General features: G+C 69.6%; 115 protein-coding genes (2 of these 115 running past the window's edge). 35 read left to right on the top strand and 80 right to left on the bottom strand.

The features are described from left to right. From ACFY3D_RS04220 to ACFY3D_RS04230, 3 genes are all read left to right on the top strand, one after another. Positions 1–668 carry the 3' end of a 2-oxoacid:acceptor oxidoreductase subunit alpha gene (locus ACFY3D_RS04220; RefSeq protein WP_350942808.1) on the top strand. Its footprint begins 1,186 nt before the window's first position, so the window shows 668 of its 1,854 coding nt (coding positions 1,187–1,854); the start codon falls outside the window, past its left edge; its stop codon occupies positions 666–668. After that, positions 661–1,731 carry a 2-oxoacid:ferredoxin oxidoreductase subunit beta gene (locus ACFY3D_RS04225; protein ID WP_362896730.1) on the top strand — a complete coding sequence of 357 codons (1,071 nt, stop codon included), beginning with the start codon at positions 661–663 and terminating at the stop codon, positions 1,729–1,731. The genes ACFY3D_RS04220 and ACFY3D_RS04225 overlap by 8 nt, the downstream gene beginning before the upstream one ends. 97 nt (positions 1,732–1,828) lie before the next feature. Further along, a complete protein-coding gene (locus ACFY3D_RS04230) occupies positions 1,829–2,755 on the top strand; it encodes an NAD-dependent epimerase/dehydratase family protein (RefSeq protein ID WP_389974700.1) in 927 nt (308 codons plus the stop codon). A gap of 164 nt (positions 2,756–2,919) precedes the next feature. Here the strand turns inward: ACFY3D_RS04230 and ACFY3D_RS04235 are convergent, their stop codons facing one another. The 4 genes from ACFY3D_RS04235 to ACFY3D_RS04250 all read right to left on the bottom strand — a co-directional run bounded on the left by ACFY3D_RS04235 (position 2,920) and on the right by ACFY3D_RS04250 (position 6,368). Then, positions 2,920–3,579 carry a response regulator gene (locus ACFY3D_RS04235; RefSeq protein ID WP_389974703.1) on the bottom strand — a complete coding sequence of 220 codons (660 nt, stop codon included), beginning with the start codon at positions 3,577–3,579 and terminating at the stop codon, positions 2,920–2,922. Then, complete coding sequence (locus tag ACFY3D_RS04240; RefSeq protein WP_389974706.1) at positions 3,576–4,733, bottom strand: sensor histidine kinase; 1,158 nt, start codon at positions 4,731–4,733, stop codon at positions 3,576–3,578. The genes ACFY3D_RS04235 and ACFY3D_RS04240 overlap by 4 nt, the downstream gene beginning before the upstream one ends. Next, positions 4,730–5,563, bottom strand: coding sequence for a CPBP family intramembrane glutamic endopeptidase (locus tag ACFY3D_RS04245; RefSeq protein WP_389974709.1), 834 nt, complete (start codon positions 5,561–5,563; stop codon positions 4,730–4,732). The genes ACFY3D_RS04240 and ACFY3D_RS04245 overlap by 4 nt, the downstream gene beginning before the upstream one ends. Before the next feature lie 244 nt (positions 5,564–5,807). Beyond that, positions 5,808–6,368, bottom strand: a complete 561-nt coding sequence (locus ACFY3D_RS04250) for a hypothetical protein (RefSeq protein WP_389974712.1) — start codon at positions 6,366–6,368, stop codon at positions 5,808–5,810. A 201-nt stretch (positions 6,369–6,569) separates the two neighbouring features. On the opposite strand from ACFY3D_RS04250, the gene ACFY3D_RS04255 reads away from it, so the two are divergent. Then, positions 6,570–7,205: a TetR/AcrR family transcriptional regulator gene (locus tag ACFY3D_RS04255; RefSeq protein ID WP_362896737.1), complete on the top strand. Its 636-nt coding sequence runs from the start codon at positions 6,570–6,572 to the stop codon at positions 7,203–7,205. A 133-nt stretch (positions 7,206–7,338) separates the two neighbouring features. Here the strand turns inward: ACFY3D_RS04255 and ACFY3D_RS04260 are convergent, their stop codons facing one another. Together ACFY3D_RS04260 and ACFY3D_RS04265 are read right to left on the bottom strand one after the other, a co-directional pair. After that, positions 7,339–7,980: a DNA alkylation repair protein gene (locus ACFY3D_RS04260; protein WP_389975625.1), complete on the bottom strand. Its 642-nt coding sequence runs from the start codon at positions 7,978–7,980 to the stop codon at positions 7,339–7,341. Positions 7,981–8,129: 149 nt separating this feature from the next. Next, a complete protein-coding gene (locus ACFY3D_RS04265) occupies positions 8,130–8,816 on the bottom strand; it encodes a methyltransferase domain-containing protein (protein ID WP_389974715.1) in 687 nt (228 codons plus the stop codon). A gap of 28 nt (positions 8,817–8,844) precedes the next feature. Between ACFY3D_RS04265 and ACFY3D_RS04270 the strand changes: the two genes are divergently transcribed. Next, entirely contained in the window at positions 8,845–9,273 is a 429-nt protein-coding gene (locus ACFY3D_RS04270; RefSeq protein ID WP_389974717.1) for a MerR family transcriptional regulator, read from the top strand. A gap of 35 nt (positions 9,274–9,308) precedes the next feature. Here ACFY3D_RS04270 and ACFY3D_RS04275 read toward each other — a convergent pair whose 3' ends face one another. Continuing rightward, positions 9,309–10,439: a response regulator transcription factor gene (locus ACFY3D_RS04275; protein WP_389974719.1), complete on the bottom strand. Its 1,131-nt coding sequence runs from the start codon at positions 10,437–10,439 to the stop codon at positions 9,309–9,311. Positions 10,440–10,766: 327 nt separating this feature from the next. Here ACFY3D_RS04275 and ACFY3D_RS04280 point away from each other — a divergent pair, with 327 nt between their 5' ends. Next, entirely contained in the window at positions 10,767–11,282 is a 516-nt protein-coding gene (locus tag ACFY3D_RS04280) for a hypothetical protein (RefSeq protein ID WP_389974722.1), read from the top strand. Between the two features lie 46 nt (positions 11,283–11,328). Here the strand turns inward: ACFY3D_RS04280 and ACFY3D_RS04285 are convergent, their stop codons facing one another. Together ACFY3D_RS04285 and ACFY3D_RS04290 are read right to left on the bottom strand one after the other, a co-directional pair. Beyond that, on the bottom strand, positions 11,329–11,625 hold the full coding sequence (locus ACFY3D_RS04285; protein ID WP_389974725.1) for a hypothetical protein: 297 nt from the start codon (positions 11,623–11,625) through the stop codon (positions 11,329–11,331). 339 nt (positions 11,626–11,964) lie between these two features. Further along, positions 11,965–12,135, bottom strand: a complete 171-nt coding sequence (locus ACFY3D_RS04290; RefSeq protein ID WP_362896752.1) for a hypothetical protein — start codon at positions 12,133–12,135, stop codon at positions 11,965–11,967. Between the two features lie 195 nt (positions 12,136–12,330). Here ACFY3D_RS04290 and ACFY3D_RS04295 point away from each other — a divergent pair, with 195 nt between their 5' ends. After that, positions 12,331–13,074 (top strand): MBL fold metallo-hydrolase, encoded by a 744-nt coding sequence (locus ACFY3D_RS04295; RefSeq protein WP_389974728.1) that lies wholly within the window; start codon positions 12,331–12,333, stop codon positions 13,072–13,074. Positions 13,075–13,223: 149 nt separating this feature from the next. On the opposite strand, the gene ACFY3D_RS04300 is transcribed toward ACFY3D_RS04295, so the two are convergent. The 4 genes from ACFY3D_RS04300 to ACFY3D_RS04315 are packed head-to-tail and all read right to left on the bottom strand — an operon-like array spanning position 13,224 to position 17,070. After that, positions 13,224–14,369, bottom strand: a complete 1,146-nt coding sequence (locus ACFY3D_RS04300) for an alpha/beta fold hydrolase (RefSeq protein WP_389974731.1) — start codon at positions 14,367–14,369, stop codon at positions 13,224–13,226. Positions 14,370–14,411: 42 nt separating this feature from the next. Then, a complete protein-coding gene (locus tag ACFY3D_RS04305; RefSeq protein WP_389974734.1) occupies positions 14,412–15,080 on the bottom strand; it encodes a response regulator in 669 nt (222 codons plus the stop codon). After that, on the bottom strand, positions 15,077–16,927 hold the full coding sequence (locus ACFY3D_RS04310) for a histidine kinase (RefSeq protein ID WP_389974737.1): 1,851 nt from the start codon (positions 16,925–16,927) through the stop codon (positions 15,077–15,079). Before ACFY3D_RS04310 ends, ACFY3D_RS04305 begins: the two co-directional genes overlap by 4 nt. 5 nt (positions 16,928–16,932) lie before the next feature. Then, a complete protein-coding gene (locus ACFY3D_RS04315) occupies positions 16,933–17,070 on the bottom strand; it encodes a hypothetical protein (protein ID WP_389974740.1) in 138 nt (45 codons plus the stop codon). Positions 17,071–17,499: 429 nt separating this feature from the next. On the opposite strand from ACFY3D_RS04315, the gene ACFY3D_RS04320 reads away from it, so the two are divergent. Next, entirely contained in the window at positions 17,500–17,907 is a 408-nt protein-coding gene (locus ACFY3D_RS04320) for a hypothetical protein (RefSeq protein ID WP_389974743.1), read from the top strand. A gap of 36 nt (positions 17,908–17,943) precedes the next feature. Here ACFY3D_RS04320 and ACFY3D_RS04325 read toward each other — a convergent pair whose 3' ends face one another. The 4 genes from ACFY3D_RS04325 to ACFY3D_RS04340 form a co-directional block, all read right to left on the bottom strand. Next, on the bottom strand, positions 17,944–18,261 hold the full coding sequence (locus ACFY3D_RS04325; protein WP_389974745.1) for a hypothetical protein: 318 nt from the start codon (positions 18,259–18,261) through the stop codon (positions 17,944–17,946). Positions 18,262–18,455: 194 nt separating this feature from the next. Then, positions 18,456–18,668: a DUF397 domain-containing protein gene (locus ACFY3D_RS04330; RefSeq protein WP_389974748.1), complete on the bottom strand. Its 213-nt coding sequence runs from the start codon at positions 18,666–18,668 to the stop codon at positions 18,456–18,458. Between the two features lie 86 nt (positions 18,669–18,754). After that, entirely contained in the window at positions 18,755–18,961 is a 207-nt protein-coding gene (locus ACFY3D_RS04335; RefSeq protein WP_344747273.1) for a DUF397 domain-containing protein, read from the bottom strand. Further along, positions 18,958–19,779: a helix-turn-helix transcriptional regulator gene (locus ACFY3D_RS04340; protein WP_389974752.1), complete on the bottom strand. Its 822-nt coding sequence runs from the start codon at positions 19,777–19,779 to the stop codon at positions 18,958–18,960. The genes ACFY3D_RS04335 and ACFY3D_RS04340 overlap by 4 nt, the downstream gene beginning before the upstream one ends. Before the next feature lie 460 nt (positions 19,780–20,239). On the opposite strand from ACFY3D_RS04340, the gene ACFY3D_RS04345 reads away from it, so the two are divergent. Both ACFY3D_RS04345 and ACFY3D_RS04350 read left to right on the top strand, forming a co-directional pair. Next, positions 20,240–20,665, top strand: a complete 426-nt coding sequence (locus ACFY3D_RS04345) for a hypothetical protein (protein ID WP_389974755.1) — start codon at positions 20,240–20,242, stop codon at positions 20,663–20,665. Continuing rightward, on the top strand, positions 20,662–21,411 hold the full coding sequence (locus tag ACFY3D_RS04350; protein WP_389974758.1) for an ATP-binding protein: 750 nt from the start codon (positions 20,662–20,664) through the stop codon (positions 21,409–21,411). Before ACFY3D_RS04345 ends, ACFY3D_RS04350 begins: the two co-directional genes overlap by 4 nt. Positions 21,412–21,564: 153 nt before the next feature. Here the strand turns inward: ACFY3D_RS04350 and ACFY3D_RS04355 are convergent, their stop codons facing one another. The 5 genes from ACFY3D_RS04355 to ACFY3D_RS04375 form a co-directional block, all read right to left on the bottom strand. Beyond that, on the bottom strand, positions 21,565–21,927 hold the full coding sequence (locus ACFY3D_RS04355; RefSeq protein WP_389974761.1) for a hypothetical protein: 363 nt from the start codon (positions 21,925–21,927) through the stop codon (positions 21,565–21,567). A 176-nt stretch (positions 21,928–22,103) separates the two neighbouring features. After that, positions 22,104–23,222 (bottom strand): helix-turn-helix domain-containing protein, encoded by a 1,119-nt coding sequence (locus ACFY3D_RS04360; protein WP_389975628.1) that lies wholly within the window; start codon positions 23,220–23,222, stop codon positions 22,104–22,106. A gap of 94 nt (positions 23,223–23,316) precedes the next feature. Continuing rightward, positions 23,317–24,702, bottom strand: a complete 1,386-nt coding sequence (locus tag ACFY3D_RS04365) for a hypothetical protein (RefSeq protein WP_389974764.1) — start codon at positions 24,700–24,702, stop codon at positions 23,317–23,319. A gap of 39 nt (positions 24,703–24,741) precedes the next feature. Then, a complete protein-coding gene (locus ACFY3D_RS04370) occupies positions 24,742–26,883 on the bottom strand; it encodes a glycosyltransferase (protein ID WP_389974767.1) in 2,142 nt (713 codons plus the stop codon). A gap of 215 nt (positions 26,884–27,098) precedes the next feature. Beyond that, positions 27,099–27,896 (bottom strand): WecB/TagA/CpsF family glycosyltransferase, encoded by a 798-nt coding sequence (locus ACFY3D_RS04375; RefSeq protein WP_389974770.1) that lies wholly within the window; start codon positions 27,894–27,896, stop codon positions 27,099–27,101. A 276-nt stretch (positions 27,897–28,172) separates the two neighbouring features. Here ACFY3D_RS04375 and ACFY3D_RS04380 point away from each other — a divergent pair, with 276 nt between their 5' ends. Further along, positions 28,173–28,721, top strand: coding sequence for a dTDP-4-dehydrorhamnose 3,5-epimerase family protein (locus tag ACFY3D_RS04380; RefSeq protein WP_362896767.1), 549 nt, complete (start codon positions 28,173–28,175; stop codon positions 28,719–28,721). Between the two features lie 44 nt (positions 28,722–28,765). Here ACFY3D_RS04380 and ACFY3D_RS04385 read toward each other — a convergent pair whose 3' ends face one another. The 19 genes from ACFY3D_RS04385 to ACFY3D_RS04475 form a co-directional block, all read right to left on the bottom strand. After that, complete coding sequence (locus ACFY3D_RS04385) at positions 28,766–30,118, bottom strand: O-antigen ligase family protein (RefSeq protein ID WP_389974773.1); 1,353 nt, start codon at positions 30,116–30,118, stop codon at positions 28,766–28,768. Between the two features lie 56 nt (positions 30,119–30,174). Continuing rightward, the gene (locus tag ACFY3D_RS04390) at positions 30,175–30,885 is read right to left on the bottom strand and encodes a hypothetical protein (protein WP_362896769.1); all 711 of its coding nucleotides are present in this window, start codon (positions 30,883–30,885) and stop codon (positions 30,175–30,177) included. Between the two features lie 114 nt (positions 30,886–30,999). Beyond that, entirely contained in the window at positions 31,000–31,980 is a 981-nt protein-coding gene (locus ACFY3D_RS04395) for a hypothetical protein (protein ID WP_389974776.1), read from the bottom strand. Between the two features lie 215 nt (positions 31,981–32,195). Continuing rightward, positions 32,196–33,092: a hypothetical protein gene (locus tag ACFY3D_RS04400; protein ID WP_389974779.1), complete on the bottom strand. Its 897-nt coding sequence runs from the start codon at positions 33,090–33,092 to the stop codon at positions 32,196–32,198. 155 nt (positions 33,093–33,247) lie between these two features. After that, the gene (locus tag ACFY3D_RS04405) at positions 33,248–34,141 is read right to left on the bottom strand and encodes a glycosyltransferase family 2 protein (RefSeq protein WP_389974781.1); all 894 of its coding nucleotides are present in this window, start codon (positions 34,139–34,141) and stop codon (positions 33,248–33,250) included. 69 nt (positions 34,142–34,210) lie between these two features. Further along, on the bottom strand, positions 34,211–35,734 hold the full coding sequence (locus ACFY3D_RS04410; RefSeq protein ID WP_389974784.1) for a lipopolysaccharide biosynthesis protein: 1,524 nt from the start codon (positions 35,732–35,734) through the stop codon (positions 34,211–34,213). A 67-nt stretch (positions 35,735–35,801) separates the two neighbouring features. Next, positions 35,802–36,908: a hypothetical protein gene (locus tag ACFY3D_RS04415; RefSeq protein WP_389974787.1), complete on the bottom strand. Its 1,107-nt coding sequence runs from the start codon at positions 36,906–36,908 to the stop codon at positions 35,802–35,804. Next, positions 36,905–38,269, bottom strand: a complete 1,365-nt coding sequence (locus tag ACFY3D_RS04420; protein WP_389974790.1) for a DUF4910 domain-containing protein — start codon at positions 38,267–38,269, stop codon at positions 36,905–36,907. The genes ACFY3D_RS04415 and ACFY3D_RS04420 overlap by 4 nt, the downstream gene beginning before the upstream one ends. A 56-nt stretch (positions 38,270–38,325) precedes the next feature. Further along, the gene (locus ACFY3D_RS04425) at positions 38,326–39,360 is read right to left on the bottom strand and encodes an NAD-dependent epimerase/dehydratase family protein (RefSeq protein ID WP_389974793.1); all 1,035 of its coding nucleotides are present in this window, start codon (positions 39,358–39,360) and stop codon (positions 38,326–38,328) included. Positions 39,361–39,365: 5 nt separating this feature from the next. After that, complete coding sequence (locus ACFY3D_RS04430; RefSeq protein ID WP_389974796.1) at positions 39,366–40,016, bottom strand: PIG-L deacetylase family protein; 651 nt, start codon at positions 40,014–40,016, stop codon at positions 39,366–39,368. Beyond that, on the bottom strand, positions 40,013–40,942 hold the full coding sequence (locus ACFY3D_RS04435) for a sugar phosphate nucleotidyltransferase (protein ID WP_389974799.1): 930 nt from the start codon (positions 40,940–40,942) through the stop codon (positions 40,013–40,015). Before ACFY3D_RS04435 ends, ACFY3D_RS04430 begins: the two co-directional genes overlap by 4 nt. Beyond that, the gene (locus tag ACFY3D_RS04440) at positions 40,939–42,339 is read right to left on the bottom strand and encodes a methyltransferase domain-containing protein (protein WP_389974802.1); all 1,401 of its coding nucleotides are present in this window, start codon (positions 42,337–42,339) and stop codon (positions 40,939–40,941) included. The genes ACFY3D_RS04435 and ACFY3D_RS04440 overlap by 4 nt, the downstream gene beginning before the upstream one ends. A 12-nt stretch (positions 42,340–42,351) precedes the next feature. Further along, positions 42,352–43,365 carry a dTDP-4-dehydrorhamnose reductase gene (gene rfbD / locus ACFY3D_RS04445; RefSeq protein WP_389974805.1) on the bottom strand — a complete coding sequence of 338 codons (1,014 nt, stop codon included), beginning with the start codon at positions 43,363–43,365 and terminating at the stop codon, positions 42,352–42,354. Further along, complete coding sequence (gene rfbB, locus ACFY3D_RS04450; protein WP_389974808.1) at positions 43,362–44,519, bottom strand: dTDP-glucose 4,6-dehydratase; 1,158 nt, start codon at positions 44,517–44,519, stop codon at positions 43,362–43,364. Before rfbB ends, rfbD begins: the two co-directional genes overlap by 4 nt. After that, on the bottom strand, positions 44,516–45,583 hold the full coding sequence (locus ACFY3D_RS04455) for a glucose-1-phosphate thymidylyltransferase (RefSeq protein ID WP_389974812.1): 1,068 nt from the start codon (positions 45,581–45,583) through the stop codon (positions 44,516–44,518). The genes rfbB and ACFY3D_RS04455 overlap by 4 nt, the downstream gene beginning before the upstream one ends. Further along, positions 45,583–47,037: a sugar transferase gene (locus ACFY3D_RS04460; RefSeq protein WP_389974815.1), complete on the bottom strand. Its 1,455-nt coding sequence runs from the start codon at positions 47,035–47,037 to the stop codon at positions 45,583–45,585. The genes ACFY3D_RS04455 and ACFY3D_RS04460 overlap by 1 nt, the downstream gene beginning before the upstream one ends. A gap of 244 nt (positions 47,038–47,281) precedes the next feature. Further along, entirely contained in the window at positions 47,282–47,650 is a 369-nt protein-coding gene (locus ACFY3D_RS04465) for a hypothetical protein (RefSeq protein WP_389974818.1), read from the bottom strand. A gap of 58 nt (positions 47,651–47,708) precedes the next feature. Next, a complete protein-coding gene (locus ACFY3D_RS04470) occupies positions 47,709–48,332 on the bottom strand; it encodes a GntR family transcriptional regulator (RefSeq protein ID WP_350942711.1) in 624 nt (207 codons plus the stop codon). Positions 48,333–48,381: 49 nt separating this feature from the next. Further along, positions 48,382–49,371, bottom strand: a complete 990-nt coding sequence (locus ACFY3D_RS04475; protein ID WP_389974822.1) for a DMT family transporter — start codon at positions 49,369–49,371, stop codon at positions 48,382–48,384. Positions 49,372–49,663: 292 nt separating this feature from the next. Between ACFY3D_RS04475 and ACFY3D_RS04480 the strand changes: the two genes are divergently transcribed. After that, positions 49,664–50,032: a barstar family protein gene (locus ACFY3D_RS04480; RefSeq protein WP_362896784.1), complete on the top strand. Its 369-nt coding sequence runs from the start codon at positions 49,664–49,666 to the stop codon at positions 50,030–50,032. Here the strand turns inward: ACFY3D_RS04480 and ACFY3D_RS04485 are convergent. Further along, positions 49,942–50,283 (bottom strand): hypothetical protein, encoded by a 342-nt coding sequence (locus ACFY3D_RS04485; RefSeq protein ID WP_350942706.1) that lies wholly within the window; start codon positions 50,281–50,283, stop codon positions 49,942–49,944. The genes ACFY3D_RS04480 and ACFY3D_RS04485 overlap by 91 nt on opposite strands. A 276-nt stretch (positions 50,284–50,559) precedes the next feature. On the opposite strand from ACFY3D_RS04485, the gene ACFY3D_RS04490 reads away from it, so the two are divergent. Beyond that, positions 50,560–52,575 (top strand): nitrate- and nitrite sensing domain-containing protein, encoded by a 2,016-nt coding sequence (locus tag ACFY3D_RS04490; protein ID WP_389974825.1) that lies wholly within the window; start codon positions 50,560–50,562, stop codon positions 52,573–52,575. After that, positions 52,572–52,997 (top strand): DUF742 domain-containing protein, encoded by a 426-nt coding sequence (locus tag ACFY3D_RS04495; RefSeq protein WP_389974828.1) that lies wholly within the window; start codon positions 52,572–52,574, stop codon positions 52,995–52,997. The genes ACFY3D_RS04490 and ACFY3D_RS04495 overlap by 4 nt, the downstream gene beginning before the upstream one ends. A gap of 59 nt (positions 52,998–53,056) precedes the next feature. Here the strand turns inward: ACFY3D_RS04495 and ACFY3D_RS04500 are convergent, their stop codons facing one another. Both ACFY3D_RS04500 and ACFY3D_RS04505 read right to left on the bottom strand, forming a co-directional pair. Continuing rightward, positions 53,057–53,548 (bottom strand): GNAT family N-acetyltransferase, encoded by a 492-nt coding sequence (locus ACFY3D_RS04500; protein WP_389974831.1) that lies wholly within the window; start codon positions 53,546–53,548, stop codon positions 53,057–53,059. Continuing rightward, positions 53,545–53,961 carry an STAS domain-containing protein gene (locus tag ACFY3D_RS04505; protein ID WP_389974834.1) on the bottom strand — a complete coding sequence of 139 codons (417 nt, stop codon included), beginning with the start codon at positions 53,959–53,961 and terminating at the stop codon, positions 53,545–53,547. Before ACFY3D_RS04505 ends, ACFY3D_RS04500 begins: the two co-directional genes overlap by 4 nt. A gap of 212 nt (positions 53,962–54,173) precedes the next feature. On the opposite strand from ACFY3D_RS04505, the gene ACFY3D_RS04510 reads away from it, so the two are divergent. Further along, positions 54,174–54,491 (top strand): hypothetical protein, encoded by a 318-nt coding sequence (locus tag ACFY3D_RS04510; RefSeq protein WP_389974837.1) that lies wholly within the window; start codon positions 54,174–54,176, stop codon positions 54,489–54,491. Between the two features lie 406 nt (positions 54,492–54,897). Next, entirely contained in the window at positions 54,898–56,298 is a 1,401-nt protein-coding gene (locus ACFY3D_RS04515; RefSeq protein ID WP_389974840.1) for an FAD-binding oxidoreductase, read from the top strand. Positions 56,299–56,435: 137 nt separating this feature from the next. On the opposite strand, the gene ACFY3D_RS04520 is transcribed toward ACFY3D_RS04515, so the two are convergent. Continuing rightward, on the bottom strand, positions 56,436–57,365 hold the full coding sequence (locus tag ACFY3D_RS04520) for a hypothetical protein (protein WP_389974843.1): 930 nt from the start codon (positions 57,363–57,365) through the stop codon (positions 56,436–56,438). Positions 57,366–58,133: 768 nt separating this feature from the next. Between ACFY3D_RS04520 and ACFY3D_RS04525 the strand changes: the two genes are divergently transcribed. The 4 genes from ACFY3D_RS04525 to ACFY3D_RS04540 all read left to right on the top strand — a co-directional run bounded on the left by ACFY3D_RS04525 (position 58,134) and on the right by ACFY3D_RS04540 (position 62,842). Then, positions 58,134–59,528 carry an MFS transporter gene (locus ACFY3D_RS04525; protein ID WP_389974846.1) on the top strand — a complete coding sequence of 465 codons (1,395 nt, stop codon included), beginning with the start codon at positions 58,134–58,136 and terminating at the stop codon, positions 59,526–59,528. Between the two features lie 271 nt (positions 59,529–59,799). Then, on the top strand, positions 59,800–60,939 hold the full coding sequence (locus ACFY3D_RS04530; protein ID WP_389974849.1) for a sensor histidine kinase: 1,140 nt from the start codon (positions 59,800–59,802) through the stop codon (positions 60,937–60,939). After that, positions 60,936–61,592 carry a response regulator gene (locus tag ACFY3D_RS04535; RefSeq protein ID WP_389974852.1) on the top strand — a complete coding sequence of 219 codons (657 nt, stop codon included), beginning with the start codon at positions 60,936–60,938 and terminating at the stop codon, positions 61,590–61,592. The genes ACFY3D_RS04530 and ACFY3D_RS04535 overlap by 4 nt, the downstream gene beginning before the upstream one ends. Positions 61,593–61,852: 260 nt before the next feature. Further along, positions 61,853–62,842, top strand: a complete 990-nt coding sequence (locus ACFY3D_RS04540) for an NAD(P)-dependent alcohol dehydrogenase (RefSeq protein ID WP_389974855.1) — start codon at positions 61,853–61,855, stop codon at positions 62,840–62,842. Between the two features lie 164 nt (positions 62,843–63,006). Here ACFY3D_RS04540 and ACFY3D_RS04545 read toward each other — a convergent pair whose 3' ends face one another. Together ACFY3D_RS04545 and ACFY3D_RS04550 are read right to left on the bottom strand one after the other, a co-directional pair. Further along, entirely contained in the window at positions 63,007–63,900 is an 894-nt protein-coding gene (locus tag ACFY3D_RS04545; RefSeq protein WP_389974859.1) for an SDR family NAD(P)-dependent oxidoreductase, read from the bottom strand. Positions 63,901–64,217: 317 nt separating this feature from the next. Continuing rightward, entirely contained in the window at positions 64,218–64,799 is a 582-nt protein-coding gene (locus tag ACFY3D_RS04550; protein WP_389974862.1) for a TetR/AcrR family transcriptional regulator, read from the bottom strand. 288 nt (positions 64,800–65,087) lie between these two features. On the opposite strand from ACFY3D_RS04550, the gene ACFY3D_RS04555 reads away from it, so the two are divergent. Both ACFY3D_RS04555 and ACFY3D_RS04560 read left to right on the top strand, forming a co-directional pair. Beyond that, positions 65,088–65,615 carry an RNA polymerase sigma factor gene (locus ACFY3D_RS04555; protein ID WP_389974865.1) on the top strand — a complete coding sequence of 176 codons (528 nt, stop codon included), beginning with the start codon at positions 65,088–65,090 and terminating at the stop codon, positions 65,613–65,615. Positions 65,616–65,620: 5 nt separating this feature from the next. Next, positions 65,621–66,766, top strand: coding sequence for a CU044_5270 family protein (locus tag ACFY3D_RS04560; protein ID WP_389975631.1), 1,146 nt, complete (start codon positions 65,621–65,623; stop codon positions 66,764–66,766). Between the two features lie 12 nt (positions 66,767–66,778). Here ACFY3D_RS04560 and ACFY3D_RS04565 read toward each other — a convergent pair whose 3' ends face one another. Continuing rightward, positions 66,779–67,354: an HD family hydrolase gene (locus tag ACFY3D_RS04565; RefSeq protein ID WP_389974868.1), complete on the bottom strand. Its 576-nt coding sequence runs from the start codon at positions 67,352–67,354 to the stop codon at positions 66,779–66,781. Between the two features lie 192 nt (positions 67,355–67,546). Further along, positions 67,547–69,583 carry a Na+/H+ antiporter NhaA gene (gene nhaA, locus ACFY3D_RS04570; protein WP_389974871.1) on the bottom strand — a complete coding sequence of 679 codons (2,037 nt, stop codon included), beginning with the start codon at positions 69,581–69,583 and terminating at the stop codon, positions 67,547–67,549. A 226-nt stretch (positions 69,584–69,809) separates the two neighbouring features. On the opposite strand from nhaA, the gene ACFY3D_RS04575 reads away from it, so the two are divergent. Together ACFY3D_RS04575 and ACFY3D_RS04580 are read left to right on the top strand one after the other, a co-directional pair. After that, positions 69,810–70,145 carry an ArsR/SmtB family transcription factor gene (locus ACFY3D_RS04575; RefSeq protein ID WP_389974873.1) on the top strand — a complete coding sequence of 112 codons (336 nt, stop codon included), beginning with the start codon at positions 69,810–69,812 and terminating at the stop codon, positions 70,143–70,145. Beyond that, positions 70,142–70,612: an SRPBCC domain-containing protein gene (locus ACFY3D_RS04580; RefSeq protein WP_350942675.1), complete on the top strand. Its 471-nt coding sequence runs from the start codon at positions 70,142–70,144 to the stop codon at positions 70,610–70,612. Before ACFY3D_RS04575 ends, ACFY3D_RS04580 begins: the two co-directional genes overlap by 4 nt. A gap of 323 nt (positions 70,613–70,935) precedes the next feature. Here the strand turns inward: ACFY3D_RS04580 and ACFY3D_RS04585 are convergent, their stop codons facing one another. Continuing rightward, positions 70,936–71,598, bottom strand: a complete 663-nt coding sequence (locus ACFY3D_RS04585) for a hypothetical protein (protein ID WP_389974875.1) — start codon at positions 71,596–71,598, stop codon at positions 70,936–70,938. Between the two features lie 41 nt (positions 71,599–71,639). Here ACFY3D_RS04585 and ACFY3D_RS04590 point away from each other — a divergent pair, with 41 nt between their 5' ends. After that, positions 71,640–72,467 carry a helix-turn-helix domain-containing protein gene (locus tag ACFY3D_RS04590; protein ID WP_389974878.1) on the top strand — a complete coding sequence of 276 codons (828 nt, stop codon included), beginning with the start codon at positions 71,640–71,642 and terminating at the stop codon, positions 72,465–72,467. Here ACFY3D_RS04590 and ACFY3D_RS04595 read toward each other — a convergent pair. Then, positions 72,380–72,922, bottom strand: a complete 543-nt coding sequence (locus tag ACFY3D_RS04595; RefSeq protein ID WP_389974881.1) for a CGNR zinc finger domain-containing protein — start codon at positions 72,920–72,922, stop codon at positions 72,380–72,382. The two genes, ACFY3D_RS04590 and ACFY3D_RS04595, sit on opposite strands and share 88 nt — an antisense overlap. Positions 72,923–72,947: 25 nt before the next feature. On the opposite strand from ACFY3D_RS04595, the gene ACFY3D_RS04600 reads away from it, so the two are divergent. Then, positions 72,948–73,103, top strand: a complete 156-nt coding sequence (locus ACFY3D_RS04600) for a hypothetical protein (RefSeq protein WP_389974884.1) — start codon at positions 72,948–72,950, stop codon at positions 73,101–73,103. Between the two features lie 106 nt (positions 73,104–73,209). Here ACFY3D_RS04600 and ACFY3D_RS04605 read toward each other — a convergent pair whose 3' ends face one another. The 3 genes from ACFY3D_RS04605 to ACFY3D_RS04615 form a co-directional block, all read right to left on the bottom strand. After that, on the bottom strand, positions 73,210–74,004 hold the full coding sequence (locus tag ACFY3D_RS04605) for a DUF2306 domain-containing protein (protein WP_389974887.1): 795 nt from the start codon (positions 74,002–74,004) through the stop codon (positions 73,210–73,212). Positions 74,005–74,298: 294 nt separating this feature from the next. Continuing rightward, complete coding sequence (locus ACFY3D_RS04610) at positions 74,299–74,955, bottom strand: response regulator (RefSeq protein ID WP_389974890.1); 657 nt, start codon at positions 74,953–74,955, stop codon at positions 74,299–74,301. Beyond that, positions 74,952–76,103, bottom strand: coding sequence for a sensor histidine kinase (locus ACFY3D_RS04615; RefSeq protein WP_389974893.1), 1,152 nt, complete (start codon positions 76,101–76,103; stop codon positions 74,952–74,954). The genes ACFY3D_RS04610 and ACFY3D_RS04615 overlap by 4 nt, the downstream gene beginning before the upstream one ends. Positions 76,104–76,329: 226 nt before the next feature. Here ACFY3D_RS04615 and ACFY3D_RS04620 point away from each other — a divergent pair, with 226 nt between their 5' ends. Then, complete coding sequence (locus ACFY3D_RS04620) at positions 76,330–77,016, top strand: hypothetical protein (RefSeq protein ID WP_389974896.1); 687 nt, start codon at positions 76,330–76,332, stop codon at positions 77,014–77,016. Between the two features lie 448 nt (positions 77,017–77,464). Here the strand turns inward: ACFY3D_RS04620 and ACFY3D_RS04625 are convergent, their stop codons facing one another. Continuing rightward, entirely contained in the window at positions 77,465–77,671 is a 207-nt protein-coding gene (locus tag ACFY3D_RS04625) for a hypothetical protein (protein WP_389974899.1), read from the bottom strand. Positions 77,672–77,701: 30 nt separating this feature from the next. Beyond that, on the bottom strand, positions 77,702–78,460 hold the full coding sequence (locus ACFY3D_RS04630; protein WP_389974902.1) for a L,D-transpeptidase: 759 nt from the start codon (positions 78,458–78,460) through the stop codon (positions 77,702–77,704). 90 nt (positions 78,461–78,550) lie between these two features. On the opposite strand from ACFY3D_RS04630, the gene ACFY3D_RS04635 reads away from it, so the two are divergent. Together ACFY3D_RS04635 and ACFY3D_RS04640 are read left to right on the top strand one after the other, a co-directional pair. Continuing rightward, entirely contained in the window at positions 78,551–79,237 is a 687-nt protein-coding gene (locus ACFY3D_RS04635) for a response regulator transcription factor (RefSeq protein ID WP_362896805.1), read from the top strand. Then, positions 79,234–81,009, top strand: coding sequence for a sensor histidine kinase (locus tag ACFY3D_RS04640; RefSeq protein ID WP_389974905.1), 1,776 nt, complete (start codon positions 79,234–79,236; stop codon positions 81,007–81,009). The genes ACFY3D_RS04635 and ACFY3D_RS04640 overlap by 4 nt, the downstream gene beginning before the upstream one ends. 109 nt (positions 81,010–81,118) lie before the next feature. Here the strand turns inward: ACFY3D_RS04640 and ACFY3D_RS04645 are convergent, their stop codons facing one another. Beyond that, on the bottom strand, positions 81,119–82,963 hold the full coding sequence (locus tag ACFY3D_RS04645) for a serine hydrolase domain-containing protein (RefSeq protein WP_389974908.1): 1,845 nt from the start codon (positions 82,961–82,963) through the stop codon (positions 81,119–81,121). A gap of 167 nt (positions 82,964–83,130) precedes the next feature. Here ACFY3D_RS04645 and ACFY3D_RS04650 point away from each other — a divergent pair, with 167 nt between their 5' ends. Together ACFY3D_RS04650 and ACFY3D_RS04655 are read left to right on the top strand one after the other, a co-directional pair. Beyond that, positions 83,131–84,282: a sensor histidine kinase gene (locus tag ACFY3D_RS04650; protein ID WP_389974911.1), complete on the top strand. Its 1,152-nt coding sequence runs from the start codon at positions 83,131–83,133 to the stop codon at positions 84,280–84,282. Next, positions 84,260–84,913, top strand: coding sequence for a response regulator (locus tag ACFY3D_RS04655; RefSeq protein ID WP_389974914.1), 654 nt, complete (start codon positions 84,260–84,262; stop codon positions 84,911–84,913). The genes ACFY3D_RS04650 and ACFY3D_RS04655 overlap by 23 nt, the downstream gene beginning before the upstream one ends. Positions 84,914–85,081: 168 nt before the next feature. Here ACFY3D_RS04655 and ACFY3D_RS04660 read toward each other — a convergent pair whose 3' ends face one another. Continuing rightward, positions 85,082–85,753: a hypothetical protein gene (locus ACFY3D_RS04660; protein WP_389974917.1), complete on the bottom strand. Its 672-nt coding sequence runs from the start codon at positions 85,751–85,753 to the stop codon at positions 85,082–85,084. A gap of 338 nt (positions 85,754–86,091) precedes the next feature. Here ACFY3D_RS04660 and ACFY3D_RS04665 point away from each other — a divergent pair, with 338 nt between their 5' ends. Then, positions 86,092–86,538 (top strand): restriction endonuclease, encoded by a 447-nt coding sequence (locus ACFY3D_RS04665; RefSeq protein ID WP_389974920.1) that lies wholly within the window; start codon positions 86,092–86,094, stop codon positions 86,536–86,538. A gap of 183 nt (positions 86,539–86,721) precedes the next feature. Here the strand turns inward: ACFY3D_RS04665 and ACFY3D_RS04670 are convergent, their stop codons facing one another. The 3 genes from ACFY3D_RS04670 to msrA all read right to left on the bottom strand — a co-directional run bounded on the left by ACFY3D_RS04670 (position 86,722) and on the right by msrA (position 88,506). Beyond that, positions 86,722–87,183: a hypothetical protein gene (locus ACFY3D_RS04670; protein WP_389974923.1), complete on the bottom strand. Its 462-nt coding sequence runs from the start codon at positions 87,181–87,183 to the stop codon at positions 86,722–86,724. Between the two features lie 322 nt (positions 87,184–87,505). Beyond that, the gene (locus ACFY3D_RS04675; protein WP_389974926.1) at positions 87,506–87,661 is read right to left on the bottom strand and encodes a hypothetical protein; all 156 of its coding nucleotides are present in this window, start codon (positions 87,659–87,661) and stop codon (positions 87,506–87,508) included. A 182-nt stretch (positions 87,662–87,843) separates the two neighbouring features. After that, positions 87,844–88,506 (bottom strand): peptide-methionine (S)-S-oxide reductase MsrA, encoded by a 663-nt coding sequence (gene msrA, locus ACFY3D_RS04680; RefSeq protein ID WP_362896814.1) that lies wholly within the window; start codon positions 88,504–88,506, stop codon positions 87,844–87,846. Between the two features lie 136 nt (positions 88,507–88,642). Between msrA and rarD the strand changes: the two genes are divergently transcribed. Then, positions 88,643–89,593, top strand: coding sequence for an EamA family transporter RarD (gene rarD, locus ACFY3D_RS04685; RefSeq protein WP_389974929.1), 951 nt, complete (start codon positions 88,643–88,645; stop codon positions 89,591–89,593). Between the two features lie 10 nt (positions 89,594–89,603). On the opposite strand, the gene ACFY3D_RS04690 is transcribed toward rarD, so the two are convergent. The 18 genes from ACFY3D_RS04690 to ACFY3D_RS04775 all read right to left on the bottom strand — a co-directional run bounded on the left by ACFY3D_RS04690 (position 89,604) and on the right by ACFY3D_RS04775 (position 109,570). After that, positions 89,604–89,957, bottom strand: a complete 354-nt coding sequence (locus tag ACFY3D_RS04690) for a MarR family winged helix-turn-helix transcriptional regulator (RefSeq protein ID WP_389974932.1) — start codon at positions 89,955–89,957, stop codon at positions 89,604–89,606. Between the two features lie 405 nt (positions 89,958–90,362). After that, positions 90,363–91,358 carry a polyprenyl synthetase family protein gene (locus ACFY3D_RS04695; RefSeq protein WP_389974935.1) on the bottom strand — a complete coding sequence of 332 codons (996 nt, stop codon included), beginning with the start codon at positions 91,356–91,358 and terminating at the stop codon, positions 90,363–90,365. Between the two features lie 14 nt (positions 91,359–91,372). After that, positions 91,373–92,923 carry an NADH-quinone oxidoreductase subunit NuoN gene (gene nuoN, locus ACFY3D_RS04700; RefSeq protein WP_389974938.1) on the bottom strand — a complete coding sequence of 517 codons (1,551 nt, stop codon included), beginning with the start codon at positions 92,921–92,923 and terminating at the stop codon, positions 91,373–91,375. Further along, entirely contained in the window at positions 92,920–94,533 is a 1,614-nt protein-coding gene (locus ACFY3D_RS04705) for an NADH-quinone oxidoreductase subunit M (protein ID WP_389974941.1), read from the bottom strand. Before ACFY3D_RS04705 ends, nuoN begins: the two co-directional genes overlap by 4 nt. Then, complete coding sequence (nuoL, locus tag ACFY3D_RS04710; protein ID WP_389975633.1) at positions 94,533–96,401, bottom strand: NADH-quinone oxidoreductase subunit L; 1,869 nt, start codon at positions 96,399–96,401, stop codon at positions 94,533–94,535. Before nuoL ends, ACFY3D_RS04705 begins: the two co-directional genes overlap by 1 nt. 66 nt (positions 96,402–96,467) lie before the next feature. Beyond that, positions 96,468–96,764, bottom strand: coding sequence for an NADH-quinone oxidoreductase subunit NuoK (nuoK, locus tag ACFY3D_RS04715; RefSeq protein ID WP_350942636.1), 297 nt, complete (start codon positions 96,762–96,764; stop codon positions 96,468–96,470). Continuing rightward, positions 96,761–97,594: an NADH-quinone oxidoreductase subunit J gene (locus tag ACFY3D_RS04720; RefSeq protein ID WP_389974944.1), complete on the bottom strand. Its 834-nt coding sequence runs from the start codon at positions 97,592–97,594 to the stop codon at positions 96,761–96,763. The genes nuoK and ACFY3D_RS04720 overlap by 4 nt, the downstream gene beginning before the upstream one ends. Further along, positions 97,587–98,102: an NADH-quinone oxidoreductase subunit NuoI gene (gene nuoI, locus ACFY3D_RS04725; protein WP_350942633.1), complete on the bottom strand. Its 516-nt coding sequence runs from the start codon at positions 98,100–98,102 to the stop codon at positions 97,587–97,589. The genes ACFY3D_RS04720 and nuoI overlap by 8 nt, the downstream gene beginning before the upstream one ends. Next, entirely contained in the window at positions 98,089–99,438 is a 1,350-nt protein-coding gene (nuoH, locus tag ACFY3D_RS04730; protein WP_362896821.1) for an NADH-quinone oxidoreductase subunit NuoH, read from the bottom strand. The genes nuoI and nuoH overlap by 14 nt, the downstream gene beginning before the upstream one ends. After that, positions 99,438–102,023, bottom strand: a complete 2,586-nt coding sequence (locus tag ACFY3D_RS04735) for an NADH-quinone oxidoreductase subunit G (protein WP_389974947.1) — start codon at positions 102,021–102,023, stop codon at positions 99,438–99,440. The genes nuoH and ACFY3D_RS04735 overlap by 1 nt, the downstream gene beginning before the upstream one ends. 67 nt (positions 102,024–102,090) lie before the next feature. Further along, entirely contained in the window at positions 102,091–103,377 is a 1,287-nt protein-coding gene (gene nuoF, locus ACFY3D_RS04740; RefSeq protein ID WP_350942628.1) for an NADH-quinone oxidoreductase subunit NuoF, read from the bottom strand. A 130-nt stretch (positions 103,378–103,507) separates the two neighbouring features. Next, positions 103,508–104,182 carry an NADH-quinone oxidoreductase subunit NuoE gene (gene nuoE, locus ACFY3D_RS04745; protein ID WP_386202398.1) on the bottom strand — a complete coding sequence of 225 codons (675 nt, stop codon included), beginning with the start codon at positions 104,180–104,182 and terminating at the stop codon, positions 103,508–103,510. 149 nt (positions 104,183–104,331) lie between these two features. Then, positions 104,332–105,702, bottom strand: a complete 1,371-nt coding sequence (locus ACFY3D_RS04750) for an NADH-quinone oxidoreductase subunit D (RefSeq protein ID WP_389974951.1) — start codon at positions 105,700–105,702, stop codon at positions 104,332–104,334. Further along, complete coding sequence (locus ACFY3D_RS04755) at positions 105,699–106,385, bottom strand: NADH-quinone oxidoreductase subunit C (protein ID WP_362923889.1); 687 nt, start codon at positions 106,383–106,385, stop codon at positions 105,699–105,701. Before ACFY3D_RS04755 ends, ACFY3D_RS04750 begins: the two co-directional genes overlap by 4 nt. Further along, a complete protein-coding gene (locus ACFY3D_RS04760; RefSeq protein WP_350942624.1) occupies positions 106,382–106,936 on the bottom strand; it encodes an NADH-quinone oxidoreductase subunit B family protein in 555 nt (184 codons plus the stop codon). The genes ACFY3D_RS04755 and ACFY3D_RS04760 overlap by 4 nt, the downstream gene beginning before the upstream one ends. A gap of 2 nt (positions 106,937–106,938) precedes the next feature. Then, a complete protein-coding gene (locus ACFY3D_RS04765; protein WP_362896825.1) occupies positions 106,939–107,298 on the bottom strand; it encodes an NADH-quinone oxidoreductase subunit A in 360 nt (119 codons plus the stop codon). Between the two features lie 121 nt (positions 107,299–107,419). Continuing rightward, positions 107,420–108,697 (bottom strand): geranylgeranyl reductase family protein, encoded by a 1,278-nt coding sequence (locus ACFY3D_RS04770; protein WP_389974956.1) that lies wholly within the window; start codon positions 108,695–108,697, stop codon positions 107,420–107,422. A 147-nt stretch (positions 108,698–108,844) separates the two neighbouring features. Continuing rightward, positions 108,845–109,570 (bottom strand): demethylmenaquinone methyltransferase, encoded by a 726-nt coding sequence (locus ACFY3D_RS04775; protein ID WP_350942621.1) that lies wholly within the window; start codon positions 109,568–109,570, stop codon positions 108,845–108,847. 78 nt (positions 109,571–109,648) lie between these two features. Here ACFY3D_RS04775 and ACFY3D_RS04780 point away from each other — a divergent pair, with 78 nt between their 5' ends. Next, complete coding sequence (locus ACFY3D_RS04780) at positions 109,649–110,983, top strand: hypothetical protein (protein ID WP_389974959.1); 1,335 nt, start codon at positions 109,649–109,651, stop codon at positions 110,981–110,983. Here ACFY3D_RS04780 and ACFY3D_RS04785 read toward each other — a convergent pair. Then, positions 110,967–111,164 carry a DUF4229 domain-containing protein gene (locus ACFY3D_RS04785; RefSeq protein WP_350942619.1) on the bottom strand — a complete coding sequence of 66 codons (198 nt, stop codon included), beginning with the start codon at positions 111,162–111,164 and terminating at the stop codon, positions 110,967–110,969. The genes ACFY3D_RS04780 and ACFY3D_RS04785 overlap by 17 nt on opposite strands. 263 nt (positions 111,165–111,427) lie before the next feature. On the opposite strand from ACFY3D_RS04785, the gene ACFY3D_RS04790 reads away from it, so the two are divergent. Then, on the top strand, positions 111,428–111,608 hold the 5' portion of the coding sequence (locus tag ACFY3D_RS04790; protein ID WP_012887349.1) for a BldC family transcriptional regulator. It continues 59 nt past the right edge of the window; 181 of the gene's 240 nt are visible here — the first part of the coding sequence; its start codon is at positions 111,428–111,430; its stop codon lies off the right edge, out of view.

Consider the following 111,608-nt stretch of genomic DNA (forward strand, 5'->3'; position numbering starts at 1 on the left):
CCCCGGTCATGCTGCTCTCCGACGGCTACCTCGCCAACGGCTCCGAGCCGTGGAAGCTGCCCGACGCCGCCGACCTTCCCGACATCTCCACCGAGTTCGCCACGGGGCCGAACGCCGAGGACGGCGTCACCTTCCTGCCGTTCAAGCGCGACGCCGAGACCCTCGCCCGCCCCTGGGCGATCCCCGGCACCGCGGGCCTTGAGCACCGGATCGGCGGCATCGAGAAGGCCGAGAACACCGGCAACATCTCCTACGACCCCGACAACCACGACCGGATGGTCCGGGTCCGCCAGGCCAAGATCGACGGGATCGCGAACGACATCCCGCCGCTCACCGTGGACGACCCCGAAGGCGACGCGCGCGTGCTGGTGCTCGGCTGGGGATCGACGTACGGGCCGATCGCCGCGGCCGTGCGGCGCATCAGGAGGGGTGGGGGCAAGGTCGCCCAGGCCCACCTGCGGCACCTCAACCCGCTGCCCGCCAACACCGGCGAGGTCCTGCGCGCGTACGACAAGGTCCTCCTTCCGGAGATCAACCTCGGCCAGCTCGCGCTGCTGCTCCGCGCCCGCTTCCTGGTCGACATCATCAGCTACAACCGAGTGCGCGGGCTTCCGTTCAAGGCAGAGGAACTCGCCGGCGTGATCCAGGACGTGATCGACAGTGAGTAGTGCTGAGTTGCCCGAGATCTCCACCCCTTCGAGGGGCGGTGCGCTCTCGCTCGTCCCGAAGTCCGAGGTGAAACTCGGCATGAAGGACTTCAAGACCGACCAGGAGGTCCGCTGGTGCCCCGGATGCGGTGACTACGCCATCCTCGCCGCGGTCCAGTCGTTCGTGCCCGAGCTCGGGCTCAAGCGCGAGAACATGGTGTTCGTCTCGGGCATCGGGTGCTCCTCCCGGTTCCCCTACTACATGGACACCTACGGGTTCCACTCGATCCACGGCCGCGCCCCGGCGATCGCGACCGGTCTGGCCGCCTCGCGTCCCGACCTGTCGGTGTGGGTGATCACCGGTGACGGCGACGCGCTGTCCATCGGCGGCAACCACCTCATCCACGCGCTGCGCCGCAACGTCAACCTGAACATCCTGCTGTTCAACAACAGGATCTACGGTCTGACCAAGGGCCAGTACTCCCCGACCTCCGAGATCGGCAAGATCACGAAGTCGACCCCGATGGGTTCGCTGGACAAGCCGTTCAACCCGATCTCGCTCGCCATCGGCGCCGAGGCCTCCTTCGTCGCCAGGACGATCGACTCCGACCGCAAGCACCTCCAGTCGGTGCTGCGCGAGGCCGCCGAGCACCGGGGCACCTCGCTCGTCGAGATCTACCAGAACTGCAACATCTTCAACGACAACGCCTTCGAGCAGCTGAAGGACCCGGAGCAGCGCGACGACATCACGCTGCGCCTGGAGCACGGGCAGCCCATCGCCTCGGCCTCCAAGGCGGTGCGCAGGGCGGCCGACGGCGGCATCGAGGTCGTCCCGAGGTCGTCGGTGAGCGAGGAGGAGATCCTCGTGCACGACGTCCACCGCGCCGACCCCTCGCTCGCCTTCGCGCTCTCCCGGCTGGACGAGCCCGCCTTCGAGCACGTCCCGATCGGCGTCTTCCGCAACGTCGACCGCCCCTCCTACGACGAGCTCATGGCCGAGCAGCTCCAGGAGGCCGTCGGCGAGCGGGGTCCGGGTGACCTGAACGACCTGCTGCTCGGCGGGGACACCTGGCGCATCAGCTGATCCGAAACGAACACACGGCATCACCCGGTAAGGCCCGCTCTTCGGAGCGGGCCTTACCGCTTACCTGCTACAAATCCCCCGAACCAGGAGAAAGCGCATGGCCGACCCGGTAGCGGAAGAGTACTGGCGGGCGAGGCCCGTACTGGTGACGGGTGCCGCCGGCTTCATCGGGGCACATCTGGTGCGACGCCTGTGCGCGCTCGGCGCGCGGGTGCACGCGGTCGGCCGCCGCCTGCGGGAGAGCGCGTACGGCGAGACGTGGCACGTCGCGGACGTCGCCGACGCGGGCGAGGTCGAGTGGCTCGTCGAATCGACCCGCCCCGCCGTCGTGTTCCACCTCGCCAGCGAGGTCGCCGGGGCGAGGGATCCGAAGCTCGTGCTGCCGATGCTGCACAGCAACCTCACCGGCGTGGTCAACCTGCTGACGGCGGTCGCCGCCGTCCCCGAGACCAGGGTGGTGCTCGCGGGCTCGCTGGAGGAGCTCCGGCCGGAGGAGGGCGACAAGGCACCGTCCTCGCCGTACGCGGTGTCCAAGTGGGCCGCCGACGGCTACGCGCGGATGTTCCACCACCTGTGGGGCGTCCAGGTCAGCAACCTGCGGATCGGCATGGTCTACGGCCCCGGCCGCCAGGACACCCACAAGCTGGTCCCCTACGTGGCACTCGCGCTGCTGCGCGGGCGAGAGCCCGAGCTCGGCAGCGGGACGCGCCACCTCGACTGGGTGTACGTCGACGACGTGGTCGACGCCTTCCTCGCCGCGGGCGAGACCCCGGAGGCGGCGGGCCGCGCCTTCGACATCGGCACCGGGACGGGCACCTCCATCCGCGACACCGTCGAACTCCTCTCCGAGATCGTCGGCGGCCGGACCCGGCCCCGCTACGGCGTGCTCGCCGACAGGGCGCTGGACAGCGCCAGGATCGCCGACCCCGCCCCCGCCGCCGAGATTCTCGGCTGGCGCCCCGCCGTCGGCCTGGAGGAGGGGCTGCGCAGGACCGTCGACTGGTTCGCCCGCGAAGGCCGCTGAGCGCACCGCCCCCGACCGCCCGCCCCAACCACACCGCCCCAGACCGCACCACCCGCCCAGACCGTCCCACACCTTCCGACCCCGACTCCACAACCGGCCAGCCGGCCGGCCACCACACGGGGGCAACGGATGGTCTCCACCACGGCATGGTCATTCGCCGCGTCTCAGGTCACCAGGCCCCTGCGGTAGGCGTAGACCACCGCCTGCACGCGGTCACGCAGGTCGAGTTTGGTGAGGATGCGCGACACGTAGGTCTTCACGGTCTCCTGGCTGATCACCAACGTCGCGGCGATCTCGCTGTTGGACAGGCCCTCGGCGATGTGGCGCAACACCTCCAGCTCGCGCGGGGTCAGCGCGATGTCGCCCGGCGCGCCTTCCGCGGGACGAATCCGCGCCGCGTACCTGCCGACGAGCTGCCGCGTCACCTCGGGTGCCAGCAGCGCGGCACCCGCCGCGACGGTACGGATGCCGTGCAGCAACTGCGCCGGTGGGGCGTCCTTGAGCAGGAACCCGCTCGCCCCCGCGCGCAGCGCCTCGTACACGTACTCGTCCAGGTTGAACGTCGTCACCACGAGGACCTTGACGGGGTGCGCCACTCCGGCACCGGCCAGCAGGCGGGTCGCCTCGATGCCGTCGAGCACCGGCATGCGGACGTCCATCACCACGACGTCCGGGTTCAGCCGGCGGGCGAGGTCGACCGCGGCGCGACCGTCCCCGCACTCGCCCACCACCTCGAGGTCGGCCTGCGCGTCGAGGATCGTCGCGAACCCGGTGCGGATCAGCGCCTGGTCGTCGCAGACCAGGACCCGAATCGGCGCGTTCACGACGGGCTCCCCACCGGGATGCGTGCCCGCACGACGAAACCGCCGTCCGCCCGCCGTTCGGCGCCGAACTCGCCGCCCAGGGCGTCGACCCGCTCGCGGAGCCCGGCGAGGCCCCGCCCGCTCCCGCCGGGCGAGCCGGTCCGCGAACCGGATCCGTCGGTGCCGACCTGCACGGTGATCTCCTTCTCGCCGAAGCGCACATCGACCACGGTACGGCTGCCGTGGGCGTATTTGAGGGCGTTCGTCAGGGACTCCTGCACGACCCTATAGGCGACGAACTCGGCACTGCCGGCCGATCGCGCCGGTCTTCCCTCCTCGGTGAACTCCACCGGCTGCCCGGCCAGGCGGGTCTGCTCCACCAACGTGTGAAGCTCGCCGATGGACGGTATCCGCCTGACGGCCTCGCCGTGGTCGGGGTTGAGCAGATCGAGCAGGTGCCGCAGATCGGCGATGGCCCGCCGGCCGGTGTCGGTGACGGCGCTCAGGGTCGCGTCGAGGCGATCGGGGGCGGCGGTCAGGTAGCGTGCCGCCTCGGCCTGCACGACCATCGCCGTCACGTGGTGGGTGACGACGTCGTGGAGTTCGCGGGCGATGCGGGTGCGTTCGGCCATGCGGGTGGTCTCGGCGACGTGGCGGCGGCGTTCGGCCTCGGCGGCCCAGGTGGAGCGCAGCCAGGCCCCGATGCCCCACGCGAGGACCAGCGCCAGGTAGAACGTCACGTACCCCTCCGGCCCCTCGGTCGAGCCGAGCCGGTCGAGCGCGAACACGAGTGACAGGTACGCCGCGGAGAGCAGGATCGCGGTGACACGCCGGTGACGTTCCAGATAGGCGCCCGCGCTCACGAGCGCGACGGGCAGGGCGACGCCCGCCACCAGGTGGTACGCGCGGAGCTGGTCGAGGGCGAAGCCGAGCGACACCAGGACGAGACAGACGGCCGGCCACCGTCGGCGTACGGCGAGCGGGAGGCACTCCAGGGCGATCACCGCGACGGCCGTCGCGTCGAAGGGGCGGCCCGGCAGGTCGCCGAGTTGCGTCCCGTTGTCGTGAAGCGCCGGCAGGAGTGACGCGACGATCAACGACAGCGCGAACGGAAGGTCCCGGACCGTGACGTCGAGTCGCCGCCACAGATCCGGGAGCCGTCGCAGATCGATCACCGGGAGAGCGTAGCGGTCTCGCCGGACCGCGCACCGCGCCGGCGTGGGACCAGGTTGCCGCGCCGACGGGCCAGCCACATGAAGGCGATCGTCAGCAGCACCCCGAACAGGACCGCGTACGGGCTCGCCTCCGGCCCGAACTCACCACCGGTGAGCAGGGCCGGGCCCGACGTCACACCGTTCAGCAGCCCTTGCGACGCGCCGTTGCCCGAGACCTCGGTGCCGAAGATGCCGGCCGCCGCGAAATTCCAGCCGAAGTGCAGGCCGATCGGCACCCACAGGGTGCGGGTGGCGACGTAGGCGGCGGCGAGCATGCCCCCTGCCTCGACCGCGATGGCGATCGCGCCCCACAGACTGGCGTGCTCGTTGAACAGGTGCACCAGGCCGAACAGCACGCTGGTCAGCGCCAGCGCGATCCACGTGCCTGCGCGTTCCTCGATGATCCGGAACAGGATGCCACGAAAGATCAGCTCCTCTGTCACGGCGGCGGCCGCCATGAAGCCGAACAGCGCGACCGCGCCCGTCACCGAGCCCGCACCGTCGATTCGGTAGCCGCCCAGCAGGGCGATGTTCGCGATGACCGCCGCGAACATCCCGACACCGATCAGCACGCCCCGCCCCGTAGCGGCGACGGCGCCTGCGGTGGCCACCTCGACCGGCGCCCTGCGCTCGGACCAGCGCACCACCCAGGCGTAGGCGACCACCGCGAGAACGGCTGTCGCGACCCCGAGAACCAGGGTGAGAAACGCGTTCCCCCGCACCGCTTCCACGCCCGCGCTGCCGACGAAGGCGACCGCCGCGACGACCAGAAGCTGCTTCAACAGCCGCATAACGACTCCCTCACGAGACACCGCGGCCGGAGCGCCGCGGTCACGTCGAGAACGCTATGGATTCGGCGCCCTGGAATCGTCACCGCGCGGTGGACACTCGCGGGTAGCTCGCACGGGGGACGAACACACCCCGCGCGCAGGGTTGAGCGGGGTGACGCTCAGCCCGTCCCGCACCACCCGGTCGGCGACGTTCTCCCCGACCGGGCCGGCCACGAGGACGACGTCGCAGGTGTTGCCGTCCGTGTCAGTTTCCCTTCGCGGCGCGCCCGAGACGGAAGGCCGAGATGAGGAAGAAGATGCCGCCGGGGATGGCGTAGCCGGCCGCGTTGGTCAGCGTCGGGTTGTCCGCGGAGGCGCCGAGGATGAACGACGCGCCGGCGAGTACGGAGATACCGCCACTGATGATCATCGGCCACTGGCCGCCCATCCCACGGCGGGTGACACCCACGATCAGCTGGACCAGCCCGGCCACGACCGCCCAGGCACCCCACACGCGCAGCACCGCCGGGATACCGGACGCGCAGGCGACGGCCACGCCGATGGCGGTGATCAGGCTGACCGCGATGTTCACGTACGGCAGGGCGGGTGATCCGGTGCTGCGCGTCGCGCGGGCGTCGACGACGGCGGCGGCCACGTCGAACAGCGGGTAGAGCACGAGCAGGGTGACCGCGACCGGGCCCAGTGCCGAGGCGGTCGTGAACATCGCGAGGGCCCAGGCGATGGCGAACACGAACCGGACGAAGTACAGCCGCCGCAGTGCGGACGCGGTCCCTGAGATGCCGGGCGAAGCAGCGATCGTGCTCACGATGATCCTTTCGGGGGACGGATGACGAGGAGAGCGGTTCGGCGCGTCCCGTGGCCGACCTTCTCGATCAGGTTGACGACCGAGCCGGCGTGGGACCCGAGGAACGACCCCCAACAAGACAGAACGTTCTACCTTTACTGAGCATGGCCCCCTGCGTCATGAACTGTCAAGACCGAACGTTCTACCTACTAAGATGGCGGCATGCGCAGCCAATCCGAAGGCCGGCCGTCCGAAGCACGATCCCGGCTGCTCGACACGGCCACCCGGCTCTTCTACGCGGAGGGCATCCACTCCGTCGGCATCGATCGCATCGTCGCGGAGGCACAGGTGACGCGAGCCACCCTCTACCGGCACTTCCCCGGCAAGGAAGACCTTGTCCTCTCCTACCTGAACGTGGTCGACCGGGCCATGCGAAGCCAGGCGGACGAGGCCCTCGCCGCCGGGCTCCCGGCCGCCGACACCGTCCAAGCCCTCGGCGAATCGATCGCCCGGGGCATCCGGTCTCCCGGCTTCCGGGGATGCGCCTTCCTCAACGCCGCCGCCGAGTATCCCGACCCCGAGTCCCCGGTGCACAAGGCCGTGCTCGCCCACCGCCAATGGTTCCTGGAAACCGTCACGGAGCTGCTGGCCAAGGTCCGGGAGACAGACGCCGACCCCGCCGCCCGTCACTTCGTGATGATGCGCGACGGTGCCATGGCCGCCGGCTGCCTGTTCGACCCGGCACTGGTCTGCGAGACCTTCCTGCGCGGGGTCGAGAGGCTCGTGCAGGTTCATGCCACCACCGACGACGCCGGACCGGTGGGCTCCGAGGACGCCGCCAACCCACCTACACGTTGACCGGCTCCATCACTGATCCCATTCCGCCTCTCCGCTGCCGGCGGCACGGACGGAAAAGCCCTTGACCGTGACCGAGAGCCCTCCGTATCACGAGATCGGGGGTCGGAGGTGGCTCGCCGGACGGGTCACCGCCTCAGCGTGCCTGCCGGTGCACCATCTCGGTGATCCAGACGGGCGCGAACGGGGACGTGCAGCCCGGGGAGGTCGGATAGTCCTTGAGCACCTCCAGGCGCTCACCGATGCCGATCGCGCGGGCGCGGTGCTCGGCGTGCTCGATCCCGATCTGGGCCAGGCAGTGGTTCATCGCCCACTGCAGGCGATCCGGAGCGCCTTTCATCTCCGCCTCGATGACGTCGAGCAGTCCTACGAGGTCGAGGACCTCGGGCTTCTTCGCCACGCGTTCGACGGTGAGCGCCCACCCCGCACTCGCGACCACCGGATCCGGATCGGCCAGCCAGGCGAGCCGCAGCTCTTCGGAGTGCGGGCTCTTCTTCACCACGTAGTTCACGAGCCAGTCGTGCACCTTCGGTGCGCGCGCCTCGCGCACCATCGCGTCCAGCTCGTCGCGTCCGAACGCCTTCGGGCGGCAGATCAGGAGCGCGAGCAGTCTCGCCGCGGTGTCATCGGTCTCCCAGAGCCGGTACGCGAGCTCCTGCTGCGTTTTCAGCCGCTTCGCGATCGCGCGCAGCCTGCCGAGGTTCACACCGTGATCGTCACCGTGTTTCTCGTTCACCTCGCGCATCCTCGGGTCCTCAAGCTCGGCCAGCTCGGCCATCACGTCGGCCACCGTCGTCTCGGCCACCTCGGGCTCCCTCCGTCACGGGCGAGGGTCAGCCTACGACGGCCCCCTGTCATTTTCGTACGTTCCGGCTCGGCGGCGGCCACCGGCGAGGAGGGCGGTTTCCCCGTCCGGCGACCGCGTGCTCAGTCGGCGCGGGTCCCGGAGGCGAGGAAGAACGGGATGGCGACGAACAGCCGGTCGTCGCGTGCCCGCGCGGCCTGGTCGTCGAGCCAGGCGCCTTCGCCCAGGGTGGCGAGCACCGGCAGGCCCTCGGTGCCCGTCCACACGATCGTGTGGACCTCGACGGTGACGTCGACGAACCCGTTCTCCAGCAGGAGGTTCCTGTGTCGGCGGGCGACCCGAGGGCTCGGCACGACGTCCGCGCGAGCGTGGACGAGCGTGCGGATGAGGTCGGGATCGTCGGAGTCGATCACGAGGGTGTCCCAGTCCTGGCCGATGAGCACCGCGCGACCGTTCCTCGCCAGGACCCTGCGGGCCTCGGCGACGGCTCGCTCGGGCTCGGCGAGGGTGTGCAGGACCTTGTCGGCGCGGTAGCCGGTGACCGAGCCGTCGTCGAGAGGCAGCGCGGTGGCGTCGGCGAGACGGAACTCGCCCGCGGGCCGACGCTCGGCGGCTATCTTGATCATGGCGGGGTCCAGGTCGACGCCGATCGCCCTCACCCCACGGGCGGCCAGCTCGCCGACAGCGCGCCCGCTCCCGCAGCCGACGTCGACAACGATCTCGCCCAGCGCCTGGTACGTTCGTTCCCGCAGGTCGCGGGCCTGAGGCAGGTCGTCATAGGCGTCAAGAACACTAAGTAACGTGGACATGGGCGTCATTGTGCGACTTAATGTCGGCATGAAGTCAATTGGCGAGGTGGCGGCTCAGTTCGGGTTACCGGCACACGTGCTGCGCCACTGGGAGGCGGAAGGGCTGATGACACCGGCCCGCGCGGGCGACCGCCGCCGCTACACCGACGCGGACCTGCACCGGGTGGCGGCGATCCTGATCTCGAAGGAGGCGGGCTTCGGACTCGCGGACATCCGGACCATGCTGACCGCCCGGTCCGCACCGGCTCGCCACGAGGTGATGGCCCATCACCGCGAGAGGTTGCTGACCCGGATCGCCCGAGCACAGGTCGCGCTCGACATGCTGGAGGGCGGCCTGGAATGCCCGCACGACGACCTCATGACGTGCCCGCACTTCCAGAGTCTTCTGACCGACCGGCTGCCGCCGTCTCCCGCGACGGACACGGATCGGACGCGGCCGGACACGCGTGCCCCCTGAAGGCCCGCTCGGCTTTCCCTGCCGCGACGGACGCCTCACAGGTCGAGGGCGAAGTCCGGGTGCATCGTCTCCTTGTAGTGGTCGGCGAAGATCTTCGCGGTGAGTTCACCGCGGGTCGACACCTCGACCTTCTCGAATATCCGCTTGAGATAGCCGCGAACGGTATGGGTGGACAGACAGAGCCTCACCGCGATCTCCGAAGTGGTCAGGCCCGCGGCGATCAGGTGGATGACCTGCTGTTCCCGTCGCCCCAGCTGGTAGGCCCTCACGATCAGGGGCGCCATCTCGGCGGCGTTGGCCGACTCGATCACCAGAGCCGTCCGGCCACCCTCGTTACCGGCCTCCCGCAACACGAAACCGTGGATCACCACCCACCGCCCACCGACCTGTAGCCGGGCCCGAGCGGCGCCCGTGTCGCGCCCGGCGGCGATGGCGCGGGCCTTGTTCACCACCGAGCGCAGTTCGGCGGGTATGGGGGTGGCGCCGGGGTCGTCATGGCTCAACCGGGTGAACGGCAGCCGCTGCAACCATGCCTCCGCGGGCTCGTTGAGCGATTCGAGGGCCCCGGTCCGGTCGAACATGAGCAGCCCGGGACCGTGGGGCACACCGATCACCGGGTTCGGCCGCAACAGCGCCGAGCGCCGGAAGACCTCACCGATCGGAGCGGAGAGGCTCGCGACCAGATGCTCCTCCCCGAGGTCGAACGGCCGCGCGTCGGCGGCTCGCCACAGGCACATGTAGCCCCAGACATCGCCTCCGGCCCGGAACACACACCGCAGTTCGTCGCCGAGCCCTTGCACGATGTTCACGGTGCGGTAGCGGGAGCTCCGCGCCGGACGCCCGCCCGTGACGCGATACAGGGACGCGGCCGGCGTCGGCAGACCGGCCAGCGTGTGAAAGTGGTTGACGTCCTCGACGAAGAACTCGTTCTCCCAGTAGAGGTCGCAGTATTCACCGGACCCCAGGTTCTCCAGTCGCGAGGGCGAGGTGGCGAGCATCGTCACCGGATCGGCCCCCGTCCAGAACGAGGCGTCGAAAGGAACGATCTCGCGCAGCAGGCGCGAGAGGCCACCCAGGAACTCGCCGTCGGCGATGCCCGTCCGCGTCAGCCGCAGGATCCGCTCGAACGTGTGCCGGGCCGGTGCACGACGCAGCGCTGACTCCATTTCTTGACAATGAACGACCACATGTCGTCACGCAAGCCCTCAAATAGGGGTTTTCACAAGTCGTTCAGCACACATTTGCGGGGTCCCTCGACCGACGGGCCACACCGCAGTCTGGAAGCCGGCAGCAGACCCGGGACGGGTGTCTCGGGGCCGAGGACCACCACGGATCCAGCCGTGGAGTCGCCTCCCCGGAAGCACCACAGCCCTTCCACGAAAAGGCGCCTCCCACGGCCACGTCGCACCGCACCGCACCGCACCGCACCGCACCGCACCGACGACGTCACACCGGATCCGTGCCCACCGACCGTACGACCCATGGGAGACGCCATGCCGAGACGGAGCGCCCTGTTTCTTGGCCCACTGTCCGCAATCTCCGCACTGTTGCTGACCGTGGCGATGCCACAACCGGCGCAGGCGTACACCCAACAGCACCAGGTCACGGTGGAGCGGGGAGCCTCCTTCTGCGTCCAGGCCACCGCGGGCATCGACCACCGCATCCCCGGCGTGTTCTCCGGCAACCAGGCGTGGGCCCGCGCCTACGCGCTCGCGGGAGACTGCACCACCGTGCATGGCGCGCGGGCCAGGGTCCGGTTGGAGGTGCAGAAGTGGAACGAGTCCCGCGCCGCGTGGGAGGTGTGCGCGACCGCGAACTGGGTGGAGGGCACGACGGGCAGAAACGAGTTCGGCCTCACCGGACCCAGCATCAGCCTGACCTACACCCCCTGCGGTCCCGGCTGGCACCAGACGAAGGCCGAAGCGCAGAGCTACCGCTACGTCGACAGCGCCGGCCGCTTCCTCTGGTTCGGCGGCACCCTCTACTCGGGCTACGAGTGGGTGGAATGAGGTGTTGGTAACGGGCCTGGGCAAAAGGCAGCAGGCGCAGTCCGGTTCAGGTGCATTGCATGCCGCTGACCAGTTCCGGTCCATGGGCGAGGAGTTGCCGGCAGAAGTGCTCGCCCGCGTAGTAACCGGAGGTGATGGTGATCGTGAGCGGGCTCTCGGTCCCGCCGCCGGTGCACTCGGTCGCCAGCACGTGGTAGCCGAGCATCACCGAGAGCTGGAAGCGGGTGCCGTCCGCGCAGACGTAATGGCTGTCGGCGTGCGCCGTCGCCGGGATGACGAAAGGCGCGGCGAGAACCGCCAGCAGTAGGACGGCGCGGGCGATGGTCGCACGGGAGAAGGTCATAGAAAATGCCTTTTCGCGGAGGTTTGGAAACGTGCCACGACATACCCTTGGTGACTCACCGGCAACCAAGCGTGTCCGACAGTGGCCATTCATCAAACCCGAAAACCCGGCACCGTCTCCGGCCCGGGAAGGTGGAAGCACCTCACCCGCCGACGACAATGACGATCTCGCCGCCCGTCCGGCCCTCCCCCGGGCTTTCAGGCGGCGCACGCCGAAGCCCCGTCTCCTCTGGGTGAATTCGAGGAGCGGGGCTTCGTCAGGGGTGACCGGGACGCCTTTTCAATTTCCGAAAACGGCCGGACGCTCGCTCCGCCATTTCGGCGGCCGTCCCGGTGGATGCTAGAAAGGACCGTCGGAGCACATCATCGGCTTGCCGTCGATGACGCACGGGTACCAGTCAAGCTCGCGCGGCTTGGCCTGGGCGGCGCCGGCGGTCGCGAAACCGACGATCATCAGCGCCGCGGTGGTGGTGGCGGCGAGGGCGACCGTACGCCTGACAAAAGTCCTCATTTGAATCCCTTTCCATCGCTGTGTGCTGCTCCAGGATCAAACCAAGGGCTTCTGCAAACCCACTTGTAAGTCACTGGGAGGGATCGAGGGCGTCTCCGTCCTGCTCGACTTCGGCCGGTCCGAGCCGTACGCGACCGGAATTCCTCGTCGGCACTCCTGCGGACGCGCCGCGGTCGGCGCGGTTAGGGTTCGTGGATGCTGCTGACAATCCTTGGCGGATGCGGCGCGTGGCCGGGAGCGGGCCAGGCCTGCAGCGGTTATCTCGTGGAGCACGACGGTTTCAGGTTGCTGGTCGACCCCGGGTACGCGACGGTACCGCGGCTGTTGGAACGGATCACCGCCGATCAGGTCGACGCGGTGTTCGTCAGTCACGGACATCCCGATCACTGCGCCGACCTGAACCCGCTGTTGCGGGCGCGCGCGTTCCGTGACGATCCGCCGCCTCCCCTGCCGGTGTACGCACTGCCCGGCGCCCTGGACGCGGTGCTCGCGCTGGACCGCCCGGAAATGCTGGCCGACGCCCATGCCCTGCGCGAGTTCACCCCCGGCGACCGGATCGACATCGGCCCGTTCCACGCGCGGACCCGTCTGCTGCCGCACTCGGTGCCCAATGCCGGCGTACGGCTGACAGCGGGCGGGCGGGTGCTCGCGTACACCGGCGACACCGGCCCGAGCCCCGAGGTGGTGGAGTTGGCGCGCGGCGCCGACCTGTTCCTGGCCGAGGCCACCTATGCGGACCGGGTCCCTGAGGTTTCGCGGCACAACCTGTCGAGCGCCCGCCAGGCGGGCCGACAGGCCAAGGAGGCCGACGTCCGGCACCTGCTGCTGACTCACCTGCAACCGGGTACGGACACCACAGCCGCGCGAGCCGCCGCCGGGGCCGAATACGACGGCGAGCTCGGCATCGCCACTTCCGGTCTCGCCATCGATCTTTCCTGAGGAAGGTATCCCCGGGCTTCCAACGCCTCGCGTGATTTTCCGGCTTCCGGCACGTGGCGCACTTCGATGGCACCGATCATCATCTTCGGGACAGGTATCAGAAGTCCACGCCACCGCAACCACCAAGATCGAAAAGTGGCACTGGAGCACTAGGGCGTAGGTAGCTTTCTCCCGAGGAGGAAGGCCGTCAGGAGCTCACGGTAGAGGTCAGGGCGGCCGTTGGCGATGGAGTGCCCTGCTCCGGGCACGTAGAGGAATGTCGAGTTCGGCAGAGTGCGCCGATATTCGTCGGTGACCTGCCACTTGAGGTAGTCGCACTGGCCGCGCACGATCAGCGTCGGCACGTGGACCTGGCGCAGCTTGGGCCTGGGATCGGGTACGGTCTCCGCGTCCGCGGAGGTGACCTGGTTGACGTAGAAGCCGGGCTGGTTGGTGTGCGTGGGCGCGGGCGCCGCCCCCGGGCAGCCGGTGGCGTCCTTGACGGAGATGAGCAGTTCGCGGAAGTAGGCGTCCGCCTCGCGGTCGGGCACCATGCTGTGCGCGGCCGCCGGGTTGAGTCCGAGCAGGACGTTCTGGACGAGGAAGCGCAGCGAACCGTCGGGCCCGTCCCCGTTGCCCCAGGGCGAGCCCACGCCGTCGGGATAGGCAGGCTCCCAGATCGCTCCCGGCGAGGTCAGCACGGCCCTGGCGACGCGGTCGGGATGGGCGGCCATGTACGCGGCGGCCAGGGTGCCGCCCCAGGACCTGCCGACCAGGATCACCCGCTCGGCGCCGATCGCGCTGCGGACGGCGTCGAGATCGGCGACATGCCTGGCCACCGTGTAACCGCTGACATCGTCGAGGCGCGTGGAGCGTCCAGCGCCGAGTTGGTCGTAGGCATAGACGTCGAACCCCTCACCGGCCAGTTCCCGCCCGCCCTCCGGGACCCCCTCACCCGGTGTGCCGGGGCCGCCGTGCAGGAAGATCACCGGGTACGGTCTGGCCGTACCCCTGGCCGGTTCGCTGACATAGGCCAGACGGGAACCGGTGGGCAGGTCCCAGAACCGCACACCCGCCGGAATCACCGGCACCGGCGCGGGAACCGGGAGCAGGACGGTGACGGCGGCGATACCGCAGAGCACAACGGTGACACCTGCGGCATACAGCGCTTTTCGCGTGACCAGCCACGTGATCGACACGATCGAGGCGGCGGCCGCTCCGGCGAAGACCGGGTATACGGGAACGACCATGGCGACGCCGAAGAAGATCAGCGGCGAGAGGATCAGGGCGAGGACGGCACCCAGGACGAGCTTCATGGGATCAACGCTAGGAAGGTGGGGAGGCCGGCTCTTCCTCCGTCAGGATGGACTGCTCCCCCGCCGCGCGGCGGGGCGGACCAGGCCCGTCTCGTACGCGGCGATGGTGGCCTGAAGGCGGTTGCGTACGCCGAGCTTGCCGAGGATGACCGCGATGTGGTCCTTGACGGTGGCCGGGCTGATGCCGAGCACCGCGCCGATCTCGGCGTTACTCAGGCCGGTGGCGACCTGCTTGAGCACTTCGGTCTCGCGCGGCGTGAGCACACCCGTGCCGCCGTTGTACGGCGGCGGCTCTTCCGCGAATCGGTCGATAAGCCGCCTCGTGATGCCTGGGTCGAGCATGGCGTCTCCGGCCGCGACCACCCGGACCGCGTCGATCACCCGCTCGGGCTCCGCGTCCTTCAGCAGGAACCCGGCGGCGCCGGCACGCAACGCGCCGAAGACGTAGTCGTCCAGCCCGAACGTGGTCAGCACCACCACCCGCGTCCCGGGCACCTCGGCGGTGATGCGCGCCGTGGCCCGCAGGCCGTCGAGGCCGGGCATCCTGACGTCCATCAACACCACGTCGGGGCGCGATCGGAGAGTCGACTCGACCGCCGCCTGCCCGTCGGCCACCTGACCCACCACGGTCATATCACGCTCGGCGTCCAGGACGGCTGCTATGCCCGCCCGCACGACCGCCTGATCGTCGGCGACAAGAATGGTGATCATTCGGGTAGCCATACCCGTATCGTGCCATCAGCCATGGTGATCAGTTCTCCCCCGACCGCGTCGGCGAGGTCTCGGAGCCCGGCCGTGGCCCTGCCCTCAATGCTTACGCCACCGTTCAGGTAGGCCACGGTCACCTCGTCGCTGTGCTCGAAGAATCGCTCCGCCGCTCTGAACGCGGCCACCTGAACCGCCGGGTCCACCTCGCGGCGCTCGCCCGTGAACTTGACGATGGCGCCCTTGCGGGAGGCCAGCGCCGCTACTCCGGCCAGCGTAGGGGCCGGATCCCCCGTCTCGCCCAGCTCTTCGAGCAGGTCTCTGAGCGCGGTGAGTCCCCACCTGGCCTCGGCCAGCGCGTCGGCGAGCCGGCCCGCGTCCGCCGCCGCCACGACCGCCTCCGCGTGGCGCATCGCCGTACGCCGCAAGCCGCTCGCGATCCTGTCCCGCTCCGTTCGTACGGCTGCCGCCGTCAGCTCACCCGTCGCCGTGCGCGCCTGCGCCTCTCCGACCGACCGCCGCGCCCGAATCGTCGCGACGGCCGCGCCAAGTGCCCAGGCGGTGACGGCGGGCACGGTGACGCCCAGGCCCAGCACCACCCACGCGCCCAGCCGATCGCCCGTGATCCCCGGGCCGGCCGCCAGCGCCAGTCCACCTACCGCCGCCATGCCCAGGCAGGCGGTAAGGCCCTTCCCGCTCAGTCCGATGGCGTAGAGCAGTGCCAGTTCCACCCACGAGCACCACAGGAACACATCTCCCGCGGGCGGTACGCTTCGCGTCGCCACCAGCACCGGGTAGATCGACAGCGCCACCGCCAGCGCGAAGCCGGGTGCCCGTCTGCGCCAGCCGAGCGGCAGTGCGTGGAGTGCGCAGAGCGGAAGGAGAAGCAGCAGGTCGGCGGGGTCGCTGTCGAGCAGGCTGGTCCCGACCGACAGTCCGACGGCCAACGCCACCAGCGCCCAATCCGCCCCCCGTCTCCCTCGCCACCCGTCCTTCCTCCCCCGCCCCCGGGTCGTCATCCGGAAGGACGCCACCACGGCCCACCCGTCGCCCTGGGGGCCGGCGGTCAGCGTTCCTCCGCACTCGGCCACGGCCGTCCTGAGCCCGGCCAACCCCTTTCCCGCTCCGAGGCCGTCCTCCGCCCTGCCGCCTTCCCCGGCCTGGTTGATCACCGTCACCATCAGGTCTCCGTCTGTGGCGGCGAGCTCCACCCGCACCTGCGCGCCCGGCGCGTATCGGGCGGCGTTGGTCAGCGCCTCCCGCACCACCCGGTACGCGACCGCCGCCACCTTCTCCGGCACCTCGTCCACCGTCCTGCGGTACACCACCCCGGGCCCGGCCAGCGTGTCGACGTCGGCCAGCCGTGGCACCTCGGGAACGCCATCCGTGAGCGCGGCCAGTTCCCTCACCACCAGCCGCCCCTCAGCCGCCGCGTGCTCCAGCGCGGACGCCACCAGCCGCGCATCCCCCAGCCGCAGCGCTGAGGCCGCACCGACCACGATGCCGGTGAGCCGATGAGCCGCGGTGTCGTGCAACTCGCCGGCCAGCCGAAGCCGCTCCACCGCGGCAGCCGTCGCGGGCACTGCCTCGACCCCCGCCAGAAAAGCGGCGAGCGCATCCCGCCTGGCGAGGACCCGCCGCCGCCACCGCCCTAGCGCCCACACCACCGCGGCCAGTCCGGCGGCCAGCAACAGGCTCCCGACGACATCACGGACCCGCCACCCCGGAAAGCCGAAGACCCCACCCGTAATGACGACAAAGGCAAGCGCCACCACCCCGGCCGCCTCCGCGGTGCGCCGTACAGCCGCGCCGTACACGATCAGCACGGCAAGGACGAGCGCAACCCACTGCATGGAGGTCAGCGGGGTTCGAGGCGGCGGTAGGACGAAATCCGGGTGTCCAGGGTCCCGGCCACCAGGACGACCAGCCTGATCACCATGGTCACGACGGCCGCAACCAGGATCCGCCGACTTCTACCGATACCTACGTCCCCCATCGTGCATGAGTAGCACATCTGACCGCCCGACCCTCATTCAGCATTCTCGGGGTCTGAGGACATCGGAACGGTGACCGGGAAGGTTCGCTGGTCACGGCACCGGGCGCCTCAAGGGCCGGCCCTTGAGGCGCCGAGAGCCGCCGGCCATGACCGGAAGCTCTCGGCGTTGAGCGGTCACCCGTGACGGCGGGTCCCGGCTCGGCCGGTGAAATCGTTCTGCCACGGCCGGAGCCGGGCCGGCGCGCTCACGAAACTCAGGCGAGGTGTCCGTCCTGCGGGGGAAGCTCATCTCGGGTGTCAGGGTGGTGCGCTCCACGTCGGCCATCATCCAGCACCCCAAGGCCCCCGGTTCGGGGTGGTGCCAGCACCACCCTCAAGTGGGAACGCGGCACCATCGTTCGCCGGGCCGCGAGTTCCTACCTTTGAAGCATGAAGAAGACCCTCGGAGCCACCGCCCTGCTGGCTGCTGCCGCGATCGCCGGGGGCGCGATACTGATCCACAGCAACAGCCGCGAGCCGATTGTGCCCGCTTCGGAGACCACCCGCGGCACGTACCGACTGACCGGAGACGAGCTGGAGGTCGACTCCAGCGGCCCGGTGACGATCACCGTGGTCACCGGGCCGGCGGGCGAGGTCGTGGTCGACCGCAGGCTGCGCTGGACCGGCCCCAAGCGCCACACCGAGTCGTGGAGCGAGCGCCGCATGACCATCGACTATGAATGCGGGGGCGGCGACTGCGGCGCCGACTACCGGCTGAGCGTGCCTGGCGGCACCCGGGTCAGGTTCGGCGGCGCGAAGGTCAGCTGCCCGCCCGAGATCGCATGCGAGGCGGCCTGAACCCGACGCCGTTCAGTCAGCGTCGAGGCGGTGGTGTCAAGGGCTGGCCGGGAGCATGTTGGTGCTGATGGTGGCTTTGTAGGTGGTCCGGTCGATGGCGGGTCCGCGGGCGTTGTACTTGGAGATTGCGCGTTTGACGATGCGGTCTTCGGTGCGGACTCGCCGGGCGGGCAGGGGATGAGCCAGGACGTGACGGCCGATGGTGCCGATCAGGTCGATGTCGGTGCCGGAGACGACGCCGGTGGCCAGGACGAGCTGGTCGCGGGCGGCGGCCAGAGCGGTGGTGAAGCCGGCCCGGTCCGGGTCGGTGCCCGGGACGCTGTCTGTGGCGTCGGTCATCGCGGTCCGCAGCACCTGGTAGACGGTCAGCGCGCTTTCATCGGGGCTGGCCCCAGTCTCTGGCGGGCCTGGCGAAGAGCGCTGCCGCTGGGCCGTACCAATGCCAGGCCCGCCGGCCGGGCACACAATCGGTAAGACCTGCCGGTAGCCCAAGTCGGTGAACAAGCCCGCGGCCAACCACCCTCTCCCTTAACTGAACGGCGTTGGTACTAGAAGTCGAACTCGCCCTTCTTCGCGCCGTCCACGAATGCGTCCCAGACACTCGCACTCACCACGAACGGCGCCCGCTCCGGAGCCTCTGTGTCCCGCAGACCCACCCGACCACCCGACAACGGAGCCACCTCAAGACAGTCCCCACCGTTGGGGCCACTCTTGGTGGCCTTACGCCAGGCCGCGCTCTTCAGCTCATCACTCAGGTCCACGGCTTCTCCACCTCTCCGCCGTTGACGGTATGGACGGGAAAGCCCTCGACGATGATCGAGAGCCTTCCCGCGTTCCGAGATCGGGGCTAGAAGTCGAACTCGCCCTTTTTGGCGCCGTCGATGAAGGCGTCCCACACGCTCGCACTCACCACGAACGGCGCCCGCTCCGGAGCCTCTGTGTCACGCAGGCCCACCCTGCCCCCCGACAACGGAGCTACCTCCAGGCAGTTCCCTTGGTTTGACGCACTCTTGGTGGCCTTACGCCAGGCCGCGCTCTTCAGCTCATCACTCACGCCCATAGCCTCTCCGCCTCTCTGATCAATTCGATCGAGACATGCCGAGGGCTTGCCTCAGCTCGGATGGTGTCGTATCGGGCACGGACAGCCTCGACATCTTCTGGCCGATTTGCCACATGCCCGCGCGTTACAGACTCGGCATATACCATATCCGGATTTCCTGGAATCTGGGCGATCACGAACCCTCCCGAAGTCCCCGTGGTCGATCCCCGCACCAAAGGAAGAATCTGGATACCGATCCGCGGCCGCTCGACCATTTCCAGAAGATACTGGAGTTGGTGTTGCATGACCTCTTCTCCACCGATCGGGCGGTGAAGAACTCCTTCGTCGAGGATAACCCAGAGCATAGGCGGCGTAGATCGCAGCAATATCTTCTGCCGCTCCATGCGAGCCGCGACGGCCTTTTCCACCTGTTTGTCGGTTATGCCAGGCTCCCCACGGATAACCGCCCGCGCGTACTCCTCGGTCTGGAGAAGACCGGGCACGACGAGTGGCTCCCAAGCATGCAAAGCATGCGCTTCCGGTTCGATGTCGAGCCAGTCACGGAACCATCGAGGACTCGCCGCATGGGTGATGTGCGTCCAGCAATGGAGGAGCTCTCCGTTCGCCCCCAGAGCGTCATCGCAGCGTTGCGCCAGGTTTTGGCCGGGTTTGCGCTCACCTCTCTCGGTGAAGCTCAGCAGGCTCCTGCTGAACTGGGTCACCTCGGCCAGTTCGTTCTGGGTCATTTTTGCCTTTTTCCGATATTTGCGGAGCTCCGCGCCAAAGAGAGCCCACTTTTCGTTTTTGGGGTTGATTTTTGGGTTCTTCGGCATTTCAGCTCCGTCCAGCCGGGGGATTCCACATCGTGGCACAAAAAACACAGCTTTCCACAAACTGTCACACTGATGTGCCTCGACTTTCAATACCCAAAGTAGTCACTCGGGGGCACCCTGTGAAGGGGTCAGGGGGAGCGGATAATCCGCCGGATCGGCCCTGTCTTACACGCGGAGGGCGGCTTCCTAATGCCGTCGAAAAAATCACCAGGTATGTCCGGATAAGAGGAGTGAAAATGTCCGTCGATTCACTGGAAAACGCACCCTAGGCACGGCTCACGCCTCTTCCGGACACACACCTGTCACCGCCGAGTAAGCCTCACCCCGTGAACAGCAGTCACTTCGCGCAAGACGGAAATACCTCGCCCTGTTGCCCCTAATACCCCAAAACAAAGCGGGGCCTGCCACGGCACGACACGCCATGACAAGCCCCTCGACCGGACAGTGGAGGTCCGATCTGATGCATCACCCTAGAGGAAACCCCAGGCCCATCAGGGTCCGTTGGCACGCCGACCGGCCGCCGATGCCGCTCGGTTGCCGCTGGTGCGGTCATCCCCCGTACGCGCACGAGGCCGCCAGCCTGCCGCACCGCGCCCGCCACCACTGGGAGCAGCCCACCCCCGCACAGGTCTACGCCAGGATGACCGTCCGCCGCCGCCTCAACCTCTCCAGCCGCCCACCCGTCTCAACGCCCATCCGCACGATCCCTAACCCCACGGCCTCCGCCGCTCTCCCCGCGCGGTCCGTGGCGGTCTCCCCCGGTCGGCACCGGCGACCGGAGCAGCCCGGGGTCACGGCTCCCGTGCCGTACCGGCGAGGACGACCGCCGAGCACTCGTACCCCCTCGGGCAAGCACGCCCCGTACCGGCAGGGAGCGACGACATGAACGAACGCGTCCCCCAGCCCCGGCAGGGCGGGCGGCATCGGCGGGGAACGGCCATCGCGCGGGTCGACTCGCGAACCTGGGACCTGGCCGAGCGCGCCGCCGCCGAGCAGCTCGACCAGATCGAGCCCGCCTGGACCGTCTGGTACGGCACCGGCACTCGCCACTTCCACGCCGTCGCCGTCTGGTCCGCCGCCGAACCCCTCATCGTGCGAGCCCGCACCGCCGACGAACTACGCGCCCTGATGCGCGAGGCCGAGGACACCACACCGCCACCCCGAGGAGAAGCCATGCCCGAGACCCCGGACACCCCACCGGCGCCGGACGACTCACAGATTCCCGGCGCCCCATGCACCGTCTGCTGGGACCTGCCGCACGACCTGCCGATCGTCGGCAAGGCCCGCGCCATGGTGAGCGAGACCCTCGCGGCCTGGGCGCTGCACCACCTCGCCGACGAAGCCGTCCTGGTGGCCGGCGAGCTGCTCGCCAACGCGATCGTCCACGGCGAGCCCGTGGTCAGACTCTCCCTGTGGGCGAGCCCCGACGAGTTCCAGATCCAGGTCACCGACCGAGGCCCCGGACAGCCACGCCACCTCACCCTGGACACCGAGTCCCTGCACGGCCGCGGCCTCGTGATCGTCGGCGCCCTCGCCCACGATCACGGCGTCACCCCCCTCCCCGACCGCCCCGGCAAAACCGTCTGGGCCCGCTGGCACCTACCCCCACGAGGTGCCCACCCCACTCCCTGAACCGGGTCTCCTGTCTCACCACCGGACAGGCGGCCGCCACGCAGCGTCCCATCGTCGAACGCGGCCGACAGCCGCAGTCGTTCAGAAATCCGATCGGGACAAATCCGCGAAATGACGGCCCCAAGTAAGAGCGCGATGACTTGTGAGCGTCCCTCAGATCATGTCCTGGTTGGCCGCCCACTGCTTGAAACCGCCAGGACCGAAAGGAAGGCGGTATTCACCCTCGATCAAATGGTCGGCAACCGCTGAGACCAGGTCAACCGTGAGCAGTTCAGATCGAATACTCTCGCAAAGGAGAGCCAGCGTGCCCTGGTGATGCACGTTATGAGTCTTCGCCGCTCGACGTGCCGGACCGTCGTCAATGATCGCCGTGGCACCGTGTGCCTTGGCGTACGCGAGCACACCGGCCTCGCCCAGGTTGCGGTTACCGGATCCGACCAACAACGCGCTGAACGTCGCGAACTCTTCATATTCGTCGATGAGTTCGCGCTGCTCTATCCAGGACGCATTGAGCACAGAATGAAGATATGCGTGTTCGTGAACACCGTTTTAAAGCTCGTTGACCACGGTATCCGGGATCACAGCGGTTCTCTCGCCGACAACCGCACGCAGTACTCCGAGCCAGCTCTGCTTGGCGAAGTGGCTTAACGGGCCGGTATCGAAAACCAGGATGTCAACGTGATCCGACATGGTCAGACGTACTGCCAGATCGCACCTTCGGAACGCCTGGGCAGCGGGGGCAACATGCTCTCGTCCCAGGTGTCGAACAGGAGGTCCAAGGCTCGGTCCGCGGAAATCACCTCGCTACGATACAATCCCAGAACGGCACGCTCGTAATTTCGCGGCAAGCTGGGAGGAACGAGCTCGTCCTTCGCCACCACAAGGTCGAAATCTACGATATCCGCACGCGTCGTCCTGATAATTCGGATTTTTCCGGCATCGCCGTGAGTAATGAGGCCGAGTTCGTTGAGCCGTCGGGCGAGTGTCGTCATGTCGACGCGATAAGCGCTGGCAATGCGCACGGCAGCCGTCCGCAGTTCGCCTTCGCTGTCGGCCACAAGGTTCTTCCATTCACGCTCGATGCTTGCCTGCGGTAGCAGCAGAGCACGTGCAAAACGGTCGAAAAAGCTCTCTCGCTGTTCGACGTTCTGCTGCTCGGCGATACGCCAGTCCACCGTGTATTCGTCGGCCACAAGATAGTGACCGAGCTCATGAGCGAGCGCGAGACGCCTTCTGCCCACACGTCGCTGTCCGTTGACGATCGCTACGCCTCCGCTGCGCAGCAGGACCGTCGCCGCGTCGGCCGTGTCGACACCGAGGTCATATGAGAAAACAAGCAGGCCGATCGAGGCCGCCTTCTCGTCCAAACCGACGATCGGACCGTCGCCTTCCACACCCAGCAGCGCTCGTGCGTCCGAGGCGAGCTTCTCGGCCTGGGCATTGGTCTCGGGCATCTCCCTGCTCGGAGTGCCGGGCAGGGCGAAGTGCTCCGCCTGTTCGGCGACGAACTCGACTGCCCGGGTGAGCCGCTCGACCATCAGATCGATCTTCGGGCTGGGCGCACCCGGCTCCTGTGCGTTACGGCGGGAGACGATCGCAGCAGGCGCATCCTGGATGAACCACTCGATTCGCATGTCGATCGCGTCGGCCAGCTTGGCCAGTTCCAACGCCGAGATGCGACGGTCTCCCCGTTCGATCTTCGCCAGAGCCGAACGATCCAGCGGGATCAGGGCGGCCAACTCGACCTGCGTGAGACCGGCTCGCCCACGTGCCTCGGCGATCCGCCGACCCAGCGTCTCCGCGTCAACCATCACGTGTTCGATAATAGAACATTGCCTCGGTGTTGCCGAGCGGGACACCCCAGGCTATCCGCGTCATTTACCAGGGGGACGTCTGCAGAACGCGTCAGGGCGTGATCCGGTAGATGTGGTGGGAGTGTTCGGCGGCGAAGGAGTCGGTGAACCTGCCCTGGGCGTCGACGGGGACCGTCCGGTTCTCGAAGAGGACCTCGGCGCGGGTGGCCCGCAGCCCGCGCGGCAGCGTGAAGATGCGCCTGCCGGGGGACGTGGTCGCGTCGAGCATCGCGAAGACGTAGTACGAGCCCTGATGGTGTTTCAGCATGGTGTCGAGGCCGGGGCCGAAGCGGTGCGCGTACGACTGGGTGTTCAGCACCGGGGCGAGCTGCCCGATCCGCCGGTTGATCTCGGCCACCGCGGGCCTGACCTCCTTTCCGCACCCCTCGCGCAGCACGTGCTGGGAGTGGCACGGCCCGCCGAAGTTGTGGTTGAAGTAGATGATGCCCCTGGCCTCGTGGATCAGCGAGCTCATCACCGCGCCGGTCACCTGCTCCGGCCGGATCGCCCGGGTGTCGTTCTCGGCGGGCCAGCCGACCTCGACGAAGCCGTAGATCGGCTGGCGACGGCCGTCCAGCGCGTCCAGTTCGCGCTGGCGGTCGAGGACGGCGCCGTAGTTGGCGGCTCTGCGGCACCTGGAGGCCGGCAGGGAGAGGAAGTTCTGCCCGTCCAGGCAGACGCTCGCGCTGGTGTACCAGTAGACGTCGGAGGAGACGACGTCGGTGAAGCGGTTGACGAACGTGGCGGCGTCCGCGTCCCTCTCCCACATCATCACGCCCTTGCCGTAGTTGGCGTAGTGCATCCTGCCGTCGCCCTTCGGGACCTCCTCCTTGCGGGTACGCAGCACGGTGAAACCGCATCCCCTGTCCTCGGGCACACACAGGGAGCCCTCACCGGGGTGCTTGCCGGTCCACTGCGCGTCTCCCGCCTTCGCCCACATGTCGACCTCGTCGTTGAGCAGCCAGCCAACCGTCTCGCTGCCGTAGCCGGGCAGAGGGGTGCGCGTCAGCGCCGACATGCCGTTCCTGCGCACCAGCGCCATGTCGCTGGTCTCGGTCAGCTCCACGTAGGTGTTGATCCCGGCGGCCCGGTCCTTGTCCACGTCGCCCTGGGTGATCACGGACTCGAACCAGACGCCCACCGGGAAGAACGACGATTTCGTCCAGCCCGCCGCCGTCGGTGCGGCGAATCGCCCGTAGTAGGCGGGGCCGCCCTCCCACGGCACCCGCGCGACCGTCGCGGGAGGTCCCGCGGCCCACGCACTTCCGGTGTCGGCCGACGCCCCGGCGAGCGGGCCCCGGTCCTGGCCCTCGGGTGAGTCGATCAGGGTGAGTCCGAGCACCGCCACCGACACCGAGACGGCTCCCGCCCCGACCAGCAGCGGCAACGACCGTCTGGCCCGGCGTCCCGGCGCCCCGGCGTGGTTCTCAGATCTCATGACCCTGTCCTTCTCATCGCGGACCCTCACCCCGAACCCTCATCGCGGACCCGGTGACAGCTCGGCGAGTGCCATCAACTGGGCGGCACGCGACGCCCAGGAGGCACCGAGCACGGATTTCCGCACGGCCTCGGCCGGTTGCAACCCACCGTCGCGCAGCGTCGCACGAACAGCATCGACGAAAAGGCCGCCGTCGGCCGCGATTCTCACGCGGTCGGCATAGTTCACGAGCTCCTGGAAGTCGGTGCTGACGACCGGCAGGCCCAGGGCGAGGTATTCCTTGAGTTTGATCGGGTTCGAGTGCCTGATCCACGGGTTGTCCAGCCACGGCATGATCGCGACGTCGAACCCCGATCCGTACGCGGGAATCCGCTCGTACGGCCTGAAGCCGAGCCAGTGGACGTTCGGGTGGCGGGTGAGCCGTTCCATCGGGACGGTCGCGTCGCCGATGAGGACCAGCGAGACGTCCGGCAGCTCGACGGCGAGCCGTTCGAGCAGGTCGAAGTCGACGAGATAGTCGTCCAGCGCGCCGAAGAACCCCACCCTCGGCCCGGGGATCGCGCGGAGGTCGGCGGGCTGCTCGCTCTCCGGGCGCCGCCGGAAGTGATCGGTGTCCACGCCGTGGTCGAGGAAGTGCGCGCGCTCTCCGGTCACGCCCCTCTCCTCGCCCATCAGCGCGTTGCTGACGTAGATCACGTGGTCGGAGCGCTCCAGCAGGCCGCGTTCCAGCGCCTCGATGGTCGGCCGGTCGGACTCGGGGAACGACGAGTGCCGGTCGGAGCGGTTGAACACCAACGCGCGCCTGCGCATCGGCCGCACCACGTCCCACGCCGTGGGGATGGTCACCATGATCACGGGTCGGCGCAGGCCGAGTGCCCGCGAGACGGCGAGCACCTGGGCGCGGACCAGCAGCGCGTTCACCCGCCTCGCCAGCGGCGACCCGTAGAAGGGCAGTGGCAGCGGGGACATCACGTAGAAGCCGGGCAGCTCCCGCAGCGGTCTCCTCACGAGCATCGCGACACTGCGCAGCTTGCGCCCGACGCGTCGCAGCACCTGCGTGGACCTGCCCGGCATCGGCATGCGCATCCCGATGCTGTTGACGACGAGGACCTTCCGGTGAGCGGCGATCGAACGCATGAGCTGGAAGTCCGAGTGCGCTCGGTTGTGGTACCACCAGTCCTGCGCCGAGAAGCAGACGTAGCCGGGGGAAGATGCCACCTCACCCGTCGTACGGGCGGGAGATGCCGGTCGGGGGGCCTCGCCGGGTAGGAGGGGCCACTCGCGCAGGGGGAGGAGTTGACGCAGGGCGGCCCGGTGCCGCCTCCCGCCCGCCCGGCCCTTCGCGACCGCGCGAACCAGCTCGTTGAGCCCGACGGCCAGCCGCATCAGCTGCCCGTGCGGGCGGCCGTACCGCTCCCGGTGCATCCGGACCCGGTTGGCCGACGACAGCGCCCACAGCATGCTCGACGTGGACTGCTCGCCACCGAGATGCACGGCCACGGCACGGGGCTCGTACCGGACGGCGAACCCCGCCTCCCCCGCCCTGAGCATGTACTCGGTCTCCTCCGAGTACAGGAAGTAGCGCTCGTCGAGGGGATCCAGGGCGTCCAGGCACGCGCGGGAGATCATCCAGGCCGCACCGGACACCCAGTCGGCCGTCTGCGGCCTGTCGTAGGCGGCCGGGTCCACGACCAGCTCGCCGAGCGCCGGGATCCGCCCGGCCCTGTGCCCGCCGAGCAGCGCCTCCCCGAGCGCTCTCGGCACGGTGGGACGCCTGCGCAGGGAGAGGTGGAGCTCCCCCGCCTCACCGGTGAGGCGGGGGGCGGCGATCCCGGTTCCCGGCAGGGCGAGCGCCTGCCTGAGCAGGAGCACGGAACCGGGCGCGAGCCGGATGTCGGGGTTCAGCACCAGTACGTCGCAGTCGTCCGCGGCGGCGATGCCCGCGTTCACTCCGGCGGCGAAGCCCGCGTTGCGCCCGGTCTGGACCACCTCGGCCTCGGGAGCGACCTCGCGCACCCGCGCGAGGGTGTCGTCGGCCGAGGCGTTGTCCACCACCACGACCCGTGCGGGACCCGCGTCGGCGAGTGCCGCGTCGAGCGAGCGCAGGCAGCCTTCGATGACCTTGCCACTCGAATACGTGACGATCACTATGGCGAGCGGTGGCCAGTCTGGAACAGCCATGTCGGAGCCGTTTCTCGTGGAAGAGGACCGTACGGGGAGAGCGGGCGGGGAGTCGGCGGTCGGTGACGACGCCCCAACGGCAGGCGGGGAATCATCTGTCATGGACGGCGCCTCGGCTTCTCGCGGGGAAACACCGGCTGTGCGCGGCGCCTCGGCTCCTCGCGAGGAATCACCGCTCATGAGCGACGCCCCGGTGTCAGGAGAAAGATCACCGGTCATGGGCGTCGCCCGGGTGCCAGGCGGGTGCGCAGGGCGCCCGCGAGGAGGGTGATCGCGAACGGCGCGTCGTCGCGCAGGTAGCGGCGGGCCAGGCGGCGCGGTTCCAGGGCGAGCCGGTACAGCCACTCCGCGCCCACCCGCTGCACGGCCCCGGGGGCGCGGCTGAACCGCCCGGCCGCCATCGGGATCCCGGCCCCGCAGCCGAGATACCAGGCGTCGGGCAGCTCCGCCCTGAGCGCCTCGATCACCCTTTCCTGCTTGGGGAAGCCCAGCCCGACGAGGACGAGGTCGGGTGCGGCGGCGACCACCCCCTCGACCACCGCGCGCACCCCGTCCGATGTGCCGTCGAACCCGAAGGGGGGTGAGCAGCTGCCCGCCACGCGCAGTCCCGGGTAGCGTTCGGCGAGGACCCACGCCGCGGCCTCCGGCACGCCGGGTTCTCCTCCGAGCAGGTAGACCGAACGGTTCTCGCGCGCGGCCCGCCCGGTGAGGGAGTGTACGAGCGAGGCACCGGTGACCCTTCCGGGAACCGCCAGACCGGCGAGCCTCGACGCCCAGACCACCGGCATGCCGTCGGCGACCACGATCTCGGAGCGGGTGACGAGGTCCGCGAGGGCGGGGTCGCGCGTGGCGGCGCGGACGATGTCGACGTTCGCGGTGACGATCGCGCCGCCGTGTCCTCGCCGCCACCCTTCCGCCACGTGGTCGAGAAGCTCCTCCTCGCTGAGCGCCATGACCTCGACGGCCCCGACCCTGATCCGCGCGAACCCGGCCTCGGGCCTCTCCGGCGCCACCGGAGGGGACGGCCCGTCCGCGAGAGGAACGTCCCGCGGGGAACGTTGGCCTGTACCGCTTCCCGCTTCCTCATGGCCGGACGGCCCCGCACCCGGACCGTTTTTCGTTTCTTCATGGCCCAATGAATCCGCACCCGAACCGTTTTTCGTTTCTTCGTGGTCGGATGGCCCAATACCCGGACCGTTTTTCGTTTCTTCGTGACCGGATATCCCCATACCCGAACCGTTTTCCGCTTCTTCGTGACCAGGAGGTTCGGGAGCCGGAAAGATGGCCGCATGAGAGTCGAACGCGCCGAGATCGACGGTGTTCTGCTGTTCGTCCCCACCCCGCACAGGGACGACCGGGGCCTGTTCACCCGCACCTTCGACACGACGCTCGCCGCCGCCCACGGGCTGCGGCCCGAGGCGTTCGTCCAGGACAGTCAGTCGCGGTCCCGGCTGGGAACGATCAGGGCATTGCACGGCCGGGGCGGCAGGGGGGAGGCCAAGCTCGTCCGGTGCGCCCGAGGGGCCGTGCACGACGTGCTCGTCGACGCCAGGCCGGACTCCCCCACCTTCGGCCGCCAGATGTCGGTGGTTCTGGACGATGAGACGTTCGTTCACCTCTACGTTCCTCCTGGCTTGTTGCACGGCTATCAGGCACTGACCGAGCAGGCCGACGTCTGCTACCGGATCGACCGGGAGCACGACCCCGCCGAGGACGTCTCCGTCCGCTACGACGATCCCGACCTCGCCATCGGCTGGCCGCTGCCGGTCACCGCGATCAGCGAACGCGACCTGGCCGCGGGATCCTGGGCCGACCTGCGCGACCGGCTGGTGGGGTGACCCTCCCGGCGGCCTCATCGGTCTCGGCGACCTCACCGGCCCTTTCACCGCACTCCCCGCCCGGCTTCTCCGCCCGGTCTCTCCGGCGGGTGGACGGCTCGGGTCCTCGGCTGCCGGGTGGCGCGCAGCAGCGAGCCGGCGGACCCGATGATCAGGAACGACAGGCCCGTCACGATCGCGAACGAGCGCAGGTCGAAGGTGGCCGCCCCGACCAGGGGGACGACCAGGCAGGCGGCCAGGGTGAGTCCCAGGTCCCGTACGGCGGGGTCGGAGTTGAGGCGGCGGACGCGTAACGCCGCCCAGATACCGGTGAGGAAGATCCCGGCGAAGGTGGCCATGCCGATGACCCCGGTCTCCACCAGCGACAGGATGTACTGGTTGTCGAAGATCAGGTGCTTGGGCGCGTACCAGGTGCCCAGACCTCTGCCGACCCAGAAGTGGTTTCCGATCTCGGTGGCCGCCACCGCGTAGTCGTGCGTCCGGTACTGGATGCTCGAATCGCTGGACAGGCTGGTGAACAGCCCGAGGAAGACGCTCATCAGGCCGGGCACGGCGACCTTCATCGCGACCAGGAAGCCGGCGCCGCCGATCGCCGCCCACAGCCGCCTGCGCGCGGGCCACCCGGTGACCAGTACCGCGCCGACGACGGCGATCCCGAGGACCGCGGAGCGCGACACGGAGAACATCAGCCCCGTGCCGATCAGCCCGCAGCAGACCCACCACCGCAGGGAGGGCTCACCCCTGTCCCGGGCGCCGAACGCGTAGTGCAGCGCGAGAGGAATGATCATCGCGCAGACCACGCCGAGCTCGATGGGGTGTCCGGCGGTCGCCGCGACCCGGCGCAGGGTGTTTCTTTCGAGGATCGCCGGCAGATCCGAGGTGAACCGGAAGCCGGGAAAGGTGAGGTACTTCGTCAGGTCGAATTCGAGCACGAACTGGAGCGCCGCGATGACCCCGACGACCGCACCGGAGATCACGAGGCACCTCAGGACGAAGTCCAGCCGCGCCTTGCCCCGGATGCCGTCGCACGCCTGAAGTCCGATGCCCACCGTCGCCACCACGAGGACGATGCTGTGGTCGGCCATGTCGAGCTCGTCGGGCGGCAGGTAGGCGGCGCTGGAGTATCCGTAGGTGGCCAGCATCGCCACGCTGTACAGGAAAAGCGCGGTACGTACGGGATTGGAACCCTTCGCCGCGCCGAGCGTGGTGGTGAGCTGCGCGCAGAACCACCAGAGCGCGGCGAAGAGACCGACCGCGTCGGCGGGCGTGAGCGAGAAGGGCAGGCCGCGGAAGACCAGCCGCGCCGGAGACAGCATCAGGACCACCGCGAACGCGGCGGCGAGGGTGGCACCGTCGGCACGGCGGAGGCCGGGACGGTCGAGGGAGGCGACGGACACGGGGGGCGGAGCCGGGGCCGGGGCCGGGGCCGTGCGAAGTGTGGAGGCCAGGTCCCTCACCGCCTCAGGAGGGAGGGCTCGGCGGGCAGTCCGGACGTCGCCACGGGCACCCCTCGCCTTCGCCGCCTGGCGTCGAGGAAACTCTCCAGGGAGAACACCGAGGCGAGACTGGCGAGCACCCCGAGCAGCAGCGCGGCGGCGGCCCCGCGCATCTTCCCCCCTCGCTGGGGTTGCGGCTCCGTCGGCGGCACCATCTCGTTCATCGTGATGTAGGTCGCCGGGGGCGCGTCGAGCTGTCTCTGGCGAGCGGCGAGCTCGACCCTCGCCCGGTCCCTCACCCGTGTCACGATGTCCCGCGCCCCGGCCGGCGTTGTGCTCGTGCCCTCGATGTACACGAACGGCCCGCCGTCCAGTGCCTCCGGGTTGGTGCTGCCGTTGGTGGCCGTGAAGGTGGTGTCGCCCTCGGGGTGTACGCCGAGCGACTCCACCGTCTCCGGCGCGCTGATCGCCTGGATGAGGATCGAGGCGGACATGCTCAGGCCCCAGTCGAAGTTCAGCAGGGGGTTGGTCAGTCCGTTGGGGCGCTCGGGATCGCTCGGCAGGCTTCCACCGGTGGGCGGGATGGTCAGCACGAGCACCGCGTTCGAGACGTAGACCGTCGGGATCGACGAGTAGACGCCCAACGCGCCGCCGATGGACAGCAGGAACGCCGGCAGGGCGACGTACCAACGCCGTAACACGATGAGTACGGTCCCCCAGAAGTCCACGCGTTCTCCTCCGTCTGCCTGTCGCGGTCGCCTGCTCGTCGCCGTTCTGCGTGTCGTCGCCTGCTCGTCGTCGCCTGCGGGTAGCCGTTCACATGTCGTCGCCACGTGTCGTCACTACGTGTCGTCGTCCGCGTGTCGCTGTCGTCCCGGTGTCGCCGAGGGCGCCGGGGACATCACCTCCGCCGGATACACGGTGACCTGAGGCTCGGATGTACCTCTGCCGTCACGGCCCCCAGGTCCCCTATCGCGCTTCCCGTCACGGCCGTTGCCCTCCCTGTCGGGCGCGGGCTCGGCGTCCTCCTCGCCGCCCTCGTGTGCCCGGGCCTTTTCCTGACGGTCACCGGGACGCGTCTCGTCGGCCCGGCCCGCCCCTGCCGCCTCCATGGACGGAGCAGGGGCCGTGTCCGGGACCGGGCGGGACTCGTCGGGCCTTCCTGCCTCGGCTCTTCGCCGGAACACCCTCCGGCGCTCCACCGCGTACGCGGCGCCCAGGCCGAGAAAGACGACGGCGAACGCCGCTCCGCCCGAGGCCTGCCACGTACCGCTCCGGTTCATCACGGGGTAACCGGCGGGCACCACCTCCACGAACCCGATGAAGGTGGAGCGTGGGGCGCCGAGCACCTCCTGCCTACGGACCAGTTCGGTCTTGAGGCGGAACTGGGTTCTGGCCATGACCGTACGGGTGACCTCGGCCGAGTCGCTCTCCACCTCCACGTACACGAACGGGCCGTTCATGAGGATGCCCAGCATGTTGGGGTTGGTGCGCCCGTCGTTGATCGTGACCTCGACGGGACCGTCCTTCACGATCCCCAGCTCCGTCGCGACCGCCTCGGTGTTCATGGACAGGATGAGGATGCCCGCCGTGGTTCTGAGGCCGTCGCTGAACTGCAGCAGCGGGTTGCTCCGCCCCGGCGGCTTGGCCGGGTCCGTCGTTCCTCCCGCGGGGGGCGTGGTCAGCACCATGGAGGCGCTCGACACGTAGCGCGGGGGCACCAGGAAGAAGACGACCACGGCGGCGAGGAGCGCCAGGCCGACCAGCGGAAACCCGACCCGCTTCCTTTTTGCGAGGTCGAGGATGGTCTTCCAGAACTCCACTACGTCGTCCCCGCTCCCCCGAGCGCGCCAGACGCCCAGGACACGATGCGTATTGGTCGCGGCACACGAACTCCTTGTCACTACGGGCGTCACCGGGCTTCACCGGGCGTCACCCGGCATCACGGCGTCGGTGTCACGGTCACGGCCTCACGATGTCGGCGACGTCACGGCGTCGGCGTCACGGCCGTGTGGCCGTGCGGCCGGGGATCCGCCGCTCACCCGACCCTGCTCAGGGCCTCCGCCTCGTACTCCAGCGCCAGTTCCTCCGGCATCGGGTCGAGGTCGGAGCAGCGTACGAAGTCGCGCAGGGTGGTACCGGTGCACTTCGCGTCCACGTTGCGTGCGCCCCGGCGGGTGCGCACGTCGTCGATGTTCACCGTGCGGAAGTCGATGCTGAAGCGGGTCCTGCCCGAGGTGTTGGGCACCGTGGAGTGCAGCTGGGCGCCGGAGAACACCATGACGCCCCCCGGCTCCGGCACCACCCGCACCTGCGGGTCGAGCACGACGGCCTCCTCGGGACGCGGCTGCTCCCTGGTGTCGCCGCGCACGTGCTGTGCGGCGGTGAGCCGGCTGGTCCTGTTCCACTCCGCGTAGTCGTAGCGCGCGCTGCCGTTGCGCACCGGGCTGGCGAAGTACTGGGGATGGAAGGCCATCACGTTCTCCGGGACCACCTCGAAGACGGGGATCCACCAGTTGAGCTGGTTGAACGGGGCCGAGTACCAGCAGTCGCGATGAGGATGGAAGGCGTAGGAGATGCCGGAGGTGAGGTAGTCGTGGGAGGTGGAGGTGCGCAACCGGGGCACGTCGAAGTAGGTGCGGTCCAGGTCGCAGCCCAGCTCCTCCAGCACCGCGGGCAGCAGTTCCTTGCACCGGGGGTGGTGGATGAAGCGGGGCTTGAGCCGGGCGAGCAGGTCGGCGAACTCCTCCACCGGCATGTCGAACTGCGCGGTCTCCGGGTCACGTTCGCCGAACGCCTCGGCGATCAGCTCCCTGGCGAAAAGGGCGAGCAGGGTGGAGGCGGGCGTCGCCGAGTAGACGAAGACCTGCCCTTGGTAGAGCAGTTCCCTGCGCGTGTCGTCGTTCACCAGGCTGTTGGAGAAGACGGTGGTCACGGGGTTCTCCTTTCTGGAATCACTGGTCTGGGATCAGCCGGTCCCGGATCACCGGGAGGGACAGGGCCGGAAGGTCCCGGATCTCGGAATCCGAGGTCCCCGGCTTCGGGGCTCGGGCTCCGCGGCTCGGCGACGGCCTCACGAGGGGACATCGCTCACCGCCCACCGGGGACGAACCCCGAGGCGAGCAGCGCGAGCCTGCGGCCCCGGCGGGCCGCGGTGAGCCGCTGGCGCCGCGCGTACATGCCGAGTACGGCGGCGCGGGCACGGCGGCGCTGGTCGGCGGTGAGATCGGCCTGCCTCAGCCAGCGGAACAGTTCCGCGCACTGCAGGAGGGTGGAGCAGCGGGCCCGCCAGGGCGGCACGTCGAGGCGCCGGGCGATCGCGGAGAGGCTGTCGTGCTTCCAGTTGCGGTGGGCGAGGACCTCGGGGACGTGCCCCCACGGTCCGGCGAGCGCGAGCTTCGCCGCGAACACCTCGTCCTCGCGCAGCATGTTCCGCCGGGGGATCCCCGCGAGGGGATCGCGCCGCAGCGTGCCGTACAGCGGGTCGACGAGCAGGTGACTCTCGTTGAGCAGCCCCAGCATCTCGGCGAACCGCTCGACCGGGTCGTCCGAGGTGAGTCCTGAGCGATCGAGGGGAGCGGTGGTCACGGTCCCGTCGGGGCCGGTGTAGGCGACCTGCGTGGTGACCAGGACGAGCCGGTCGTCCTCCGCGAACGCCTGGAGAGACCGGGACACGCAGGTGGGCTCCAACCGGTCGTCGTCGCCCACCCAGCGGAAGAACGTGCCCGCGACCAGATCGGTCGTACGGACGAAGTTGTCGAACAGGCCCACGTTCTCCGGGTGCCTGCGGTAGACGATCCGGTCGTCGGTCGCGGCCAGGTCGCGGCAGATCTCCTCGGTGCCGTCCGTGGACGCGTTGTCGGAGATCACCAGCTGGAGGCGCTCGTGGTCCTGGCCGAGCACCGAACGAATCGCGCCCTCGATCCGTCCGGCCCCGTTGCGTACGGGAAGCACGATGGACACCAGCGTGTCGGAGTTCTCCATCCGACCTCTCCTCTCGCAGATCTCGTCGGTCTCGTCGGTCTCGTCGGTTTCGTGGGTTCGGGTGTTCCGTCAGCGGGCGCGGGCGGGGACCACCCGTGCGCCCAGCTGTTTGAGCCGTGTCATGGGTACGGCGATCAGGACGTACGCGAGCAGTCCCCCGCCGCCGGCCACGCAGAGCTGGACGAACGCGGAAACCGCGGTCATCCCGCCGCCCGTCAGCCCGCTCGTCAGGCCGACGAGCGTCGTCGTGACGGCCGCCGCGACCACGGCGCCCAGCAGCGGGCGTACGAGAGCGGGCAGGATGGGGGCGAGACGCACCCCCGCGCGGCTCAGCAACAGCGCCGACACCGGCAGGGCGACCAGGACGCCGGCGAGCGCGTGCCCGACCGCCGCGCCGCGGATGCCGTACCAGTGCGTGCCCGCCCACAGTGCGGGCACCAGCGCCACGGCCCAGGTGAGGTTCATCCACACGGTCGCCTTGGTGGCGCCCGCAGAGGTGAGGATGTCGAAGGCGAGGGAGGTGAGCATCCGTACGACCATCAGGACCGCCAGCAGCGCCAGGACGCCGGCGGCCGGTGCCCACTTCTCGCCGTAGAGGAACGCCACGATCGCCGGGGCCAGCGTGGCCGTCACCACGGCGACCGGCAGCACGAACGCGACCAGCAACGGCACCGACCGCTGCACTCCCAGCGACAACGACTCGGAGCGCTGCTCGGCCAGCCGCGAGAAGCTGGGCACGGTGACGTAGCGCAGGGCGGTCCCGATCACGCTGGGCACCCAGCTGGAGACGTTGAACGCGAGCAGGTAGAAGCCGAGGGCGACGGGACCGAGCACGGCGCCGACGATGACGTAGTCGGCGTTCATCAGCACCGCCTCGATACCGAGCCCCAGGGCCAGCGGCGCCCCGAACCGCAGGAGCCTGACCGCCACCTCCCGGTCGAAGCCGACGCGGAACGGCAGCCCGGCCCAGGCGAGCACCAGCGCGCCGGTGACCGTGTTGGCCGCCACCTGCCCGCAGGCGAAGCTGTAGGCGCCGGCACCGTTCGCGGCGAGCGCGATGGCCACCCCGGCGTTGACCAGCGAGCCCGCGATGTTGGCCTTGGTCAGCCTGTCGTGCCCGAACCCGCGCATCAGCGAGCCCGCCCGCACGGCGGTGACGCCGTCGATGAGGATGATCACGGTGAGCAGCCGGACCACCGGGGTGGCCTCCGCGCTGCCCGCCAGCTCCGCGAAGTACGGGGCCACCACCCAGAAGATCCCGTACATCCCCGCGCTGAACACCACGGCCATCACCGTCGCCGTCGGCGCCATCTCCTCGACCCTGCCCCGCCACTGCACGGTGGCGGCGATGATGCCGACGTCGTTGACGTGCATGACGAAGGTGGTCGCGGCGAGCGCGATGGCGTAGAGGCCGAAGTCCTCGGGCACGAGGAGCCGGGCGAGCACCAGTCCCATGACGAAGGTGGTCGCCTTCGTGCCCAGATTGCCCAGGAGACTCCAGCGCAGCCCGCGACCGGCCTTCCTGCCGATCGTCCCGACCTGCTCACCGGCGTCCCCGTCCTGTTCACGGTTCGGCTCGGTCCGCTGCTCCATCCGTGTCTTCCGCCCGTCTCTCCGTCTGGTTCGTCTGGTTCGCCGCCTGTTTCACGGAACGGCCCGCTCAGCCGGGCTCCTCGACGCGCTCGAGCCAGATCTCCCGCCAGAAGGGGACGAACTCGCGCGGGCAGCTGACGTTGTACGCGCCCGCGCAGATGACGCCGTCGAGGATGATGCAGGGGTTCTTCATCCGGAGCATGCGGCCGGTCTTCTCGTCCAGACACTTCTCGACGCGGGCGCTCACCCGCGCGACGTGGCCGCAGTAGCGCGACATCTCCTCCTCGAACCCCATGCCGCGGTTGAGCAGGTCGTCGTTGAGCGTCTTGAGGATCTCCTCCTTGGACTTCACCCGGACGAGCTCTCCCGGCCGCAGGTCCAGGCTCAGCGTCGGCGTGGTGCGTCCCGCCTCGCCCCTGACGAAACCCCAGCGCATCCCGCCCTTGATCCACATCCACCTGGGCAGGACGCGCTTCGCCACCTGCTGGAAGCGGTTGAACAGCCCCACGAGGAACGAGCGCAGCATCCAGGGCACGCCCACGTTCCCGCTGCGCACGTCGGTGACGTACTGCCTGACGTCCTTGAAGGGCAGGCAGGTGGGCGCGGCGCGCAGCAGCTCGGTCGCCTGGCAGGAGAAGCGCTCCTCCCCGTCGGGGCCCGGCTCCTTCCTGGTGGCGGCCTGCAGGATCGGCAGCAGGGGCCTGCCCGCGGCGAGACCGTTCTCACCGACGAAGGCGGCGGAGGAGGCGACAGAGGAGGGGTCCGGGATCGGGGAGGTCGGGGTCAGGGAGGTCGGAACCGGAGAGTCCGAGGCAGAGGAGGTCGGGTCCACCCGCTTGAGCCAGGCCTCCTTCCAGTAGAACTGGCAGGCCGTCTGGCAGCCGCCGTGCGCCTGCCCGTCGCAACGGGCGCCACTCAGGTGGACGGCGCGCTCCATCCGCCGCATGCCACTGCCGCCGATCGTGTCGCAGAGCTTGTGCGCCACCTTGTGCACGGTGAGCCGCCGCCCGCAGAAGGCGAGCATCTCCGGCATGAAGGGCAGCCGGTCCAGCTCTCCCTTCTCGTCCAGCGTGGCCATGATCTCGGCCTCGCCGAGCACCTCCACCGTCTCGCCGACCCGGAGGTTGAGCGCCTCGCCCGCCCGGGAGCCCGTCACGACCTGGAACCGCGTCACAGCGAACACTCCTTGAGAAGTCCCGAACCACGAAGGGCCCCTGCCGCCTCCGCCACGGCACGGAAGGGAAGATCCGAACGTTCCGCGATGTCCAGGAGGCTGTGCCTCCCGTCGGAGAGGCTCAGCACCCACAACATCGCCATCTGGGTCTCCTTGGTGTCGCTGCGCCCGCCCAGCGCCCCGTACAGGCCCCGCCTGCCCAGCTGCGGTTCCCCGTACGGGCTGAGGTTGAGGTAGGCGCGGTTGTCCTCAAGCACCCGGGTGACCTCCCAGCAGGTCTCCAGGGTGTCGGCCATCGCCTCGGGAGAGACGAAGTCCGGGTTGTCGGCGGAGGTGTGATACTCCGGGTAGCCCGCGTACGGGGTCCTGGTGAGCGAGCCGACCGGCAGGTCGAAGCCGGGCGAGCAGAACTGCCGTTCGTCGTAGCCGTACGGGGAGAAGTCGACGACCGTGTGGGCGCGCCCCGAGCTTCGCAGCACGTGCCGGACGGCCCTGTCGATCTCGGCGTCGCCACGCCTGCTGCGCTTGTACGTCAGCGGTCCGCGGTCCCCCGCGCAGGCCAGCACCAGGCCGTGTCTGATCCGGCTCGCGCGCTCCCTGTTGCGCGCCAGCCAGCTGATCGCGCCGATGGTGCCCGGCGCGAACAGGAAGCGGTAGGTGTACCACGGGTCGGCTCCGGCGAGCCGCCGCGCGAGCCTCACCGCCACCGCGATGCCCGCCAGGTTGTCGTTGGCGAGCGAGGGGTGGCACACGTGACAGGAGACGAGCACCTCCTCGGCGACCCTGCCGGGCACCACGTGCTCGGCGTAGGTGAGGTGCCCGTCGGCGAGCGTGGAGTCGATCACGACCTCGTACGGCCCGTCCTCCAGGCTCTCCAGGGTGTCGTGGGCGAGGCAGAAGCCCCACGTCTCCGCGTAGTAACTCGTGCGGTACGGGATCAGGGAGGGCTGCTCGGGGAGCGTGTGCAGGTGGGGCCGGAGCTCGTCCAGGGTCATGGTCGCCGCCACGGGGACGCTGTAGCCGACCACGTGCAGGTTGGAGGCGGCGAAGTCGACGACCCTGGTCCCCGAGGCGTCCTTGACGTAGGCGTCGCGGATGTTCCACTCCCTGGGCACCGTCCAGTCGAGGACCTGGGTGCCCGTCGGCACCTCGCGGACCTGCAGGCGGAGGAACTCCCCGACGATCTCCAGGGTGCGGCGCACGCCGTCGCCGGTGATGCTCCTGCAGAGCGGGTAGAGCCGCTCCACGAGGTCGTGCATCTCCCGCGCCTCGCCGTTCACCTCCTCCCGCGCCTCGTCGCTCGTCACGCTCGGCGCCTCGTCACCGTTCTCCTCCTCCGGCTTCTCGCCGTCGCCTCTCACCCCCGGCGCCGCGCCGCCGTGCTCCGCTCCCGGTCTTCGTTCACCGCCCTCGCCCGTCACCGTTCACCGCCCCGCCGTGGTCGCAGCGCGCCGTCGACGGTTCCGGCCTCGCGGCGGGCCGACAGCCACGCCAGCCTGGTGAAGCGGCGCCGGAAGGCGTCGTCGGTCAGGCCGAACCGCCCGTACGCCTCGACCAGCTCGACCGCGCCCGCCTTCACCGTCCACAGCGCCCGGTAGCCGGGGAGCGCGGCGCGGATGCGGGAGAAGTCGACCCGGTAGGAGCGCGGGTCGGCCCCGTTCTCCCCGGTGATCACGACCTCGGAGCCGGGCACCGCCTCCGCGACCTCGACGGCGATCTCCGCCACCGTCACGTTGTTCTCCTCGGTGCCGACGTTGAACGCCTTCGCGTGGACGGCGTCGCGCGGCGCGTCCAACGCCATCGCGAAGGCGTTCGCGATGTCGGCGGCGTGCACCAGCGGGCGCCACGGGGTGCCGTCGGACAGCACCCTGACCTCACCGGACAGCAGCGCGTGCCCGACGAGGTTGTTCAGCACGATGTCCGCGCGCAGCCTGGGCGAGAACCCGAACGCGGTGGCGTTGCGCAGGAACACCGGGCTGAAGTCGTCGTCGGCCAGCGTGAGCAGGTCGTTCTCCACCCGGACCTTGGAGTCGGCGTACGGGGTGACCGGGCGCAGCGGCGCGTCCTCGTCGACCAGGTCCGAGCCGGAGGCTCCGTAGACCGAGCAGGTGGACGCGTACAGGAACCTGCGCACGCCCGCGTCGCGGGCCAGCCTCGCCAGGCGCACGGCCGCGCGGTGGTTGATGTCGTAGGTCAGCTCGGGCGCGAGCGCGCCCAGCGGGTCGTTGGAGAGCGCGGCGAGGTGCACCACCGCGTCGATCCCCGCCAGGGCCTCGGGGGTGACGTCCCGCAGGTCGACCGCGTGTCCCGGCGGGTCGTCGGGCGCGGGACCCAGCAGGCATCCGGCGAAGAGCCCGGAGTCGAGCCCGGTCACCTCGTGGCCCGCGGCGGCGAGCACCGGGGCCATCACACTCCCCAGGTAGCCCTGGTGCCCGGTCAGCAGCACGCGCATCCGGTTCAGCCTCCAGCAAGGTCGAAGGTCAGCTTGTTGACGTGGAACGCCTCGGCGTAGCGGGCGTGGCACTCGATCCCGCGGATGCGGGCCAGTCCCAGGAACGCCTCGCGGTCGAACCAGGAACGGTGGCGCTGCGAGGGGTAGTGGCGGTGGAGCAGGCCCACCTTCGCCTCGGCGATCTCCGGGGTGAGCGGCTGGTAGGCCGTGGGCCGCCCCAGGTCCCCGTCCCACTTGGCGATCTCGTAGCCGAGCACCTGGTGGTCGCGGAAGGCCGTGGGCACCAGCTTGGCCAGGCCCCGGTGGTCCTGGTGGGCGTCGGCGGGGTTCGGCGCGAACAGCAGGTCGGGGTCGGTGCGCGCCCGCAGCTCCTCCACCGCCGCCTTCGCCTCCTCCCAGTGCGCGGGCAGCCGCCCGTCGGGAAGCTTGAGCACGGTGAGCCGCAGGTCGGCGCCGGGGCAGAACGCGTCGAGCGCGGCGCGTTCCTCGTCCTCGCGCTCGGTCCCGCCGCCGGAGAGCACCAGGGCGTCCACCTGGACGCCGGGGTGCGCGGAGCAGAGGGTGAGCAGGCTGCCGCCCGCCCCGATCGCCAGGTCGTCGCAGTGCGCGGCGAGCAGCGCGATCCGGCCCGTCCTGGCCGCTCTGAACCGGATCACGTGACCGTCACCGCCGCGGGCCCGCCTTCGAGCACCGCCGCCGGCTCGTACCCCGGTGCCTGCCCGAGCACCGGCGCGGACTCACGCTCCGGGGCCGTGACGGGTGCGGGTGCGGGATCGCGCTCCGAGGCCGTCACGGGTCCGGGTACGGGCTCGCGCTCCCACAGCGCCCAGGGGCGGTCGCCGCGCGAGTACGCCTCGTCGAGGGCCACCCGCTCCTTGACCGTGTCCGTGGGCCGCCAGTAGCCGCGGTGCGGGTAGGCGAGCAGCCTGCCGCGCTTGGCCAGCTCCGCGCAGCCGTCCGCGACCAGGTCGCCGCCCTCCGGGATGTGGTCGAAGATCTCCTGGCGGAGCACGAAGTATCCGCCGTTCACCCAGAGCGGCATCTCGCTCACCGGCGTGATCCCGCCGACCGTGCCGCGCTCTCCCAGCTCGATGCAGTGGAAGGTGTCGGCGGGCGGCACCACCATCATCGACGCGCCCGCGCCCGACCGGGCGAAGCGGTCGACGATCTCCGGCAGCGGCGCGTCGGTGAGCACGTCGGCGTAGTTGGCGAGGAACATCTCCTCGCCGTCCAGATGGTCGCGGACCCGGCGCAGCCGCTCGCCGATCGGGGAGGCGATCCCGGTCTGCACGAACGAGATCGACCACTCGGAGATGTCGGTGGACAGCAGCTCGACCCTGCCCGCGCGCAGGACGAAGTCGTTGGACGTCGTCTCCTGGTAGTTCAGGAAGAAGTCCTTGATGTGGTGCGCGCCGTACCCCAGGCAGAGGATGAACTCCGTGTGCCCGAAGTGCGCGTAGTAGCGCATCACATGCCAGATGAGCGGCCGTGGCCCCACGAGCTGCATGGGCTTGGGCACGTCACCGGGAGTGCCGGTGCGCATCCTGGTGCCGTATCCGCCGCAGAAGAGGACGACCTTCACGGATTCACCTCGACGATCTCCAGATTGGGGATGGGGAAGACCAGCCGGCCTCCCCAGGCGTGCACGAAGGACAGCTGGTCGACGAGTTCGTCGCGGAGGTTCCACGGCAGGACCAGCACGTAGTCGGGCCGCTCCTCGGCGAGCCTCTCCGGCGGCAGGATCGGTACGCGCGTGCCGGGGGTGAACCTGCCGTGCTTGTACGGGTTGCGGTCGACGGTGAAGGGAAGCAGGTCGGGCCGGATGCCGCAGTGGTTGAGCAGGGTGTTGCCCTTGCCCGGCGCTCCGTAGCCCGCGACGGTCCTGCCCTCGCGGGCGGCGTCGAGGAGGAAGCCCAGCAGGTCCCGCCGCACCCGCGCCACCCGCTCGCCGAACTCGGCGTACCCGGACAGCTCGTGCAGACCGGCGGCCTTCTCCGCCGCGAGCAGCGCGGCCACCCGCTCGCTCGGCCCGTCCGGCGACCCGTTCCGCTCGCCCGACCCGTTCTGCCCGCCCCGCCCGTCCTGTCCGCCCCGCCCGGCTTGTCCGCTCAGCCCTCCCCTGCCGCCCGGCTCTCCCTGGACGCCCGGCTCTCCCCGGATACCCGGCTCCGTCCAGGCGCCCGGCTCCCGCTGCGCGTCCACGGCCTCCACCGGTCTCGCCCACAGCCGGATCGAGCCCCCGTGCGTGGGCAGCGACTCGACGTCCACGAGAGCGAGCCCGCCGGCGGCGAGTGCGCGCTGGGCGGAGGCGACCGTGTAGTACTGGAAGTGCTCGTGGTAGATCGTGTCGTACTGGTTACGCTCCATCAGGGTGAGCAGGTGCTGGACCTCGATGGAGACCCAGCCGTCGTCGGCCACGAGGGCGCGCAACCCCCGGGTGAAGCCGACGATGTCCGGGATGTGGGCGTAGACGTTGTTGGCGACCACCAGGTCGGCGGGACCGTGCTCCGCGCGCACCGAGGCGCCGGTCTCCGGGCCGAGGAACGCCGTGACGGTCGGCACCCCGGCGTCCCTGGCGGCCTGGCCGACGTTCTCCGACGGTTCGACGCCCAGGCAGCGGATGCCCCGCTCGACGACGTGCCGCAGCAGGTATCCGTCGTTGCTCGCCACCTCGACCACGAACGACCCGGCCCCCAGCCCGAGCCGCTCGGCCGCCCCGCGCACGAACTCCCGCGCGTGCTCCACCCACGAGGTGGAGTACGAGGAGAAGTAGGCGTACTCGGTGAAGGTCTCCTCCGGGGTGATCATCGGTGGGATCTGCGCCAGCCAGCAGGCGGTGCAGACCCGCAGGTGCAGCGGGTAGGTGACCTCGGGCTCCTCCAGCTGCGGCGCGGTGAGGAACCGCTCGCAGGGCGGTGTCGCCCCGAGGTCGACGACGCTGGCCAGGCTCGTCGAGCCGCACAGCCTGCAGGTTGTCATGAATGCGCTCCCCTACCGCGTGACGCGGTCCGACGGTTCTCCGACTGGGTCCTTCTTCTCGCGCCCGACGACCGGGTCCCGGCCGACCGGGTCCCCGTCGGCCAGGTCCCGCCCGGCGGGGTCCCGCCCGGCCCCTTCCGTGCCCGGCCCTCGACACGGACGCCCCCGCTGGCCCGCCGCGAGCACACGGGACTTCCTCAGCGCCTCTTTCCAGTGCCGCATCGGCGGCAGGCCCGCCCTGGGCCAGCCGTCGTGCCCCAGCACGCTGTACGCGGGCCGGGGCGCGGGACGCGTGAGGTCCTTGGAGGGGATCTCCTTCACCCGGCCGGGATCGGCGCCGAGCAGCGTGAAGACCTCCCTGGCCAGGTCGTACCAGCTCGTGTGGCCCGAGTTGGTGGCGTGGTAGACGCCGGGCGGCGCGTCGCTCACCGCCAGGTCGACGATCCTCGCCGCGAGGTCACCGGCCCAGGTGGGCTGGCCGAACTGGTCGCCGACGACCTCGGGGGCCATTCCCTCGCCCTCCAGGCGCATCATCGTGCGGACGAAGTTGTGGCCGGTCGCGGCGTACAGCCAGGCCGTGCGCACCACGTAGCCGCCGTGCGGCAGCACCTCGAGCACGGCGCGCTCGCCCGCGAGCTTGGTCCTGCCGTACGCGTTGACCGGGCAGGGCCGCGCGTCCTCGGGGTAGGGGTCCAGCGCGGTGCCGTCGAAGACGTAGTCGCTGGAGGGCTGGATCATCCGCGCGCCGACGCGCCCGCACGCCTCGGCGAGTGAGCCCACCGCGGTGCCGTTGACCGCGAGCGCCTCGTCCTCCCGCGTCTCCGCCTCGTCGACGGCGTTCCACGCGGCGCAGTTGACCACGACGTCGGGTCTGCAGGCCGCGATCAGGTGGCGTACGGCGGACGTGTCACAGAGGTCCAGCTCGTGCCTGCCGAACGCGAGGAAGGGCTGTTCCTCGGCACGCAGACGGGCCTCCAGCTCGGTCCCGAGCATGCCGGAGGCACCGATGATCATCCAGCGGGTCATCCGGCCGTCCCTCCTCGCCGTCCGCCCACCGCACCGGCCATCCCCGCCGGACCGGCCGAACCCATCGGCCCCACCGGGGCCGTCGAACCGGCCGCGCCCCCCGGACCCGCCGCACCGGGCGCATCCGCGCCGCCCGATGCCGGGCCGGCGCCCGCCGCCTCCGCGGCGGCCTCCCACCAGCCGGGGTTCTCCCGGTACCAGCGGACCGTCTCCGCCAGGCCGCGCTCGAACGGCACGGACGGCCGGTAGCCGAGCGCGCGAAGCCTGGAGTCGTCCAGGGAGTAGCGGCGGTCGTGCCCCTTGCGGTCGGGGACGCGCTCGACCATGTCCCATCCGGCGCCGCAGGCCTCAAGGAGCCGGGCGACGAGCTCGACGTTGCTCAGCTCCGCCGTACCGGCGATGTGGTAGACCTCGCCGGGTTCGCCGCGCTCGGCGACGACGCGGATGCCCGCGCAGTGGTCGTCGACGTGGACCCAGTCGCGGACGTTGCCGCCGTCGCCGTAGAGCGGGACCCCGCGTCCCCGCAGCAGGCGGGTGACGAAGAGCGGGATCAGCTTCTCCGGATACTGGCGGGGGCCGTAGTTGTTGCCGCAGCGCGTGATGGAGACCGGCAGGCCGTGGGTGATCGCGTACGCCTGGGCGATCATGTCTCCGCTCGCCTTCGCCGCGGAGTAGGGCGAGCGCGGGCCGAGCCGCGCGCCCTCGTCCCAGGAGCCCTCGTCGATCGACCCGTACACCTCGTCGGTCGAGACCTGCACCACCCTCGGGGTGCCCGCCTCCAGGCAGGCCTGCATCAGCGCCTGCGTACCGAGGACGTTGGTCCTCACGAAGTCGGCGGCGCCGTCGATCGACCGGTCGACGTGGGACTCGGCGGCGAAGTTGACGACGAGGTCGTGGCCGGGAACGAGCCCCGCCAGGAGTTCGGTGTCGCAGACGTCGCCGTGCACGAAGTCGTGGGGCGTCCCCTCCAGGTTGGCCCGGTTTCCCGCGTAGGTGAGCTTGTCGAGGACCGTCACGGCGGCCCCGCTCGCGGCGAGCAGCCGGGCGAAGTGGGAGCCGATGAATCCGGCTCCCCCGGTGACCAGGACCTTCGACGGGGTGCTCGACGCAGTGTTCGACGGGGCGGAGGTCGTCCCGCTGTCGGCTGTTGTCATGAACTGATCTGGACCTTGCTGTGATCGCCCAGCACGAGACGGTGGGCTCTGGGGGTGGTGGGGGCGGGGGTGACCTCGACGTCGTGGCCGATGAGGGACGCCTCGATGCGCGAGACCCCGACGATCGAGGACCTGGGCAGGACGATCGAGTACTCGATCTCGCTCGCGCTGATCGCGCAGTCCGCCGCGATCGAGGTGAAGGGGCCGATGTAGCTGTCGCGGATCCGGGCTCCCGGGCCGATGATCGCGGGTCCGACGACGCGGGACCGCTCGATCGTGGCGCCCTCCTCGACGACCACCCGGCCGATCAGCTGGCTCGCCTCGTCGACCAGGCCGTCCAGGCGTGGCCGCAGGGACTCCAGTACCAGCCGGTTCACCTCCAGCATGTCGGTGACGTTCCCGGTGTCCTTCCAGTAGCCGGAGATGACGGAGGACTCGACCCGCCGCCCGTCGGCGATCAGCCAGTGCAGGGCGTCGGTGATCTCCAGCTCTCCCCGCCACGACGGCTTGAGCTCGGCCACCGCCTCGTGGATCGCGGCGGTGAACAGGTAGACGCCGACCAGTGCGAGGTCGCTCTTGGGTACGGGAGGCTTCTCCTCCAGACCGATCACCCGGCCGGCGGCGTCGAGCTCGGCGACCCCGAACTGCCGGGGATCTCCGACCTTGGTGAGCATGATGTGGGCCGCGGGCCGCTCGCGGGCGAAGCGCTCGACGACGTCGTCGATGCCGCCGACGATGAAGTTGTCGCCGAGATACATGACGAAGTCGTCGTCGCCGAGGTAGTCGCGGGCGACGAGCACCGCGTGGGCCAGGCCCAGCGGTGCCCGCTGCCGGACGTAGGTGACCTCCAGGCCGAACGCGCGGCCGTCGCCGACGGCCGCCTCGATCTCGGCGTGCGTGTCGCCGACGACGATCCCGATCTCGCGGATGCCCGCGGCGGCGATCGCCTCCAGCCCGTAGAAGAGCACGGGCTTGTTGGCGACGGGGACGAGTTGCTTGGCGGAGGTGTGGGTGATCGGCCGCAGCCGGGTACCCGACCCTCCGGCGAGCACGAGTGCTTTCACTAGTAGGCCCCTTCTCCGCCGGTCACGGCGCCCCAGGTCTTCCAGAGGATCTGCAGGTCCAGGAAGAGCGACCAGTTCTCGACGTAGCGGAGGTCCAGGCGGACCGACTCCTCCCAGGTCAGGTCGGAGCGCCCGCTGACCTGCCACAGGCCGGTCATGCCCGGGCTCACGACGAGGCGGCGGCGTACGTCGGCGCCGTACTGCCTGACCTCGTCGGGCAGCGGAGGGCGCGGGCCGACGAGGGACATCTCGCCGCGCAGCACGTTGAGCAGCTGGGGCAGTTCGTCGAGGGAGTATCGGCGCAGGAAGGCACCCACGCGGGTGATCCTTGGATCGTTCCTAATCTTGAACAGGACGCCGTCGAACTCGTTCTCGCGCTCCAGGTCGATCTTGAGCTGCTCCGCGTCGACCACCATCGTGCGAAATTTCACGACCTGGAACTCTGTGCCCCCCTTACCGACCCTGACCTGGCGGAAGAGGGCGGGCCCCGGGCTGGTCGCGCGGATCAGCGCGGCGATCACCAGCATGGGCACCCCCAGCACCAGGAGGGCGAGACCCGCCCCCGCCCGGTCGAACAGGCTCTTCGCCAGCCGCCGGGCGCCGCGGAAGTCGGGGTGCTCGACATGCAGCAGCGGCATGCCCGCGACCGGGCTGATGCTGATGCGCGGGCCGGCCACGTCCATCAGCGCGGGGGCCACGAACAGGTCGGTGCGGGCGTCCTCCAGCCCCCAGGCGAGCCTGCGCAGCGCGGCGCCGTCCAATTCCGGACAGGCCAAAACCGCGACGGCGTCGGCGTTGACCTCGGCCACCACCGTGGGCACGTCGGAGAAGTTGCCGAGGACCGGAACCCCGTCGATCTCCACCAGGTCGGGGCCCGCGGGCAGGCACGCGGCGACGACGGTCATACCGTGGTGCGGCTGCCTGCGCAGTTGCATCACCAGGTCGAGCACCGACTCCCGATGGCCGACGGCGACCACATGACGCATGTAGTCGCCGCGCGAGCGTCTGTGGTGCAACCGCTTACGCATCCGGTAGCGGAAGAAAAGCGTGAGAGTGAAAGCGAGCGGGAACATCGCCATGACAAAACTTCGGGCGATCGGAGTTTGCGTGACATACGCACCGATCGCGACCGCCGCCGTCAGACCGGCGGCACCATTGAAAACCGCTCGGAATTCGTCCGTACCCTCACCGTGCGTACGTCGGCGATAGGCGCCTCCGGACGCCAGGGCGAGCGGCCAGATCAGGGCGAGACCCAGCCCGAGCAGGGCCTCCTCCACCGGGATGAAGGCGCCGAACCACAGCCGAACGCCCAGAACGGTCTCACAGGCGATGACAGAGCACGCGATATCCCCGGCGAGGAGGATGCGGACATAGGATCGCGTCCAGATGCTCGGAGCGGTGCGTGCGGGACCTTTGAGAAGCCCGACGACGAGCTCCTCAGTTTCCACTCTCATATCACCCCATCCCACCCGAGATGCCCGAGGCAGCCAAATAAGGCGCCGCACATCTCATTCAATGGCTGACAGCATCCCCTAATGCATCAGGAGCGTGGATACCCTAGGAAATCCTAGTGATCACCATTGATTAGGGGAATACCGACTACTGTCCACTATTGGACGAAATGCGACAGAGATGGCATCTTGACGGAACGATCCAAACGTGTAAGTTTGGCCGCCGCATTTGGTGGCAATGCGGGAATCAGTCGTATTCAAAATCCGGGAGAGCAGAAGGTGGTTCTGGACTGCGCCATACGACGACATAATCGTCGGGCGCGGACTCCACCGCCGCGCCGAGCCGGTCGAGGTCGAAATCCGGGAGATATCGAAGACGGGCGAGGAAGGTCGCGTCGGTCGCCGAGTGGGGCACCACACACCCCTGACCTTGTCGATCGAGAAGGATGTACAGGATGTCCGAGTCTTCTGAGCCGTCCGGGTCCGTATCGCCCACTATCCGCACCTCGACGACGTCCTCCCACGCGAGGGCGTCAACGCTGCCGTCCTCGTAGTGACGGGCCACGCCTTCTTCGGTGACATACACGTAGGAGTCCGGCACTGAGTTGCCGTGCATGGGCGCGATTGTGACGACTTCGGGGCTCCGCGTGCAATAGAGCCATGCAAGTCGGTCCCTAATGATCGCCCCAGCCGTGGTCGAGATGCGCCGCGACCGCCTCCCTGGCGGCCTCCCGAGACCCCCCGCCGATCGCGTCGAGCAGATTCCGGTGCTCGGCGACCAGCACGTGCCGGTCGGAGTAGACGACGCGCAGCCTGACCAGGCCCAGCCTGGTCTCGGCGGCCAGCATGCCGTAGAGCCGCTCCAGCCGAGGGCTGCCCACCGCGACGACCAGCGCCTGGTGCAGGGCCATGTGCTCGGCCACCATCTCCGACCAGGGAGCGTCGGCGGGCAGCGCGGCCATCCGCGCCAGCGCGGCGTCGGCCTCCCCGACCCGCCGCCCCGCCAGTGAGGTGGCCGTCAGCTCCTCCAGCGGGCGCCGGACGAACATCAGGTCGTCCAGGTCCGCCACGGTCACCTCGGCCACCTGGGCACTGCGGTGCCGTTCGCGTCTGAGCAGCCCCTCGTGCACGAGCACGGCGAGTGCCTCGCGGACGGTCGGGCGGGCCACCCCGTACAGGGCCGAGAGCTCCTGCTCCGGCAGCGTGGTACCCGGGGCGATCTCGCCGGACAGCACCCGCCGGCGCAGAGCGTCGGCGAGCGCGCCGACGGCGGAGACAGGATGGATCGGGAGAGTCACGCCGACGACCCTATTGCCGTGACCCGTGAGTGTGCTTCGGTAAGCGCACTCACAGGCGGCTTCCGGCTTGCGCCGGAGCGTTCCCCCGGCTTCCGGGGCGGACACGCTCCGGCAGGGAGACCGCGGCCAGGCTGGCGCCGACCAGGACGAGCCCGGCGACCGAGGTGGGCGTGAGCCGCTCACCGAGCACGACGACCCCGAGCAGGGCCGCCACCGCCGGCTCCGCCAGGGCGAGAGTGGCGGCGGTCGCGACCGGGGTCGTGCGCAGCCCCCTCCCGTACAGGAAATAGGCCAGCGCGGTGGTGGCGCAGCCCAGGTAGAGGGCGACGAGCAGGCCGTGCGGCTCGGCGAGCCAGCCGGTGCCCCTCCACAGCAGGACGGGCACCATGACGACGGCGGCCCCGCCGAACATCAGCCCCATCACCGCGTCGGAGGGCGCGCCCGCTCCGATCGCCCGCGCCGCGGTGACCGCGTAGAAGGCGTACAGCAGGCCGCCGAGCAGCGCGAGCAGGACGCCGTCGGCCCGCACCTCGCCTCCCCCGCCGGTGAGCACGGCGCAACCGGCGATCGCCACCGCGGTCGCCCCCGCCCAGCGGCGGCCGGGCCGCACCCGGCCGAACAGCCAGGACAGCAGCCCGGTGAAGACGGGACCGCTGCCGATGGCGACCACGGTGCCCACCGCCACCCCGGTCCTGCTGACCGCGGCGAAGTAACACAGCTGGTACGCCGCCACGGCCACCGCCGCCGCCACGAGCGCGCCGGGGCGTGCCGTGGGGCCGCGCCCCGGACCTCCGTCGTCCCCCCGCCCTCCGGAGGGACCCGCTGAGGAGCCCCCGGAGGGACCTGCGGAGAAGCCCCCGGAGAAGCCTCCGGGGGAGAGCAGGAGCCGCGCGGCGGGAGCGGTGGCGGCCGCGAGGACCAGGCCGCCGATCACCAGGCGGGCGGCGGCGAGGGAAACGGGATCGACCCCGGCGACGAGCAGGCCCGCGGTTCCCGCCGTCCCCCAGAGTACGGCGGCTCCGATCACGGCGATTTTCATAGGGTGATTGTAGGCATATTGTCTGACAACCAGACAATAGTATTTCGACCTGGGCGGGGAGTCCGGGAACGCAACAAGGTGAGGGTGAGGAGCCCGACGGGCGATGACCAGCGAAGACACGCCCGTCACCCTGTTTTCACGGGTTCGCGCGCGGGTAGTTCGGCGGGGTGAGATCTCCCAGAGACAGTGCCGACCCCTCGGCTCAGGGGGCAGGGCCGATGACGACCAGAGGCGCCGCCCACGAGACGGGCGACCGCACGGGCGTGCCCGCCGCCACCCGCCGGGGGCGACGATGACCACGGTGTCCAGGGGGACGTTCCGCCACGGGCCGGCCACGGAGGTCCGGTCCATGCTCGGCGGCGCCACGCCGCACCCGCTGGACGGCGTGAAGATCACCACTTCGGCCGAGGCGATGGACGCGATCGCCGAGGCCCTCGACCTGCCGGGCACCTTCGGGCACAACCTCGACGCGCTCTACGACGTGCTGACCGACCTGTCGTGGCTGCCGCCGGGCGAGCACGCGCTGATCTGGTCGGAGCCGTCGACGCTCCGGGCGGAGGACCGCCCGGCCTACGACGCGATTCTCACCGTTCTCTCCGAGGCCGTCGCCGACGGCACGACGGGAGAGTCCTTCTTGTCCGTCCTGATCCTGACCGACTGAGCCGTCGCCACGCAGTGGGCGCAGAAGGCGCCCTGCCTGCCCTCGGGACAGCTGCAGTGCCAGCGGAGGGCCTCGTCGACGAGCCGGAAGTCGACGCACGCGGCGCCGTCGTCCACCTCGGCGGTCACCCGCGGCGGTCCGAACCTGACCAGTTGCACCGCTCCCGCCCTCGCCAGCTCGCCGCCACGGGCCAGCGCCGCCAGGTCGGCGCGCTCGGCCTCGGTTTCGATCAGGTCCGCGATCTTCCGCATCGTCGACCCCCTCCTGTTCGATCATCTCGGAGGCACTCATGAGGGACTCGTGATTCCGGACCGCCCATGAGGTGCTCGTGGTTCTGGGGCAAAGTAACGTGATAAATCATCTCAACGTGACTCGCGTGCACGCCTGGTCCCAAGTGACCCACATTGCTATGTTTGGCCATTGTTAACCACGCATCTCAAGGTGTGCGAGGTATTATGGCCAGCCGAAAATACTCAATCAGGGTAAAGATTTTCGCCTTACTCTTGGTACCTATTATATCCCTTGTAGTGATTTGGGTATTTGCGGCCAACCTCACGGTGCAGGACGGGCAGGAGCTACTCAAGATCCGTAGTGGTTACGAGCACGTGGTCGTACCCACCAGGAAGGTGACCACCGCGCTCCAGCACGAGCGGATGCTCTCGCTCTCCGTCCTGGGAGACGTCGGCGTCCCGCGCTCGCACCTGGACGCCCAGCGCCTGCGGACGAACGGCGCCCGAGCCGAGCTGGAACGACTCACCGCCGAAGTCCGTCCCGACCTCACCCCCGCCACCTGGGACCGCCTGAGCCGGCTTCTGGCCGCGCTGAACCGGCTCCCCGAGATCCGCAGAGGGGTCGACGCCCGCACCGAGCCCCGGTTGCGGGTCCTCGACGCCTACAGCGGGATCATCGAGGCCGCCTTCGACACCTACGAGAAGATCCGGATATCCGCTGACATGGAACTGACCGACCAGACGCGGGCCCTCGTCATGGTCGGGCGGAGCCGGGAGATGCTCAGCCAGCAGGCCGCGCTGATATCGGGGGCCGCCGTCGAGGGGACCATGAGCCCCGGGGAACGCGCGAGGTTCGGTCAGCTGGTCACCGGCCGCAGGCTCCTCTACTCCATGGGCTTCGACCAGCTCGACCCGGAGTTCCAGTCGCTCTACACCCGGCTGCGCGACCCCTCCGACCACTCCTCGTTCGAGAGGATCGAGGACGCCGTCGTCGCGTCGGCCGTGCCCGAACCCGCCTGGGCCGGGATCGCCGGACGGCTCTCCGACGACTTCGACAGGCGCGCCGGGGACGTCGGCACGCGCATCAGCGAGCGGACGGCGCCCCTCGCCAGGGACATCATGGTCCGGATCGGCCTCGCCGCAGGGCTCGGCCTGGTCGCGGTCGGGCTGTCCGTCTTCGTCTCGGTACGGTTCGGCCGGAGGCTCGCCGGTGAGCTCGTCGGCCTCCAGCAGGCGGCGCTCGACCTCGCGGGCAAGCGGCTGCCGGACGTGGTCCAGCGGCTCCGGCGGGGCGAGGAGGTCTCCTCGGAGACTCCCGAGATCAAGACGGACGGCACCGCCGAGGTCGCCGAGGTCGCCAGGGCGTTCTCCTCCGTACAGCGGACCGCGGTCGAGGCCGCCGTCGGTCAGGCCCGGATGCGCAAGGGCGTCAACAAGGTCTTCGTGAACCTCGCCAGGCGCAGCCAGTCCCTGCTGTACCGGCAGTTGACCATGCTGGAGGGCATGCAGCGGCGGACCGACGACCCGGCGGCCCTTGAGGACCTTTTCCGCCTGGATCACCTCACCACCCGCATGCGCCGCCACTCCGAGGGCCTGCTCATCCTGTCCGGTGCCGCCCCGGGACGGGGATGGCGGGACCCGGTCACGATCTACGACGTGGTCCGCGCCGCGGTCGAGGAGGTCGAGGACTACCCGCGCGTGACGATCGGCGTCCCGCACGGCCCTTCCGTGGTCGGCGCGGTCGCCACCGACGTGATCCACCTCCTCGCCGAACTGGTCGAGAACGCCGCGATGTTCTCTCCCCCGAACACCTCCGTACGCGTCCACGGCGACACGGTCGCGAAGGGCTACGCCATCGAGGTCGAGGACAGAGGGCTCGGCATCTCCCCCGAGGAGACCGCCCGGCTCAACACGCTACTGGCCGACCCGCCCGAGTTCGACCTGGCGGACAGCGACCGGCTCGGCCTGTTCGTCGTCGCGCAACTCGCCGTCCGGCACGACATCCGCGTCTTCCTGCGGCCCTCCCCCTTCGGCGGCACCACGGCGATCGTGCTGCTCCCCGGAGAGCTGGTGGTCGAGCCGGCCGATCCCCGGTTCATCCACTCGGTCGAGGTCGAACGGTTACCGTTACCCCCGGGCGACGAACTGCCCAGACGGGTGCGCCAGACCGTACCCGCGGAACGCCCCTCCCAGGGGAACTCCATCGCGGGAACCCGGGAGGCCGACGGGGGTGCCGTCCCGAGCGGCGTGTCCGGAGCGCTCCCCGACGGATGGCCGCACGGCGGGAAGTCCGGGCAGGAGGATGGACCGTGACACAGGAGCGCCCGGACGACCGGGAGCACGGCCCGATCATCCGCCCCTACACGATGACCCGCGGCCGGACCAGGGTCGCGGGAGCCCATTTCGACCTCATGTCCGTGGTGGTGGCGGTCGACCCCCACCGGGGACCGCGGCCCCCGGCCGGACGCGGTGACCTGGCGAACGGCGTGATGGCGGTCGGCGACCCCCGTCAAGGGCTGCAGCCCGAGCATCTGGCGATCCTGGACGCCTGCCGCGCGCCGACCCCCGTCGTCGAGCTGGCCGCGCGGACCGCCCTCGCCGTCGGGGTGCTCCGGGTGCTCCTCGGCGACCTGCGCGAGAACGGCCTGATCGCCGTACGGCCCCCGGCACCCCCGTCCGCGATCCCCCGCGAGAACCTGCTTCGCGACCTCCTCGCCGGTCTCAGAAGCCTCTGAACCACCGTCTCGTCACCGATCGAGGGGCGTCGGCGACCCGAGTGCCGCCGCTCGATCGGTCAGTCGGTGGCCAGGCGGGCGTGCCGCTCCACGTCGTAGCGGACACCCTCGTAGCTGATCTTGGCCCGCTCGACGCCCTCGGACAGGAATCCGGCCCTGGTCGCCACCGCGCAGGAGGCGGTGTTACCGACCCGGTGTGCCAGCTCCAGGCGGAACAGGCCACGCTCCCCGAACGCCCACTCGGTCATCTTCCTGGTGGCGGCCACGGCGACCCCCCGTCCCCTGGCGCGCGGAAGCGTCCAGTAGGAGACCCAGCCGGTGCCGTGCGCGTCGATGTTGCTCACCGCGACGTTTCCCACGACCTCGCCGTTGGAGACCACGGCGAACGCCCGCGCGTCATCACGAAACCCCCACAGCCCCATCCACTCCAGCGCCGCCTGCGCGGTGTCGATGGGCCGGGCCGCCTGATCCGCCATGTCCGGAGAGCCGAACGCGTCGAGCACGACCTGCATGTCGTCGGGCCGCCATCCGCGCAACTCCACTTCCGTCATCCGTGCAGGTTAGTACCCGTTGACCCGCCCGTGAAGTGCGCGGATGGTGGAGCCTCCGGGGCCTCCGGGGTGACGGCCCGCAGTGACGCGGGGACGTCGGGGTCGAGGGAGAACGCGCTCGCGAGGCCGGTGACCGTCAGGATCCGTTCCAGAATCCCGTGAACACCGGCCAGCCGTAGGCAGCCCCCCGCCGCACTCGCGCGCCGCTGGACCTCCAACATGGTCCACAGCCCGGTGGAGTCGCAGAACCTCAGAGCGGTGACATCGAGGATCAGGTTCCCCACCCCTTCGTCCAGTTGCGTGACCAGGACATCGCGGAGCCGCGGACTGGACAGCTTGTCCAGCTCACCGGCGAGCACGGTCACCGAGGCGCCCTCGTGCCTGCGAACCGAGAGATCAAGCCGCGTCGTCATCCCCCACGATCCTTATGCCGGTTGAGCCGAGGCTATTTTAAAGATCTTGGTGAGAAGGCCCTCTCCGGCCAACCGCAACCCGCCCGTAAGCGAATCGCGTCCTGGGCTTGGGACCCTCCGGACCCGCCGCGCGGCTCCCCCGCGTACGGAAATCGTCCACATCGGATGGGAGGTCGCAGATAGATCTAGGGCGTGTGGGGCACTCAGCAGCTATGAGCGACGATTCGGAGAGCCGCGACTTCACCGGGAAGGGGCTCGGCGACGAACTTTCCAACCGACCGAAGACAATGGGAGAGATAGCCGTGAATCTGGCTGTTAGCGAATCACTCGCCAATCACGGTCACCACGCGCTGGTCAACGCCCACGAGGCGGCGGCGAGCAGCCACCAGCTCATGGCCGAGGCGGGGGTGGGTGATGTGGAGGAGCATCTCGATCTAGCGCGATGGCATCGCTGGTGCGCCGTCGTGGAGGATCAGCTGGCTGACGAGGCGGATCAGAAGACTCCCGCCAAGCGGAAAAAGGACCACTGAACACGACCGGCGACACCGAGGGGGGACCACCGGCGCGGGGACCCGGCGGGAGATCGGCTCACGCGGATCTTCTCGGCCGGTAGGGCACCGCGGCGTTCCAGGCGCCACGGCCCAGTGCGCCGGTGGATCTTCTTCACCCGCTCGGCGTGCTCCGGAGCCTCGTCGAGGAACGCCTCGGCCGAGTGTCTGCCCCGCCCTCCGTCGCCCACGGATCGAGCGCCACGAGCGCCCGCCGCCAAGCAGGAACACGACCGTCTCGTCCTCCCCGAACTCCCCGAGCGGTCGCGATACCAGCGACAACACAGTCATCTCCAAGTGCCGGATGCGAGAAATGAAGGGCCGTCCGATCGGCACCCGGCGACCTCGCCCACTCCCCACCCGCACCACGAAGCACTGGAGAACGCTCATGACCACCGTCTTTCCCCCGGCGGAAGACCTCGGCGGAGGGCTGGAGACCCTGCGCCAGCAGATCGCCGGCCCTGTCCTGACCCCCGGGCAGGACGGCTACGACGAGGAGATCGCCGGATTCAACACCGCGGTCCCGCACCGGCCCGCCCTCGTCGTGGGCGCCACCGGCGCGGAGGACGTCGCGGCGGCGATCCGCTTCGCGGCGGCTCACTCCCTTCCCGTCGCCGTACAGGCAACCGGCCACGGCGCGGTCCAGGCGGCCGATGGGGCACTGTTGATCAACACCTCCAGGATGCGCGAGGTCACCGTCGATCCTTCCGGCCGCAGCGCACGGATCGGCGCCGGCTCCCGCTGGGCCGATGTCATCGAGCAGGCGACCCCGCACGGCCTGGCACCCCTGAGCGGCTCGTCGTCGGGTGTCGGAGCGGTGGGCTACACGTTGGGCGGCGGCATCGGCCCCATGTCACGGACCTTCGGCTTCGCCGCCGACCACGTACGGGAGATCACCGTCGTGACCTCGGACGGCACGATCCGGGTGACGGACCAGAACACCGAGCCCGATCTGTTCTGGGGGCTGCGCGGCGGCAAGGGCAGCCTCGGCGTGGTCACCTCCATGGTCGTCGATCTGTTCCCCGTGTCGACCCTGTACGGAGGCTGCCTCTACTTCGGCGCCGAGGACACCCCGGCCGTCCTGCACGCCTACCGGACCTGGGCCGGCACGCTGCCGGAGACCACGACCACCTCGGTGGCGATGCTGCGCCTGCCTCCGCTGCCCCAGCTCCCGCCGCCGCTGCGCGGGCGTTTCGTGACCCACCTGCGCTTCGTCCACCTCGGCGACGCCCAGGAGGCGGAGGCCCTTCTCGCCCCGATGCGGGCCGTCGCCGAGCCGATCTTCGGCGAGATCGGGCAGATGCCGTTCGGCGCGATCGACTCCGTCCACCGGGACCCGGTCGACCCGATGCCGACCTGGGATCGCGGCGCCCTCCTGCGCGAGCTCGGTGAGGAGACCCTGGAGGCGCTCCTCGCGGTGGCGGGCCCGGCGGCCGACGTGCCCCTCGCCGTCGTGGAACTGCGCCACCTCGGCGGGGCGCTGGGCCGCGAGCCGCACCTCCCGAACGCCGTGGGCGGGCGGGACGCGGCCTTCTCCCTGCTGGTGATCGGCGCTCCCGTGCCGGAACTGCTGGACACCGTCGTCCCCGCCGTGGGCGGTGCCGTGCTCGACGCCCTCGCCCCCTGGCAGACCGGCGGGACGCAGCTCAACTTCCACGGCTCGGCGCTCGCACCCGCCGATCTGTCCCGCGCGTGGCCGGAGCCGACGCTGCGCAGGCTCGCCGCCCTCAAGGACCGCTACGACCCGACCCGGATGTTCCGTTTCGGGCACGTCGTGCCCCGCGTCTGAACAGCGACCATCCAGCCGTCAGGCCCGTGCTGTTCGTTCACGGCCATCACGCGATATTCGAGTGTCGTCACGAACTCTGAACGATCGCGTGGTGGCCGTCTTCGTGCGAATTTGCCTGCCGAAGATCGCGAAGTGTGTCAGGCGGTGGTGCGGTAGATGTCCCGCTGCCACCCGTCGTGATAGGAGCAGACTCCGTTGAGCCCGCCCGACATGCTCACCATGCCGTCCTTGCACATGACCAGATAGCCCGTCCCGTTGGGAAAGTTCTCGATGCACCGGAAAACCTCGCAGGCGCCGTCCGCCGGCGGATACACCCGGTTTCCCGTCGGGCAGAACGTGAACCCGTAGGTGTTGGGGGGCGCGTCGCAGAGCGGGCCGGTCGGCCCCACGGTGGGCGGCACCGTGGGGGTGGGTGTCGGCCAGGGAGGGGGCGTCGGTGTGGCGGTCACCGTGGCGGTGGCCGTCACTGTGGCGGTGGCGGTGGCGGTGGCGGTGGCGGTGACGGTCGCGGTCACCGTGGTGGTCACGGTCTCGGTCACCGTGATCGTGGTGGTCACGGCGGGGGGCGTGGGTCCCACGGTGACGGTCACCCGGGGCGCGGGGGTGGACTTCGTCGGCTTCGGCTTCGTCGCGGAGACGGAGAAGGTGCCGCTTTTCTTGTAGGTGCCGACACCGAGATACGTCTCCTGCCAGGCCGTCCGCCCGGCGTTCACCGACAGGGCGGTCGTCACCGTCCGGCACTTCTTCTTCAGGCAGACCCGTTGTTTCACGGAGAACCGCCTCTCGGCGCCGTACCCGTTCGTCGCCTGCACCCTGAGGTAGGACTTGCCGCCGACCTTCGTCACGGAGGTCTTGACCACCCGCTTGTCCGCCGCCGTGACAGCGGTGCTCAGCCCGCTGTCCACCGGCGTGGAGGCGCCGCTCACGCCCCCGCCCGCCTCCGTGAAGCTCCTGATCTCCTGCTTGTCACTCGCGGCGGGGCTCACGGCCGAGGCGGAGAAGGTGTCTCGGATGTCGATGGCACCCATCCAGCCGACGACGGCGATCAGGGCGCCAATGGCCGCCACGGACAATACGAAAGCTCTCATACCACCACAAGTATCCCGTATACCAGAATCGCTATTGATAAGTGATTTATTAATACTTATACCACTTACCTCGGCCGGTTTCCGCCGATTGGAACCTTCCACGGCACACGACTCATTTCTTTTCGCCGCAGACAGGAACCGGGTCACCGTGGAGCGGCGTACAGCCGTCTCCACAGGTGCGGCCGGGTACGGCGGGCGCGGACGGCACGGCAGGCATGGCCGCGCCACGACAGCCTCCACCCCGAGGCCTTCGGCGCGCCTCCCCTGCACGTCCGACTTCTCGCCGTACCCGCCGACGAGGACTGACGGCTCGGCCGGGCAGCGTCCCCCTCTCCCGCACCGGAGCGGGCCTCGCCGGGGGACGCGGAGGGCGAGCGGGCGCCGCCGGACGGGGACACGGACGCCGACCGGCCGCCATCGGGCGGACAGGCCGCGTTCGACCGGCTCCGACACACCAAGGCGATCACAAGTGGTGAGATTTTCCGGAGATCCCTGCCGGGCCGCCCGCCGCTCCGGCAGGGACGACTCGCCTTCCGACCCTCTCAAAAGCCCCTGAAATCATGATCGACCCGGTATCGATATATTAATTACATCCCACCACGCCTTTCGCACGCAGAAAGACGGCGAAGGCCGGAAATTAAAACACCCTTATCGTTTTCGACGTCAATTTTTATTGGACCGTCGTCGTGCACGCGTTGTAATTTCGCCACAACGCCCATATCCGAGCCTCACGTCCCGGAGTGAACAATGCACACGACCGAGCGTTCGTCGCCCGCGCGCCCCAGGAGCGGGCTCGCCGTCGTCGCCATCTGCTTCTTCACCATCGTCTTCGACGGCTACGACCTGATCGTCTACGGGTCGGTCGTTCCCAGCCTGCTCGGCAACCAGGAATGGGCACTCACTCCGGCGCAGGCCGGGGCGATCGGCAGTTACGCGCTGATCGGAATGCTGATCGGCGCGGTCGTCGCAGGAATGATCACCGACGTGGTCGGACGGCGCAAGATAATCCTCGTCAGCATCGCGTGGTTCTCCGTCGCGATGGCACTCTGCTCCACGGCGTCGTCCCCCGAACTTCTCGGCCTTTTCCGCTTCGTCGCGGGTCTCGGTCTCGGCGGCGTCGTACCGACGACGATCGCCCTGACCGTCGAATACGCCCCGAGAAACCGGCGCAATCTCTACAACGCGCTCATGTTCTGTGGTTATCCGGTGGGCGGCTGCCTGACCGCGCTGGTGGCGATGGCGCTTCTCGCCGAACACGGCTGGCGGGTGATGTTCCTGGTCGGGGCCGCGCCCATCGTGCTGATCCTGCCGCTCGCGATCTGGCTGCTTCCCGAGTCGGCGAGCTACCTGCTCGCGCGGGGACGCCGGGCGGAGGCCGAGGCGGTGGCCGCCCGCTACGGGCTCGACCTCGGCAACGGTCACAGTGAGCCCGGTGAGCCCGGCGAGCCGCGCGACAGGAAGGGCTTCACACTGCCGTTCCGGCGGGGCTACCTCGCCGCCACCCTGCTCTTCGGTGCGGCCAGCTTCTGCGGCCTGCTGCTGGTCTACGGTCTCAACACCTGGTTGCCGCAGATCATGCGCCAGGCCGGTTATCCCCTCGGCCCCTCACTGCGATTCCTGCTCGTCCTGAACATCGGAGCGATCGTCGGCACCATCGTGATGTCCGTCCTCGCCGACAGGATCGGGGCCAAAGCCATCACGGTCTGCGCCTTCCTCGCCGCCACCGTGTCCATCTACCTGATGAGCTTCGACCTCGGCACCGGCCTGCTGATGCTCTGCGTCGCCGTCGCGGGACTCGGCAGCGTGGGGACCCAGATCCTGGTCAACGGCTACGTCGCGATCTTCTACCCGGCTGCGGGCAGGGGCTCGGCCCTCGGCTGGACGCTCGGGGTGGGCAGGGCCGGTGCGATCGCCGGACCGCTCCTGGGCGGCTGGCTGCTGGGTTCCGGGCTCGGATTCGAGTGGAACTTCTACGGGTTCGTCCTGCCCGCCCTGCTGGGCGCGCTGTTCATCGCCGCGATCCCGCGTGCCGGCCGCCGCCGGCGGGCGTCGGCGGTCGAGACGCTCCCCGTGGAAAGCGGTGCGCTCGGCACCATCCCGTCCCAGAGGCGGGCGCAGACCTCCCACGAGGTCATGCGGTGACGAACCCGTCGAGGGAGTCGGGAAAACACCTTCGGAGGGGTGGCGGCCGGACCGCCACCCCTCCGAACCGCTGCCCCCTCGGAGAACCGAACCGCCATCCCTCCGAACCGCTGACCTCTGAAACGCCGAACCTTCGAATCTTCGAAACACGAAAGCGTCGGACCACGGAAGCGTCGGACCACCAGACCGCCGGAACACCGAACTTTCGGTGAACGCGCCTCTCGTACTTTGGGCCGATTCAGATCGGTACGACCTCTCGTACCATGATGGGGTGCTCCCCCTTGTGCGATCCGTGTGGGATGAGCCCCGTCCCCCCGACCCGCCGGCGCGGGTGTGGCGGGACTGGGCGCTGGTGGGACTGCTCGTGCCGATCGCACTGCTCGAAGGAGCGTTGCGACCGGATCTTCCGTCGCGGGTCCTCTCGGTGGCGGTCACCATCGGGCTGGTCCCGACGCTGTTGTGGCGCCGGACCAGACCGCTGCTGGTGGTCGCGATCGTCTTCGGCACCACGAGCCTGGCCCCCCTGCTGACCGGCGGCGTCTCCGCGGAGACGAACACGATGGCGTACCTCCTGATCGTGGTGTACGCGCTGGTCCGCTGGGGGTCCGGACGCGAGGTCGCGATCGGGTTGGCGATCGTCCTCGTCGCGGTCGGGCTCTCGATCGTCTTCGGCCGCCTCGCCCCCGCCGACGCGATCGCCGGGTTCGCCGTCGTGTTCTCCGCCGTCGCGCTGGGCGGGACGCTCCGCTATCGGTCGCGAGCGCGGGCGCGCGAGCTCGACCAGGTCAAGCTGCTCGAACGCGAGCAACTCGCCCGCGACCTGCACGACACCGTCGCCCATCACGTCTCGGCGATGGCGATCCGCGCCCAGGCGGGCATCGCCACCTCGGCGGCGCGGCCGAACGCCGCGACCGAGGCGCTGCAACTGATCGAGGCCGAGGCGTCGCGCGCCCTCGCCGAGATGCGCGCGATGGTCCGTGTCCTGCGCAGGGACGAACCCGCCGACCTGGCACCCGGTCGGCGCATCACCGATCTCCGGCACCTCGCGAGCGAGGACTCGTCCGACCTGTCCGTCGAGGTGGAGATCCCGGACGACCTCGGTGACCTCCCCCCGTCGGTCGAGGCCGCGATCTACCGCCTCGCCCAGGAGGCGGTGACCAACGCCCGGCGGCACGCCCGGCACGCCACCTACGTCGCGGTCCGCGTCACCACCGACGACACGTCGGTGCACCTGCGGGTGAGCGACGACGGCGAGACCGGTTCCATCCGCCCGCCCGGACCGCCGGGGTACGGGCTCATCGGCATGATCGAACGCGCCGACCTGCTCGGCGGTACCTGTGAGGCGGGCCCGAACTCCAACCGGGGCTGGACCGTCACCGCCGTGCTGCCTCGCACCGGGTCGGCCACATGAGCATCCGGGTGCTCGTCGCCGACGACCAGGAGATCGTCCGTACCGGACTCTCGATGATTCTCGACGCCCAGCCGGACATCGACGTCGTCGGCGAGGCCGCCGACGGGCGGCGAGCCGTCGAACTCGCGCGGCGCCTGCGCCCCGACGTGTGCCTGTTCGACATTCGCATGCCCGGTCTCGACGGCATCCAGGCCACTCGCCTTCTCGCGGGGCCGACCGTCGAGGACCCGCTCGCCGTCGTCGTCATCACCACGTTCGACCTCGACGAATACGTCTACGCCGCGCTGAGGGCCGGCGCGCGGGGTTTCCTGCTCAAGGACGCGGGCACCGTCCTGCTCACCCAGGCCATCCACGCCGCCGCGAACGGCGACGCGCTCATCGCCCCGAGCATCACCGCTCGGTTGCTCGGCGCCTTCGCCGAGACCGGACCCACCTCAGCGGTGTCGCAACCCGTCGAGGCGCTCACGGACCGGGAGGAGCAGATCCTCGTCGCCGTGGCGCGGGGACGGACCAACAACGAGATCGCCGACGAGTTCCACATCTCGCTCAGCACCGTCAAGACGCACATCGCCAGCCTGATGGCCAAGCTCGGCGCCCGCAACCGCGTCGAGATCGCGATGTGGGCCTACGAGACCAGGCGCGTCAAGAGCTGATCTCGCCGCGGTGACGGGTCCCTCGGCACGGCGGCGCGGGAAGGGCCGGAGACACCTGGCCGATCATCCATCGATCGGGCGTACTTTCGCCCGATGAGCTCCTCGCGGAGCCCTCCTACATTGATTTTCGTGGCACGGGACACGCTCGATGCCACCCGGCAGGCGCCTCCGCCTCACCCGATGCCGGACACGACATCGGTCCACGAGTACGGCGCTCCCCGGCGGATCCGCACCCACCCGCGATGGATGAGGAGAATGCGTTGAAGGCTTTTGTTCTGCGCTCGTACGGCTCACCCGATGTCCTCGACCTGACGGACGTCGACATGCCCGTTCCCGGCGACGACGAGGTGCTCGTCCGGGTGCGTGCCACCTCCGTCCAGCCCTACGACTGGCACATCATGAGAGGCGAGCCGTATGCCGCGCGCCTGATGGGCGGCGGCCTCCTCGGGCTGCGCAAGCCGAAGATCGACATTCTGGGCGCCGACATGTCCGGGCAGGTCGAGGCCGTCGGCAGGAACGTGACGGGCTTCCGCCCCGGCGACGAGGTGTTCGCACTGCTCAAGCAGGGTGGCCTCGCCGAGTACGTGTGCGTCGGACAGGACGCGCTCGCGCCGAAACCTCAGAACCTGTCGTACGAGCAGGCGGCGGCGGTACCGATGGCGGGCATCAGCGCGCTGCTGGGCCTGCGCGACGAGGGACGGCTGCAGCCGGGACAGAAGGTCCTCATCAACGGGGCCTCGGGAGGCGTGGGGACGTTCGCCGTGCAGATCGCCCGGGCGCTCGGCGCGGAGGTCACCGGCGTCTGCAGCACCAGGAAGATGGACCTGGTCCGGTCGCTCGGCGCGGACGAGGTCATCGACTACTCCAAGGAGGACTTCACCCGGAGTGGAAAGCGCTACGACCTCCTGCTGGACATCGCGGGGGGCCACTCGGTCTCGGCGTGCCGGCGGGCGCTGACTCCCAAGGGGGCCTACGTCCTCATCGGCGGGCGGTCCGGCCGGTGGCTGCGGCCCATGAGTCACATGTTCACCGCACTCGCGGTCTCGCCGTTCGTGTCCCAGAGGGCGGCCATCGTGGACGCGACCCGGGGCGTGGGGAACAGGCAGAACCTGATCACGCTGACCGAGCTCATCGAGGCAGGGAAGGTCACCCCGGTCATCGATCGGGGCTACCCGTTCAAGGACACCCAGACGGCCGTCCGATACCAGGAGGAGGGGCACGCCCCGGGAAAGGTCATCATCACGCTCTGAGACCCCCGCCCTCCCGAGACGCCCGACCCGCCACGCGCACGACGACCACCTCCCGCGAGCGACCGGAACATTCGAGATCCTCCTGTTCCCGAGCGACGCGGGAGGCCGGCCGCCGGCCGGAACCGCCCGGGTTCCGGTTCGCGTACCGCCGTCGGTGGTTCATCTCATGCGATCACGTCGGCGGGTGGAGCGAGCGGGGCCGCCTGCCGGCTGAGCCTGAGGACGGCCTTCGCCGTTCGCGGGTCGGCGGCGGGGGCGAAGGGGGTGACGGGCCGGGCCTTCGGCCCGATGACGAGGCCGGTCCGCCCGTCGAGCGAGGCGTCGGCCGCGGCGAGGATCGACGGCCGTGCCGCCACCGACGCGGGACCGGACGTGGCGCGTTCGAAGACTCGCCGGACCAGCGGCCAGAGCAGCCGCAGCCCCGGCGAGACGATTTTGGGCGACCGCATGGTGCCGTCGGTCATGTCGGTGGCCGCGCCACCCGGATCGGCCGCGAAGACCGAGATGCCGGTGCCGCGCAGCCGTTCCGCCAGATCCAGGGTGTAGGCGAGGTTGGCGAGCTTCGCCCGGCCGTACCAGTGGAAGCCGTAGTAGCCGCCCGGGGGCTCGATGGCATCGAAGGAGCGCTTGGCCGTCCGGATCGATCCCGAGGTGATGTTCACGATCCGGCTCGGCCCGCCGGCACGGAGCGGCTCCAGCAGCAGCTCGGTCAGCAGGTACGGCGAGAGGTGGTTCACGGCGAACGACGCCTCGATCCCGTCCACCGTCTGTCGCCGGTCGGCGAACATCGCCCCGACGTTGTTGACCAGAACCTTCAGCGGCCCTTCCTCGGCGAGGCCGGCCGCGAGCGCTCGTACGGCGTCGAGCGAGGCGAGATCCGCGGCGACGAACCTCGCCGCCGGACCGGTCGCCACCGCGTCGATCCGCTCGACCGCGCGGGCGCCCCGCTCGGCGTTCCGCCCCACCACGGTCACCTCGTAACCGATCGCCGCGAGCCCCATCGCGGTCTCCAGGCCGATCCCCCCGGTCCCCGCCGTCACCACAGCCCGTTTCTCCATGGCTCCGCCCTCCACTCGCCGATCCTTACCGGATAGTCATCCGTTTCCTGGTTCGTACCGTAGCACAAACGGATGGCTATCCGATTAGAGGGAACGGGCATGCGGCGGCGTGTCTCCGTACCTGGATTTCCCGACCGCCGCCACCGGAGGCGAGCTTTCAACGGCTCCGGACCGCCGCCGGCGCGGGGATCGGCCCCTCAGATGTCCCGGACACCGTCGGCAAGCCGGGCCGGTCCTCGAAATCGGCGCGGTAGGCGGCCATTCGGTCCCTCAACACGGGAGGCGACCTTTCGGCCCCTCAACACGAAGGGCAGCCTTCAACGCGGCGGGGGACGCAGCCCCTCAAGGAGAACGTCGAGATAGAGCCGCGCGTGCCTGGCGTCATCGTCACCGGAGCGGATCGCGTGCTCGACCCCGCAGAGCAGGCGGCGGATGTCGTCCGCCTCGACATCATGCCGGACGACCCCCGCGTCGCGGGCACGGTCGAGCAGTTCCGCGACGGCCCGGTCGAGCTCGGCCTTCATCGCCGAGGTCCGCGCGTCGGCGTCGCTGGCGGATCCGAGCACCGCCGCGAACCCGGCGTCGTTCAACGCGTGTTCGAGAGCGAAACGCAGGAGACGGTGCAGACCGGCACGCGCGTCCTCGTCGGCCGCCGCGACCTGCGCCTCGTCGACGAACTGCTGAAAGCGCTCGGCGAGCAGTGCTTCCAGCAGCGCGTGCCGGTTGGGGAAATGCCGGTACACGGTCCCGACGCCCACCCCCGCGAGCCGGGCGATGGTGTTCAGCATGAGCGAGTCGTCGCCTGCGGCCAGCTGCTCCCTCGCGACCTGCAACACCCGTGCGCGGTTGCGCGCGGCGTCCGCGCGCAACGTCGTCTCCCGCTCAGCACCGGGTGTCACGACCTCAGCCTAACGGTTCACCGGTCAGGCACCGCGCGGCGCCGACGAACAGCGGTGGATGGTGACGAATGGTGACATGGTCACCGCGTTTCCGACGCACACCGGACCCTGCCGAACCCTCTGCCGCCCCGGAGGCACCCGCCTGGACGTAGGTGCCGCCGCACACGGCGCCGAAGGGTCCCCGCGACTTCCAGCTGAAAGGGGATTTTGAGTCGTTTGTAACATCTGAGGATCCCGGCCCACTTCCCGGTGTCGAAGCAATCATCCGGGACGAAGGGGGGCCAGGCGGTGACGGACGAGTCACAGCGGTTCACCACGATGTATGACGAATGCCGACAACGGGTCTGGGCCTACGTGGTCAGCCAGGCGGGCAGGCAGATCGCCGACGAAGTGGTGAGCGAGACGTTCGCGATCGCCTGGCGGCGGTTCGACGACATGCCCGAGCCCGCCCTGCCATGGCTGCTGGGCGTGGCACGCAACGTGCTTCGCGACAACGTCCGCGCCGAGATCCGGCGCGAGTCGCTCGCCCGCGAGCTGCGCGCGTGGACCGAAGAGGATCACGCCGACCAGGTCGCAGAACGCCTCGCCGTCATGACCGCGCTCGCCTCGTTGAACCAGGACGAACGCGAACTGCTGATCCTGGTGGCCTGGCAGGGACTCACGCCGCGCGACGCGGCACGCGTCATCGGCTGTTCCGCCGCGACCTTCCGCGTACGGCTCCATCGGGCCCGCAAGCGGCTGGTCCACGCGATGAAGTCGGCATCGGCGATCCGCCCCCGGCCCCGGGTGCGCAATCTCAGTGAGGAGTGGTCTTGAACCCGATGGACCAGCTGCGGGCGGCCCGCCCGGCACATCTCGACACCCCGGCCGACGAGCACACCCGTGCCGCCGAGCTCTCCTACGCCATGTCACAGCCCAGGACGGGGCGCACCCGCAAGGCCGGTATCCCCAGGCCGGGGTGGGCGCTCGGCCTGGCGGGCGTGGCCGCCGCCACCGCCGCGGCCGTGACGATCGCCACGACCGGCGGCACCACACCGCCTCCGGGCTCCCCGATCGCCACGGACCGGCAGCCGACGACGCACTCGTCGGAGCCGGTGGCGCGGCTGTCGGCCAGGCAGCTCCTCCTCGTCGCGGCCGAGTCGTCGCTCAAGGCCCCCCAGGGCAGCGGGGCCTACTGGTACGTCGAGAAAGTGAGCGGCGACGCCCAGCAGGTGGGCACCAGGACGCGGTACACGGTGGACAGCCTGGGCCGCAGCCGGACGTGGATCGCCCGCTCGCCCGAGCGGGAAAGCTGGTGGGTGTCCCAGAACCTCGGCACCAAGCCCGCGTCCGGCTCGGAGGAGGCCTGGAAGCGGGACGGCTCGCCGTCCACGTGGACGGTGAGCGTGAACAAGAACGCCGACACCAAGGAACAGTTGATCATCGAGGCCAAGGGCGGCAAGCCCTTCGGCAACGCGATCAACGACGGCGACAAGGTCGCCGACCTGGCCGGCGAGAACGTCTCGATGGCCGAGCTCCAAGATCTGCCCACGACCGCGGCCGAGCTGAAGGCGTACCTGCTCAAGGGGTACCGGGGGCACGGCACCGAATCCACGGGCGACCCGCAGGACGCCGACTCCTGGCTCTTCCAGGTGACCGCGGGCCTGTTGAGCGACATGCCCGTCAAGCCCGCCGTCCGGGCCGCGGCCTATCAGGTGCTCGCCGGGCTGGACGGCGTGCGGTCGCTGGGTGAGGTGACCGACGCGCTGGACCGCAGGGGCGAGGGCATCGCCCGTACCGAGAAGTGGCCCACCGGCGAGTTCGAGCGCCAGCTCGTCGTCGACCCGCGGACCGGCATCCTGCTCACGGACCGGTTCGTCGCCGTCGCCCCGACCGGAACCTACGGCTGGGCGAAGCCGGGCACCGCCGTCCACTGGAACGCGATCGTCAAGGCCGAGTGGACCGACCGGGAGCCGGTCAAGCCGTAACCGCGAGGTGTCTCAGCCTCCGTTCAGGACGCGTTTCACCCATTCCAGCGACCCCGTGCGAAGCGCCTCGTCCGCGAGGCGCTTCGCCGACGCCGTCTTCAGGGCGGCGAGTGAGCTGTCGATCCACGGCTGGACGTTCTGGTGGCCCTGCTCGCGGTACTCGATCGCCTGGATCAGGCATTCGAGCTTGTCGGCGTCCCGGGCGCAGACCGCTTCGAGACTGGCCTTCTCCTCGTACTCGCCGACCGCGCCGCTCACCATCTCCGCCACCGGCCCGGGAACCCCGCGTACCTGGTCGGCGGTGACCTCCTCGTTCGGCGTCGCCTTCAGGTACAGCTTGCCGAGATAGGGGATGTCGGTGATGCGGGTCTCCTGCGTGTCGTGGAAGAGGCTCATGAACGCCGCACGCTCGGGGTTCCCGCCCTCCAACGCCGTGATCACACTCGCGATGATCGCCGTCCTGAAGGAGTGGTCGGCGATGCTCTCGGGGTCCCGTACCCCCGCGACCAGCCAGCCCGTGCGCCGGTAACGCTTGAGCAGCCCGATCTCGTACAGCAGGCCCGTCAGATTCGACAGTTCCTCCGCCATGGAAATCCCTTCTCCCCCTCGGTGGATCATGCGCGGCGCGTAGCCGACCATCCCGTTTCCGGCGTGGACCGCGGTCGCCTCCTCCAGCGTACGGATGGCCGCTTCCCTGAGCGTCGCCCGTGGTCCGCGTGTCCGGCGTCGGGCACGCGGACCACGGGCGACGCTCACATGAGAGGTCCCCCTCTCGTGCCGTCAGGTCGTCTCCGGGCGATCAGGAGACCGGTCCGCCTCCCGCGCGGGGGCGTCGGTCGAGTCCGACACGGCCTCCGCACCCGGCTCGGCCGCCCCCGCCGCGGGGACCGTACCGGCCGAGCCCGGGGCGGCGGGCGCGAGAGCGTCGACCACCTCCGGCAGGGCGGGCGCGGCGTCCCCGCGCGACTTCTCCAGCGCGCGGATGAGGGACTGCGCGTCGTAGGGGCCGACGTGCCGACGGCCGTTGACGAAGAGCGTCGGCACCGCCGTGATGCCCATCGCCTCGGCGTCCAGCATGTCGTCGCGGACCCTGCCGGTGACCTCCGGTGCCGTGAGGTCCCGCTCGAACCTCTCCATGTCGAGTCCGAGGTCGCGCGCGAGACGGATGATGTCGGACGGCCGCTGGTTCTCCTGGTCCGCGAACAGGCCGCGCTCGAACTCGAAGAACTTGCCCTGAAGCGCCGCGGCCTCGGCCGCCTCGGCGCCCGCGAGGGCGTTCGGGTGATACTGCGTGAGTGGCGCGTGGCGCCAGACGTATCGGAGTTCGTCGCCGAGGACCTCGTGCACCTCCAGGATGGAACCGGATGCCTTGAGGCAGAAGCCGCACTGGAAGTCGCCGTACTCGACGATGGTGTAGGGCGCGTCCACCGGTCCGAAGACGTGGTCCCGCCTCGGATCGACCGGGCGGGCGAGCGCCGCCTCGGAGTCGGGTCCCGGGCGCAGGGCGTCGGAGATACGGAAGATCACCGTCGCGATGAGGAGGGCGATGACGGATGCCGCGAGCACCCCGACGCGCGCCTCGTTCTGTGCCGCCGGGTCGTCGATCGCGAGGTCGACGATGAACAGCGAGATCGTGAAGCCGATGCCGCACAGCGCGGCCCCGCCCGCGACGCGGTCGAGCGTCAGCCCGGGTCCGAGCTCTCCGAGTCGCAGGACGCGAAGGATCGCGGTGGAGCCGAAGACGCCGACGAACTTGCCCGCCACGAGGCCGGCCACGATTCCCCAGGTCAGGGGCGATCCAAGCGCGGCGGCGAGGTTTTCCCGACTGATCTCGACGCCGACGTTCGCCAACGCGAACAGGGGCAGGATGACGTAGGCGACGTACGGGGCATACGCCGACTGGAGCCGTTCGTTGATCGAGATCGACTCCCGCAGGCTGTTCGCCGCCGCGCGGGCGTACGCGGTGTTCGGTGACTGACGGAACACCCGCGCGAGGTCGAGAGCGTGCTCGACGTCCCGTCGATCGGGCCGGTAGACCGGTACGAGAAGGGCGATGGCGACGCCTGCCAGGGTGGGGTGCACGCCCGAGGCGAGGAACGCCAGCCAGACGATGATCGCCAGCGTGCCGTACACCGGACCGCGCCCGCCGCGCAGGTACCGCGTGAAGTAGACGCCCGCGAGCCCGGCCGCCGCGACGATCAGCGGGAGGGGGTCGAGGTTCTCGGTGTACATGATCGCGATGATGCTGAGCGCGCCGATGTCGTCGACCACCGCGAGGGCGAGGAGGAAGACCCTCAGTCTGCCCGGTATCCGCGGGCCGATCAGAGCGAGGGCGCCCACCAGGAACGCGGTGTCGGTCGAGATCACGACGCCCCACGCGTACTCGTGTCCCGACCCCGCGGCGATCAGCACGAACAACAGCGCGGGAATCGCGAGCCCCGCGACGGCCGCGGCCACCGGCACGACCGCCCGGGACCAGCTGGTGAGCTCACCGATCGCGAACTCGCGGCGCACTTCGAGCCCGACGGTGAAGAAGAAGATCGCCATGAACGCGTCGTTCACGAGCGCGTGCAGGGTGAAGTCGAGATGAAGATCGCCGACACCGATGGTGAGGTGCGTGTCCCAGAAGGCGTCGTGTGAGCCGGGAGAGGCGTTCGCCCAGATGATCGCGGCGAAGGTCGCGAGCAGCAGGAGCAGCGCCCCGATCCGGTTCTGGCCCAGCGCACGAACGCGCTCGGCGATCGAACGCGAGGCGACCGAGTGCGCGTCGACCTGCTCAGGATTCGGTGATTGCCGAGTGGTCGTCGAGTTCGCCATACGTCAGGTCCTCGGAACCTCGTGGGGAAACAGCAGGAGCACAACATCCGCTGAAAAACCGTCAGTATATGGCGAAGGTCCGCAACCCCGTAGAGGGACGCGATGTCCCCTGAAAACCGTCAGCACGTGACGACGGCCCGCGACCACGTGGCGACGCGGTAACCGACCGGGGGGCACTCCGGGCCAATCATTGAACCATATGGTTCAATGTTCTATAGTGAACCGTATGGTTCAGCAAGAGGTCCTTGACCGCACGTTCGCGGCCCTCGCAGATGCCACGCGACGACAGATCCTCATCCGGCTCGGCGAGGGGCCCGCCACGATCGGCGAGCTGGCCGCACCGTTCGACATGTCGCTCACCGGCATGAAGAAGCACGTGCACGTCCTGGAGAGCGCCGGACTGGTCACCACGGAGAAGGTCGGGCGATCACGGCAGTGTCGCCTCGGCACCGAACGACTGGAGGACGCCATGTCCTGGATCAGGTTCTACCAGCGGCTCTGGGAACGTCGGCTCGACGGCCTCGACGCCTACTTCACCCTCACGAAGGAAGACGACCAATGACCCAGAACATCGAGACCGATCGGCTTCACCTGAGCCGTGTCCTGCCCGCGAAACCGGAGGAGGTCTTCGACGCCTACACCGACGCCGAGAAGCAGAAGATCTGGTTCAACATCCTCAACGAGGAACCCGGCATCGTCGAGATCGACGTCGACCTGCGCGTCGGAGGCCGGCAGACCGCGGTGTGGGGGCCTGACCGCGAAACCCTGTTCCGAGAGACGCAGACCTTCCTGGTCGTCGACCGCCCGCATCGCCTGGTCACCGAGTCCGTCGGCTCCAGCCCGGACGGCATGACCATGACCACCACGATCGAGATCACGTTCGAGGAGCACGAGGACGGAACGCTCTTCACCGTGACGCAGACCGGATTCCCGACGCCCGAGATGCGCGACTTCTTCGTGGGAGAGGTCCTGCCGGGAGCACTCGACCGGATCGAGACGTACCTGCGCGGCGTACGGACGCGGCCCTGAAGCGGCACTGAAGGAGAGCGCGAAGAGCCGCGATCCGGCTCGACCCGCGGGTCCACGCCTCACCGTAGGCCGGGCCGACCGGAGACCTCGATGTCCGGTCGGCCCGATCCTCGATCGGTGTCATCGCGCTGACGACGACCCGAAAGTCGTCGTCCTGAGCTCCCCGCACGATCGCGGTCACTCTCCGATCGGCCTCGCACCACCTGACGAGATCCCCGCGGTGCGTCGCCTGGCTCGGTCGGGGCCGCCGACGGCGCGGCGGCACTTCGGCGCCTCGCTCAGAGTCACCCAGGCGGAAGGACGTACGGGTTCACCGGCGCCGGTCACCGGTTACGCAGGTACCGCCAGCCCAGCACCCCGTACCAGATCATGATCGGCAGATGGAGGGCGTACCCGAGTTGTTCCAGCGCCACCGTCGGACCATCGGTCCCGGTCGTCCACGGAAGCGCGGCCGCGGCCAGACCTGAGATCGCGGCGATCGCACCGGCGATACGAAGCCAGGGCGGCATCGGGACACCGGCCGCCGCGGCGACGGTGGCGGCGACCCACAGCAGCCCGGCCAGGTTGACCGTCCACTTGGCGGTGAGCATCACCGCCCAGGCCACGGTGGTGACCGCCGGAGCGGTGGGGTGAGCGGCCAGCTGGGTGAGCGCCAGGTTCCCGGCGTCGTGAAGCAGGCCCGCCAGCCCGGCGGCGGCCAGCAGTCCGCCGGCCGGCGTCACCGGATACGGTCCGGACGCCCGGGCGGAGCGGGCGGACATCACGAGCCCGGCCGCGGTCAGTGCCAGCCAACCCAGTACGTCGAAGGCGAGTTCGGTCAGATGCAGCCCGAACCGCTCCCTCACCGCGGCCAGCACCGCATCGGGATCGGCTGAATTCAGGGTCAACCCTGATGGCACCACGATGGCCGCAGCGGCGATCATGGCCACCAACGAGGTCAACAGCAGGACACCGGTAAGCCGGGCTCCAGGGTTCGAATCGGTCATGGACGGTGACGGTAGGACCTTGCCGCAGGGACAGAGTCAACATGCCGGGGAGAGGAGCCGAGGTGTGGCGGATCGGTCAACTGGCGCACATGGTCGGCGTGTCCGAACGTACCCTGCGCCATTACGACAAGATCGGGCTGCTGACTCCCGCCGCAGTGGACCAGGCCACCGGCTATCGCCGGTACGGCGTGGCCGAGTTGTCACGGTTGGAACGCATCCGCGGCCTGCGGCGCCTCGGCCTGCCGCTGCGCCAGATCGCCGATCTGCTGGATGCCCCCGAGACGCAACTGCGACAGGCCCTGTTCGAGATCGTGGCGGGTATCAGGCGTGACATCGACGCTCTGGCCGTCACCGCGGCTCATGCCGAGGACCACCTCGCCACGCCGATGTCGATCCTGCCCCAGGAAACCACGCTGGGCTCTCGCCGCCTACGGGTACGTCGTTCGCGCCTCGACCATCCATCCGAGCTCGCCGCCATCTGCCCGGCACCGCCGGGGACCCTGCTGACCTGGCTGCGCGGGCAGCCGACCGGCGGGTTCACCGCGGCGGTGACCACCGATCGTGACGGCGAGCGGCTCACCCTGCCCGCTCGCACCGTCGTGCGAGCCGTCGTTCCGCCCTCCACGGACGTGGTCCGCGCCGGGCAGGAGCTGTTCGGCTGGTTGCACCGCCACCGCCTGGCCATCACCGGCCCTACCGTGGAAGAACACCTCGTCGACGCCGACGGCGCCCACGCCGTCGTCCTTGAAGTAGCCGTCGGCCCACCGGAGCCCGCAGAGGTTCACCGCCGATCCATCGCAGAAGAAGGAGCGTGCCTGGCCCGGTGCCGCCGCACCGCGTCCCGGTTGGCGCAGCGCGGCGAGCAGTAGCGTTGCCGGCCGCTCCGCGAGACGTCCGCGTAGACCAGCCCGCAGCCGTCGCGTGCGCAGCGCGCCAGCCGTGACATGCCGCGCCCCGTCAGATGCAGGGCGGTGCCCACCGCGACCAGTGCGCGCAGTACGCCGCCGAGCGACAGGCCCGTGTCGCGATAGTGCAGGTGCCAGCCGGTTCCGGCGTGGTCGGTGACGCGGGGATACGCCGCCGAGGTGGCCAGCAGGTCGTTGAGCAGCGCGACCCGTGCGCGCTCGTCGCGGGTGTCGACGATCTCGCACCACTGCTCCGACAGGTTGAGCGCGGCGGCCAGGTCCGCCTCCTCCGGGGGGCGGTCGATGACGAGGCCGGCGTCCGCGCACCGTTTCACCAGGTCGTCGAGGGACGCGGGCGGCACGTTGACCAGGTCCGCCATCAGCAGGACCGCGTCCGCTCCGTAAGGGTTGAGATGCACAATGCCATTACAGCACGCTGGACCCATGAACGACCACGACGAACATGACTGGCACACCCGCTCCCACCACCGCACCAGCGAAGGGCTGGTGCGCTACCAGTCCTGCCACTGCGGCACCTGGCGGGTGCTGTGCGAGGCCCCCGCCCCGCCCGCCGCGGCGGTGGTGGCGTGGAGCGCCTAGGGAGCGCGGTCCGGCCGGGCGCGCCGCCGACACGAATCGTGCGGCGCACCCAAGGGCGGCCAAGGGCGGTCAGGGGTGCTCAAGGGTTCAGGCACCGCTGTCGCCCTCACCGGTCGGCGAGGCCGCCCACGGAGGTACGACCCGCCAAGACGCGACTCCGACCGATCGGCCGCCTGCGGATGAACCACTCGGCCACGGTGAGGTTGATCACCCACCCCGCGGCCACGAGCAGTGCTCTGGGAAACTCGTCGGGCGTCCCGAAAATCAGGAACCACGGCAGGTGTGTCAACGCCTGCGTGCCCGCCCCCAGGCCGATCGCATAACCACGCATCATCCAGGCGCGGTGTCGGGCGATGTCCCGCCGCCGGATCGCGGCGACCCCGAGAACGATGGCCACGACCATGGCGGAGCCGAACACGAGCCGGATGCCGGCGAGAAGATCACCGTCACCGACGGGTCGGGGATAGAACAGGTTCATCCACAGACCGGAAAGCGCCGCGACGAGGCCGCAGAGCACCAGGACCCGCCCGGCGACGCGGTGCCAGCCCGGTCTACGGCCGCGGAAACGGGGGGCGAACTGGAAAGCTCCCAGAACGCTGTACACGCTGACGCTGAAAATGTGCAGCACCACGGGCAGAGGTGCCGCGAAGAACCGCGCGTTTCCCGGCGTGATCTCCGCGCCGACCGTCAACTCGGTCAGGCGGACGGCTCCGGCGATCATCGGAACGGCACTGAGCGCGATCAGCGCGGTGGGCAAGAGCCAACCCGGCCGCCGGGAGGCCGCGGCGACGTTGTGGCCACGAACAGCGAAGGTCTCCGCCGTGTTCCGGTCGTCCGTCGACCGGCTGCTTCGCGGTGACTGCGTGGACGGGGGGCGTCCCGTCGAGCTCTCATCGGTCATGGTCCGATCGTGACGACCGGCACCCCGGGCGCTCATCGGCAGGACGGTCCGATCTGAACCGGCCGATCATCCATCGGCAAGCCGTACTTTCGGCCCACGCCGAGCTCCCCGCGGCCCGGAAACCGCTCACTCCCATGTCGTTTTCCCGGCGCTCGCCGAACGACGGGCGAGATGACGGCGACCGGGCGTGGCCACCTCGGGCGCTCCGAGTCTGCCGGCCACCGCGATCGCGGAGGTGTACGCCGGTGAAGGCCGGCGTACACCTCCACACATTTTCCCGTCATTGAGCGGTCTTCAGCCTTCGCCGGGACGGATGAGCCCGCTCTCGTACGCGAAGGCGATGGCCTGTGAGCGGTCGCGCAGCCCGAGCTTGTCCAGCACCCTACCCAGATGCGTCTTCACGGTGGTCTCCCCGAGGTAGAGCCGAGCGGCGATCTCCGCGTTCGACAACCCCCGGCCGACGAGGACGAACACCTCGGCCTCCCGGCCGGTGAGCCGGTCCAACGCCGGGTGCCTGGGCTGCGGTGCCGGTGCCCGCGTGTACCTGCCGATCACCGACGGGACCACCGCCGGATCGAGCAGGCCACGCCCGGCGGCCACCTCACGCAACGCCTCCAGCAACTGCTCGGGGGGCGACACCTTGAGCAGGAAACCCGCGACCCCGGCGCGGAGCGCCCCGTCCACGATGGCCTCCTCGTCGAACGTGGTCAGCACCAGCACCTTGATCTCGGGATGCGCCCCGGCGATCGCGCGGGCGGCCGCGATGCCGTCGAGGCTCGGCATGCGGGCGTCCATGAGCACCACGTCGGGCCCGATCTCGGCAGCCAGCCGCACCGCCTCGTTGCCGTCGGCCGCCTCCCCGACGACCTCCATGTCCGGCTCGTCGGAGATCAGCATGCGCAGTCCGGCCCGCATGATCGCCTCGTCGTCGGCCAGCAGCACCCGGATCATCGTGTCTCCCCTGCGAGCGGGAAGCGCGCGTACACCTCGAAGCCGCCCTCGGCGCGCGGCCCGGCACGCAACTCCCCGCCGAACATGCCCACCCGTTCGCGCATCCCCACCAGGCCGTGCCCGCCGCCCGGCCCCGGCCTGGGCTCGGTGGTACCCCGCCCGTCGTCCACCACCCGGACGCTGACTCCGACCGGCTCGTACGTCACGGTCACCGTCGCGGTCGCCGCCTCCGCGTGGCGCAACACGTTCGTCAACGCCTCCTGGACGATCCGGTACGCGGACATGTCGACGCCCAGCGGCAACGAGATCGGCGTACCGGACACCGTGGACGTGGCCTGGAGTCCCGCCGAACCCACCTCCTTCACGAGGTCGTCGATCCTCCGCAGAGACGGAGGCGGAGCCAGCCGCTCCGCCTCGTCGGGACGCAGGAGGTCGACCACCTGGCGCAACTCGGTGACGGAACGCCGACCGAGCTCCTCCACCTGCGACAGCGCTTCATGCTCGACCGGCCGGTCGGCCAACCGACGCCGTACCACCCCGGCCTGCATGGTCATCACGCTGACCGTGTGCGCCACCGCGTCGTGCAGCTCGCGGGAGATGCGGGCGCGCTCCTCGGCCACCGCCGCCCGTGCCCGCGCCTCCCGCTCGGTAGCCAGCTCCGCGGCAAGCGCGGCCAGCTGGCGAGAGCGCGACTGCTCCCGCCGCAGCAACGTACCGAGACCCCAGGCGGCCCCCACCAACGCACCGAAGAAGACGAACTCCCAGATCCCCTCGCCACCCCAGACGAGCGCGACCGCCGGAACCGCGGCGGCACACACCGACGCGGCGAGGGAACGACGAGGTTCTGCCCGGTAGGCCGCGTGAACCACGAGCACGAGTTCGGCGATGAGCTGGGCCCCGCCCACGCCTTCCGCGCCGGTCAGCACCGCGTACGGGAACGACAACATCGCCACGGACATCGCGATGATCGGATAGCGCGCCGCGAGCGGAAAGCAGAGCGCCAGCACCAGGCTGAGCCCGACGACCGCGAGCCGGTCATCGGCGCCTCGCGGGTCGCCGTACACCTCGACCAACGCGAGGACGGCGAACAGCACACCCGCCGCAGCGCCCGCGAGCAGCCGTCTTTGGCGACTCCATGGTGTGCCCATGCCCGCTCCTCCCGTCGTCGGCACACCGACGGTAACGAAAGGGGTCGACCCGCGGATCAGACCCGAGAAGGACGGCAGAGGGTCGCGGGTCCTCCCCGGAGAGGACCCGGCGGCCGGTGGGGTGACTCGGAATCGCATCTTGGACGGCCCGCTAAGCCGATCCGGCCGACCGGTGCGCGCTCATAGCGTTACGGCAGCTCAAGAGACACCCGAAAGGACACACCCCATGGACGCCACGTCCGCCGCCTCCGCTCCGTTGCGCCGCCTCGCCGGCATCGCGCTCGTACTCGCCCCCGTCCTGATGTTCGGCGGCATGCTCACCTCGCCGCCGCAGGTGGACGACTCATCCGCAGGGTATCTGGCCTCGCTCGCCGCCGACCACGGGCTGTCGTTGCTGTCGGCGAACCTGCTCCACTACGCCTGGGTGCTCATCGCGCTCGGCGTACCGGCGACCCTCACGCTGCTCCGCGGCCGGAGAGGCCGGAACCTGACGGCGACCGGCGTGGCACTGTCCATGTTCGGCGCCATCCAGATGTCCGGCTTGCTGTTGTCCGACTGGTTCACCACCGTCATGCCGAACACGGTGCCGCTCGCCGACGCGGTGAAGGTGTTCGACACCGTCACAGCCGACCCGACCCTCGCCGTGTGGCGACTCACCGGAATCCTGTGCGGCGTCGTCATGCTCCCGCTGCTTCTGGCCGGGCTCGCCCGGGCGGGAGTGGTCGGTTGGTGGACGGTGCCGGTGATCCTGCTGCCGTTCGTGGCGGCCGCGGCGCTGCCCCCGGTCGTGGGCGCCATGGTGGCCTTGGCCTGCTACGCGCCGCTGGTGCTTGTGGGGGTGCGGCTCCTGCGCCGCTCAGCCGCCGACGTGGTCCGGGCGGAGGTCCTGGCCACGTCGGTCCCGGCCACTTGATCGGAACAAGGAAGCCGGCGCCGCTGCGGCGCCGGCTTCCTTGTGTGTGGCCTGAGGTTCCCCCAATGGTCCGGACACCGTCGGTGTGCCATCAGGTTCCAGCGTCCGGCATCGGCTCCCTGGATCGACGAAAGGGCGGCAGCGAACCGCGCAGACGTCACGGCTCATGCCCGGGAATCGAGCGCGAGCCGTGGAGGAAGAATCTGGAGAGCCACTCCTCGGCCGGGATCAGGCCCCGTCCGGCAGGGCGGCCCACTCGAACAGGTCACCCAGCTTGACGCCGATGCCGCCGGGCGTGCGTCCAGGTGGTCTGTGACATGCGGAGTCCTGCTCCTGCCCGCGATGGCCTGGTCGCCGACGCGACCGCGGGCAGGAGAGGACCGTCATGAGCCCGCAGACGCCGAGAGGCGCCGCCGCGGGCCCCGGAAACCGCGGCGACGCTCCATGATCAGCCGGTGTAGGCCGGTCTGACGACGACGGCCTCCCTCGGGACCGGCCTCGGCTCCTCGACCGTGGGCCGGCGCTCGGCCGGGGCCGGGGAGGGTGAGGCGGACGACTGCCTGGGATCGGCCGCGGCCGTACCGGAAAAGGCCGCGAGGCCCGCGGCCAGAGCCATCGCCGCGCTGAAGCCGATGAGCGTGGCTTTGATCTTCATATGGATTCCCCTGTTCATTCGAGTCGGGCCTCAGCCCTTGATGACGACCGGAGTACCGATCGCCAGGTTCTCCGCCATCCACCTGATGTCGTCGTCGCCGACCCGGACGCAGCCGTGGCTGGCCCGTGTGCCGATGGCGGACTGCTTGTTCGTCCCGTGGACCGCCAGCTGGCCCGGGCCTCCGGCGAAGCTCTTCAGCACGGGCGAGAAGCCGCTCAGCCCGAAGGCGTAGGCGCCGTAGGCCCCGCCGTCGTCGACGGGTTTCACCAGCTCGGTGAAGAAATAGCGACCCGGAGGCGTCGGCGTTCCCGCCTCACCCGTCGCGACCTTGCCCGTCCTGACGGCCCGGTCGCCGTCGTAGACCGTGAACCTGAACGCCCCGCGGTCGATCTCCACCCGGTGGGAGGTCTCCGCGAGCGTCACGTCGGTGGCCCTGATCCAGCCCTTGCTGCCGTTCGGCCGGACCGGCAGCAGCACCCGCAGCCACTCACCCTCGTCACGGTCCACCAGGAAGACCCGCGTCGCGCCGTAGTCGTTGGGGCTCGTGATCGTCCGCTGGACCATCCCCTCCTTGTTCCGGTAAATCGTGATCCGAGCCCCCTTGACGCTCGCGATCTTCGATCCGACGCCGCTCGCCGACTCCGACCGCGGGCCGCCTGTCGCCGGCTCCGACCGCGCGCCACCGCTCGGAGGCTCATGCCGTACGGCGCCGCGCGCGTCGGCCGCACAGCCGGTCAGCAGGAGGACGAGTGTCGCCGCGGCGGCCGTACCGAGCAGGTTGGTTCTCACCCGCCACAGCCTCGCGACAGAATGTGTGAAACCTGTTTGGTTGTCATGCAGATCCCATATGCACCCCTGGCATGCGCATAACCTCAGGTCATGTGCGCGTACGTACTGGTCGCCGAGGACGATCCCAAGCAGGCCGAACTGCTCAGGCGGTATCTGGAACGGGAGGGCCACGAGGTCCTCGTCGTGCACGACGGGCGTTCCGCGATCGACGAGGCCCGGCGGGCGGATCCCGGCCTCGTGGTGCTCGACGTGATGATGCCGAAGGTCGACGGGCTGGACGTCTGCCGGGTGCTACGTGCCGAGTCCGACCTGCCGATCCTGATGCTGACCGCCAGGTCCACCGAGGACGACCTGTTGCTGGGGCTCGACCTCGGCGCCGACGACTACGTGGCCAAGCCGTACAGCCCCCGTGAGCTGATGGCCCGCGTGCGAACGCTGCTGCGCCGTACCGGCAAGTCCCAGGACGCCGACCGGCGACTGTTCCAGGCGGGCGATCTGGTCGTGGACCCGATCAGGCACACCGTCACCGCGGCGGGCACGCCGGTGGAGTGTACGCTCGCGGAGTTCCGGATCATCGAGACGCTGGCCGCCGAGCCGGAACGGGTGTTCACCAGGAAGCAGTTGCTGGAGCGTGTCCACGGCTTTGACAGGTTCATCACCGAACGCACGGTCGACGTGCACGTGATGAACCTGCGCAGGAAGATCGAGCCTGATCCGCGCCGCCCGGTCCGGTTGCTGACCGTGTACGGCGTCGGCTACAAGCTGACCCACGCATGAGGTCGCTGTTCGTCAGGCTGCTCACGAGTTCGGCCGTCGTGGCGGTCTGCTCGATCAGCGCGACGGCGTGGCTGGCCGCGAGCAGCACCTCCGGCGCCATCCAGCGCGAACAGGGGCAGACGCTGGCCAGCGACGCCCAGATCAACAACAACCTGCTCGGCTACGCCTCCCACCATCCGGACTGGTCGGGCGTCGCCGTCACCGTACGTGATCTCGCCGCCCGGCACAGCCGTCGCATCGCGTTGACCACCGAGAAGGGCACCCTCATCGCGGACTCGGCGACCGCCGGGACCCCACTGCCCTCCAGGGTGTCGGCCGTCGTCGACCCGCTGGCCGTGGACGTGACCCTGGTGCCCGGGGCGGCCAGGGACCGGATCGATCCGCGCGCGGTGGGTCCTTTCCTGCTGCCCGCCTCCGAGCGCGCCCGGCTGGTCAAGGCCGTCGACAACTACGCCATCTGCGCCGGCCGTGTCAGACAGACCGTACAGATGACCGTCTCGAACACCGGCCGACCCGTCGTGACGACGACCGCTATGGAGGCCGGCCAGGAGCCACGCCCGGTGCCGCGCGAGTTCCCCGTGCTGAGGGACGTCTGCGACGCCACTCCCTTCAGCGCGCCGACGCGCACCGAGAAGACCGCGTTGAAACAGCTCAACCACCTGGTCGGCAGGTGCCTCAAAGGCAAGAGCAAGGAACGGGGCTCGGTCGGCCTCGACTTCGCCTGGGTTTCCAAGGAGAGGCGGCCTCCTGACGCGGAACCCGATCAGACGATCTCGTCCTGCATCGTCACCGCCCGCAAGGAGCAACTCGATCCCTACGTCGCCCCCGCGGCCTACCTGTACATCGGCTCCCTCGCCGAGGCCACCGGCCAGCGCTTCCCGCTGCCCTCGATCGCCGGCGCCGCCCTCCTCGTGCTCGTGCTGACCGTGGGCGTGAGCGTCATGGCGGCCCGGCGCCTGGTCATGCCCGTCAACGCGCTCACCCACGCCGCGCGACGGATGCGTGACGGGGACAGCTCCGCCCGCGTCACCGTCAGGACGACCGGCGAGATCAACGAGCTCGCCACGGCGTTCAACGAGATGTCGGAACACCTTCAGCGCATGGAGGAGCAGCGCAAGGCCATGGTCAGCGATGTCTCCCACGAGCTGCGGACCCCGCTGAGCAACCTCAGGGGGTGGCTGGAGGCGGCCCAGGACGGCGTCGCCGAGCTCGACCCGGCGCTGATCGCCTCGCTGGTCGAGGAGATCCTGCTGTTGCAGCACATCGTCGACGACCTTCAGGAGCTCGCCCTCGCCGACGCGGGCAAACTCCGTCTGCACGTCGAACCCGTTCACCTCGGCGACCTTCTCGACCAGGTGGCCACCGCTCACCGAAGCCGGGCAGAGGCCGCGGGGCTCACCCTGACCACCGCCGTCATCGGCGACCCCTCGCTGACCGCGGATCCGGTACGGCTCCGTCAGGCCGTCGGCAACCTGGTCGCCAACTCCCTGCGCTACACGCCACCCGGCGGGCACATCACGCTGTGCGCCCGCCAGGACGGCGACCGGGTCGTCATCGAGGTGACCGACACGGGGGTCGGGATCCGCGCCGAGTATCTCCCCCACGTCTTCGACAGGTTCTGGCGAGCCGAGAAGTCCCGCAACCGGCGGACCGGGGGCAGCGGACTCGGGCTCGCCATCGTGCGCAACCTGGCCGAGGCGCACGGCGGCACGGCCACGGCCACCAGCGTGCCAGGCGTCCGCACGACGTTCACCCTGCGTCTTCCTTCGTAGGAACATCGGCGGGTGTTGCCCAGGGCGTGACGGCACATGGGTCTTCCAGACGACCCACCAGGCGATGTGCGTCGACTGATCAAGGTTCGGCAGATCGGCGGTCGAACCATCACAGGTGCCAGCCGAGCAGGTTCCAGTGCCGGCAGAACCAGAGGAGGGCGAGCAGTCCCGCCAGCACGACCACCTGGTGGCCGCGGGCCAGGACGCCCGCGCGCCGCCAGGCCCTCACGGTGGCGGCGATCGCGGCGACGGTGAGTGCGAGGACCAGCAGCGGCAGCACCAGGAGGACCTGGACGTTGGTCGGCACGCCGTACAGAATGCTCGTGTCGCCGGCCAGAACCAGCGTGAACAGCACCACGAACACCAGTCCGATCGCGGCGGCGAGCCCGGCCAGGACACGCGCGGCGCGCCAGACCCGCGGAACGGGACGCTCCTTGGCCCGGCCGACCACAGCGGCCACCGGCAGGCCGAGCACGGCGGTCAGGGCGCTGACGGCGAACAGCAGGACGATGACGACATTGACCGGCGGGGTATCCCACCAGGGGACGCGTTGGTAGGCGGGGCCGTCCGTGGCCACGTACGCGACACCGCTCCCGCCGGTCACCGGCGCCAGCCGCCGCGTGCCACCGTCCTGCTGATACAGCCCGGGTCCCAGCGGGCTCCACGTCGAGCCTCTGAAGGTGAGCTTCCCGCCCTCCACCCGCAGCAGGGTGGAACCGGTCAGGGCGACCACCTTCTCGATGCTGGACTCGGCGGACCGGGTGGGCTTGTAGAAGCCTTCGACAGGCATGACGGAAGCACCGCCGTCGGGCACGGCACGCTTTCCGGGCAGGAAGCGGTCGAAGAAGGCAGGAATGATCTTGGTAGTGGCGTCGGCCCCGCCCGGACTGTTCATGGAGACGAACAGGCCGAGACCGACGTCGGGCACCAGCAGCAACGCGCTCTGGAAGCCTTCCCAGCCGCCGTCGTGCATGATCACGCGATGCCCGTTGAGCGTCTGCTCCTTGAATCCGTGGACGTACCCGTCGATGCGCGGATCCGCCGCGAACGTCCGCCGGTGCATGAGCCGGGCCGTCGGCTCGTCGAGGATGCGCCGGCCACCGAAGCGTCCGTCCAGCAGATGGGCGATCATGAAGTGGGCCATGTCGTTCGCGGTGGCACTGATCGAACCGTCGGGGGCGAGGTTGTCGAAGACGAATGGTTTGTGCCGATACGTCCCGCCTTCGTAGTCGTAGCTGCGCGCCAGATCCGCGGCCAAGGGGGCGGCGACGGGCTCGGCGGCCGTGCTGTGCCACATCGCGAGCGGGTCGAGGAGGTGGTCGCGCACATACTCGTCATACGGCTGCCCACTCACCCGCGACACGATGTATCCGGCCAGCGCCGCCCCATAGTTCGAGTACGCCGACACCTCGCCGGGCGGACGCACCCGCGCGGGCATGTTGTCGGCGAGATAGTCCGCCAAGGGCGGCACGTCGTCCTCGCTCCGCGACCCCACGCCGATCGTGCGGTCCTCGAACCCGGCCGTGTGGTCCATCAGGTCCTGCAGCGTGATCGGCCGGGAGTAGGTCGCGGGGATCCGGAACGCGGTGAGGTAGCGGTTCACGTCCGCCTTCAGGTCCAGCCTGCCCTGCTGAACCTGCTGCATCACCGCGGTCCAGGTGAACAGCTTGGTGATCGAGGCGATCCGGACCATTGAGGTGTCCGGGGCAAAGGGCCTGCGGTTCTCGATGTCGGCCAGCCCGTACCCCTTGCTGAAGAGCATCCTCCCGCCGCCCACCACCGAGACGACCGCGCCCGGCACGTGGTTGGCCACCAGCCCGTCCGCCATCGCGGCGTCGAAGAAGTCTGCCAGGGCATGCTCGTCCGGAATATCGGTGGCCGCCGCGGCGGGACGCGGCACGAGGATCATCAGCGCCGCGCACACCGCGACGAGCATCGAACGGAGGACATGCACGGGACGACTCCTGACCTTGTCGGGGCCATCCACGATGCGGCCGGCGAGGGTGCGGCCGCATCGCCATCGCGGCCACAGGCGTCTCCGACGAAAGTCGGAGACCGCCCGGTGTCCGGCATCGACCCCGGTATGAGGTGGCGCGCCGCCGCCCTGGTTACGCTGGATCGGTGCTGTCGTACCGCGCGGCGCTGCGGCGGGTGGCCGTGCTCGGGCCGCACGCGATCGGCGCGGCCTCCGTGGCGCTCTGCCTGTTCCTCACCGTCCTGGCAGTCAAGACGCCGTGGGCGCCGCTGCCGCGACCCGTCATCGCCGCCGCCGGGCTGGCGGGCACGGGTGCGGTGTGGTTCCGGGGCCGGTGGCCGGTCGCGATGGCCGTCGTCGGGGCGGGCGCGTACGTGCTGTCGGGCAATCCGGGGCCGCTGCTGATCAGCCTGTTCTTCGGCGCGGGCACGCGTTTTCCTGCGCTGGCGGCGATCGGCGTGGCGGGGTTCCTGGCCCAGCAGTGGGTGGACGGCGGCCGGTTGGGCACGGACGCGCTGATCTCGGCGGTGACCGCCACCGGGGTCACGCTGGCGGCAGGAGCGTACGCCACCACCCGCCGCGAACTGACCCGATCGCTGCGCGAACGCGCCGAACGCGCCGAGACCGAGCAGCGTCTGCGCAACGAGCAGGCGAGGTCCGCTGAGCGCGGCCGGATCGCCCGGGAGATGCACGACGTGCTCGCGCACAAGATAACGCTCATCTCGCTGCACGCCGGCGGCCTGGAGGTGAACGCGAGCGCGGGACCGGAGCGCGTCGAGCGGGAGGCGACCCTGATCAGGGTCAGCGCGCAGGAGGCGCTCGAAGAGCTGCGCAAGATCCTTGGCGTGCTGCGCGCCGGGCCCGACGATGACGACGACGGCTTCCCCGACCTGCGGCGACTGGTGGAATCCTGGGTACCGGCCGGCGGGACCGTCACCCTGCACGGCGATATCGGCACGTGGCCACCGGAAACGGCCAGGGCCGCGTATCGCCTCGCCCAGGAGGGCCTGACCAATGCGCACAAGCACGCCCACGGGGCCCCGGTCACGGTCACGGCGACCGGGAGCAAGGAAGACGGCGTCACGATCGCGGTCGCCAACGGACGATCGCCCCAGCCGAGTCTGGAGACCGGCGCCGGGGTCGGCCTGGTGGGCCTGGCGGAGCGTTTCCGGCTGATCGGCGGAACGGTGCGCGGCGGGCCGGACGATGCGGGAGGCTGGCGTCTTGAGGGCCGGCTGCCGTGGCACGCCGCGGACGCATCCCCAGGGGAATCACATGATCAGGACACTGCTGGTTGACGACGAGTCGCTGATCCGCGCGGGGCTGCGGTTCATCATCGAGTCCGCACCCGACGTGGAGGTCGTGGGCGAGGCCGAGGACGGCAACCAGGCCGTCGACGCGGTCCGCCGCCTGGGGCCGGACGTCGTGCTGATGGACATCAGGATGCCCAGGTACGACGGCCTGGCCGCCACCGGAGCCATCCGCCGGCTCGCCCGGGCACCCGCGGTGATCATCCTCACCACGTTCGACAGCGACGAGCACGTCTTCACCGCCCTGGAGGCGGGAGCCTGCGGGTTCCTGCTCAAGGACACCTCGCCGCACGACCTGATCCGGGCGATCCGCCTCGCGCACGGCGGCGACTCGATGCTGTCGCCGCGGGTCACTCGGCGGCTGATCCACCGGCTCACCACCGACCAGCCCATTCGGCGCCGCCGTGACGCGCTCGCCCGGTTGGAGGCCTTGACCGGTCGCGAGCGCGAGGTGCTCACCGAGGTCGGGCTCGGCCACTCCAACACCGAGATCGCAGCCCGCCTGAACATGAGCGAGGCCACGGTCAAGAGCCACATCTCCCACCTGTTCGACAAGCTCGCCGTCACGAACCGCGTACAGGTGGCCATCGCCGCCTACCGCGCTGGCCTGGTCGACTGACTCGGCCCGGCCCAGCCATGATCTCGCGGCCGGGACCGTAGGGACAACGGCTCTGTCGCGTGATCGTTGACAGCGGTGGGTGATCACCTCGTCGGAACCGCGGTGCCCACAGTTCGTCCGCGGCGGCCACGATCCGTCGTGACCCGGCTCTTCACCCGGCGACGGCCATCAGGCCATGACCGACTCCCCACCCGGATAGGTGAAGGACGACCGAGGCGAGTAGAAACCCCACACGATCTGCAGCGGCTCGGCGGGGCGCAGAGCGTAGACGGAGTGGCTCGGCTCCAGAAACTCCAGTGACACGATCTCGAACGGGTCGACCGGTTCCGCCACAAACGGATAGATCCCGCTGAGCCGCTGCCCGTCGGCATCTGTGATGTAGCGCAACTGGCCACGGTTGACCGCCGTACCGGTGTCGCCGACCCGTGCGGTCGTACGGATCACCGGCACACCGTCCGACTCGGTCGTCGCGACCAGCTCTCCGCCCTCGACCTCGATCGTGGTACGGCCGACGGTGGCGGGCACGCCTCGGGCGGCCGCGTACTCGCGTACCACCGCGCTGGAGTTGAAGTAGTGCGTCCACCAGCGGCCGGGGGTCACCCCGTCGGGAGCGTAGGCGTCCTCCAGGTCCGGCCCGATGTAGGTGAGCGAGTACGCGCCGAAACCCGAGGTCTGCTCAGGCCGGTCGACGACGTACTGGTTCATGAAGACCTGACGGTTGGCCATGGGCTTCAGCCCATCGGGCACCAGGGCCGCGACGGCTTCGGGATCGGCCGGCACCCAGCCGAAGTAGATCATCCGGCTGTTGACGACGAGCTGGGGAGCCACGATTTCGGACACGACTTCTCCCTGACCAACGACGGCATATAGCCGGAACATACGTCACATACCCACAGAGAACAATGATGGATACATGCTCCCCCCGACTTCTCGAAAACCGAATATATTCGCAATCCAGATATTATCTACTCAAAACGGTTATTTGCCTTAAAAGGGAATTCGGCCGACTTTGGACGTCTGTGCCTTTCGGATGACGGGGTGAGGCGCAGACGACCCGGACAGCGCGAGTCGCGTCATCGATGCCGTAGCCGGACGCGTCCGCCGCCGGTGACCTCGAACCCCTCTAAAACCGACGATCACCGTTGACAACCGGGGCTCCGACGCACCACGGCGGCCCGATGAGGGCAACCGTCCCGACGTTCGACGTACAACTCCGAGCGGCTCTCCTCTTGCCCTCTTTCGAGCACCTAACCCGGCAACTGTTCGAAGCCATGGGGATGAAGAGTTGGGTCACCCAGCCTTCCAAGGATGATGGCGTAGACGCCGTGGCGGTTAACGAGGACCCGGTGTTCGGTGGCATATGCATCATCCAAGCCAAGCGGTACAGCAAGGCCGTCGGCATCGAATCCGTACGCGCGCTCGCCGACGTGATGGAGGACAAGCACGCCACCAAAGGCATCCTGGTCACCACCTCATGGGTCGGCGACGACAGTCGAGCCTTCGCCGTCCGCCACGGTCGCATACAACTCATCGAGTGTGAAGAGCTCGTCTACTTGTGCGAGGAGCACCTCGGCCTCGATGTCCTCATCAGCCTCCCCAAGCCGCCTCCTCGCCGTCGTCGCTGAGTGAAACGGCTCACGCCCGATCGAGTGCGAGCCGTACAACGAAGCGCTGTAGAGCTACTTCTCGGTCGGAACGCGGGCCGGGATGACTTCGCAGAAGCCTGGCGCAGGGCTCGTAATACCGGTCTCGGATGTTGACCGCTGATCGCATCGGCCGCCTCATGACCATCCCCTGTAAACGATCATCTAGTCAGCCCCACGAATGTTCTTCCTGGAGAGGAACAGCAGGATCGTCGCGGCGACGTAGAGGAGCCAGACCACGATCGCCAGCCAGGCGGCCAGGTGCGAGTATCGCTCCAGGATTTCATCGGCCCGGAAAACCGACGTCGACCACAGGAAGAAACAGAGCAGCGTGTACGGTACGAGGCCCACCGCCATGGCGGCCCGCGTGCCCGGCGTCCCGCCTCGTCGCCATGCCAGAGCCGCCAGCGCCAGCGTGATCGCCCCTAGCATGGCGTAGGAGTACAGAAGCGTCTGGGCCTTGTCCAGCGCGAACTCGGTGTAGAAGCTCACCCCGTCACCGCCCTTCTCCTGTCTCTCCGACTCCGCCGCAAGGCCGGGCAGAAGAGCGAGGCCGACTCCCACAACCACCAGCTCGCACAGGCAAGCCGCCAGCAGGCACATGGAAGCACGTCCCGGAACCTTCAATCCCGCCCTCCCTCATCGCCGCCTTCTCCTGGGACCATGGCGGAACCTGCTTGCGAGGCGCTTGTGGGTCACAAGGAAATCCCGCCGAACCTTGATCGCGAACACGTCTCGAAACCAGGGCTTCGGCGTAGTGAGGATTCACCCGTTTGCTTGATCGGGGTTCCAGCTCACGCTCGGAGAGTGGGTGTGAGCCGTACGAGCGCGATCCAGAGGATTACTCCCCTGTGGGAATCAGGCCTCTCTGGCAGGCGGCCCACTCGGACGGGTCACCCAGCTTGATGTTGGTGCCGGCCACCGTGCACTGCCAAGTGGCCGGTGGGCCTCAGACTCCGACGACCTTCACGGTTTTCCCGCAGAGCCGGTACATGTCGTCCTCATCGGAGGTGACGACGATCACCGGCCTGACCGCACGCAGGGCGGTAGCGGCCACCACGGCATCGACGGCGCGCTTGTCACCATGCAGCCGGGCATCACGCATCCGAAGACCGGTACTCCTTGAAAAATCACTCCTCGGTCGGGGCCGGCCCGTCTGGCAGGTGGCTCACTTGGAGGGGTCACCTGGCGTGACGTTGGCGCCGTCGATGCCGCGGTGGCCGTCCGAGGACCTTGGACAGGTGCTGCCGGCCGCACCCGGATGGAGTACGGCCGGTGAAATCCAGGTCAGGCCTCGCCGGAGGTCAGTCCGACGGGGCAGCTCACACCGGTGCCGCCGATGCCGCAGTAGCCGCCGGGGTTCTTGTAGAGGTACTGCTGGTGATACTCCTCGGCAAGGTAGTAGGCACCCGCCGGGGCGATCTCGGTGGTGATGGGGCCGTAGCCCGACTCGGTGAGCACCTGCTGGTAGGCGTCACGCGAGGTGAGAGCCGACTTCTCCTGCTCGGGGGAGTTGAAGTAGATCGCCGAGCGATACTGCGTGCCGACGTCGTTGCCCTGGCGCATGCCCTGGGTGGGGTTGTGCGCCTCCCAGAAGACGCGCAGCAGCTCCTCGTACGACACCTTGGAGGGGTCGAAGACGACGCGGACGAGCTCGGTGTGACCGGTCTGGCCGCTGCAGACCTCCTCGTACGTCGGGTTCTGGGTGTAGCCACCCGCGTATCCGACCGAGGTGGAGATCACGCCCGGGGTCTGCCAGAAGATGCGCTCGGCGCCCCAGAAACAGCCGAGGCCGAAGTCGGCGATCTCGCTTCCCTCGGGGTACGGCGGGGCGAGCGGGGCGTCGAGGACGGCGTGCCGGCCGGGCACCATGATCGGTGTGGGGCGGCCCGGGATCGCGTTCTCCGGGGACACCATCGTCGTCTTGTCCTTGCCGAACAACCAGCCCATTGTGAACCTCCTCCTGACACGTTCTCACCAGGAGGCAACCACGGGCCACCCCTCCGTGTTCCCGTAAGGATCTCTTAACAGATAGAAAAGCACTACTAAATTGCGGTAAATAAAGTAAGGGGCGAAGATGGGCTACATGCCTGAAACACGCCGGGGAGTCCTGTACGGCATCGCCGCCTACAGCATGTGGGGACTGTTCCCGCTGTACTGGCCGCTCCTGAAGCCCTCCACCGCCCTGGAGATCCTCGCTCACCGTATCGCGTGGTCTCTCGTCGCCGTGGTCGCCATCCTGGCGGTACGACGCCACTGGTCCTGGTTCCGCGCGCTCCTGCGCACTCCGCGGAAGCTCGGCCTCCTCGTCCTGGCGGCGGCGATCATCACGGTCAACTGGGGCCTCTACATCTACGCCGTCAACAGCGGCAACGTGGTCGAAGGAGCGCTCGGCTACTTCATCAACCCGCTGGTCAGCGTGCTCTTCGGGGTGTTCCTGCTGAAGGAGCGGCTGCGAAGGTGGCAGTGGGTCGCGGTGGGACTGGGCACGGTGGCGGTGGTCATCCTCGCCTTCGACTACGGGCGTCCGCCGTGGATCGCGCTCGTGCTGGCCGCGAGCTTCGGCACGTACGGGCTGGTCAAGAAGACCGCCGGGGTGGGCGCGGCGGAGAGCATGACGGTCGAGACGCTGGTGCTGCTGCTGCCCGCGCTGGGCTACCTCGTCTATCTGGAGCAGCAGGGGACGAGCACGTTCGGCAACGCGGGAGCGGGCCACGCGTTGCTGCTGGCCGGGGCGGGTGTGGTCACCGCCGTCCCGCTGCTCTGCTTCACCGCCTCCGCGATCCGGATACCGCTCACCACGATCGGCCTGCTGCAGTACATCGCCCCGCTGCTGCAGTTCCTGTGCGGTGTGTTCGTCATGCGGGAGGTCATGCCGCCCAGTCGCTGGCTGGGATTCTGCGTCATCTGGCTGGCGCTGTCGATCTTCACCTGGGACAGCCTCAGGGCGGCCGCCCGGTCCCGCCGGACGGTCGCGGAATCCGTCCCGGCACGAGAGCCCGGGAGTGTGGAAAGCGTGGAAACCGTGCCACGGTGACCGGGGACGGTCAGGAGCCGCGTACCGCGAGGACGAGCGGGCTGAGCTCCGGGTCGACGTCGGCCTGTTCCAGGGCCGCGGCGAGCGAGCGCTCGTAGGTGGGCGTGGCCCCCGCCAGGCGGGTGCGCCCCTCATCGGTGATCACCGAGTAGACGCCGCGGCGGTCGTCCGAGCAGAGGTCACGCCGGGTCATCCCTGCCGATTCGAGGCGGGCGACGAGGCGGGTGACCGAGCTCTGGTTGAGTCCCACCGCCTCGGCGAGCTCCTGCATGCGCATGCAGCCGCCGGGAGCGGTGGCGAGCCGTCCCAGTGCGCGGTACTCCGACAGGCCGAGGCCGTGCCCGCGCTGGAGTGCCTTGGTCAACTCCGCCTCCACGCGAGCGTGCAAGAGTGCGAAACGGTCCCACGACATGGTGATTCCTCCTGGGGTGTTCCATCGGCAGGAGTCTACATGCACGTACATTATTTGCTTTCATCTGCAAGCAATATCGTGGAAGAGACACGAAAAAGCTCGGCCGAGCCAGCCGGTGATCATGCCTGCGGTGGCCCACCCGAACGTTTCACGAGGCGGTCACGCGGAGCGGGTGACCATGCCCGCGACAGCGGGCCCGAACGTTTCACGACGTGGTCACGCGGGGCGGGTGACCGGCCCCCGACGGGGTCGGGGGCCGGGCGGACAACTTCCCCACGTGGTCAGGACCAGGCCGAACGGCTCCCCGGCACGTGCCGGGCGACGGGACCGTGCCCCGGCCACACGATGGGCCGGACGTCAGCCGGACCGCTCCACCACGTAGTCGCACAGTGCCAGGTAGGCGGCGCGGGCCGGGATGTCGGGAAGGCCGTTGAGCGCCTCGCGGGCGCGGTCGGCCCAGGCGAGCAGCTCGGCGCGGGCACGCTCCATGGCGGGGTCGGCGCGGAGCAGGCGCAGGGCCTCCTCGATGTCCTCCTCCGCCACCGGACCGGCCAGCAGCTCGCGCAGGCGGGCGTTCTCGGGAGCGTCCGAGGCGAGGACGTAGAGCACCGGCAGGGTCCGGATGCCCTCGCGTAGGTCGGTTCCCGGCGTCTTGCCCGACTCGCCCGTCTCGGCGGCGACGTCGAGCAGGTCGTCACCGAGCTGCCAGGCGACCCCGATCGCCTCGCAGGCCTGGGTCAGCCGCTCGATGATCTCGGGCGGGGCACCGCTGAGCATCGCGCCCAACCGGCCGCCGGTGGCCACCAGCGAGCCGGTCTTGTCGGCCAGCACCCCGATGTAGTGGGCCACCGGGTCGTCACCGGGGCGCGGGCCGATGGTCTCGCGAATCTGGCCGCGCACCAGGCGGGAGAACGTCTGGGCCTGGATCCTGATGATGTCGGAGCCGAGGTCCGCGAGGATCTCCGACGCCTGGGCGAACAGGTAGTCGCCGGTCAGGATGGCCACGGTGTTGTTCCAGCGGGCGTTCGCCGAGGCGGAACCCCTGCGGACCGAGGCCTCGTCCATCACGTCGTCGTGATAGAGCGTCGCCAGGTGGGTCAGCTCGATCACCACGGCCCCCGGCACCACGCCCTCGGACTCCGGTGAGCCGAACTGGGCGGCGAGCAGGACCAGCATCGCCCGGAACCTCTTGCCGCCGGCCTCGATGAGGTGCTTGGACGCCTCCGTGACGAAGGCGTCCTCGCTCTGCACCGAGGACCGCAGCAGCTTCTCGACCTCCGCCAGTCCGGTAGCGAGGTCCTGCGCCAGCCGTTCGTCGACAAGCGGGAGATCAACAACCGGTGGCGCAGCCATGAAACGTTACTCCTCTAGCGAATGAACAGCGCGGACGCAGCCTTGTCCGCGAGATCGAGCACCGGCTGCGGGAAGACTCCGAGCACTACCGTAGCCGCTGCCGCGAGAGCGACCACCGCCGAGGTGCCCACCGTGGGAGCCGCGATGGACGGACCGTCGGCGGAGGGCTCGCTGAAGAACATCAGCACGATGACGCGGACGTAGAAGAACGCCGCGATCGCCGAACTGACCACACCCACGACGACCAGCGGCAGCGCGTCACCGGCGACCGCCGCGGAGAAAACGGCGTACTTGCCGAAGAAACCGCTGGTGAGCGGGATGCCGGCGAAGGCGAGCAGGAAGAAGGCGAAGATGCCCGCGAGCACCGGGGCGCGCTTGCCCAGACCGGCCCACCGGGACAGGTGCCCGGCCTCGCCTCCCGCGTCGCGGACCATGGTGACGACCGCGAAGGCGCCGACCGTGGTGAAGCCGTACGCGGCCAGGTAGAACAGGATCGCCGACAGGGCCTGCGCGTTCTGCTCGGCGGCGCCGACCGCGACGACGCCGGTGAGCAGGAAGCCGGCGTGCGCGATCGAGGAGTAGGCGAGCATCCGCTTGATCTCGGTCTGGGTGATCGCCAGGACCGCGCCGACGATCATCGTCAGGATCGCGACGCCCCACATGACCGGCTTCCAGTTCCACTCAAGACCCCCCAGAGCCACCCAGAAGACTCTGAGGACGGCACCGAAGGCCGCGACGAGCACGGTGGAGGCCATCAGAGCGGTGACCGCGGTGGGCGCGCCCTGGTAGACGTCAGGCTTCCACGCCTGGAACGGCGCGGCTCCGATCTTGAAGAGCAGACCGATGCCGAGCATCGCGGTACCGATCAGCAGCAGCGTCTCCTGGCCGCTGACCGCGCTGAGCGAGTCGCTGATGGCCCGCAGGTCCACCGACCCGGCGTAGCCGTAGACCAGGGCCATCCCGTACAGGAAGAAGGCCGAGGAGAACGCGCCGAGCAGGAAGTACTTGACCGACGCCTCCTGCGAGAGCAGGCGGCGACGACGGGCCAGGCCGCAGAGCAGGTACAGCGGCAGGGACAGGACCTCAAGCGCGACGAACATGACCAGCAGGTCGTTGGAGGCGGCGAAGAGCAGCATGCCGCCGACCGAGAACAGCAGCAGCGGATAGACCTCGGTCTGGGCGTGACCGCTGAGGATCGCCTCCTCCTCGTCGGGGCTTCCCGGCACCGCCGCCGCCTGCGCGACGAACTGGTCCTCGTCGTTGATCAGGAGCGTGCTGACCAGGGCGAGAACGAGGATGATGCCCCAGATGAACAGGGAGGGCCCGTCCACCGCGATGGAGCCCATCGCCGCCGGGGTGTCCGGCAGGCCGTTGACGGCGTTGAGCACCGTCATGAGGAACGCCCCGAGCAGGGCGAGCAGCGTGAGCGGCATGTGGATCGACTTGCGCAGGTAGCGGGGCGCGAACGCCTCGATCAGCACGCCGAGGATGGCGGCACCGAAGACGAGCAGCATCGGCGAGAGCAACGCGTACTCGATCATCGGGGCTTTGATGGTGCCGTTCACTCGCCGGCCCCCTTCTGGTCTGCCACGGCGGGGTTGGGCTGGTCGATCTTGACGCTGGTGAGCGTCTTGTCCACCGCGGGATTGATCACGTCGAGCACCGGCTTGGGGAAGAAGCCCAGGGCGAGGAGCATCGCGATCAGCGGGATCACCACGAACCTCTCGCGCCGGTCGAGGTCGGGCATGGCGTAGGTCCTCTTCGGGGAGTCGCCCTCGACCCGCACGGGCTCCTCACCCGAGGAGACCGGCCCCTTCACGGAGGAGGCGGCCACGGCGTACGCCGGGTTCGGAGCACCGGTCATCATGCGCTGGTACATCCACAGGATGTAGACGGCCGCGAGGACGACGCCGCTCGTCGCGATGATCGCCGGGATCGGGTAGCGCTCGTAGGTGCCGACCAGGACCATGAACTCGCTGACGAACGTGGACAGACCCGGCAGGGAGAGCCCGGAAAGACCGGCGATCAGGAAGGTGCCCGCGAGCAGCGGGGCGACCTTCTGCACGCCTCCGTAGTCGGCGATCTGACTGGAACCCCGGCGGTAGATCAGGAATCCGGCGATGAGGAACAGCGCGCCGGTCGAGAAGCCGTGGTTCACCATGTAGAGGGTGGCGCCCGCGCCCGCGTTCGCGGTCATCGCGAAGACACCCAATGCGATGAAGCCGAAGTGCGAGATCGAGGTGTAGGCGATCAGGCGCTTCATGTCGGTCTGGCCGATCGCCACGATCGCGCCGTAGACGATGCCCACGACCGCGAGCACGATCACCAGCGGGGTGAAGAACTTCGACGCCTCGGGGAACAGCTCCAGGCAGAAGCGGAGCATCCCGTACGTGCCGACCTTGTCCAGCACGCCCACCAGCAGCACCGCGGCACCGGCCGGGGCCTGCGCGGCGGCGTCGGGCAGCCAGGTGTGGAACGGCCACAGCGGCGCCTTCACCGCGAACGCGATGAAGAAGCCCGCGAAGAGCCACTTCTGCGTGGTCGGGTCCTGAACGACCCCGATCAGGTCGGGGAACATGAAGGTGTTCTTCCCGGCGACCACGTAGAGCGCGATCACCGCGACCAGCATGAGCAGGCCGCCGAAGAGCGAGTACAGCAGGAACTTCACGGCCGCGTAGGACCGCTGCGCCCCGCCGTACGACCCGATCATGAAGTACATCGGGATGAGCATGGCTTCGAAGAAGACGTAGAACAGGAAGACGTCGGTCGCCGCGAAGACGCCGATCATCATCGCTTCCAGCACCAGCAGCAGCGCGAAGTAGGTCTTCACCGACCGCTTGGGCGGTGCCGCGGCCCCCGAGCCGTCGGCGTCGTGCCAGGAGGCGAGGATCACGATCGGCACGAGCACCGCCGACAGCGCGATCAGCACCAGGGCGATGCCGTCGACGCCGACGCCGTAGTGGACGCCGAAGCTCGGGATCCACTCGTAGACCTCGGCGAACTGGAACCGCGTCCCGGAGTTCGGGCTGAACTGGGCCGCGATGGCGCCGGTGAGCAGCAGCACGACGAGCGAGACCACCAGGGCCAGCAGCTTGGCGAGCTTGTCACTCTTGACAAGGGAGACACCCACCGCGCCCAGCAGGGGCACGGCTATCAGGGTCGAGAGCCAGGGCATCACATGTTCCCTACGTAGAGCAGCGCGCCAACGACCACGGCGGCACCGAAGAGGATGGACAACGCGTAGGACCGCACGTAGCCGGTCTGGATGCGGCGCAGCCGCCCGGAGGTCCCGCCGATCCCCGCCGCCAGGCCGTTGACCAGGCCGTCGATGCCGCGGTTGTCGAAGAACACCGCGATGCGGGCCAGCCACTGGCCGGGGCGCATGAACAGCGCCTCGTTCAGCGCGTCGCCGTACAGGTCACGGCGGGCGAAGGTGGTGACGAACGAGCCGCGCGGGGCGACCCGGGGAACCTCGGCGGCGCCGTAGCGGAACCAGGCGAGCACGACACCGACGGCGACCAGCGCGAGCGTGGTCAGGCCGGGGACGCTGAAGGGGTGGAACACCGGCCAGTGCTCCGGCAGGGGCGCGCCCACCGCCGGGGCGAGGAACCTCATGAGCCGGTTGTCCAAGATCATGAAGGCGCCCAGGACGATCGAGCCGATCGAGAGCAGGATGAGCGGCACGGTCATCACCGAGGGCGACTCGTGCGGGTGCGCGTCGTCGGCCCAGCGCTTCTTGCCGAAGAAGGTCATGAAGACCATCCGCGACATGTAGAAGCCGGTGATGCCCGCGCCCAGCACCGCGAGCCAGCCCAGGATCGGGTCGTGGTGCATCGCCGTCTCGATGATGCCGTCCTTGGTGAAGTAACCGGACAGCAGCGGGAAGCCGATGATCGCGAGGTAGCCGACGATGAAGGTGGCCGCGGTGACCTTCATCACCGAGAACAGGCCACCGTACTTGCGCATGTCGACCTCGTCGTTCATGGCGTGCATCACCGAGCCCGCCCCGAGGAACATGTTGGCCTTGAAGAAGCCGTGCCCGATCAGGTGCGCGATGGCGAACGCGTAGCCGACGGGACCGAGGCCCGCGCCGAGCATCATGTAGCCGATCTGCGACATCGTCGAGCCCGCGAGGCCCTTCTTGATGTCGTCCTTGGCGCAACCGATGATCGCACCGGCGAGCAGCGTGGCCACACCGACGATCGTCACGACGAGCTGCGCGGTCGGGGCCGCCTCGAAGAACGCGCCGGAGCGGACGACCAGGTAGACACCCGCGGTGACCATGGTCGCGGCGTGGATGAGCGCCGAGACCGGGGTCGGGCCCTCCATCGCGTCCAGCAGCCACGACTGCAGCGGCAGCTGGGCCGACTTTCCGCAGGCGCCCAGGAGCAGCAGCAGGCCGATCGCGGTGATCGTGCCCTGCGAGACGCCGCCGGACTGAAGCGCCCCGTCCACGGTCTGGCCGGACAGCTCGCCGAAGGCAACCGTGCCGAACGTCGTGAAGATCGTGAAGATCGCGATCAGCAGGCCGAAGTCACCGACGCGGTTGACGATGAAGGCCTTCTTCGCCGCGGCCGCCGCCGAGGGCTTGAACTGCCAGAACCCGATGAGCAGGTACGAGGCGAGGCCCACGCCCTCCCATCCGATGAACAGGGCGACGTAGTTGTCGGCCAGCACCAGCAGGAGCATCGCCGCGACGAACAGGTTCAGGTACGCGAAGAACCTGCGCCGGTCCTGGTCGTGCGACATGTAGCCGATCGAGTAGATGTGGATCAGCGATCCCACACCGGTGATCAGCAGGGCGAAGCTGATCGACAGCGGGTCGATCAGCAGCCCCATGTCGGCGATGCCGGGGATGAACTGGTAGAGCGCGACGCCCTGGCGACGCTGTGCTTCGGGCAGGCCGAGGATCTCGACGAAGGCGGCGACCGCCACCACGAAGGCGGCCAGGGACATCGCGACGCCGAGGAGGTGCCCCCAGCGGTCGGTGCGACGCCCGCCCAGCAACAGGACCGCGGCGCCGAGCAGCGGGAGGGCGATCATGAGCCAGGAGACTCCGATCACGCCCCCGGAATGCTGGATGATCTCAGCGGGTTCCACGGCCACCTCTTAGTACTTCAGCAGGTTGGCGTCGTCCACCGACGCGGACCTGCGGGTTCGGAAGATCATCACGATGATGGCGAGGCCGACGACGACCTCGGCCGCGGCCACCACCATCACGAAGAACGCGATGATCTGGCCGTCCAGGTTGCCATGCTGTCTGGCGAAGGTGACGAACGCGAGGTTGCAGGCGTTGAGCATGAGCTCCACGCACATGAACACCACGATCGCGTTGCGCCGCACCAGCACACCGACGGCGCCGATCGCGAACAGCAGCGCGGAGAGCACCAGATAGTGAGTCGTCACTTGCCGTCCTCCTGCTGGAGTGCCGCGTCCCTCACATGGACGGGCTCGTCGCCCGAGTCGGAGTCACGGCCCTGCGCCGCCTCCTTCTCCAGGACCTGCTTGATGAGCGCCGCCTTCTCCGGGTCGGTCGGCTCGAAGCCCTCCGCGACCTGCCGGGCGAGCACCCGGTTGACGGACTTCTCCGAGACCGTGCCGTCGGGCAGCAGGGCCGGCATGTCGATCGCGTTGTGCAGCGCGTAGGTGCCGGGCCCCGGCAGCGGCGAGGGCTGCGGGCCGGCGAAGCGGGCGCGGGCCAGGTCACGCTGGGTGGCCTTGGGCCGGATGCGCTCGCGGTGCGCCAGCACCATCGCGCCGAGCGCGGCGGTGATCAGCAGCGCCGAGGTGGCCTCGAAGGCGAAGACGTATCTGGTGAAGATGAGCTCCGCCAGACCGGGCACGTTGCCGCCCGCCGCCTGCACGGCCGCGTCGAGGCCGGCGGGCGGAGCGTAGACGGCGTTGCCGACGCCCAGGGCGAGCAGCACCGCGAAGCTCAGGCCCGCGACGGACGCCCACAGGCGCTGTCCCCTGATCGTCTCGACCAGTGAGTCGGCGGAGTCGACGCCGACGAGCATCAGGACGAACAGGAAGAGCATCATGACCGCGCCGGTGTAGACGATGATCTGCACCGCGGCGAGGAAGGGTGCCTCCTGGACGGCGTACAGCACGGCGAGCGACAGCATGACGACGCCCAGCATCAGCGCCGAGTAGACCGCCCTGCGGCTGAAGACGAGCCCGAGGGCGGCCCCCACCGAGACGACCGCGAGAACCCAGAACGTGATGGTCTCACCCATTGTTGCGTCCCAGCCGGTAGTAGTCCTCTTCGTTCTCGCCGAGACGCATGGGGTGCGGCGGGATCTCCATGCCGGGACCGAGCGGCGCGAGCAGCATCTCCTTGGTGTAGATCAGGCTCTCACGGCTGGTGTCGGCGAGGTCGTACTCGTTGGTCATCGTGAGCGCCCGTGTCGGGCACGCCTCGATGCACAGGCCGCACAGGATGCACCGCAGATAGTTGATCTGGTAGGTGCGCCCGTAGCGCTCACCCGGCGAGAACCGCTCCTCGTCGGTGTTGTCCGCGCCCTCGACGAAGATCGCGTCGGCCGGGCACGCCCAGGCGCACAGCTCGCAGCCGACGCACTTCTCCAGGCCGTCGGGCCAGCGGTTGAGCTGGTGCCGGCCGTGGAAGCGTGGCGCCGTGGGCCGCTGCTCCTCGGGATAGTTGACCGTCTCGACCTTCTTGAACATCGTGTGGAAGGTCACGCCGAACCCCTTGATGGGGTTCAGCCAATCAGTTGCTCCCACTGGGAACCTCCTTGCGCGCTACACCGTGGTAGTGCGGCAGGTCGAGCGGCGGCACCGGGAAGCCACCCGCGGACGGCTCGGCTTGGAGTTGCTCGAACTCGGCCTCGACCTGGGCGGCCTTGGCCTCCTTGCGCTTCTGCAGCACGCTGTCGAAGCGCCACCAGATCCCGAGGCAGGCGATCATCACGACCGCGGCCAGGATGAGCACGAGCGAGCGGTCGGTGCCCTCCAGCTGCAGGGCCCGCACCGTGGCGACGAGCATGATCCAGGCCAGGTTGACCGGGATGAGGATCTTCCAGCCGAGGGCCATCAGCTGGTCGTACCTGACGCGCGGCAACGAGGCCCGGCACCAGACGAAGAAGGAGAAGACCAGCACCATCTTGAGGAAGAACCACAGCAGCGGCCACCAGCCGGTGTTGGCCCCGTCCCACATCGAGATCGGCCACGGGGCCCGCCAGCCGCCCATGAACAGGGTGATGGAGACCGCGGAGACCACGAAGACGTTGACGTACTCGGCGAGCATGATGACCGCGAACTTCAACGAGTTGGAGTATTCGGTCTGGAAGCCGCCGACCAGTTCGCCCTCACCCTCGGGCAGGTCGAAGGGGACCCGGTTCGTCTCGCCCAGCATCGTGATGATGTAGATCAGGAAGGACGGGATCAGCAGGACCATGTACCAGGAGGGCATCGGGATCTCCAGGCCGAAGAGCGGGAACACCCCGCCCGACGCCTGCTTCGCGACGATCTCCGAGGTGGAGAGGGTCCCGGCGAACAGGAAGACGCCCACGAACGACAGGCCCATCGCGATCTCGTACGAGACCACCTGGGCGCTGGCCCGCAGGCCGCCGAGCATCGAGTAGGGGGAGCGCGAGCCCCAGCCCGCCAGCACGATGCCGTACACGCCGATCGAGGCCATCGCGAGCACCAGCAGCACCGCGACCGGCAGGTCGGTGAGCTGCAGCGGCGTCTGCACCCCGAACATCGAGACCATCGGGCCCATCGGGATGACGGAGAAGGCCATGAAGGCCGGGACCGCCAGGACGACCGGGGCGATGAAGTAGATCACCTTGTCGACGGTCCTGGGCATCAGGTCTTCCTTCAGCCCCATCTTGAGACCGTCGGCCACCGACTGGAGCAACCCGAACTTGCCCGCCCGGTTGGGGCCGTACCGGTTCTGCATGCGGGAGATGAGCTTGCGCTCGAACCACACGCCGAACAGCACGCCCAGCATCAGGACGATGAAGATGACGACGGCCTTGATGATGCTGATCCAGAGCGGGTCCTTGCCGAAGTCGGCGAGGGTCGGATCGGCCGCTAGAAGAGTCCGGGCATTCATTACCGCTCCTCGTTGGCTTCGCCGGCGGCACGTGCCTCGCCGGCCGTGGTGCCGGTGGCACGCTCGTCGGGTCCGGTGCCCGCGACGGTGCTCGCCGAGCCCGGCGTGACCGGGCTCGCCGCGGCGGGCGCGACGGCGGCGTCTCCTGCGGACACGGGGCCTGGCGAGGAGGCGCCGATCCTGACGACGTCACCGGCGACGGCGCGCAGGTCCCGGGTGACCGAGCGGCCCGCGGAGTTGGCGGGCAGCCACACCACCCGGTCGGGCAGGTCCGCGATCCGGAAGGGCAGGCTCATCGAGCCGCGCTCGCCGGTGACGACGATCTCGCCGCCGTCGACCAAGCCGGACTCGGCCGCGGTCGACTCCGACACCAGCGCGTACGCCGGGCGGGCGGTGCCCGCCAGGTACGGCTCTCCGGCCTGCAGGCGACCGTCGTCGAGCAGCAGGTGCCAGCTGGCCAGGACGGCCTCTCCCACGGCCGGCCTGGCCGCGGTCCGGCCGGCCGCGTCGGGGGCGGCGGCCCTGGGGCCGCGCCACGCGCCGATCGCGCCGAGCTCGCGGCGGGCGGCGGCCGGGTCGGGCAGGCCGAGGTGCACGTCCATCGCGTCGGCGATGGCGGAGACGACCCGCAGGTCACTCATGATCCCCGGAACCGGGATCGCCTCGGCGAAGGTGCGCCCGCGTCCCTCCCAGTCGACGAAGGTGCCCGACTTCTCGGCCACCACGGCGACGGGGAGCACCACGTCGGCGCGGTCGGTGACCGCGCTGGCGCGCTGCTCCAGGCTCACGATGAACGGGGTGTTCTCCAGGGCGAGCAGTGCGGCCTGCGGCGCCGGCAGGTCGTAGGGGTCGACACCGGCGACGACGAGGGCGTCGATCTGGCCGTCGAGCGCCGCCGCCAGCATTGCGGTGGTGTCGCGGCCCTCCCCCTCGGGCAGGGAGGCGACGTTCCAGGCCCTCGCCACCTCGGCGCGGGCGGTCTCGTCGCCGACCGGGCGGCCGATCGGCAGCAGGTTCGGCAGCGCACCGGCCTCGATCGCGCCGCGCTCACCGGCGCGGCGCGGGATCCAGGCCAGCCGGGCGCCGGTGGAGTCGGCGAGCCGCAGCAGCGCGGAAAGCGCGCCCGGCACGGTGGCGAGCCGCTCACCGGCGAGGATGATCGCGCCCGGCTGCCTGATCGCCTCGGCGGCGATCGCGTCCACGGTGGCCAGGTCGTCCAGCACGGCGGTCTCGGTGCCCGGCACCGCCGGGATGAGGGTGCCGCCCATCTTCGCGAGGCCGGGACCGGCGAACGGAGCGACCGAGAAGACCTTCAGGCCCTTCTTCCGTGCCGCCTTGCGCAGGCGCAGGAAGACGATCGGCGACTCCTCGTCGGGCTCGAACCCGGCCAGGAGCACCGCGGGCGCCTTTTCCAGGTCGGCGTAGCGGACCTCGATGCCCCGGCCGGCGACGGCGTGCGCCAGGAACCGCGCCTCCTCCTCGGAGTGCGGCCTGGCGCGGAAGTCGACGTCGTTCGTGCCGAGGGCGATCCGGGCGAACTTCGCGTACCCATACGCCTCCTCGACGGTGAGGCGACCGCCGACCAGCACGCCCGCGCGTCCGCGTGCCGCGGACAGGCCCTTGGCGGCCGCGGCGAACGCCTCGGGCCAGGAGGCGGGGACCAGGCGTCCCTCCTCGTCACGGACGAGGGGGGTCTTCAGCCGGTCGGGCTGGGTGGCGTAGGTGAAGGCCCAGCGACCCTTGTCGCAGTTCCACTCCTCGTTCACCTCGGGGTCGTCCCCGGCGAGGCGGCGGGTGACCTTGCCGCGCCGGTGGTCGGTGCGCAGCGAGCAGCCGCTCGCGCAGTGCTCGCAGGCGCTGGGCGTGGAGACCAGGTCGAACGGGCGGGCCTGGAAGCGGTACGCGGCACCGGTGAGCGCGCCCACCGGGCAGATCTGCACGGTGTTGCCGGAGAAGTAGGACTCGAACGGGCGGCCGTCGGCGGTGGCGACCTGCTCCTTGGCGCCGCGCTCGAAGAAGTCGATGAGCGGGTCGCCGGCGATCTCGTCGGAGAAGCGGATGCAGCGTGCGCACTGGACGCAGCGCTCGCGGTCGAGCAGCACCTCCGAGGAGAGCGCGACCGGCTTCTCGAAGATCCGCTTCTTCTCGACGAAGCGGCTCTCGCCCTGGCCGTTGGACATCGCCTGGTTCTGCAGCGGGCACTCGCCGCCCTTGTCGCAGACCGGGCAGTCGAGCGGGTGGTTCAGGAGCAGCAGCTCCATCACGCCGCGCTGCGCCTTCTCGGCGACCGGGGAGGTGAGCTGGGTCTGCACGACCATGCCCTCGGCGACCTCGATCGCGCAGGAGGGCTGCGGCTTGGGGAAGCCGCGGCCGTTGCCGGCGTCGGGGATGTCCACCAGGCACTGGCGGCAGTTGGCGGCCGGCTCCAGCAGCGGGTGGTCGCAGAACCGGGGGATCTGGATGCCGAGCAGCTCGGCGGCCCGGATGATGAGCGTGCCCTTCGGGACGCTCACCTGGAAGCCGTCGATGGTGACGGTGACCAGGTTCACCGGCGCCTGCTGCTCCGGGGTGGTTTCGACGGTCATGGCGTCTCCTCCGTCGGCCTGGTGACCGAGACGGTGCTGTGCTTGCCGGTTGCCTGGATCCGCGCGCTCACTGGGCACCCCACACCGTGGACGGGGCGTGATCGAACGGGCAGCCGCCGATCTCGAAGTGCTTGAGGTATTCGTCGCGGAAGTGCTTCACCGACGAGTGGATGGGGCTGGTGGCACCGTCGCCCAGGGCGCAGAAGGAGCGTCCCAGGATGTTGTCGGCGATGTCGGTGATCGTGGTCAGGTCCTCTTCGGTGCCCTGACCCTTCTCCAGCCGCTTGAGCACCTGCTTGAGCCAGAAGGTGCCCTCCCGGCAGGGGGTGCACTTGCCGCACGACTCGTGCGCGTAGAACTCCGTCCAGCGGAGCACCGCGCGCACCACGCAGGTGGTCTCGTCGAAGATCTGCAGGGCCCGGGTGCCGAGCATCGAGCCCTTCGCCCCGACGGACTCGAAGTCCAGCGGGACGTCGAGGTGCTCGTCGGTGAAGATCGGGGTGCTCGACCCGCCGGGGGTCCAGAACTTGAGCCGGTGTCCCTCGCGGATGCCGCCGGACATCTCCAGCAGCTCGCGCAGCGTGATGCCGAGCGGGGCCTCGTACTGGCCGGGCCTGGTCACGTGGCCGCTCAGCGAGAAGATGCCGAAGCCCTTGGACTTCTCCGTGCCCATCCCGGCGAACCAGTCGGCGCCGTTGGCGATGATGGAGGGAACACTCGCGACCGACTCGACGTTGTTGACGACGGTCGGCGAGGCGTACAGGCCCGCCACGGCGGGGAAGGGGGGCTTGAGCCGAGGTTGGCCGCGATAGCCCTCCAGCGAGTCGAGCAGCGCCGTCTCCTCGCCGCAGATGTAGGCGCCGGCGCCGCTGTGCACGACCAGCTCCAGGTCGAAGCCGGAGCCGAACAGGTCGGTGCCGAGGTGGCCCTTGGCGTACGCCTCGGCCACGGCCGCCTGCAGGCGGCGCACCACGTGCAGCACCTCGCCGCGCACGTAGATGAAGGCGTGGTTGGCCCGGATCGCGTACGCGGTGATGATGACGCCCTCGACGAGCGCGTGCGGGTTCGCCATCATCAGCGGGATGTCCTTGCACGTGCCCGGCTCGGACTCGTCGGCGTTCACCACCAGATAGTGCGGCTTGCCGTCCCCCTGGGGGATGAAGCCCCACTTCATGCCGGTGGGGAAGCCCGCGCCGCCTCGGCCGCGCAGTCCGGAGTCCTTGACGGCCTGGATGACGGCGTCGGGGTCCATGCCCAGCGCCTTCTTGGCCGCCGAGTAGTCGCCGTAGCCCTCCAGGGTGAAGGAGTTGGGCTGGTCCCAGTTCGCGGTGAGAACCGGGGTGAGAGTGGTCACTTCGTCTCCTCGCCTGACAGCCCGTCGCTCCGTGACGAGGCCGCGCCGTGCCTGTCGGCACGCTCGTTACGCCCGCACGCGCCGGTCTGACCGGCACGTCCGCTCGTGGTGGCTCCGCTGCGTGTCACGCTCACGCCTCCGGAGCCTTCCATCCGTTCGCCTTCGCGATCTTCAGGCCCTCCAGGGAGGCGCCCTTCGCCGAAGGGCCGTCGCCGGCCAGGCCGTCGGGCAGGCCCGCGAGCACCCGGGAGGCCTCCTTGAACGTGCAGAGCTTCTTCGGACCCCGGGTCGGGGAGAGTTCCTTGCCGTCCCTGAGGTCGTCGACGAGCTGCTTGGCCGACGCCGGGGTCTGGTTGTCGAAGAACTCCCAGTTGACCATCATCACCGGGGCGAAGTCGCAGGCGGCGTTGCACTCCAGCCGCTCCAGCGAGACCTTGCCGTCGGGGGTCGTCTCGTCGTGGCCGATGCCGGTGTGCTCGGACAGCTCGTCCCAGATCTGGTCGCCGCCCATCACCGCGCAGAGCGTGTTGATGCACACGCCCACGTGGTACTGGCCCATCGGCCTGCGCTTGTACATCGTGTAGAAGGTGGAGACGCCGACGACCTCGGCCTTGCTCAGGCCGAGGATCTCGGCGCAGAACTCGTGGCCGTCGTCGGAGACGTAGCCGTCCTCGGACTGCACCAGGTGCAGCAGGGGCAGCAGGGCCGACCGCGGCTTCGGGTAGCGGCCGATGATCTCCTTGGCGTCGCGCTCCAGGCGCTCCCGCACTTCCGGCGCGTACCCCTTGGACACGGTCGCGCTCACCTCCTCGCCGCCCGCGCGGGCGGCCTCGTTCGAGGGCTCGCCGCCCAGGGCGGTGGTCGTCCCGAGGGCGCTCTCGCCCGTCAGGCCGGTGCCCGTGCTCGCGTCGACCTTCTCGTGCGCCGGCCGGCTGTCCGTACCCTTGCTGGAACTCATCGGTCGACACCTCCCATCACCGGGTCGATCGAGGCCACCGCCGAGATGACGTCGGCGACCATGCCGCCCTCGCACGTCACGGGCATGGCCTGCAGGTTCGTGAAGGACGGGTCGCGGAAGTGTACGCGGTAGGGGCGGGTACCGCCGTCGCTGACCACGTGGGCGCCGAGCTCGCCCCGGGGCGACTCGACGGCGGCGTACGCCTGCCCCGCCGGGACCCGGAAGCCCTCGGTCACCAGCTTGAAGTGGTGGATCAGCGCCTCCATGGAGCCGCTCATGATGTGCGCGATGTGGTCGGGCGAGTTGCCCAGGCCGTCGGGGCCGAGCGCGAGCTGCGCGGGCCAGCCGATCTTCTTGTCGTCGACCATCACCCGGCCGTTCTTGAGCGGCCCGGAGAGGCGGTCGAGAGCCTGCTCGATGATCTTGAGCGACTCCTCCATCTCGGCGACCCGTACCAGGTAGCGGCCGTAGACGTCGGCGGTCTTCTCGGTCGGGACGTCGAACTCGTAGGTCTCGTAGCCGCAGTAGGGCTGCGACTTGCGCAGGTCCCACGGCAGTCCCGCGGCCCGCAGCATCGGGCCGGTGACGCCCAGCGCCATGCAGCCGGTGAGGTCGAGGTAGGCGATGTCCTTGGTGCGGGCCAGGTAGACCGGGTTCGCGTCCAGCATCTTGCGCATGTCCTTGATGCGCCCCGGCATGACCTTGAGCAGCTCGCCGACCTTGTCGACGGCGCCCGCGGGCAGGTCGACGGAGACGCCGCCCGGCCTGACGTAGGCCATGTTCATCCGCAGGCCGGTGATGTACTCCATCACGTCGAGCACCATCTCGCGCTCGCGCGACCCGAACAGGAACGGCGTGGTCGCGCCCAGTTCCATGCCGAAGGTGCCGATCGCCACCATGTGCGAGGAGATCCGGGTGAGCTCCATCATCATCACGCGGATCGCCTGGGCCCGCTCGGGAACCCGGTCGGTGATGCCGAGCAGCCGCTCGACGCCCATGCAGTAGGCGGTCTCGTTGAAGATCGGCGCCAGGTAGTCCATCCGGGTGACGAACGTGGTGCCCTGGGTCCACGTCCGGTATTCGAGGTTCTTCTCGATGCCGGTGTGCAGGTAGCCGATGACCGTGCGGGCCTCGGTGACCGTCTCGCCGTCCAGGTTCAGGACCAGGCGGAGCACGCCGTGCGTGGACGGGTGCTGGGGGCCCATGTTGATGACGAGCTGCTGGTCCTGCTGGCCGGAGAGGCTCTCGACCAGCTCGCTCCAGTCGTTGCCCGAGACGGTGTAGACCTTGCCTTCGGTGGCCTCGTCGTACGCGTCGTACGGGCCGTTCCCGACGGTCTCCTTCGTCTCCTGGTGGGGGACGCTCATGTGTAGGACCTCCTCTGGTCCGGCGCGGGGATCTCGGCGCCGCGGTACTCGACCGGGATTCCGCCGAGCGGGTAGTCCTTGCGCTGGGGGTGACCGTCCCAGTCGTCGGGCATCATGATCCGGGTCAGCGCCGGGTGCCCGTCGAAGACGATGCCGAAGAAGTCCCAGGTCTCGCGCTCGTGCCAGTCGTGCGTCGGGTAGACGGAGACCGTGGAGGGGATGTGCCGGTCGTCGTCGGGGCAGGAGACCTCGACGCGCAGACGGCGGTTGTGGGTGATCGAGCACAGGTGGATCACCGCGTGCAGCTCCTGGCCCTCCAGGTGGGGGTAGTGCACGCCGGAGACGCCGAGCGAGAGCTCGAAGCGCAGGGCGGGGTCGTCGCGCAGGGTCTTCATGACGTCGAGCAGGCGCTCACGCCTGACGTGGAAGGTCAGCTCGCCGCGGTCGACGACCACGCGCTCGACGGCGTCGCCGAGGTCGCCGCCGAGGGCGCGCTCCAGTTCGTCGGCGACGGTGTCGAAGTAACCGCCGTACGGGCGGGGGCTGGACAGTTCGGGCTTGCGCCGCACGACGAGGCGGCCGTAGCCCGAGGTGTCACCGGTGCCCGAGGCGCCGAACATGCCCAGGTGGGCGATCGGCTCCTTCGGCACCTCGGGGAGGTTCTCGGTGGGTTCGCTCGTCATTTCTTGGCGCTCCCCTGGTCGATCAGCGGCAGCGTCCGCAGGGCCTGCAGTTCGAGCTCGTCGATCTGCTTGGCGCGGTGCGCGCCGAACTTCATGTTCTGGATCTTGTCGTGCAGCTTGACGATCGCGTCGATGAGCATCTCGGGGCGCGGCGGGCAGCCGGGCAGGTAGATGTCGACGGGGACGACGTGGTCGACGCCCTGCACGATCGCGTAGTTGTTGAACATGCCGCCGCTGGAGGCGCAGACGCCCATCGCGATGACCCACTTGGGCTCGGCCATCTGGTCGTAGATCTGGCGCAGCACCGGGGCCATCTTCTGCGAGAGCCGCCCCGCGACGATCATCAGGTCGGCCTGGCGCGGAGACGCCGAGGCGCGCTCCATGCCGAAGCGCGCCAGGTCGTGCTTGGGACCGCCGGTGGACATCAGCTCGATGGCGCAGCACGCGAGGCCGAACGTCGCCGGCCAGACGGAGTTCTTGCGCGCCCAGCCGGCCACCTGCTCGACCGTGCTGAGCATGAACCCGCTCGGAAGTTTCTCTTCAAGACCCATATCTAGTCCCAGTCCAGACCCTTGCGGCGCCACACGTACGCGTAGGCCACGAGCACGGTGACGATGAACAGCAGCATCTCGACCAACCCGAAGATCCCGAGCTTGTCGAACGCGACCGCCCACGGATAGAGGAAGATGATCTCGATGTCGAACACGATGAACAACATCGCGGTGACCATGTACTTCAGCGGGAAGCGTCCTCCGCCCACCGGCTGGGGCGTCGGCTCGATGCCGCATTCGTAGGCGTCGAGCTTCGCGCGGTTCCAGCGCTTGGGACCGGTGAAGGGGGCGATCGTCACCGAGAAGACCGCAAATCCCGCCGCGAGCACGGCGAGCACCAGGATGGGTGCGTACAACTCCATCGCTACGCCTCCTCTCCCATCTCCACGCGCGCCGGCGCGTAGCTCTGCGTTGTGGTGTATTTCGAAAGTCTAGGCAAAGCGATCATCGCCCACGGCTCCAGGTGCTCGGCACTCGTCGACCTCATGCCGGTGGCGCCACCTTCGACAGGGCGTTGATGATGCGGTCGGACGCGTCACCTCGCCGGTCGGTGAGATTAGCAAGGAGCTTGAGCGCGAACCGCATCAGGTGGGGGTGTGGCAACGCGTGACGCGTGGCGAAGTTCATCACCCCGCGATGCCCGATCAGCTCCACGAACCCCCTGCCGAGGGTGAAGTAACCACCGTATGCGTCTTTCAGCCTCTGGGGGTAAGCGCGCAGCACGCGCTCCCGCTGCGCGGGGGTGACCCTGCCGAGCGCCTGGACGATCGTCTCGGCGGCGATGTGGCCGCTCTCCATCGCGTACGCGATGCCCTCGCCGTTGAACGGGTTGATCATCCCGCCCGCGTCGCCCACCAGCACCAGGCCCCGCGTGTAGTGCGGCTGGCGGTTGAAGGCCATCGGCAGCGCGGCGCCCCTGATGGGGGTCGTCATGTTCTCCTCGACGTAGCCCCACTCGGGGGGCATCCCCTTCACCCAGCGCTTGAGCAGGTCGCGGTAGTCCATGCCCTTGAAGGACTCGCTGGTGTTCAGCAGTCCGAGGCCCACGTTGGAGGTGCCGTCGCCGACGCCGAAGATCCAGCCGTAGCCGGGCAGCAGGGTGTCGCCGTCCCACAGCTCCAGCCAGGTCTCCAGGTAGTCGTCGTCGTGGCGGGGGCTCTCGAAGTATGTCCGCACCGCGACGCCCATCGGGCGGTCCTCGCGCTTGTGCAGCCCCATCGCGAGGGAGACGCGGGTGGAGTTGCCGTCGGCGGCGACCACCAGCCGCGAGCGGTAGACGACCTCCTCGCCGTCCCGCTTCGCGACGACGCCGGCGACGTGCCCGCTGCGCTCGTCGAGGATCGGGGCGGTGACGTTCACCCCCTGCAGCAGGCGGGCGCCCGCCTTGACCGCGTTGGCGGCGAGGATCTCGTCGAAGTCCTGGCGGGTGCGGACCAGCCCGAAGTCGGGGAAACTCGACAGCTCGGGCCAGTCGAGCTCGAAGCGCATCCCGCCGCCGACCACGCGCAGGCCCTTGTTGCGGACCCAGCCGGGGGCGTCGATGTCGATCCCCATCGCGATGAGCCGTTTCACCGCCCGGGGGGTCAGCCCGTCGCCGCAGACTTTCTCACGGGGGAAGGTGGTCTTCTCGAGCAGCAGGACGTCGAGCCCGGCCTGCGCGAGATGGAAAGCGGTTGTCGAACCGGCGGGCCCGGCGCCGACGACGATGACGTCGGCGTCAGCCTCAGCGACTTTCCGCTGTGTGGCGGCTGGCACGGTCACGGGACCTGTCCTGTCCTACACGCTGTGGGGGCCTCGGGGTAAGGGGCCTTTCGTTCCTTTGTGAAGGTCTTCACAAACTTGTCGCGCCGAAGTCTAACGCCTTCGGAGGGCAAAGTGTCAGGCGGGTGTCGCCATCGCCTGAGAAAGTCAGGAGGGCTTGTACGCACGGTGGAGGGCCACGATCCCCATCGTCAGGTTACGCCAGGCCACGCGCTCCCAGCCCGCCCCCTGAATGATCTTCGCCAGCCCCGCCTGGTCCGGCCAGGCCCTGATCGACTCCGCCAGATACTCGTAGGAGTCGTCGTTGGAGCCGAAGAGCTTCGCGGCGCGCGGCATCAGCTTCATCAGGTACTGCGAGTACACGAGATCGAAGGATTTCGGCGTCGGGTGTGAAAATTCCAGGATCACCAGCCGCGCGCCCGGCCTCGCCACCCGGTACATCTCGCGCAGCGCCTGGCCGGTGTCGTGCACGTTGCGCAGCGCCGTGGAGATCGTCACCGCGTCGAAGACCTCGTCGGCGAAGGGGAGCCGCAGCGCGTCGCCCGCGACGAAGCTGACCCCCCGCACGCCCCCTCCGTGGATGCCGGAGCCGCCCCTGCGCCGCACCCCGGTGCTCAGCATGCCGAGCGAGAAGTCGGAGGCGATGGCGCGGGCGCCCAGCGTGGTGAACGCGTCGGTGGACGTGCCGGTGCCCGCGCCGAGGTCGAGGACCAGCTCACCGGGGCCCGCGTCGACGGCCGCCGCGGCGGCCTTGCGCCACAGCCGGACCTGCCCCAGGGAGATAACGTCGTTGACAAGGTCGTACCGCCTGGCCGTGCGATCGAACATCGCGGCGACCTCGTGCGGCTGCTTGTCCAGAGAAGCGCGCGTCATGCCTCCCACCCTAGGGCCGCCCCGACAATCCACGGAAAGTAGTCATTCCATTACCGTCGGCATGCTAAAAATTGTCAAATGTTTGCCAGAGCCACTTACGCGCTGGTCGCGGCCCTCACCCTGCTCCCCACGCTCCCAGCCGGGGTGGCCGTCGCCGGCACCACGAAGCACGGCGGGGTCGTCTCGGCCGATCCGGTGGACACCACTCCCCACGTGCTCGACGGGATCGTGAACGCCATCGCGCTGGTGGACGGCACGGTGGTGGTCGGCGGCTCGTTCGGCGAGGTGCGCGAGGCCGGGAGCGCGACGGTGCTGCCGCGCGCCAACCTCTTCGCGTACGAGCTGGCCACCGGCCGGGTGCTGCCCGGCTTCGCGCCACGCCTGGACCGGCCGGTTCTGGCGCTGGCGGCGGGGGTCCGCGGCACCGTCTACGCGGGCGGGCGGTTCACGAGGACCGGCGGGACCCAGACGCGGGGCCTGGTCCTGCTCCGGCTCTCCGACGGCTCGCCGGTCTCCCACTTCGGCGCCCAGGTGCGCGGCGGCGCGGTCACCGGCCTGGCCAGGCTCGGACGCCACCTCTACGCGGGCGGCGACTTCACCCACGTCGGCTCCGTCGCCCGTACGGCACTGGCGAGACTCGACGCCGTCACCGGCGCGGCCGACCCGTCCTTCACGATCGAGCCCGGCGCGCCCAGGGGCGGCAGGACGAGGATCCACGCGATGGCCCTCGGCCACGGCAGGCTCGCGGTCGCCGGCGACTTCACCACCCTGGGCGGCCTGCCGCGCGCCCAGCTCGGCCTCATCTCCGTCGCCCCACCCGGCCTCGTCGCGCCGAACGCCGCCGCACCCGACGGTTCGTCGCCCGGCCTCGCCCCCTCCCCCGCCACGGTCGCGCCGTGGCGGACCGACGCCTACCGGGGCCGGTGCATGGCCGACTTCCCCGGCTATCTGCGGGGGGTGGACCTCGCCCCCGACGGGAGCTATCTCGTCGTCGTCACGACCGGCGGGCCCGGAGGTCCGGACAGGATGTGCGACACCGCCGCCCGCTTCGAGACCGGCGCGCGCGGCGCGGTGAAGCCGACCTGGGTGAACCACACCGGGGGCGACTCGCTGTACTCGGTGGCGGCGACGGGGGCGGCCGTCTACGTCGGCGGGCACCAGCGCTGGCTGAACAATCCGGACGGACGCGACTCCGCGGGCCCGGGGGCGGTGGCGCGGCCGGGAATCGGCGCGATCCATCCGCGCACCGGCAGGGCCCTGACATGGAACCCCACCCGAGACCGCGGAATCGGGGTCAAGGCATTCCTCGCGCATCCGGGCGGATTACTGGTTGGTAGTGACACAACCCGCCTTGGTCACGAGTACCATGCCCGGGTCGGCATGTTCCCGTTGCCGATCACTCCCGGTTCTTAGTGATTCGCTCGCTCACCGCGTCCCTCTGCTTCGAGAGCAGGACGTAACTGGCCACACCGCTGACCAGGAATGCGGCGATCAGGAGAACCAGGGGCTGGCGCAGGCCGAGGATATAGAGCACTCCCAGGCTCACGGCCAGCAGGCCGATCCTGGACGCGGTGTAAACGATGACAGGATGCACAGCGTCGAGGCTACGTCACTCCGCCCAACCGGTCGCGATCGCGGTGGCCCTACGGGTAACTCTTCGCATCGACTGCGAGCGCTGCTAGTCTTCCCAAGAGATCTGTTTCGTAAAGAAACACCCACGAGAGTCCCAAAAAGGCTCTATCATATAACAATCGGGCAGGCAGTAGATAACAACCCGTGATCTTTGTTGGAAAGCACGGATAAATCAGGCTTCGCTCGGCACACTGGTTACCTGTCCGCCCGCTGGCAGGAAGCGGGATGCGAGGGGGAGAGATTGTGGAGAGTAGCAGCGAGCGTCTGCTGACGCCCGGAGAGGTTGCCGCCCTCTTCCGGGTCGACCCAAAGACGGTTACACGCTGGGCCGCGGCAGGCCGCATCAGCAGCATCCGTACCCCCGGAGGGCACCGGCGTTTCCGCGAGTCGGAAGTGCACGCCCTTC

This window comes from Streptosporangium sp. NPDC000509, assembly GCF_042898365.1.
Lineage (GTDB): Bacteria > Actinomycetota > Actinomycetes > Streptosporangiales > Streptosporangiaceae > Streptosporangium.

Coding starts and splice junctions, on each gene's coding strand:
- ACFY3D_RS04480 (WP_362896784.1), top strand. CDS start 49,664: ATGACCACGGTGTCCAGGGGGACGTTCCGCCACGGGCCGGCCACGGAG.
- ACFY3D_RS04245 (WP_389974709.1), bottom strand. CDS start 5,563: ATGCGGCTGTTGAAGCAGCTTCTGGTCGTCGCGGCGGTCGCCTTCGTC.
- ACFY3D_RS04340 (WP_389974752.1), bottom strand. CDS start 19,779: ATGCCGAAGAACCCAAAAATCAACCCCAAAAACGAAAAGTGGGCTCTC.
- ACFY3D_RS04410 (WP_389974784.1), bottom strand. CDS start 35,734: ATGGAGCAGCGGACCGAGCCGAACCGTGAACAGGACGGGGACGCCGGT.
- ACFY3D_RS04315 (WP_389974740.1), bottom strand. CDS start 17,070: ATGGGGGACGTAGGTATCGGTAGAAGTCGGCGGATCCTGGTTGCGGCC.
- ACFY3D_RS04755 (WP_362923889.1), bottom strand. CDS start 106,385: ATGACGAGCGAACCCACCGAGAACCTCCCCGAGGTGCCGAAGGAGCCG.
- ACFY3D_RS04560 (WP_389975631.1), top strand. CDS start 65,621: ATGGACCAGCTGCGGGCGGCCCGCCCGGCACATCTCGACACCCCGGCC.
- ACFY3D_RS04305 (WP_389974734.1), bottom strand. CDS start 15,080: ATGATCACCATTCTTGTCGCCGACGATCAGGCGGTCGTGCGGGCGGGC.
- ACFY3D_RS04615 (WP_389974893.1), bottom strand. CDS start 76,103: ATGGGCACACCATGGAGTCGCCAAAGACGGCTGCTCGCGGGCGCTGCG.
- ACFY3D_RS04635 (WP_362896805.1), top strand. CDS start 78,551: ATGTGCGCGTACGTACTGGTCGCCGAGGACGATCCCAAGCAGGCCGAA.
- ACFY3D_RS04515 (WP_389974840.1), top strand. CDS start 54,898: ATGACCACCGTCTTTCCCCCGGCGGAAGACCTCGGCGGAGGGCTGGAG.
- ACFY3D_RS04590 (WP_389974878.1), top strand. CDS start 71,640: ATGCCGGGGAGAGGAGCCGAGGTGTGGCGGATCGGTCAACTGGCGCAC.
- ACFY3D_RS04300 (WP_389974731.1), bottom strand. CDS start 14,369: ATGAAGCTCGTCCTGGGTGCCGTCCTCGCCCTGATCCTCTCGCCGCTG.
- ACFY3D_RS04620 (WP_389974896.1), top strand. CDS start 76,330: ATGGACGCCACGTCCGCCGCCTCCGCTCCGTTGCGCCGCCTCGCCGGC.
- ACFY3D_RS04320 (WP_389974743.1), top strand. CDS start 17,500: ATGAAGAAGACCCTCGGAGCCACCGCCCTGCTGGCTGCTGCCGCGATC.
- rfbB (WP_389974808.1), bottom strand. CDS start 44,519: ATGACAACAGCCGACAGCGGGACGACCTCCGCCCCGTCGAACACTGCG.
- ACFY3D_RS04405 (WP_389974781.1), bottom strand. CDS start 34,141: ATGGAGAACTCCGACACGCTGGTGTCCATCGTGCTTCCCGTACGCAAC.
- ACFY3D_RS04365 (WP_389974764.1), bottom strand. CDS start 24,702: ATGAGATCTGAGAACCACGCCGGGGCGCCGGGACGCCGGGCCAGACGG.
- ACFY3D_RS04775 (WP_350942621.1), bottom strand. CDS start 109,570: ATGACGCGCGCTTCTCTGGACAAGCAGCCGCACGAGGTCGCCGCGATG.
- ACFY3D_RS04230 (WP_389974700.1), top strand. CDS start 1,829: ATGGCCGACCCGGTAGCGGAAGAGTACTGGCGGGCGAGGCCCGTACTG.
- ACFY3D_RS04360 (WP_389975628.1), bottom strand. CDS start 23,222: ATGGTTGACGCGGAGACGCTGGGTCGGCGGATCGCCGAGGCACGTGGG.
- ACFY3D_RS04585 (WP_389974875.1), bottom strand. CDS start 71,598: ATGACCGATTCGAACCCTGGAGCCCGGCTTACCGGTGTCCTGCTGTTG.
- ACFY3D_RS04695 (WP_389974935.1), bottom strand. CDS start 91,358: ATGGCTGCGCCACCGGTTGTTGATCTCCCGCTTGTCGACGAACGGCTG.
- ACFY3D_RS04575 (WP_389974873.1), top strand. CDS start 69,810: ATGGTTCAGCAAGAGGTCCTTGACCGCACGTTCGCGGCCCTCGCAGAT.
- ACFY3D_RS04605 (WP_389974887.1), bottom strand. CDS start 74,004: ATGACCGATGAGAGCTCGACGGGACGCCCCCCGTCCACGCAGTCACCG.
- ACFY3D_RS04510 (WP_389974837.1), top strand. CDS start 54,174: ATGAGCGACGATTCGGAGAGCCGCGACTTCACCGGGAAGGGGCTCGGC.
- ACFY3D_RS04370 (WP_389974767.1), bottom strand. CDS start 26,883: ATGGCTGTTCCAGACTGGCCACCGCTCGCCATAGTGATCGTCACGTAT.
- ACFY3D_RS04275 (WP_389974719.1), bottom strand. CDS start 10,439: ATGGAGTCAGCGCTGCGTCGTGCACCGGCCCGGCACACGTTCGAGCGG.
- ACFY3D_RS04270 (WP_389974717.1), top strand. CDS start 8,845: ATGAAGTCAATTGGCGAGGTGGCGGCTCAGTTCGGGTTACCGGCACAC.
- ACFY3D_RS04565 (WP_389974868.1), bottom strand. CDS start 67,354: ATGGCGGAGGAACTGTCGAATCTGACGGGCCTGCTGTACGAGATCGGG.
- ACFY3D_RS04525 (WP_389974846.1), top strand. CDS start 58,134: ATGCACACGACCGAGCGTTCGTCGCCCGCGCGCCCCAGGAGCGGGCTC.
- rfbD (WP_389974805.1), bottom strand. CDS start 43,365: ATGACCCGCTGGATGATCATCGGTGCCTCCGGCATGCTCGGGACCGAG.
- ACFY3D_RS04600 (WP_389974884.1), top strand. CDS start 72,948: ATGAACGACCACGACGAACATGACTGGCACACCCGCTCCCACCACCGC.
- ACFY3D_RS04535 (WP_389974852.1), top strand. CDS start 60,936: ATGAGCATCCGGGTGCTCGTCGCCGACGACCAGGAGATCGTCCGTACC.
- ACFY3D_RS04380 (WP_362896767.1), top strand. CDS start 28,173: ATGAGAGTCGAACGCGCCGAGATCGACGGTGTTCTGCTGTTCGTCCCC.
- ACFY3D_RS04750 (WP_389974951.1), bottom strand. CDS start 105,702: ATGAGCGTCCCCCACCAGGAGACGAAGGAGACCGTCGGGAACGGCCCG.
- nuoH (WP_362896821.1), bottom strand. CDS start 99,438: ATGAATGCCCGGACTCTTCTAGCGGCCGATCCGACCCTCGCCGACTTC.
- ACFY3D_RS04665 (WP_389974920.1), top strand. CDS start 86,092: ATGAGGGCAACCGTCCCGACGTTCGACGTACAACTCCGAGCGGCTCTC.
- ACFY3D_RS04465 (WP_389974818.1), bottom strand. CDS start 47,650: ATGCACGGCAACTCAGTGCCGGACTCCTACGTGTATGTCACCGAAGAA.
- ACFY3D_RS04310 (WP_389974737.1), bottom strand. CDS start 16,927: ATGCAGTGGGTTGCGCTCGTCCTTGCCGTGCTGATCGTGTACGGCGCG.
- ACFY3D_RS04500 (WP_389974831.1), bottom strand. CDS start 53,548: ATGACGGAAGTGGAGTTGCGCGGATGGCGGCCCGACGACATGCAGGTC.
- ACFY3D_RS04765 (WP_362896825.1), bottom strand. CDS start 107,298: ATGGAGTTGTACGCACCCATCCTGGTGCTCGCCGTGCTCGCGGCGGGA.
- ACFY3D_RS04580 (WP_350942675.1), top strand. CDS start 70,142: ATGACCCAGAACATCGAGACCGATCGGCTTCACCTGAGCCGTGTCCTG.
- msrA (WP_362896814.1), bottom strand. CDS start 88,506: ATGGGCTGGTTGTTCGGCAAGGACAAGACGACGATGGTGTCCCCGGAG.
- ACFY3D_RS04675 (WP_389974926.1), bottom strand. CDS start 87,661: ATGCGTGATGCCCGGCTGCATGGTGACAAGCGCGCCGTCGATGCCGTG.
- nhaA (WP_389974871.1), bottom strand. CDS start 69,583: ATGGCGAACTCGACGACCACTCGGCAATCACCGAATCCTGAGCAGGTC.
- ACFY3D_RS04290 (WP_362896752.1), bottom strand. CDS start 12,135: ATGAGGACTTTTGTCAGGCGTACGGTCGCCCTCGCCGCCACCACCACC.
- ACFY3D_RS04255 (WP_362896737.1), top strand. CDS start 6,570: ATGCGCAGCCAATCCGAAGGCCGGCCGTCCGAAGCACGATCCCGGCTG.
- ACFY3D_RS04260 (WP_389975625.1), bottom strand. CDS start 7,980: ATGGCCGAGCTGGCCGAGCTTGAGGACCCGAGGATGCGCGAGGTGAAC.
- ACFY3D_RS04440 (WP_389974802.1), bottom strand. CDS start 42,339: ATGACAACCTGCAGGCTGTGCGGCTCGACGAGCCTGGCCAGCGTCGTC.
- ACFY3D_RS04475 (WP_389974822.1), bottom strand. CDS start 49,371: ATGAAAATCGCCGTGATCGGAGCCGCCGTACTCTGGGGGACGGCGGGA.
- ACFY3D_RS04460 (WP_389974815.1), bottom strand. CDS start 47,037: ATGAGAGTGGAAACTGAGGAGCTCGTCGTCGGGCTTCTCAAAGGTCCC.
- ACFY3D_RS04780 (WP_389974959.1), top strand. CDS start 109,649: ATGTTTGCCAGAGCCACTTACGCGCTGGTCGCGGCCCTCACCCTGCTC.
- ACFY3D_RS04735 (WP_389974947.1), bottom strand. CDS start 102,023: ATGACCGTCGAAACCACCCCGGAGCAGCAGGCGCCGGTGAACCTGGTC.
- ACFY3D_RS04655 (WP_389974914.1), top strand. CDS start 84,260: ATGATCAGGACACTGCTGGTTGACGACGAGTCGCTGATCCGCGCGGGG.
- ACFY3D_RS04285 (WP_389974725.1), bottom strand. CDS start 11,625: ATGACCTTCTCCCGTGCGACCATCGCCCGCGCCGTCCTACTGCTGGCG.
- ACFY3D_RS04625 (WP_389974899.1), bottom strand. CDS start 77,671: ATGAAGATCAAAGCCACGCTCATCGGCTTCAGCGCGGCGATGGCTCTG.
- ACFY3D_RS04345 (WP_389974755.1), top strand. CDS start 20,240: ATGCATCACCCTAGAGGAAACCCCAGGCCCATCAGGGTCCGTTGGCAC.
- ACFY3D_RS04280 (WP_389974722.1), top strand. CDS start 10,767: ATGCCGAGACGGAGCGCCCTGTTTCTTGGCCCACTGTCCGCAATCTCC.
- ACFY3D_RS04705 (WP_389974941.1), bottom strand. CDS start 94,533: ATGCCCTGGCTCTCGACCCTGATAGCCGTGCCCCTGCTGGGCGCGGTG.
- ACFY3D_RS04720 (WP_389974944.1), bottom strand. CDS start 97,594: ATGGGTGAGACCATCACGTTCTGGGTTCTCGCGGTCGTCTCGGTGGGG.
- ACFY3D_RS04760 (WP_350942624.1), bottom strand. CDS start 106,936: ATGGGTCTTGAAGAGAAACTTCCGAGCGGGTTCATGCTCAGCACGGTC.
- ACFY3D_RS04640 (WP_389974905.1), top strand. CDS start 79,234: ATGAGGTCGCTGTTCGTCAGGCTGCTCACGAGTTCGGCCGTCGTGGCG.
- ACFY3D_RS04505 (WP_389974834.1), bottom strand. CDS start 53,961: ATGACGACGCGGCTTGATCTCTCGGTTCGCAGGCACGAGGGCGCCTCG.
- ACFY3D_RS04350 (WP_389974758.1), top strand. CDS start 20,662: ATGAACGAACGCGTCCCCCAGCCCCGGCAGGGCGGGCGGCATCGGCGG.
- ACFY3D_RS04265 (WP_389974715.1), bottom strand. CDS start 8,816: ATGTCCACGTTACTTAGTGTTCTTGACGCCTATGACGACCTGCCTCAG.
- ACFY3D_RS04610 (WP_389974890.1), bottom strand. CDS start 74,955: ATGATCCGGGTGCTGCTGGCCGACGACGAGGCGATCATGCGGGCCGGA.
- ACFY3D_RS04545 (WP_389974859.1), bottom strand. CDS start 63,900: ATGGAGAAACGGGCTGTGGTGACGGCGGGGACCGGGGGGATCGGCCTG.
- ACFY3D_RS04485 (WP_350942706.1), bottom strand. CDS start 50,283: ATGCGGAAGATCGCGGACCTGATCGAAACCGAGGCCGAGCGCGCCGAC.
- nuoL (WP_389975633.1), bottom strand. CDS start 96,401: ATGATCGCCCTCCCGCTGCTCGGCGCCGCGGTCCTGTTGCTGGGCGGG.
- ACFY3D_RS04425 (WP_389974793.1), bottom strand. CDS start 39,360: ATGCGCGTGCTGCTGACCGGGCACCAGGGCTACCTGGGGAGTGTGATG.
- ACFY3D_RS04295 (WP_389974728.1), top strand. CDS start 12,331: ATGCTGCTGACAATCCTTGGCGGATGCGGCGCGTGGCCGGGAGCGGGC.
- rarD (WP_389974929.1), top strand. CDS start 88,643: ATGCCTGAAACACGCCGGGGAGTCCTGTACGGCATCGCCGCCTACAGC.